We start from the raw sequence: 112,591 nt of genomic DNA on the forward strand, positions 1-112,591 counted from the left end.
GACGCGCAGGCCTACGCCCGGATGGGCATCTCCGGCATGAACGGCCTGTCCGACCAGCAGGAACTGACCACGGTGGCGGCCTGGACCCAGATCCGTGACTGGGCCCGCTCCAAGGGCCTGACCCGTTTCGCCTACTGGTCGGTCAACCGCGACCGTCCCTGCCCCGGCGGCGGGGTGACCTCCAACTGCAGCGGCATCGCCCAGGCCGACTGGGACTTCACCCGCGTCACCGCCGGCTTCTAGACCATGGCACCCCCCGCCGGTCGACACCGGTCCGAAAGGAACAGCCCATGATCTCCACCGTCCCGACCCCCTCCCCGGCCTACCCGGCCTCCCCGGGCGGCCGACGACGCGCGCGCGGACCGCTCGCGCGGATCGGCGGCCTGCTGACGGCGACGCTGCTCGCCCTCACCTCCGCCGCCCTGGTCCCCTCCCCGGCGAGCGCGACCGGCCCCCAGGCCGTCACCGCCCGCGCCTCGGCCGCCCCCGGCCCGCTCGTCTGGTCCGACGAGTTCAACGCCGCCGCGGGCACCGCCCCGGACGCCGCCAAGTGGCGCCACGACGTGGGCGGCGGCGGCTGGGGCAACAACGAGCGGCAGTACTACACCACGGGCACCCAGAACATCGCCCACGACGGCGCCGGCAACCTGGTCATCACCGCGCGCAAGGGCAACCCGTCCGGTTACGGCTGCTGGTACGGCTCCTGCGAGTACACCTCCGGCAAGCTGACCACGGCCACGACGTTCACCCGCACCTACGGCCGCTTCGAGGCGCGGATGAAGCTCCCGCGCGGCAAGGGCATGTGGCCGGCGTTCTGGATGCTGGGCACCGGGGGCGCCGGCTGGCCGGCCAACGGCGAGATCGACATCATGGAGAACGTCGGCAGTGTCCCCGGGCAGGTGCTCGGCAGCCTGCACGGCCCCGGCTACTCCGGGGGCAACCCGCTGAGCGGCAGTTACGACCTGCCCGCCGGGCAGGCGTTCGCCGACGCCTTCCACACCTTCACCGTCGACTGGGAGCCCGGCTCGGTGACCTGGTACGTCGACGGCGTGCAGTACTCCAGGAAGACGCCCGCCGACACCAGGGGCAACCCCTGGGTCTACGACCACCCGTTCTACATGATCCTCAACCTGGCCGTGGGCGGGAACTGGCCCGGCTCCCCGGACGCGTCCACGACCTTCCCGCAGCAGCTCACCGTCGACTACGTCCGCGTCTACGCCCAGGGCGGCACCGGTGGCCGCACCGGTCAGATCACCGGCATCGCCGGCAAGTGTGTGGACGTCGCGGGCGCCAACAGCGCCAACGGCACCCCGGTGCAGCTCTACGACTGCAACGGCACCGGCGCCCAGCAGTGGACGATCGGCACCGACGGCACGATCCGTGCCCTGGGCAAGTGCCTGGACGTGACCGCGGCCTCCACCGCCGACGGGGCGCAGATCCAGCTCTACGACTGCAACGGCACCTCCGCCCAGCAGTGGGTCCACAGCGGTGCACGTGACCTGGTCAACCCGGCCGCCAACAAGTGCCTGGACGCCACCGGCCAGTCCAGCGCCAACGGCACCCGCCTGCAGATCTGGACCTGCGGCGGCACCGCCAACCAGAAGTGGAACATCCCGGCCTGACCCCGCCCGCGGGCCGGAACGTCCCCGTTCCGGCCCGCGGCAGGCCCGTCCCCGTCCGGCCCGTCCCCCGTCCGGGCCGCGGCGGGCTCACCCCCCGAGCCCGTCCCCGGCGGGCTCGCGCCGGTCCACGGCGGGCCGCCGCTGCCCGCCGTGGCTCAGAGCAGGCGCCTGATGTCGCCGTACGCGCGGTAGAAACCGCCTCGCTCGGAGAAGCGGACGCCCTCGACGAGGTAGCGGGCCCCGGCCTCGCGCACGCCCTTGGGGAACTGCACGTTGCGCCGCGCGTCGTAACCCTCGCTGATCACCCGCACCCGCAGCCGCTCGCCCTCGCGGAAGCACTCGACCACCACGCCGTCACCGCCGTCGGGAACGGCGTCGAAGGTCACGGTCTCCAGCGTCGTGGCAGGCTCCACCACGGCCAGTCCCGCGGCGGCCTTGACGTCGACCGGCGTGGGGACGGTGCCGGCCTGTGCCGCCCTGATCGCCTCCTCGCTCGCGTCGACGCAGGCCAGCGTGCCGTCGGTGGTCACGATGTAGAGGCGCTCGTCGAGGTACTGCATGGAGAAGGCCGACCCGCAGCCGGTGGCCAGCTTCCACAGCCGCTCGCCGCCCTCGTCGAAGCAGTAGATCGAGGAGTGGTCGTCGGCGGCGAAGACGTACCGGCCGCCGGGGGCGGTGGCGCAGGAGAAGACGGTGGCGTCGCAGCGGTAGACCGCCTGGGAGACGCCGTCTGACTTGCGCAGGCGGTGCACGGCGCCGCGCGCGGTGCCCGCGTACACCGCGTCGGCCTCCTGCCAGCCGAAGAGCACCGCGCCGTTGACGGGCGTCTCCCAGACGGGCGTGCCGTCGGCGGCGTCGTAGCGGGCCACCCCGGTGGAGTGGCCGTGGTAGACGGCCTCGTCGTCGCAGCGCACCATCCAGCCCGCGTCACCCCTGCCCTTGCGGGCCCACTGGAACTCGTCCTCGTGGTCGATGGTGGTGATCCGGCCCGCCCGGTCGGAGACGCCCAGCACGCCCTCGTGGATGTCGAGCCAGTAGATGTCGACGTCCTCGGCGATCTCGTACGCGACCCGCGGGACCTTGCCGCCGAGGTCGTAGACCTTGCCGTCGTCGGCGCCCGCGTAGATCCAGAAGTCGTCGGCGACGATGCACTTGACCCCGTCCGGCAGCCGGAAGCGGCCGGTGACGGTGCCGTCGTGGGTGACGGTGTAGACGTCGCCGCGCTGGTTGCCGACCCAGCAGCGCTCGGCGTCGACGAAGATGCCGAACGCGGCCGCGCCGCTGGCGAAGCGCCACAGCACCGGCGCCTGGGTGGCGGTGGAACGGCTGCTCTGCACGCTGCGCCGGGTGACCGCGCGGCGCTGGCGCACCCCCTGCACGGCCGGGGCGTACCCCCGGCGGACCTTCTCCCCGATCTTCTTCGCGGCGGCGGCCGCGGCCTTCTCCGCGCTGGCGAAGGCCGACGCCTTGGTCTGGCCGGGCTCGCCGATGCGGCCGTACCTGATCGTCACCTCGGTCCCGTCGAGCACGACCTCGTAGAACTTGTGCGAGCTCCCGTCCTCCTCCGAGAGCTCCAGGTACGTGCTGCGTGCGGTCATGCTCCACCCCTCGCGTCGATCGGTTCCCCGGAGCGTACGGGAGGCGTATGACAAACGACGAAATGTCAGGAGAAGTAGCGTCGGGGGTTGTCGACGAGCATCCGGTCGATCTGCCCGTCGGTCACCCCGGCCTCGCGCAGGGCCGGGAGCACGTCGTCGTGGACGTGGTCGAACCGCCAGTTCGGCGCGACCAGCGGGATGTCCTCGTCCCAGGCCCCGCCGAAGTAGTCCATGAAGCACGCGGTGTCGTGGCTGAGCACCATCCGGTCGGCGTACCCGCGCTCGCACAGTGCCGCGATCGTGGCGACCCGGGACGGCGTGGGGTTGTACGCGTCCAGCCCGAAGCGGTCCATGCCGAGCGTCGCCCCGGTATCGGCCAGCCGCATCAGGTGGTCCAGGTCGTTGGTGTCGCCCGAGTGCCCGAGCACGACCTTCGCCGGGTCGACCCCCTCCCGGCGGAACAGCTCCAGGGCGAGCAGGCCGGTCCCGGCCGAGGGGTTGGTGTGCACGGTGATCGGCACGCCGGTCTCCAGGTGGGTCCTGGCGACCGCCCGGCAGATCCGCTCGACGCCGGGGGTGAGGCCCTTGCCCTCGACCACGCACTTGAGGAACGCGGCCCGGACCCCGGTGTCGGCGATGCCGTCGGCGATGTCGCGGGTGAAGTCCTCGACCATCGGCTCGGGCACGTCCATCATCAGGCCGGGCCCGCGGTGCAGGTAGTGGAACGGGACCTCGTCGTAGGAGTAGATGCCGGTGGCGACGACGATGTTCAGCTCCGGCACCTGCTCGGCGACCCGCTGGACGCGCGGGATGTAGCGGCCCAGCCCCCACACGGTCGGGTCGACGATGGTCCGCACCCCCTTGGCCGCCACCGCCCTGAGCTTGGCGACCGCGTCGGCCACCCGGAACTCCTCGTCCCACCAGGCTCCCCTGCCGTGGTTGTCGACGTGCTCGGGGGAGATCACGAAGACGTGCTCGTGCATCAGGGTCTGCCCCAGGTCGGCGACGTCGACGGGACCTCGGACGGTGTTCACGACCGGCATGCGCGTCCTTCCGGATCGGCCCGACCGGCGGTCACCCACCGAGCGGTCGCTTCCTGCGAAGGTAGGGCGGGCGCACCGGGCCGTCAACCGGGCACGCGACACCGGGAGCGGCCGGTCCGCATCGGGATCCTCAATACTTTGCCCTTGCGCTAAGTGTTTCGATGAACGACACTTAGCCGAATGGCACAGTATCCGGCAGAGCGCACGGGGCCCGCGGAGTCCGCGGAGCTCGACGGCGTGCTCGTCGCTCTCGCCGACCCGACCCGACGCGGTGTCATCCGGCGCCTCGGACGCGGTCCGGCGAGCGTGGGCGATCTCGCCCGCGAGTTCCCGATGACCCTTCCCTCCTTCATGAAGCACGTGCGGACGCTGGAGGCGAACGGCCTCATCCGCACGGTCAAGTCGGGCCGGGTGCGCACCTGCGTGCTCGACCGCGACCGCCTGGCACTCGTCGACGGCTGGCTCGCCGAGCAGCGCCGGATCTGGGAAGAGCGCACCGACCGGCTCGAACGCCTCGTCACCGATCCGAAAGAGGAACGTCTTTGAACCCCGATCTCGACCTGTCCCTGCGACGGGTCATCCGCGCCCCCCGCGCAGCGGTGTGGAGCGCGTGGACCGACCCCTCCCGCTTCGAGAAGTGGTGGGTCCCGGCGCCGGCCGTGTGCCGCGTCGACCGCCTGGACGCCCGGCCCGGCGGCGCGCTGGTGACACGGATGAGCGAAGACGGGGTGGACTTCGTCCCGCACGTCGACGCGAGCTTCCTGGTCGTCGACGAGCTCGAACGGATCGTGTTCACGAACGCGATCGACAGCGCCTGGCGCCCCGCGAGCCCCGCGCCGGTGCTCATGACGGCTGAGATCACGATGGGCGACCATCCGGACGGCACCGACTACCGGACCGTCGTCCGGCACGGCGATCCGGCCGCCCGCGCCCACCACGAGACACTGGGCTTCTTCGAGGGATGGGGCTCGGTCATCGGGCAGCTCGCCGCGTTCGCGGAGAGCCGGGCCGTCCGATGAGGATCGCTCTCATGCAGTTCGTCACCCTCGACGGGGTCAGCCAGGGCCCCGGCTCGCCGACCGAGGACACGAGCGACGGCTTCACCCGGGGCGGCTGGCTCGTGCCCCACCTGGACGAGCTCTTCGTCCGGCGCACCTCCGAGTGGCTGGACCTCGCCGACGGCCTGCTGCTCGGGCGGCGGACCTACGAGGCGTTCGCCCGGGACTGGCCGCGGGTCACCGACCCGGGCGACCCGTTCGCCGCGCGGATGAACTCGCTACCGAAGTACGTGGTGACCGGCACCCTCACCGAGGGGAACTGGAACCCCACGACCGTGCTCCGCGGCGACCCGTTCCGGACCGTCGGGGAGCTCAGGGCACGTCCGGGGAGGGAACTCCAGATCCACGGGAGTGCGCGGCTCGGCAACGCCCTGCTGGCGGCGGGCCTCGTCGACACACTCCGGCTCGTCGTCGCACCGGTCGTGACCGGTTCCGGGCGGCGGCTGTTCGACCACCCGGGCAGGCCCACCGGCCTTCGGCTCGTCCACCACGAGGTGACGGCGAGCGGCCTGGTGCTGCTCCGGTACGAGACCACCGGCGTCGCCTCGTCGGGGGAGTACGAGGGCGTCACGGCCTTCGTCCAGGGTGGCGATCAGGACCCGGCGACCCGCTAGGAGACCCCGGCCATCCGCCGGGAGGTCGCGACGACCCGCTGGGAGGTCACGGCCACCCGCCGAGGGGTCGCGGCCACCCGCCGGGTGGTTCTGGCGACCAGGCCCAGCAGGGTCAGCACGGCGACCTCCAGGCCCACCACCAGCCGCTGGGTCACCCCCGCGGGGATGTCGTCGTTGGTCACCTCCATGCCGAACGTCCGCAGCACGTACGGGAGGATCACCAGGACCAGCACCCCCAGCGAGGCCAGGCTGAGCAGGCGGACCGCGCGGGCGTACCGGCCGGACGCGAGCCGCCGCGCCATGATCAGCCCGGCGACCGGCATGGTGAGGAAGGCCACGAACGCGGCGTAGCGGTGGATGCCACCGGACATCGACAGCGGCAGGCCGGGCTCGTCGGTGGGGAAGGCGCCGATCAGCAGCATGCACAGGCCCCAGGTACCGACCAGCAGCGCGGCCCCGCGGTTCCCGGAGTCCCTGCCGAGCATGGCCGCGATGACCGTCGCGGCGGCCGCGAAGAGGGTGAGGGAGAGCGGCAGCAGCCACCCGTCCGCCTCGAACGCGTACTCGCTGATCACGGTGTGCACCGGGTCGAGACCGGTGACCACGTGCAGCCCGAGCATCGTGGTGGCCCCGGCGCCGATCGCCGCGTGACCGCCGAGGATGACCATGGATCCCGTGAACGCCTGACTTCCCATGGCCTCAACGATGGCGGCGGGCGGGGTCGCCGGACATCGGAGACAGCCCCCGGCCGCCCCTGAGCGACCCCGGAGACACCCCGGGAGCACCGAGGACCGGCCACCCCGGGACGCCGGCCAGGTCATGTCCCTGACCTGGGCGGAAGCGGACGGGGGTAGGGCCTGCCCCCTCAGGGTCGCCCCGGTCGGGGGCCGGCCCCGGGGGTGCCCTGGGGCGGGGTCCGGCCTCAGGGGGCCCCGTTTGACTTCGAGCGCGCTCGAAGGAGCACAGTTGTCCCATGGGGATCACCATCCAGGAGGCCTCGCGCACCTCGGGGCTGAGCGCGCACACGCTGCGTTACTACGAGCGCATCGGGCTCATCCACCAGGTGGACCGGAGCGTGAGCGGGCACCGCGTCTACACCGAGCCCGACCTCGACTGGCTCGTCTTCCTCACCAGGCTGCGCTCGACGGGCATGCCGATCGCCGACATGTGCCACTACGCCGAGCTGCGCAGGCGGGGGCCGGAGACCTCCGCCGAGCGGCGGAGGATCCTGGCGGCCCATCGCGAGCGGGTGAGGGAGCGGATCGCGCGCCTGACCGAGGACCTGGGGGTCCTCGACATGAAGATCGAGATGTACGACACCAAGGAGCATCCATGAACAAGCGTCATCTCGGCCGGGGCGGCCCGGAGGTCTCGGCCATCGGGCTCGGCTGCATGGGCATGTCGGAGTTCTACGGCACGACCGACGAGAGCGAGTCGATCGCGGTCCTGCACCGCGCCCTCGACCTGGGGGTGAACTTCCTCGACACGGCCGACATGTACGGCAACGGCCACAACGAGGAGCTGGTGGGACGGGCGATCTCCGGCCGCAGGGACGAGGTGTTCCTGGCCACCAAGTTCGGCATCGTCCGGGGCGAGAACCCGGCCGACCGGCGTATCGACGGCAGTCCCGAGTACGTGCGCAGGGCCGCCGACGCCTCGCTCAGGCGGCTGGGCACCGACCACATCGACCTGTACTACCTGCACCGCCGCGACACCGGGGTGCCCATCGAGGAGACCGTCGGCGCGATGGCCGAGCTGGTCGAGGCGGGCAAGGTCGGCCGACTGGGGCTGTCGGAGGTGAACGCCGAGACGCTGCGCAGGGCGCACGCCACGCACCCGATCTCCGCCCTGCAGAACGAGTACTCGCTGTTCACCCGCGACCCGGAGGAGATCCTGCCGGTGACCCGGGAGCTGGGCGTCACGCTGGTGGCCTACTCACCGATCAGCCGGGGACTGCTGGGCGGCACGCTGGAGCCGGCCGAGAAGCTGTCGGACGACGACTTCCGCAAGCACCACCCCCGCTTCACCGGGGAGGCCGGGGCGGCCAACGAGGCGCTCGTCGCGAGGATCCGCGACATCGCCGCCGAGGTGGGCTGCACCCCGGCCCAGCTCTCCCTGGCCTGGCTGCTGTCCCGGGGCGAGGACGTCATCCCCATCCCGGGCACCAAGCGGCTGCGCTACCTGGAGGAGAACACCGCCGCGGCCGGCATCACGCTGACCCCGGCCCAGCTCGACGCGCTGGAGGCGGCCGTGCCCGCGGGCGCGGTCAGGGGCGAGCGGTACGCGGACATGTCGTCGATCGGGAAGTGACCGTCCGGCGGCTCCCGGAAGTACCCGGAAGGGTTCAGAAGGCGAAGAACACGGTCTCGTCCTCACCCTGGAGCCGGACGTCGAACCGGTAGGAGCGCTCCCCCTCCTTCCGGGCGACGAGCGTGCCGCGCCGCGCCGGGTCCACCTCGGCGAGGAACGGCGCGTCCCCGCTGAGGTAGACCCGGGTCCAGACCGGCTTGAGCAGGCCGCGCCCGAAGACCAGCAGGGGGATGTAGCCGTCCGTCCGGGCCGTGCGGAAGCGGTAGGAGCCGTCGGCACCGGTCTCGCACCGGCCGAACAGGCCGGGCTGGCAGATCTCCAGCAGCGCGTCGGGCACCGGTTCCCCGGCGCCGTCGGTCACCCGGCCGTGCAGCTCGATCGCGTCCGGGTGGTCCTCGGGCACCACGAGGGGCCCCTCGGCGTACGGCAGGGCGTGGGCGAAGAACGGGCCCACGGTCTGCGACGGGGTCGGGACCATCACGGTCTGCGAGGGGGTCGGGACCATCACTCCTCCTCGAAGGGGGTCGTGCCCAGGACGACGTCCCAGCGGTAGCCGAGCGCCCACTCCGGCTCGGTGACGTCCAGGTCGAAGGCGCTGACCAGCCGCTCGCGGTCCCTGGGGTCCGGGACGGACTGCAGGATCGGGTCGTGGGGGAACAGCGGGTCCCCGGGGAAGTACATCTGGGTGATCAGCCGCTGGGTGAAGGCGGTGCCGAACACCGAGAAGTGGATGTGCGCGGGCCGCCAGGCGTTGGGGTGGTTGCGCCAGGGGTAGGCGCCCGGCTTGATCGTGACGAACCGGTAGCGGCCCTCGGCGTCGGTCAGGCAGCGGCCGAACCCGGTGAAGTTGGGGTCCAGCGGGGCCGGGTGCCGGTCCAGCGGGTGGGCGTACCTGCCGGTGGCGGCCGCCTGCCACACCTCCACCAGCGTGTTCGGTACGGGCCTGCCCCGGCCGTCGAGGATCCGGCCGGTGACGATGATGCGCTCGCCGATCGGCTCGCCCGCGTGCTGCCGGGTCAGGTCGTGGTCCAGCTCCCCGACCGGCCGGTGGCCGTAGACGGGGTCGAGCAGCTCCGCGGCCTCGGGGTCGAGGGCGGGCCGCAGCGGCGGGTGCGAGGGGGCCCGCAGCACGGTGCTGCGGTACCCGGGGCTGAGGTGGGGCGGGTGCGGGTCGGCGGGACGCGCGGAGGACGCGGACGGGGACGGGGACGCGGACGGGCCGACGGGGCCCGTCGGGGAAGGGCGGTCGATGGCGGTCACGGTCGGGCTCCGAAGTCGAAGGGCAGGCCGACGTAGTTCTCCGCGAGCGTGGTCGCGGCGGCCTCGGACGAGGTGACGTAGTCGAGGTGGGAGAGCTGCAGGCGCCGCCCGTAGGGGTCGTCGTCGAAGGTGTGCAGCAGGGTGGTCATCCACCAGGAGAAGTGCTGCGCGCGCCAGACCCGCTTCAGGCAGCTGCTTGAGTAGGCGTCCAGCAGGGCGGTCGAGCCCGTCGCGTAGAACTCGGCCAGCGCGGCGGTCAGCAGCCGGACGTCCGCGACGGCCAGGTTGAGCCCCTTGGCGCCGGTGGGCGGCACGATGTGGGCGGCGTCACCGGCCAGGTAGAGGGTGCCGTACCGCATGGGCTCGGCGACGAACGAGCGCATCGCCGACACGTCCCTGGAGATGATCGGCCCCTCGGCCAGGGTGAATCCCGGGACCGTCTCCAGGCGGGCCCGCAGCTCGGCCCAGATCCGCTCGTCCGGCCAGTCCTCCAGGGAGGTATCCGGGGGGACCTGGAGGTAGAAGCGGCTGATCTCCGGCGAGCGCATGCTGTGCAGCGCGAACCCCCGGTCGCTGTGGGCGTAGATCAGCTCCTCGGCCGAGGGCGGGACCTCGGCGAGGACGCCGAGCCAGGCGAACGGGTACTCCCGCCGGAAGACCGTCAGGACCCCCTCGGGGATCGACGGCCGCGAGACGCCGTGGAAGCCGTCGCACCCGGCGATGACGTCGCAGTCCAGGCGCTCGCCCGAGAAGGTGATGTACGGGTCCTTCTCCAGCGAGTGCAGGGCGACGTCCGGCACGTCGAAGAGGATCGTCCCGCCGTCGGCCAGCCGCCTGGCGATGAGGTCCTTGACGACCTCCTGCTGGCCGTAGACGGTGATGGCCCGGCCGGGGACGAGCCGCTCGAACGGGACGCGGTGCCCGCCGCCGCCGTAGCGCAGCTCGATGCCGTGGTGCGGCAGCCCCTCGGCGCGCATCCGCTCCCCCACGCCCGCCTCGTCGAGCACGTCCACGGTGCCCTGCTCCAGCACGCCCGCCCGCACCCGCTGCTCGACGTACCGCCTGCTCCGCGACTCCAGGACCACCGAGTCGATGCCCCGCAGGTGGAGCAGGTGGGACAGCAGCAGCCCGGCGGGTCCGGCGCCGACGATCCCTACCTGAGTTCGCATTCCCCGAGCATCGCGCACGGTCCGGCCGCGCACGCCCGGCACTTCCGCTCAGCGGAAACACCGTCGTCCACCGGCACGGCCCGCGGGGGCCGCAGGGGGCGCCGGGACCGTGGGGGCGCGGGGGCCGCACGGCGCGGCCCCGGGCGTCTCACCGGCCCGAGGCGGCCAGGTCGCGGGAGAGGTCGCGGGCCGCGGCCTGCACGGCGGGCACCAGCCTGCGCAGGTCGGCGTTGTGCCGCCAGGCCACCAGCGACAGCGCCGCCACCACCGTGCCGTCCGCTCCCCGTACCGGGACCGCGACCGAGCAGGTGCCCACCGACATCTCCTCCTGCGTGCAGGCGACCCCGGTGCGGCGGACCTCCTCCAGCTCGGCCCGCAGCCGTACCGGGTCGACCACGGTGTTCGGCGTGTGCGAGGTGAGCTCCCCGGCCAGCACCCGCTCCACCGTCTCGGGGGCGGCGAAGGCCAGCAGGACCTTGCCGACACCGGTCGCGTGCAGCGGCAGGTCCCCGGCCACCCGCGAGACGATCGGCACCGAGGTGCGCCCGCGCAGCCGTTCGACGTACAACGCCCGGTCGTCGTGCAGCACCGCGAGCTGCACGTTCTCGCGGGTGGTGGCGTAGAGGTCCTCCATGTACGGCAGGGCCAGCTCGCGCAGCTCCCTCGGCCCGCCGGCCTGGGCGCCGATCTGCCACAGCAGCGTCCCGACCCGGTAGGAGCCGTCCGGGAGCCGCTCGACGAACCCGCCCTCCACCAGCTCCTTGACCAGGCGGTGGCCGGTGGCGGGGGGCAGCTCGGCCCGGCGGCAGATCTCGGTGAGCGTCAGCCGCACGTCTCCGGGCAGGAACGCGGCCAGGATCGCCATGACCTTCCCGGTGACCGTGGGAGCCCTCACACGTCCACCCTAGGCCAGCGGGCGGCCCGCGGCCCGGAGGGCACCCGCCGCCCGCCCGGGAGCGTCCCCGTTCAGGACCGCGCGGGGAGTCCCTATGGAGAGGCCGTGACGGGCTCGGCCATGTACCAGCGGGCGTTGTGCTCGCCCCGGGTGAGGGAGTCGAGCCTGCGGGGCAGCTCACGGCGGGAGAAGGGGTCGGCGGAGGCGTTGCGGATGTGGATGCCCACCGCGTAGACGTCCCGGACCTCCATCAGCGTGGAGTAGCCCGGCCAGGAACGCAGGTCGCTGCCGTAGGCGTCGGCGAAGGCGTCCACGTCGGCGGCGGTCAGGCCGAAGCGGCGCTGGCCGTGGTAGGTGTGCACCAGGTCCCACTCGCGGGGGCCGACCGCGACGCCGTCCCAGTCGCAGAGCACCACGTGGCCGTCCGCGCAGCGCAGCAGGTTGTCGATCCAGGCGTCGCCGTGCAGCAGCACCGGCGCGTCGTCCATCTCCAGGTCCGACCAGCGCTCGGTCAGCTCGGCGATGCGGTCGCTCAGCCAGGCGCGCTGGCAGCCGGTGAGCTCCTCGGAGCGGTCCACGGCGCGGCGTACCTCGCAGAGCGGGTCGGCGAACCGCCGCAGCGCCACCGGCGGCACCGGCAGCAGGTGCAGGCTGCGCAGGATCCCGCCCAACTCGGTGGTGGTGGGCCGCCCGCTGGCCGGTACGTAGTGCCAGAACGTGACGACCCTGCCGTCGTGCACCACGGGCTGCCGGGAGATCTCGTCGGCCGGGCGCACCGCGGGGAAGCCCTGCTCGGCGAGCCAGCGGGCCACCGCGAGCACCAGCGGCAGCCGGGTCAGCGCGTTGGGCGCGGTGGCGATCCTGACCACGATCTCGCCGCGCAGCTTGAAGACGGCGTTGCTGCGCACCCGCAGCAGCTCCGCGTCCCGGTGGTCGATGCCGAGGTCCTCGCAGACCTCGCGCAGGACGGTGAACGCCTCCTCGGCGAGCGAGCCCATCAGCTGACCGGCGCCGTGGCGGCGACGAGATCGGCCAGGCGGCGTACGGCCGCCGCCCGGTGCCGGGTCTGCGGCACCTCCGACAACAGCGCCCGGGCGCGGTTGACCACGATCGAGGTGCGGTGCTCGGGCGGGACCTGCAGCAGGGCCTTCTCGGCCAGCTCGCAGGCGTCGTCGGCCCTTCCCTGGCGCAGGACGTGCGCGGCCTGGTCGAGCAGGATGAGCACCGGGTCGATGGCGTACGGCCCCGGAGGCCCGGAGAGCCCGGTGGGTCCCGGTTTCCAGTCCACGTCCTCGCCCAGCTCGATCAGGGTGCCGATGCGGTAGAACTGCAGCCGCCGTTCGGAGAAGCGGAAGGCCAGGTGGTCGTGGCCCTCGGGGGGCATCCTGGCGAAGATCCGCTCCGCCTCGGCGAGGGCGACCCTGGCGGCCTTGTGCTCGCCCATCCTGGCCAGTGCCCGCGCCTCGGCCGCCGCGCCGAGCGCGGCCGGGGAGCTGGGCGCGCTGCCCGCGAGCATCCGGGCCTCCCGCGCCAGCCGCACGGTCTCGGCCAGGTCGCCGTAGTAGTACGGCAGCATCGCCTGCTGTGCCCTGACCAGGGCGCGCAGCCGCACGTCGCCCATGTCGTCGGCGGCGTTGCGCGCGGTGCCGTACCAGGCGTGGGCCTGGCGGGTGTCGCCGAGCTTCATCAGCGCGTCGGCCGAGAGCAGCGCCAGCATGACGGTCGCGTTGAGCAGGCGGCGCTGGGTCATCGCTGGCTGGCGGGCCAGCGAGAGCGTCCGCACGTCCGACAGCTCCAGCATCAGCCGGTAGAGCATCGGCAGCGGGGCGCTGCTGATGTACTCGCGCCGGTAGCTCAGCACCTGCTCGTCCAGCCGGTCGAGCTGCTCCTCGGAGACGGTGGTGACCGCGAGCGTGCGGTCCAGGTCCTGGCGGGTGCGCTCGACCTCGGCCAGCAGGCGGCCGGTCATCACCGACCCGGGCCCGAGCAGCGCGTGGTGGAACAGCGCGCGCCGCTCCATGTCCTCCTCGGACCGTTCCCGCTCCTCGGCCCGGTACGGCGAGCGGGCCTCCCCGCCGGAGACGACCACCACCTTGGCGCCGCCCTCGCCGTCGTCGCAGTAGTCGCCGGCCAGGCCGAGCCTGACGGCGTTGGCCCGGTAGAGTCGGGCCAGCAGGTCGATGGTCTGCGGGCGCGGCCTGGCCCGGTTGTTCTCCCAGGCGTTGAGCAGGTCGATGCTGGCCCGTGCCTCACCCAGGCTCTGGCGCTCGCACAGCTCCTCCAGCTCCTGGACGGACTGCCTGGCCGACCACCCCCTGGCCAGGCGGTGGGCCTTGAGGAGGCTGACCCCGCAGCATCCGTGGATGGCCTGCGCGGTCTGCCAGTGGGTCCACTGCCGCGACGCGGCCTGTTCGCGCCAGCGGCGCGCGCACGCGGGCGAATGCTCACCTCGGGCCACGGCGCTCCTCCCGGGACTGTTCACGCAACATTAACAAGAGCGCACCATGCTCTTAGCGCACCTGTGCATTGCATTCCCTTTATTCGTGGTTTCCCCACGGAACAGCGGCCGGTTTCTGCTCTATTCCACTGATCCGGGGAGATGCCGCGAAAGGACCGATTGCCTCAGATGCCACAAAACCGCACGCTGCAGAGAAGCAACCATCGGCGTCCGCGGGAGTGATCCGGATGAGGGCAGAGAGCGGCGAGGCCGTCGACCACCTGCGGCGGCTGGCCGCACAGCTGGAGGCGCACGCCTTCCAGGTACGCCTGAGGTCGCCCACCGGGCTCTATCCCAGGCTGCACGTGATCAACCCGATGATGCCCGCCAGGACCGAGGACGTGCTCGCGGCCCACGAGGAGGACGGCGAGTGGTGGTTCTGGCTGTCCTGGGCGGGCCGCATCGGGCACGCCGAGGACGTGGCGACGGCAGCGGAGCGTGTGGCCAGTGTTCTTCATGTGATACGGAGATAGGTGATTCCTTGCCGCCGCATGGGTACCACTTGGTGATCAAGACGAGCACGGAGGCGGAGCAGTGAAAAAGATCCAGGTCGTGCAACGTCCGCGCCCTCCCCGGGAGGTCACCCCCCTCGACCTGCGCACTCCGTCGGGACGTATACTCCCTTTTTGACGGTCCATAAAGCGACCTTCTCACTGTCCAAAAGGAGAGGTCATGCTTCAGGACCGTTCGTCTGCGTCAGGCTTGCAAGAGGTTGGCAAGTGGCCTGCAGGCGCCCCGGTGCATCGTTCGACCATGAACAGTGCCCCTTTCGCCTTCAGTGTCAGTGTGGTCGTCCCCGCCATGAACGAGGCGGAGAACCTGCCTCACGTCTTCGCGACCCTGCCGTCCTGGATCGATGAGGTGATCCTCGTCGACGGGAACTCGGTCGACGACACGGTGGCCGTCGCCAGATCCCTCCGTCCCGGCCTCCGCGTCGTCCGGCAGACCGGCAAGGGCAAGGGCAACGCCCTCACCGAGGGGTTCGCCGCCGCGACCGGCGACATCATCGTCATGATCGACGCCGACGGGTCCACCGACGGCCGGGAGATCCACTCCTTCGTGACCGCGCTGGTCGAGGGAGCCGACTTCGCCAAGGGGTCCCGCTGCGCCCCCGGAGGCGGGTCCGACGACATCAGCCCGATCCGCTCGATGGGCAACACCGCCCTCACCAAGATCACCAATTGGCTGTACGGCACCTCGTACACCGACCTGTGCTACGGCTACAACGCCTTCTGGGCCCGCCACCTCGACGCGCTCGACCTCGACTGCGACGGCTTCGAGATCGAGACCCTGATGAACATCCGCGCCGCCCAGGCCGGCCTCGTCATCCGCGAGGTGCCCAGCCACGAGCGCAGCCGCATCCACGGCGCCAGCAACCTGCACGCCGTCCGCGACGGCCTGCGGGTGCTCCGCACCATCCTGCGCGAGCGTGACGGCCGCGTCGCCGCCCCGGCCCGGCTCCGCCAGGAGCACGCCACCGCCGCCTGACCCTCGTCCGAAAACCACCGAACACAAGCCGGAACCCGTCCGGAACCCCAGTCATCAACCCGGCCGTGCCCTCCCCGGCCGGGGACGCCTCAGGCGGCCTCCAGCGCGTCGGCCACCGAGGGGAACACCTCGAACACCGGCAGCAGCCCGGCCAGGGTGAGCCGCCGGGCCAGATTCCCCTGGATGCCGGTGAGGATCACCCGCACGCCCTCGGTCAGGCCGTGGTGACGCACCTGGAGCAGCTCGCCGATCCCCGAGGAGTCGCAGAAGGTCAGGGCGGACAGGTCCAGGATGAGGATCGGCGAACGCAGGGTGTTCCAGGCCCTGGACATCTCCTCCCGCAGCACCGGGGTCCGGTAGTGGTCCAGCTCCCCGCTCGCCCTGATCACGAGCGTCGTACCGTGCAGCCCGGACGTGGCGGTGAACACCGGCTCCGGCTCATTTCCCGCGAACATGACCAACCCTCTGAACGATCCTGCGCAAGAACACAACTGTCTCATACGGCGCGGATCGGACCGGTACGACGGAGCCTTCACTCCCGTCACCGGCACGGGCTCACGTCGCCTCGGGAAACGTCTCCATCGCCTCCTCGACGGTACGGCGGGTCTCGAACAGCTCGGCCACCCCGAGGCGGTTCAGCCGGTTCCGCATCACGGCGGACGTGCCGACCAGCACGAGCGAGCCGGCGAGCCGGCGGACCCGGGTGAGGGCGTACATCAGCACGCCGTACCCGGTGGAGTCGCAGAAGGTGACCTCGCTGAGGTCGATCACCAGCCGGGGACGGTCCATGGCGCCCAGGGCGGCGTCGGCCTCCCGCTTCAGCAGCGGGGAGGAGGCGTAGTCCAGCGCGCCCACCGCGTGCAGGGCGGTGAAACGGCCGTGCCTGTCGGCCCGGACGCGAAACCTCACAGCCTCTTCTTCGGCCCTTGACATCGGTATCCTCTCCGCCTACGTCCCAGGTGCCCCGGCCAGGAGGTTCTAATCCTGGCGGGCACGGCCCGGGGACGGGCGCATGGGCGAGAATGAGGACATGCCGAATCCGCGCCCGGTGGCGGCCCTGGTCGCCGGAACGCTCCTGCTGGCCGCCTGCGGCGCGGGCCGCACGACGCCCGCCCCCACCGCCGCCCCGGCACCGGGCACCGCCACGCCCCGGCCCGCGACCCCCCGGGACGGCACCCCGCCCGTGCCCTCGCCGGGCGGGACCGGGTCGTCCGCTCCCGTCACGGACCCCTCGGCCACCGCGGCCCCCTCCGCCACCGGGCAGGTCGCCGCCTCCTCCGCCTGGACGGGCGTCGAGGGGGCGGACCTGCCGGGGAGCACGGCGCTGCTCGACGTGGCCGCGACCGGGCCCCGCGACGCCTGGGCCGTGGGGTACCAGGACGGCGCCGAGGACCGGGAGGGCACCCCCGCCGTGCTGCGCTGGAACGGGAGCCGCTGGCGCGAGGTGGCCGTTGGGGACGACACCGGCGCCCATCACCTGGAGGGGGTCAGCGCGGGCGGGCCGCGTGACGTGTGGGTGGTGGGCAACGGCCCGAGCGCGTTCGCCGCGCACTGGGACGGGCGGGACTGGACCCCGTACCAGCCCTTCGGGGTGGCCGAGGACTACCGGCTGGCCGACGTCGCCACGAGCGACGGCGGCGCCTGGTTCGCCGCGAACGGCCCCTCGGGCGCGGTCGTGCTGGAGGCCGGGGACGGCGGGTTCCGCAACGCGCTGAGCACCGAGGGCACCCTGCGCGGGATCACCTCCCGCCAGGGTCACGTCTGGGCGGTGGGGACGAGCGCCGCCCGCACCCCGCTGGTCTGGCACGGCACGGCCGGGTCGTGGGAGAGCCCCGGGACGCCCCCGGTTCCCGGCGGCGTCCTCAACCGGGTCTGGCAGGTCTCGCCGACGGAGGTCTGGGCGGTCGGGCAGGTCTCCGCCTCCGCGCGGGCCCGGCCCCCGGCCGAGGACGCGAACCCCCTGGTCATGCGCTGGGACGGGAGCCGCTGGACCCGGGTCGAGGTGCCGGTCGCCCGCGGGGCGCTGCACGGCGTCACCGCCACCGGCCCCGGCGACGTGTGGATCAGCGGCGTCGACGCCGACCACGCCGGGCAGGTGCTCGTCCTGCACTTCGACGGGACCTCCTGGTCCCGCGAGTACGGCCCGCTGCTGCGCGCCCACGCCTCCGGCCAGCAGTACGAGGGGACCGACGACATCGCCGCCACCGGCCTCACCCGGGTGCCGGGCACCGGCACGCTCTGGGCGGTGGGCTCGGTCGGGGTGGGCGACGACGAGAAGGCGTTCGTCCTCCGCCGCTGAGACCCCCGCTGAGACCTCCGCCGCTGAGACCTCCCCCGCGAGACCTTCGCCACCGAGAGCTCCGTCGCCGAGGCCACCGGCTCCGGGATCGCCGGAACCGCCGGGATCTCCGGCCCCTGAGACCCCGGGCTCCGCGACCACCGTCGAGACCGCCGGCCGCACCGCGGGCGGCCCCCGCCGGGCCTCACACCGTCTCCGACCTCGGGCTCCTCCCGGCCCGTCCCGGCGGGGCCCGGAACGTACCCGGCAAAAAATCACAGAAAAAGTCGGTCAACTGACGTAGTCTCTCTCAAACTCCAACAAAGAGGGAGTCGACATGAAAAAGGTCCTGATTCTCACCAAGCCTCGCCCGCCCCGGAAACCCGTGCCCCTCGACCTGCGCACCCCCTCAGGACGCGCCCTTCCGTTCTGACACGAACAACCGGTTGACGAACCACAGGAGTGCCCCGATCGCGAGCAGGACCCCCGCTCGCAGATAGACGTCCGCCGCCCTGCCGGCGATGGGCAGGACCAGCACGAGACAGACCAGCGCCCCCAGGACGGGCATCCAACTCGGTGCCCGGAAGTGATCGTGGTCCACCCGGTCCCTGCGCAGGACCAGCACGGCCACGTTGACCATCGCGAACACGCACAGCAGCAGGAGCACGGTGGTGTCCGCGAGGTTCTTCACGTCCCCGGTGGCGACCAGCACCGCGGCCACGCACACCGTGAAGACGATGGAGACCCACGGGGTCGCCCTCGACGCGTGCACGGTCGCGAAGACCCGCGGCACGATCCCCTCCCGCGCCATGCCGTAGACCAGGCGCGAGGCCATCAGCATGTTGATCAGCGCGGTGTTGCCCACCGCGAGCAGCGCGATCAGGGCGAACAGCTTGGGCGGGAACGCCAGCCCGGCCACCTTGACGACCTCCAGCAGCGGGCCGGAGGAGTCCACCAGCGTCTTGGTGTCGACCAGCATGGTGGCGGTGAACGCCACCGCCAGGTAGACGACCCCCGCGACGGCCAGGCCACCGAAGAGCGCGCGCGGGAAGTCGCGCTGCGGCTCCTTGGCCTCCTCCGCGAGGTTGACCGAGTCCTCGAAGCCCAGCAGCGCGTAGAAGGCCAGGGCCGTTCCGCCCAGGACGCCGAGGAAGGCACCGTTGGCCGGGTGGAACTCCAGGGCCCGGGACGGCTCGCCGTCACCGGCGATCAGGGCGTAGATCCCGATCGCGATGATCACCAGCAGCCCGAAGATCTCGATGATCGTCAGCACCACGTTCACCTTGACGGACTCGGAGATGCCCGCGAGGTTCACCAGCGTGATCAGGCCGAGGAAGAGGAACGCGCCCACGATGACCGGGATCGAGACGAACTCCGCCAGGTAGTCGCCGCCGAACGCGCGGGCCGCGGCGCTCGCCGAGGTGATCCCGCTCATCAGCACCGCGAACGCCACGATGAACGTGACGAACGGGATGTTGAACGCCTTGTTCGTGTAGAGCGCCGCTCCGGCGGCCTGCGGGTACTTCCCGACGAGTTCGGCGTAGGCGGTCGCCGTCAGGGCGGCCAGCACGAAGGCGATCAGGAAGGGCACCCAGAGCGCCCCGCCGACGTTCCCGGCGACCTTGCCGACCAGGGCGTAGATGCCCGCGCCCAGGATGTCGCCCACCACGAACAGCAGCAGCACCTTGCGGCCGATGACCCGCTTGAGCGAGTGCTGACCGGAGCCCGGATCGACGTTCGCCTCAGCCATTCCCGTCTCTTACCCAGAGCCCGGATGGAATCACGTCAGGTCACAGGAGTCACTTCTGTAAGCAAGGTGAAAGTGGCCCGCAAGGTCACCCTTCTAGGGTCTCCACTGTCACGAACTGCAATGAAGGGTACAAATTGTTCCGCGCACTCTCCTCCCGCCGTATCGCCGTCGCCGTCGCGGGAGCCGCCCTCTTCACGATGACCGCCGCCTGTGGCAGCGCCGCCAACGACGAGGTCTGCACCGGTACCGCCTTGACGAAGTCCTTCAACGACTTCACCACCGCCGCCACCGGTAGCGCGGGTGACCCGGCGAAGTTCAACGCCGCGACCGCCAAGCTCGGCACCGACCTCAAGGCCCAGGCGGCGAACGCCGACGGTGACGTGGCCGCCGCCCTGAACGACATGGCGACCTCGTTCGAGGCGGTCAAGATCGACGCCAACGACCCGGCCGCCGCGGCCGCCGCCATGGGGCCGCTGACGTCGAAGATGCAGGAGGCCAGCTCCAAGCTCGCCGCCGCCTGCTCCTGACGGCCCTCCCGCCGGTGCCCGTGCCTCCTGACGACGGGGAGGCACCCGGGCCCGGCCGGGACGGCAACGGTACGGCCGCCGCTCCGCCTGCGGGGGGCAGTGCGGCGCGGCGGCCGTACCGGACACCCGAAGACCCCCGCCATCGCACGGCGGGGGTCTTCGGGTTTTCCCGGCCCTTCACGACCGGCCGCCCTTCACGACCGGCCGCCCTTCCCGGCCGGCCACCCCTCGCGACCGGCCACCCCTTGCGATCGGCCACCCCTTGCGATCGGCCGCATTTCACGGTCGGTCGCCCTTCGCGGCGCTCCCGTCAGGTCCGGATGGAGCGGGCCTGCTCGTAGCAGCGTTCGAAACCCTCCAGCACGGCCGGCCAGGAACTGCGGACCGGCTCGGTCTCCCGGTTGTGCGCCGCGATCGACTCGCGCAGCTCCCGGTCCCGCACCAGCCTGGCCACCGACGTGACCAGATCGTCGAAACTCCGCCCGAGCAACCCCTCCTTGCCGGGCCGGACGAAGTCGGCCACCCCGCTCTGCGCGCGGGCCACCACCGGCACCCCGGCCGCCCTGGCCTCCAGCGCGGCCAGCCCGAAGGACTCGCGCGGCGCGGGCGCGACGAACACGTCCGTCGAGGCGAGCAGCTCGCGGATCCGCTCCCGGCTGTAGCGGCCCGGGAGGGAGACCCAGCCGGTCATCCCGTTGACCCTCAGGTAGCGCTCCATCCGGGACCGGGCCGGGCCGTCCCCGACGACGGTGGCCCGCATCGGTATCTCCGCCGGCACCTGGGCGCGGGCCTGGCGCAGCAGCCGCAGCAACCGCAGCGGCTGCTTGCGGGGCGCCAGCCGTCCCACCGCCACCACGTGCACGGGCGCGGGCCCTTCGTCCGGTCCGGTCCGTACGGGATCGTCCCCCGGACCAAAGGACGGCCCGGCGCCGGGATCGAGGCCCGGACCGGACCCTCCTCCGGGCAGCGCCGTAGCGGGGTCGTCGGCCGGTGCGCCGAAGGGGGCGGAGCGCCAGCCGGAGACGTCCAGGCCGTTGGAGACCACGTGCACCGGCACGCGGGGTCCGGCCACCGCGCGGATCGGCAGGGCCGCGGCCTCGCTCACCGCGGTGCCGACCAGGCCCCAACGGTGCCAGCCCGACAGCAGCCGCAGCCCCCGGTACACGGCCCGGGTGACCGGGTCCCACATGCTGTGCACGGTGACGACCACGGGCAGCCCGGCCCGCGCCGCCGCCCGCACGCCCATCCAGGCGAACGGCGAGACCGCCCCGGCGTGCACGTGCACCACGTCGGGGCGCCGCGCCCTCATCAGGCGGAGCAGGTACCCCGTCCCCAGAGGGTGGACCGGCAGGTCGAAGGGGAGACGCGCGACGATCCTGTGCACTCCGGCCAGGGGTTCACCCGGGGTGGCCGTGGCCACCTCGACCTGGTGACCCGCCTGCCGCTGCATCCGGATCAGATCGGCGACCTGCACCTCGATCCCGCCCAGGCGCGGCAGGTAACAGTCACTGATGTGGAGGATCCTCACCGTGCCAGCGTAGACCCGCGTGAGATCATGCCTGCGTGCCCATGAGGGCGCATCCGAGCCGCGAACGGAGTGAACCCGATCAGCACCGCCAGGACAGCAGTGTTCTTCCATGCCCACCCCGACGACGAGGCCCTGCTGACCGCGGGCACCATGGCGATGCTCGCCGCCGAGGGGCACCGGGTGGTGCTCGTCGTGGCGACCTCGGGTGAACGCGGCCAGGCCGACGTCGAACCCGGCGAGGCGCTGGGCGCCACCAGGATGGCCGAGCTGTACGCCTCGGCGGCGGCGCTCGGCTGCGCCCGGGTGGTGAACCTCGGCTACGCCGACTCCGGGCTCGCCCCCGGCGGCGGGGTCGCCGACGACCGCCCGGACGGCGCCTTCATCGACGCCGACGTCGAGGAGGCCGCGGGCCGGCTGGCCGCCGTCCTCACCGAGGAGAAGGCCGACCTGCTCACCACCTACGACCCCGCGGGCGGCTACGGTCACCCCGACCACGTCCAGGTGCACCGGGTCGGCGGCCGGGCCGCCGAGATCGCCGGGACCCCGATCGTGCTGGAGGCCACGGTCAACCGCGACCCCCTGCTGCGCGGGCTGAGGCTGGCCCGGCGGTTCTACCCGCAGCTCGACATCCGGGCCTTCGAGCGGGCCTACTCCCCCGGCGACGTGATCACCCACCGGGTCGCCGTGCGGCGCTTCGCCCGGCAGAAGCGGGCGAGCATGGCCGCCCACGCCTCCCAGGCCACCGGCGCCGACACCCGCACGCTCGGGGTGATGCTCAAGATCCCTCAGCCGCTCTACCGCCTGATCTTCGGCACCGAGTGGTACGTCCGCCGGGACGCCCCCCTGGGCTCCCGGCTGAGGCACCCCTTCGAAGTTCCTCCCAAAGGATGAGGACGGGACCGGCAGACTTGGTCGGGGTCGTCCCATGACGAGGGGGTGTGGCAGATGAGGAACAGGTGGGTGCAGGTCGGGCTGTCGGTCGCGTCGCTGGCGCTGGCCGTCACGCTCGTGGTCTTCATGCCCCAGGTGGTGGGCGCCCTGACCGGCAAGCAGGTCTCCTGGCCGCAGATCGGCGCCCAGTTCGCCGCGCTGGGGCCCGGGGAGATCGCGCTGATGGCCGCGGTCTGGCTGCTCAGCCTGCTGTCCTACACGTTCGTGCTGACCGCCTCCCTGCCCGGCCTGAACCACCTGCAGGCCCTGACGCTGAACGCGGGCGGCAGCGCGGTGAGCAACCTGCTGCCCTTCGGCGGCGCGGCCGGGGTCGCGGTGACGTTCGCGATGACCAAGGGGTGGGGTTTCCCGGCCAGGGCGGTGGTGGTCTCCACCCTGACCACCGGCATCTGGAACACGCTGTTCCGCTTCCTGCTGCCCGCGGCGGGCATCGTGGCCCTGCTCCTCAGCGGGCAGGCCCTCAGCCCGGCGGTGACCCGCGCGGGCTGGGCGGGCGCGCTCTCCATCCTCGTCCTGGTCGCGGTGGTGGCCGCCGCGCTCTACTGGGACCGCGCCGCCGCCCTGCTGGGCCGGGGCCTGGACGTGCTGGCCCGGCTGCTGCCGCGCCGCGTCCGGCCCGGTGAGCACGCCGCCTCCGAGGCGCTGGGCAGGCTGCGGGCCGACACCTCCGAGGTCGTACGGCACCGCTGGGCCGGGCTGACCCTGGGCATGGCCTTCTTCCTGGGGTTCCAGTGGCTGATCCTGGTCGTCTGCCTGCAGGCCACCGGCGCGTACCCGGGGCTGGCCCAGTCGATCGCCGCGTTCGCCCTCTCCCGGGTCCTCACCACGGCCCTGGTCACCCCGAGCGGTACGGGGATAATGGAGGCCGGGACCATCGGCGCCCTGGTCTTCTTCGGCGCCCCGCTGGACTCGGCCACCGCCGCCGCACTGCTTTTCGGCTTCTGGACCTACACTGTCGAAATCCCCTTCGGCGGGCTGGCGCTCGGCGCGTGGACGTTCCTGCGCCGGCGTGAGAACGCCGCACCGGCCCCTGAAAAGGAGTCGATCAGCCGCTAGATTGGGAAATACCTTGTGCGCGATCCGAAGGCCCGCATAGCGTGACGGCTGACATGGTGGCGTTCCGAGTTCTCGGCCCGGTCGAGGCGTACTCCGGCGAGGACGAGCTCGACCTGGGCGGGCTGCGTCAGCGTGCGGTCCTGGCCCGCCTGCTCGTGGCACGCGGTCAGGTGGTGCCCGTCGACTCGCTGCTGTACGACCTCTGGGACGACGACGCGGCCAAGGGCGCGCAGTCCGGCCTGCAGGTGTACATCTCCCGGCTGCGGAGGGTGCTGGAGCCCGGCCGCCCGCGGGGCGGGCCCAACCGGCTCCTGGTGACCGTCGCCTCGGGGTACGCGCTGCGCGCCGCCCCCGACCAGGTCGACGCGTTGCGCTTCGAGACGCTGGTCCGCAGCGCCGGTGAGCGGCTGGAGGCCGACGAGCCGGCCCCGGCGCGGGCCCGCCTGGAGAAGGCCCTGGGCCTGTGGCGCGGCACGCCGTACTCCGACTTCGCCGACCAGCCGTGGGCCGAGGCCGAGGTCAACCGGCTCACCGAGCTGCGCCTGGTGGCCCGCGAGCGGCACGCCGACAGCGGCCTGAGGATGGGCCTGCCCGCCGAGTCCGTGCCCGACCTGGAGGCGCTGACCACCGAGCACCCGCTCCGCGAGGAGGGCTGGCGGCTGCTCGCCCTGGGCCTTTACCGGTGCGGGCGCCAGGGCGACGCGCTGGCCGCGCTGCGCAGGGCGCGCACGATCCTCTCCGACGAGCTGGGCATCGACCCCGGCCCCGCGCTGCGCAAGCTGGAGTCCGACATCCTGTCGCAGGACCCGGGCCTGCAGCTCGCCGTGTCACCGCAGGCCAGGCAGCGCCCGCAGGCGGTGTCCGCCGACACCTGGCCGCCCAGGCCGACGATCGCCCAGGTGGAGCTCCCGCCGCTGGAGCCCGAGCCGTTCGTCGGCCGCGACGCCGAGCTGGGCAGGCTCACCACCGCGGCCGCCAGGACCGGCCGCTTCACCGTCGCGATCATCAGCGGGGACGCCGGGGCGGGCAAGACCACCCTGGTCCGCCAGCTCATCAGGCGGCTGTCGCAGGACGGCTGGGGCATCTCCTCGGGCGCCTGCCCCGACAGCAGCGCCACGCCCCCGGGCTGGGCCTGGGTGGAGATCCTGCGCACCCTGGTGAACGCGGCCGGTCCTGGCGAGTACGCCTCGCTGCTGGCCCCGCTCCTGGACGACGCGGCCCCCGAGCCCGACGACGACCAGGCCTCGGGAGGCTTCCGGCTGCACCGGGCGGTGGGCGGCTACCTCGCCGCGGTCGCCAAGGAGACGCCGATCCTGCTGACCCTGGAGGACCTGCACTGGGCCGACGACCAGACGCTGGCGCTGCTGCGCGCGCTGCCCAGCCTGCTGGCCACCAGCCGGGTGCTGCTCGTGGTGACCTGCCGCGACAGCGAGCTGACCGACCAGCAGGCCGACGTGCTGGCCGCGCTGGCCAGGCTCGGCCCGGTCCGGGTCGGCCTGACCGGCCTGGACACCAAGGCGGTGGCCGAGCTGGTGCGGGCCACCTGCGTGCGCGAGGTCGACGAGGACGCGGTGAACAGCATCGTCGAGCGCACCGGCGGCAACCCGTTCTTCGTCCGCGAGACGGTCCGCCTGCTCGACGCCGAGGCGGTCAGCGACCGCGCCACGGCCGCCGAGGTGATCTCCGGTGTGCCCTCGGGCGTCCGCGACGTGCTGCGGCGGCGGATCTCCCGCCTGCCGCAGTCCGCCCAGCAGATCCTGCTGCAGGCCGCGGTGATCGGCCGCGACGTGGACGTGGACGTGCTGGTCGACGTGGCCGGTGACGAGGAGGCCGTGGTCGACGCGGTGGAGGCGGCGCTGCTGGCCGGGCTGGTCACCGAGCCGGGGCCGGGCCTGCTCCGCTTCGACCACGACCTGGTGCGCGACACCCTGTACTCCGACGCCTCCCGGTTGCGCCGCTCCCGGCTGCACGCGGCGGTGGCCGCGGTGATCGAGCGCAGGAACCCCGGGGACGTGGCCGCGCTGGCCCACCACTACGCCTCGGCGGGGACCAGCGAGACCGCCATCAAGACGGTGCACTACGCCGGGCTCGCCGCCGAGCAGGCCGAGCGCCGCTTCGCCCACCGCGAGGCCGCGACCCTGTGGGAGCAGGCCATCGACGCCTTCGACCGGTCGGGCATCACCCACACCCCCGAGAGCACCCGCGACCGCCTGCTGCTCACCCTGCGGCTGATCAAGGCCCTGGCGCTCTGCGGTGACATGGCCGCGGCCCGCAGACGGCGGCGCGAGGCGATGGACGCGGCGCTGCCGCTGGGCAACCTCGAACTCACCGCCCGGGTGGCCGCCTCGCTGGCCGTGCCGCACAAGGGCATGGCCCGCGACTTCACCCGTACCGCCTGGGAGATCGTCGACGTCGCCGAGCAGGCGCTGGTCGAGCTGCCCCCGGGCGAGCAGTCGCTGCGGGCGAGCCTGCTGGCCACGCTCGCCCTGGAGCTGGAGGGCTCGGCCACCCCGCGCGGCGAGCAGGCCTCGCTGGAGGCCGAGGAGCTGGCCCGGCGCTCGGGCGACCCGGCCCTGCTGGCGACCGCGCTGAGCGGGCGGCTGCGCCAGTCGTACGCCATCACCCCGGTGGGCGAGCGCGAGGTCATCGGCAGGGAGCTGCTGGAGGTCGGCAGGGCGAGCGGGCAGGTCTCGGTGCAGGCCCTGGCGCACCTGGTGCTGATGGAGTGCGCGGCCGCCTCGGGCGCGTTCGCCGAGGCCGACGCGCACGTGGCCACCGCCGAGCAGCTGGCCAGGCAGTACGGCCTGTCCGCGCCCGCCGCCGTGGTCGCCTGGTACGCCGGGCAGCGCCTGATGATCGCCGGTGACTTCGCCGGGGCGACGCGCGCCTACCGCGACGCCGCCCGGCTGACCGCCAAGGCCGGGATGCTGGAGGGCCGCCAGGACCTGCCGCTGATCACCACCTTCTGCCTGCACCTGGTCAACGGGCGGGCCGCCGAGATGGTCGAGCCGCTGGCCGAGGCGCACCAGCGCGGGGCCAAGTGGACGCTGGACGCCTACGCGGTGGCGCTCGCCTCGGCCGGTCACCACCGCGACGCCAGGGCCGTCATCGCGGTGAAGACGCCCGTCCGGCCGGACTTCCTCTACGAGCTGGCGATGGTCTGGCGGGCCCTGGCCGGGATGCTGCTGGAGGACCGCGAGCGGATGGTCGAGGCGTACGACACGCTGAAGCCGTTCGCCGACCGGATCGCGGGCGCGGGCACCGGCGTGGTGGCGCTCTGGCCGGTCGCCCTGACCCTGGGCGACCTGGCGCTGCGGCTGGGCTTCACCGACGCGGTCAGGCCGCACTACGAGAACGCCCTCGCGGTGGCCCAGCGGGTCGGCGTGAGCCGCTGGGTGGAGGCGGCACAGCGTTCCCTGGGCGGCTGAGCCGTCCGGCGCCCGGCGCGTTCGCGGCCGGTCAGCAGGTGACGAGGAACCGCTCGCTGCGCAGCGGGCGCTCGTCCTCGACCGAGAGCACGACGCGGTACCAGCCGGGGTTGTCGACGATCCGGGGGCGCCACTCGACGACCTGGTCCTCGCCGGTGAAACCGGCCCCGGCGTTGAGGTAGGTGTGCCAGCGGTGGGTGGCCGCGCTCCACCGCTCCAGGCGCCAGGCGTAGGAGACGACGGCCCGCGGGTCCTCGTTGCCGACGACCGTCCGGGCCAGGTACGGGCTGTCGCAGGGGCCGAGCGCGCCGCCCTCGCCGACGGAGATCCTGCCCGCCACCGTGACCCGCCCGACGGCGGCCGGGTCCTTCGCGGCCGGGGTGTTCGGGGTCTTCGGGGCCGCGTCCGTGCCGGCGTTCGTCCTGGCGGCCCGTGTCCTGGCGGCCGGGTCGTTCACGGCCGGGGTCTTCGCGGACGGGGTCTTCGCGGACGGGGTCGCGTCGGCCGGGGTCGATCGTGAGGCGAGCAGCACCGTGCGTACCGCCCCCCGGTCCGTCACCTCGGCCGAGGCCGACACCGGAGCCTGGGCCGGGACACCGGGCGTGCCCCACACGCCCAGGTAGACACCGGCGAAGGCGAGGGTGGCGACGAGCAGCCTGACGACGCTCGCGACCCCACCGGTCAGTACCGGGACCACACTGCCACGCGGACTCATGACGGACACCTTTCTTCGCTACCTCCAGGTGTACGCCCCCGTCCTTGCCCGGGAGTTGACGTCCGCTTGCAGCGGGTGAACATCCGAGGGCCGCCCACCCTCGCTCAGGGCCGCCCGGGGGCACCGATCCACCGACGCGCCGGCGAATCCCGAGGGCCGCCGGATCGCAGGGCCACCGCCCGCGTCCGCGCACATGACTTTCCAAATGCGCAAGTCATAGATAGAGTTGCCGACATGGAAAACGACTTCCGCCCCGACGGCGGCGAGGGCCCCCTCACCTCGTCCCAGGCACGCGACACCCTGGACCGTCTCGGCCTGGACGGTGCCAGGCTCGCCGAGCGGGTGGTCACGCCATGGTGGTACCACCCCGTCCTCGGTCTGATCGTGGGGGTGCTCACCGGCGCCCAGGCACTGCCGGGGGTGGCGTCCTTCATCGTCATGGCCCTCGGCATCGTCGCGATCCCCCTGCTCATCACCACCTACAACCGGCGCTACGGGATCTCCATCACCCAGCCGGCGGGTCCCCGCGGCAGGCGCCTGTCGCACACGATGCTCGGAGTGCTCGTCCTCGCCATGCTCGCCGCTCTGGTCGTCAAGTTCACCGGTACCGCGCCATGGTGGGGGCTGTTGCCGGCGGCCTTCGCCTTCGGTGTGATCGTCGTGTTCGGCCGACGCTATGACGACGTCCTCCGCGATGAGCTCGCCCATGGCGCCGGCGGGCGCGCATGAGCGCCCCGCCCACCCCCGCGTTCAACGAGGTCATCCACTCACCGGTGCGCCTGCGTATCTGCGGGCTGCTGCGGCGCATGTCGGAACTCGAGTTCGCCCTCATCAGGGACACCCTCGGACTGAACGACGCGAACCTGTCCAAGAACCTCAGGGTGCTCGTCGAGGCCGGCTTCGTCACGGTACGCAAGGAGAGCTCACCTGTCCGAGCGGATGCCCGCCGGCTCACCTGGGTGGCACTCACCGCCGAGGGGAGAAGCGCCCTGGAGGACCACCTGGCCGCGCTCGCCCGGATCGCCGAGGGCAGCCCCGACGTCGCGGGCTGAACAGGAGGAGGACCTCCCCGGCGGGGCCACGAGGCCGATCCTCGCCCACGTGGCCGTGGCGCGTGGCGTGGCGTGGCGGATGATGCGGCGTGATGGAGCCGGGCGTTCGGGGGGCTCCGCCCGGCCGTTCCAGGTAAGCCTGGCCTAATATCGGTACAGGCAGGTGAGACGACCCTGGTGGTGATGTTCGGAGTGCGACCTGTTGTGGCGGGCATCCCCGACCCGACGTCCGCGTCGTTCCTGGGCATGCCCCTGTGGCTCTGGGTGGTCGTCGGCGGCGTGGCCCTGTTCGGCGCGTTCCAGGCGTACTACTGGATCGGCCACGTGCTGGGCTCCCGGCTCTACGCCTCGCGGCTGGGTCTCAGGATCGGCCAGGAGAACATCACCCGGGTCGAGAACGTGGTGCGGAAGTGGGGCGCGCTCGCCGTCTACGCCTGCTTCTGGGTGCCCGGCCTGCGCCACACCCTGCCCTGGGTGGCCGGGGTGCTGCGGATCTCCTACCCGTGGTACGTCGTGGCCAGCGCGCTCGGCTGCCTGACCTGGGTGCCGGTGACGTCCTTCGGCCTGTACTCGGTGATCTGGGGCTGGCTGGGGCTGGCCGCGCGGTCGCCGCTGCTCGCCGCCCTGGCCGCGCTGGCGGTGGTCGCGGTGATCGTCGTCCTCGTCCGGCGGCGCCGGCGCCTGCGGGCCGCCCGTCGCGAGGCCGACGCCGAGGCGGAGCGGATCACCGCCGCCTGATGTGACACCGATACCGATTTTCGATGGTAAATGGCTGACTTTCGAACATGACAGGTCGTCTCTGTCACCATGTCCTCATGCATAACGGGGGAATCCGGCTCATCGCCCATGCCGCGCTGGCCACCGCGACCGTCCTGGCCACGGCCTCTCCGGCCGGCGCCCTGACCCCGGCGACCGGGACGTCCGCCCCGGCCCGTCCGGCTCTGGCGCATCCCGCGGCAGGGGGCCGGGGCGCACCCGCGCCGATCACCGCTCCGGCGGCGCTCGCGGCGTTCTCGGCGCCCGCCGCCTCCGCCCCGGCCGCCGCCGGGGAGCGGCGCGGCGAGGCGCCGGCCGTTCCCGGACGGGCCGCGTACCTGTTCGACCCCGTCGCGGGAACGGTCCATCTGAGCAGGCAGGCCGCGAAACGGATGCCGGTGGCCAGCCTGACGAAGATCATGACGACGTACGTCATGCTCAGGACGGCGCGGCTGGACGACGTCGTCACGATCCGGGCCGAGGACGTGCGGTACGCGGCGGTGAACGGCGCGACGCACGCCTCGCTGCGCGCCGGGGAGCGGCTGACCGTCAGGGACCTGCTGTACGCGGTGATGCTCCCCTCTGGAGCGGACGCCTCCCACGCGCTGGCCCGCGTCTACGGGCCGGGGACCAGGAGGTTCGTGGCGAGGATGAACGCCACGGCCCGCTCCATGGGACTGGCCGACACCGTCTACACCAACCCCGACGGCCTTCCGAAGCCGGCTCCCGGCCACTCCACCGCGCTGGACCAGGCGAAGCTCGCCGACATCGCGCTGCGCGACCCGGTGATGCGGACGATCGCCTCCACCGGCAGGCACGTGGTGTCCAGGACGAAGGTGCACCGGGCGCACACCTGGATCAACTCCAACAAGCTGCTCGGCAGGACGCCCGGGGTCATCGGGCTCAAGACCGGTTACACGCGGGCCGCCGGGTACTGCCTGTCGTTCGCCGCCGACGCCGACGGACGCCGGCTCGTCGGCGTCATCCTCGGCGAGACCAACGGCGACCGACGCTTCAGGAGCGCGGAGCGGCTGCTGGAGTGGGCGGGCGAACCGGCACCGCCGCAGCCGTGGGAGTCCGACGCGAAGTGACCGGCCGACCGTCCCGGCCGGCCCTTCGCTCCGGGACGGTCAGCCGTGGTCCGGGGACGTCCGCGCGGCCCGCATCAGTCCGTGGCAGGCGATGGCGGCGGCGGCCACCACGTTGAGGGAGTCGACGCCCAGCCCCATCGCGTCCGGGCTCATCGGGATGCAGACCGCCTCGTCGGCCTCGCGCAGCCAGCGGGAGGAGAGCCCGTCCCCCTCGGAGCCGAGCAGCAGCGCCACCCGGTCGGCCATGGCGACCCGGTCCAGGGGCACGGCGGACTGGTCGGGGGTGAGCGCCAGTGTCCGGAAGCCCGCCTCGCGCAGCTCGGCCAGGCCCGCGTACCAGTCGGTCATCCGGGCGTACGGGATCGCGAAGACCGCGCCCATGGAGACCTTCACCGAGCGCCGGTAGAGGGGGTCGGCGCAGCGGGGGGACAGGACCACCGCCTGCACGCCCAGCGCGGCGGCGCAGCGGAAGATGGCGCCGACGTTGCCGTGGTCGACGAGGTCCTCCAGGACCAGGATGCGGCGGGGCGGCACCGGGACGCCTCCCGGGGCGGCCCGGCCGGACAGCACGTCCCGCACCTCGGGCATGGGGAGCCGTTCCATCGCGGCCAGTGCCCCCCGGTGGACCTGGAAACCGGCGACGCCCTCCATGGTGGCGTCGTCGACGACGTGCACCCGGTCGCCGAGGGGGGCCAGCAGGTCCGCCAGGGGCTCGGCCCAGCGCGGGGTGAGCAGCACGGATCGCACCGGGTGACCCGCCGCGACCGCGCGGCGGATGACCTTCTCCCCCTCGGCGATGAAGAGGCCGTGCTCGGCCTCCAGGCTCTTGCGCAGCTCGACGTCGCGCAGGCCGGCGTAGTCGGCCAGGTGACCGGCCGGATCGGCGGGCCGTCCGGACGGATCGGCGGATCGGCCGGCCGGACGGGCGACCCGGTCGGAGGGCCGGTCGGCGGTGCGGTCGGAGGGCCGGTCGGCCGGATCGGCGGCGGGCCGGGGGCGGGTGGGCTCAGGCACCCTCGAATACTGCCATGGCGCGCCTGAGCTGCCATATCAGCGCGTACACGAGCAGCATGGCCGAGCAGCCGACGACCACTCCCGCGCCCACCCGCGTCATGAGCTCGGCCTTGGTCCCGGAGGGGAAGGCGGTCGTCCAGGCGACCGCGCCCAGCACGATCGACACGGCGGTGGCCACCAGGACGGCCGCGCGCTCCCCCGCGGGCAGGACCAGCCGTTCGGGCACCGGCCTCGGCTCCATGGCGGTCAGCCCGCGCCAGGCCCACCAGACCACCACCGCCAGGCCGACCACGGTGGAGGTGTACTGCAGCAGGCGGAAGACGGAGATCACGTCCCCGACCCGGCCGTCCAGCCAGCTCCAGCCCCACAGCGCCGCGCTGTAGGAGTGGGTGAAGGAGTCCCAGACCTTGTGGGTGAGGGCTCCCACGACGCCTCCGGCGACCACGGCGGGCAGCCTGCGCCACCCGTACATGCCGGGTGTCAGCGCGGCGGCGCGGCCGGCCAGTGCGGGGGGCAGCAGCGCGGTCAGCGGGTCGCGGAGCAGCAGGTGGAAGACGGCGAGCAGCACGACCACGGCGAACGGGTCGATGGTCACGACACCCTTGAGGGAGTGCCAGATCATGTAGTCCGGCAGGAACGGGAAGAAGATCGGCAGGTCGGGCACCATGGCCCCCAGCGCGAGGGCCCAGGGGTCGAGCAGGCGGCGGGCCCGTTCCGAGGAGATCAGCGGCAGCACCGCGGCGACGTGACTGGGCGTGAACGGCACGGACTTCCCCCCGACGGTTCTGCTGGCGGCCTCCGATCCCCTGGCGCGGCGGCCTGACGAGGATACGGCGCCGCCGCGGCGGGAACCCCGCCTCCCGGCGTCACCCCGTCGCGCGACGTATACATTACCCATCGTCACCGAACGTCACCCAGCGCCACCGATCGGATTCCCGGTCGGGCACCCGGAGGCCGCCTTGACCGAGCAGACCGCGCCGGCGCCGCCCGGCGCCGAGTGGCTGCGCGACGCCCGCAGGGCCCGCGCCCTGTCCCTGGCCACCCTGGTGTGGCTGGGCGCCGAGAGCGTGCTCGGCATCGCCGCGGGGCTGGGCGCGCACTCGGTCGCCCTGATCGGCTGGGGCGCGACGGCCCTGGTGGAGGCGGCGGCCAGCCTGATCGTGGTCTGGCGCTTCACCGGTACGAGGACCTCCTCCGCGCACGCCGAGGAGCGGGCCCGCAAGGCCGTCGCGGTCAGCTTCTGGCTGCTGGCGCCGTACCTGGTGCTGCACGTGGCGCACGACCTGGACGCGGGCCACCGCGCCGTGCCGAGCACGCTGGGGATCGTGGTGACGGCGGCCAGCGTGGTCGGCATGCCGCTGCTGGGCACGGCCAAGCGGCGGCTGGGCGCCCGGCTGGGGTCGGCGGCGACGGCGGGCGAGGGCACCCAGAACCTGATGTGCGCCGCGCTCGCGGCGGGGGTGCTCGCCGGGCTCGCGCTGAACGCCGCCGGATGGTGGTGGATCGATCCCGCCATGGCGGTGCTGCTGGCGGCGGTGGCGGCGCGGGAGGGGGCCCGGGCGTGGCGCGGGGACCCATGTTGCCACTGAGCTGGGGCTGGACGATCGGGACGCACGGTGCCCGGATCGGCACACGTGGTGATAGCACCAGCAAAATGCGTGTTTTGCCACAGTAACCGTTCCAAGTACAGTTCCGTGAATATTGCGGAGAACCTCCCGGTAGGGTGGCGCGCTCCGGCTCCATGACATCGACAGCTAAGAGGGCATCGTGGGCGGACGTCACCGGACGGATGAGCTCGAGGACGGCTACACCCCCTACAACGAGCCCCAGCAACGACGCCGTCGCACCGGGCGCGGCGGGGTCCTGGTCCCGCTGGCCGGTTCCGTCGCCCTGGCGGTACTGCTCGGCGTGGCCGCGTTCGTGATCATCAACCGCGACCGCGGGTGCGCGGGCGACGCCCTGCCGCTGCGGGTCACCGCGGCCCCGGACATCCAGCCCGCCGTCTCCCGGATCGCCGAGCGGTTCACCCGGGCGGCCCACGAGATCGACGGCCGGTGCGCCACGGTCACGGTGACCAAGGGCCTCCCCTCGGCCGTGGCCTCGGCGCTGGGCGGGGCCGGTGGCAAGGCCCCCGCGATGGACCTGTGGATCCCGGACTCGGGGCTGTGGGTGACGAACCTGCGGGCGAGGAACCCCGACGTGCCCGAGGCGAGTGCGTCCGTGGCCCGCTCCCCCATCGTCATGGTGGCCTCGGGGTCGGTGGTGCCCGTCCTGCGCAAGAGCTTCGGCAAGGCGAGCTGGGGCGGCATGATCGACGCCGCCAACGTGGCCAACGTGGACGGCCCCGGCCGCAAGGTCCGGGTGCTGGTGCCGGACCCCTCGCTCAACGCGGCCGGGCTCGGCGCGCTGCTGGCCGCCGCCGGGGTCGCCACGGCCTCGGGAGTGGGCGAGGAGCAGCTCGTCGGCGCGCTCAAGAACCTGTCGGGCTCGACCTCGACGGTCCGCGACCAGGGCGCGCTGCTGTCCAGCCTGGGAGTCAAGGGCAGCAAGGCCCCCCTGGGCATCGCCTCGGAACAGAGCGTGTGGACGTTCAACAGGACCAGGAAGCCCGAGGTCCCGGCGGTGCCGCTGTACCCGGCCGAGGGGACCGTCGACCTGGACTACCCGGTGGTGATCACCACCGGGGACGCCACGGTCCGCAAGGCGGCCGAGGCGTTCCGGAAGGAGCTGGGCGGCGAGCAGGCCCGTAGGACCTTCCAGGAGCTGGGTTTCCGTACCCCCGACGGCAAGGGGGCCAAGGCCGTCACCGGCTCCGGGGGCTTCCAGGCCGCGGCCCCGAAGGCGATCGCGGTGCCCGACGCCAGGACCGTCGCGAGGATGTCCCAGACCTGGTCGCGGATCAAGCTCGGCACCAGGCTCCTGACCCTGCTGGACGTCTCGGGGACCATGGCCCTGCCGGTGCCCGGCACCGGCCTGACCCGGATGCAGGCGATCACGAGGATCGCCGTCGAGGGCATGAGGCTCTTCCCGGTCAAGAGCGAGCTGGGCCTGTGGGAGTTCTCCACCCACCTGGACGGCAGGGGGGTGGACTACCGCAAGACGGTCCCGGTCGGCCCGCTCACCGAGGAGCTGGACGGGGGCCTGCGCAGGGACGTGATCAACCAGAGGCTGGTGTCCACCCGGGCCCGCTCGACCGGCGACACCGGGCTCAACGACACCCTGGCCGCCGCCTACGAGCAGATGACGAAGGAGTACCAGAGCGACAAGATCAACACGGTGCTGATCCTCACCGACGGGGCCGGCAACGACGACCCGGACGGCGGGATCGGCAACCAGCAGATCCTGAAGCGGCTGAAGGAGCAGTTCGACCCGGAGAAGCCGGTCAGCGTGCTGATCATCGCCTTCGGGCCGGACGCCCCCAAGGGCAAGCGCCAGATGGACGCCCTGGCCAAGGCGACCGCCGGTGACGCGTACATCGCCAAGGACATCCTGGAGGTCAGGAAGTTCTTCCTGGAGGGCATGAAGCGGCGGCTCTGCTCGCCCAACTGCTGACCCTCGCGCACCACGATCATCCGGTACGACAACCGTCACATCTGTCCCTTTCGTAGGCAGTTTTACCAGGTCATACCGGGTGGGCATACATTCCGCCCATCCGGTCAACCGGTTGCGGGGAGGTGGCGTCCTACGCGTGTGGGGCCTGGACCGGGCAGGGGTGATGCCCGGGAACGAGCCCGTCCCGCGGGGAGGAATGTCCGTGCCCGGATGGCCGACCGTCGGCCGAACCGACGATCAGAATCTCGTTGAGGCGCTGCGGCGTGCCGACACAACGGCGCCCGCGAGCCTCTACGACTCCTACTCCGAACGTCTCGGTGACTACGCCCACTCGCTGCTGGGCGACCGTGAGGCCGCCGCGGAGGCCGTGCACGACGCGCTGGTGACGGCCCAGGGCAGGGTGGACCGCCTGCGCGAGCCCGGCCGCCTGCGCGCCTGGCTGTACGCGCTCGTCCGGGTCCGGTGCGCGGCCGGCGCGCGGGGACCGCGGACGACGACGGTCCCGCCCGACGTGCACGACGACCCGAACGAGAGGGAGCTGGCCGCGCTGGTGCACGAGGCGATGGCCGAGCTGAGCGTGCAGGAGCGCGAGGTGCTGGAGCTCTCGCTCCGGCACGACCTCGGCACCGGCGAGGTCGGCGCGGTGCTCGGGCTGAGCTCGCGGCAGGTCGCGGCGCGGCTCGGCCGGGCCAGGGACCACCTGGAGAACGCCGCCGCCGCCGTGGTGCTCGCCAAGGTCGGCCGGGCGCACTGCCCGGACCTGTCGGCGATGGTGGACTGCTGGGAGGGGCCGCTCACCACGATGCTGCGCAGGCGGCTCTCGGCCCACATCGGCCGCTGCGAGGTCTGCGTGGAGCGCAGGGACCGGCACGTCTCGGCGGGGCGGCTGCTGGACCTGGTGCCGCTCGCCTACCCGCCGCTCTCGCTGCGCCGCCGGGTGATCGAGACCTGCGTGGACCCGCGGCTGCGCGAGGCGCGCGCCGCCGTCCTCGCCGAGAACGGCCACTTCGACCGGGCCGGTTTCCCGGTGGCCGCTCCCCGGCGGTCCGGGGGCCGCCGCTGGACGGGGCGCAGGGAAAGCACGGACGTCCCCGGCTCCACGGGTTCCCGGGGTTCTCGCGGCTCCCGTGGCTCCCACGGCTCCCGTGGCCCGGACGACGGGCGGGCCCGCGACGAGGGAGCCCACCGGCCGGGCGCGGCCACGCCCGCCTCGGGTATCCCGGGCTCGGGCACCCCGGCCACGGGCACACCCGCCACCGGCACCCCGGCCGTGGGCGCCCTGGTCACGGAAGGGCGCTTCCGGCACGCAGCCCCGGCCGAGCAGGACGCGCGACCGTGGCCCGTGGAGCCGAGCGGGCGGGCCTGGCCCGCCGAGCAGGCCGAGAGCGTCCGGCCCGCGGAGCCGGCCGGGCGGGCCCGGCCCGCCGGTCAGGGCCAGGACCCGGGCCCGGGCCCGGACCCGGGCCCGGACCTCGAGGCATGGCCCTCGGAGCAGAGCATCGGGGCCTGGCTCGCGGAAGGGGACGGTGTCACACCGGCCACGGAGATCTGGCACGCCTCCGCCGGTACCGGACAGGGCCGGGCCGGCGGGACGTACGAGCCGGGCGACGCCTGGGAGGACACCCCCGCCGGAGGCACCGCGGCCCGTCGTACGCCGGGTTCGGGAAGTCCGGCGGGTTCGGCGGGCGCGGCGGTCTCGTCGGGCGAGGGCCGGCACGCAGGGACGCAGGCCCAGCGGCGCAGGCGCAGGCCACGGCGCGGTCCCCTGCTGCTGGCCGCGGTCTGCCTGCTGGCGGCCACCGGAGCGGTGGTCGTGGTGGGCGGGCAGGAGCTGACCGGCGGGGCTCCGGAGAACCCACAGGCCGCGCCGTCGACGCGACCCGCCCTGATCACGACGGAGCCCGGGCCGGAGCCGACGCCCGAGCCGTCACCGGAGACCACCGGGGAGGATCCGCAGGAGTCGCAGGAGCCGGACGAGGCCGGGCCGACCCCCACCGAGGGCCCGGACACCGCCGCGCCCGCCCCCTCGGCCACGCGGACGGCACCGGCGCGCAGGAGCACGGCCGCGCGCCCCCGTCCCACCCGCGCCGCCCCCCGGCGTCCCGTGACCGGACGGCTGGTCGTCTCCTGCCCGTCCGACATCGGCCAGGGTGCCGGGCAGATCCGGCTCGCGGCCCGCGGCGCCGCGCTCTCCTGGTCGGCCACCACCTCCGGCGGCCTGAGCGTGCAGCCGTCACGGGGACGGCTGGGGGCGGGGTCCTCGGGCGTGATTTGGGTCACCGCCTCCGACCCCTCGGAGAGCGGGTCCGGCCGGGTGGCGTTCAGGTCCGCCGGGGGCAACACGGCCTGCTCCATCTCGTGGGAAAGCCCTGCTCCAGAGGCCTCGGACCCTCCCGAGGACCCCGGCCCCGAGCCGACGCCGACCGCCTCGGCGGGTACGGAGTCCGAGGTGGAGACGGACTGATCCCTTCCCCTCGTTTTACCCAACGCCGAGACTTCTTCCAGGGATCCGGTAAACCATGGGCTGGTGCCGAGCGTCGGCATTGACGTCCATGCGAAGTGATTGGTCACATGAGGACGCGATCAGTCACTTCATCACCAACCTGGAGTTCGGAAGATGTCGATCAACCGCAGGGTGCTCACGTGGGCACTCGTCCTGGCATGCGTCACGGGAGCCGTGATCGCCTTAGCGGGCATCGACACGCCTTTACGCCTGGTTCTCACCCCCCTGTTCCTGTTGGTGGTTCCGGGCGCCGCGGTGGTGGGACTGTTGCGTGATCGTGACCCTCTTGAGGCACTATCAGTGGGGGCAGCCGCGAGCCTGGTGGTCAACGTTCTCCTGGCCGCTGCCATGCTTACCTTTGACGCATGGTCACCCCGTGCCGGAGTGGCGACGATCGCGGTGCTCGGCGGCTTCATCTACGTACTACGCGTGTTGTATCGGGGGAGCGGGAGCTTGCAGACCGAACAGGGGGTCAGGTGACGGTGAACATCGTCGTCGTTCGCCCGGGAGACCTCGGAGCGTCGGAGATCTCCCGGTGGCGCGAGCTGCAGGTCGCCGACCCCTCCCTGGACAACCCCTTCCTCTCCGTCGAGTTCGCCCTGGCCATGGGGCGCCTGCGCGACTACGTCCGCGTCGCGGTCGTCCAGGACGGCGGCAAGATCGTGGGGTTCTTCCCCTACGAGCGCCACAGTTTCGGGATCGGCAAGCCGCTGGGCGGTTTCCTCACCACCTGCCACGGGCTGATCTCCGTGCCCGGGCTGCAGCTGGACGTCCGGACCCTGCTGCGCGCCTGCAAGCTCTCCGTCTTCGACTTCGACCACCTGGTGCCCGGCCAGCCGACGTTCGCCCCGTACGAGTCCGACGTGCGGCCCGCGCCGGTGATGGACCTCAGCGTGGGGTTCGAGACCTACATCGAGCGGGTCAGGGCCAACTCGCCGAAGAACCTCAAGACCGTCCGCTACAAGGAGCGCAAGCTCGGCCGCGAGCAGGGCGAGATCCGGTTCGAGTGGTACTCGACCGACGCGGGCACGCTCCGCACGCTCACCAACTGGAAGTCCGACCAGTACCGCAGGACCGGACGGGTCGACCGGTTCGCCCAGCCGTGGATCGTCCAGCTTCTCGACGAGATGCACGCCGAGAGGTCGGAGAGCTTCGCGGGCGTCCTGACCATGGTCTACGCCGGGGACAGGCCCGTGGCCGGGCACTTCGGGCTGCGGACGGCCACCACCCTGGTGGGCTGGTTCCCCGCCTACGACACCGAGTTCGCCAAGTACTCGCCCGGTATCGTCCACCACCTGCACATGGCCGAGCACGCCGCCGCCTCCGGGCTCCGGCAGGTCGACATGGGCAAGGGCGGACGGGAGTACAAGAGCTGGCTGAAGAGCGGCGACCTGTTCGTCGCGGAGGGCCGCGTCTCGCGCCCCTCCCCCGCCGCCGCGGTCCACTGGCTGGGCCGTACCCCGGTCAACAAGGCACGAACGATCGTCACCGATCGCCCGCAGTTGTACAGACTTGCCGACCGCGTGCTGAAGGGTTTCGGCCGCATGCGCACCCCCTCGCAGAACCAATCCGGTACGCCGGTCGTCAAGGAACCATGGGGAGTGGGTTAAGCCGCTCCCGTCACGTCCCACCACCCGCCAGGACCCTCGCATGCATCCCTCACCGCATTCGCCATTCCCCCCGGTCGTCCCGATCGGTCATGGCCACGGGTCCGTCCGCCAGTCATCTCTGACGACCGACCGCGAAGGACACTCGTCATCATGAGTCCCGAGATCACCAAGCACTACAACGGCAAGCCACCGCTCAGGGCGGTGCCTCCCATCGAACGGTTCACCCCCATCACCCCGCACATGGCGATCTCCCCCACCGTCAGCGTCGTCGTACCGGCCATGAACGAGGCGGAGAACCTTCCGCACGTGTTCGCGACGCTGCCGCAGTGGATCGACGAGATCGTCCTGGTGGACGGCAACTCCAAGGACGACACCGTCGCCGTGGCCAGGAAGCTGCGTCCCAACGTCCGCGTGGTCCACCAGACCGGCAAGGGCAAGGGGGACGCGCTCTCGGCCGGTTTCGCCGCCTGCACCGGCGACATCATCGTGATGATCGACGCCGACGGCTCCACCGACGGCCGGGAGATCATCCAGTTCGTGGGCGCGCTGGTCACCGGCGCCGACTTCGTCAAGGGCTCGCGGTACGCGGCCGGGGGCGGCAGCGACGACCTGACCTTCACCCGCACGTTCGGCAACAAGGCGCTGACCGCGCTGGTCAACAAGATGTACGGCACCAGCTACAGTGACCTGTGCTATGGCTACAACGCGTTCTGGGCCCGTCACCTGGACGTCCTCAACCTCGACTGTGACGGCTTCGAGATCGAGACCCTGATGAACATCCGGGCCTTCAAGGCCGGCCTCAAGGTGCACGAGGTCCCCAGCCACGAGCGCTGCCGCATCCACGGCGAGAGCAACCTGCACGCCGTCCGCGACGGCATCCGGGTGCTCAAGACCATCATCCGTGAGTGGCGGAGCACCCCGGCCCCGGTCGTGCACGAGCCGGCCGCCGCCGCCCGGGCCGCCGACCAGGGCGCTGCGTAGCCATGAGAAGCAGTGTCGTCATCTGCGTCTACACCGAGGATCGCTGGGAGGACATCCGGCAGGCCGTCGAGTCGGTCGAGAACCAGACCCGAAGGCCGCACGAGATCATCCTGGTCGTCGACTACAACCCGGAGCTCCATCTTCGGCTGAAGAAGGAGTACCCCGGCGCGATCGTGGTGGAGAACGCTCAGGAGAAGGGCCTGTCCGGTGGCAAGAACACCGGCGCGCAGATCGCCTCCGGCGACATCGTGGCCTACCTGGACGACGACGCCATAGCGGAACCCGGCTGGCTGGAAGCGCTGGAGGAGGGCTTCCAGGACCCGACCATCGTGGGGGTGGGCGGGCTGACCAGGCCGCTGTGGGGCACCGGGCACCGGCCCGGCTGGTATCCGTACGAGTTCGACTGGACCGTGGGCTGCAGCTACCGGGGCATGCCCACGGAGCGGGCGCGGATCCGCAACGTGATGGGCGGGAACGCGGCCTTCCGCAGGGAGCCGATCGGCGCGGTCGGCGGCTTCCACACCGGTATCGGGCGCAGCGTGCAGGGGCGCAAGCCCCGCCCGCTGGGCTGTGAGGAGACCGAGTTCTGCATCCGGCTCTCGCAGCGGATGCCGGGCTCGGGCATGCTGTTCGAGCCCGCCGCGGTGATCGGCCACAAGGTGCCCGCCGCTCGGGCCACGTTCCGCTACTTCCGCTCGCGCTGCTACGCCGAGGGCCTGTCCAAGGCGCTGGTCACGCAGAGCGTGGGGGCGGGAGACGGGCTGGCGAGCGAGCGGGCGCACGCGCTGAAGGCGCTGCCGCTGGGCGCGCTGCGCGGTGTCGGCGAGGCCCTCCGGGGCGACGTGTCCGGCCTGGGCAGGGCCGGCGCGATCGTCGTCGGTCTCGCCTGGACCACCTGGGGTTACGTTGTCGGGTCCCTTCGGCTGAAGAAGAAGCGAGGGCGTGCATGATCCGTGTACCGATCCTGATGTACCACTCGATCTCCGACCGGCCCAACGCCGAGACGAAGCCGCTGTCGGTACGGCCCTCGGTCTTCGCCGACCAGCTGGCCTACCTCAAGGAGAAGCGGTTCACCCCGCTGACCGTGGCCGACCTGGTCGCCTCGCTGCACAAGAACAACGGCCGCGCCCTGCCGGAGCGGCCGGTCGTGGTGACCTTCGACGATGGGTACGCCGACTTCCACAGCGAGGCGCTGCCCCTGCTCGAACGGTACGACTTCCCCGCCACGGTCTTCCTGACCAGCGGGTGGGTCCGTGACGCGGGCAAGGACGCGGCGGGCAGGCCGCTGGACACCATGCTGTCCTGGAGCCAGGCCCGCGAGGCCGCCTCCTGCGGGGTGGAGATCGGCGGGCACAGCCACAGCCACCCCCAGCTCGACCAGCTGCCCGAGGACGAGCTCCGCCAGGAGCTGCGGCGCAACAAGGCCCTGCTGGAGGACAAGATCGGTTCTCTGGTCTCGACGATGGCCTACCCGTACGGCTACTCCAACGTGCGGGTGCGGCGTGAGGTCAGGCGGGCCGGGTACTGGGCCGCCTGCGCGGTGAGCAACGCCATCGCCGCCGACCGGCACGACGTGCTCGCGCTGCCACGCCTGACCGTGGCCGAGGGCACGTCGATGCGGATGTTCAGCCGCGCGGTCGAGGGCAACCAGGTCCCCCTGATCTACATGCGGGAACGGGTCCTGACGAAGGGGTACGCCGTCGTCAGGCGTACCCGGTACGGCCTGCGCCGGGTACGCGGCCAGGTGTGAGACCGGTCGTCCCGGGGACGCGTGATCTCCGGGACGGTCGGCGGAACCGGTGTCCGCCCGGGGGTGTCCCGGGACGGTCGCCGCCGATGTCGGCACCCTCTCCGCGGGGTGCGGACGGCGGGACGGGTGCCGTCGGGTGGGAATCCTGGTCGTGGTTTTGCCGTTCAAGGATCTACGCAAAACACCCAAACATGACGAAACTTCTCGCTTGTTCGTCGCACCTCGGTCCGCGTAGCCGCCATGATGTTAGACGTGAGGCAACGGGCAGGTAATGACGTGACGACGCCGAAGGCGGCGGAGGCCGCCGAGACCGGGAGGACCGGTCTCACCCCTCCCGCGCCTTCCGACGGAACGCCTGCCGTGGCCGGCGGCGAGCCCGGCGGCGCGACACCCCCCGAGGACCGCGACGGCGTTCCCGGGGCTCCCGGGGCTCCCGATGTCGTCGCCGACGGCACTCCCGGCAGCGTTCCCGAGGGTGGTCCCGACGGTGGTCCCGGTGGCGGCACCGATCGTGGTCACGAGGACGGGCCCGAGGACGACGCGGAGACCGGCACGGAGACCGGCACGGAGACCGGCACGGAGACCCGTGACGGGCGTGACGAGGAGAGGCCCGGGACGCCGGACGACGAGATCACCGGTGAGCCCCCCGGCCGGATCTTCGCCGCCCCCGTCGCGGACGCCCCCGAGGACGACCACCGGGACACCGCCCACGACGACGCCCGGGACGGGACCCGGAACGAATCGCAGGACGAGAACCGGGACGAATCCCAGGTTGGGAACCGGGGCGAGATCCAGGACGACCTCGGGGACGAGGCCCACGACGAGAACCGGGGCGACAGGGCTCGGGACGGTCTTCAGGACGACCCCGAGGACGAACCCGACTACGACCCCGACGTCACCGCCGTCATCCGGCTCCCCCTGCGCCCCCTCCCCCCGCCCCGGACCGACGATGCCCCCGGAGCGGGCGTCCCCGAAGACGACACCCCCGGCCATGTCGCAGACGGTGCCACGGACGACGCCACGGACGACGCCCTGGAGAAGGACGCCCCCGCGGGCGCCGCACCCGCGGACGAGGACGCCTCCTGGAACGACGAGGACGACGAGGACGACGAGGACGACGAGGACGACGAGGACGACAGGGACGGCGAGGACGACGAGGACGACAGGGACGGCGAGAACGCCAGGGACGGCGAGAACGCCAGGGACGCCAGGGACGGCGAGAACGCCGACGCCGAGGACACGAGCGACACCACCGCGGAGATCCGCCTCCCCTCGGCCCCGCCCCGTCCGGGCCCGGCCGGACGCCTCGCACCCCGGGCCCCGGACGCGAAGCCCGGCTCCACGGACGAGGACACCGGCTTCCCGGACGAGGACGACGCCCTCCCGGGTGAGGACACCGATCCCCCGGACGAGGACGACGACCCCTCGGACAAGGACCCGAGGTCCCCGGCCCCCTCGGCGTCGCCCTGGAAGGCGTCGCCCTGGGAGAGCGAGGAGGAGCCGGAGACCTCCGGGCTCCCGGAGACCGTCCCCGCCGTACGCCCCCCGGCGGTCGCGTACGCACCGGCCGGTCACCCGGCGGCCGGTCACGCGCAGGACCGGAGCGCGGCGACGCCCGCCGGCGCCGCAGCCCCTGCCCCCGCGGCCGCCCCCTCCCGGATGGCGTCCCTGGTGCGCACGGCCATGGTGTGGCTGCCGCCCCTCCTGACCGTCGAGGGCCTGATCATGTACGTGCTGGCCCTGCGCGTGCCGCCGGGTCCGCTCTGGGGCGTCGACCTGAACAAGATCGACGGTGTGGGCCTGATCTCGGCCATGCCGCCGACCGCGTTCGCGGCGATCCTGCTGATGCTCGTGGCGTTCTTCGTCACGATCGCGCAGAACACCGACCGGAAGTTCCTGCTGCTCTTCCAGATCGCGGCGATCACCTTCGCCCTGCACGGGGGCGCGGCCCTGATCGAGGACGAGGCCAGGTTCCACACGGCCTACGTGCACGCCGGGTTCGTCGAGTACATCAACCGCACGGGCGAGGCGTCGGCCATCCTCGACGCCCGCCTGGCCTGGCCTGGGTTCTTCGCGCTGGTGGGGTTCGTCACCAAGGCCGCCGGGGTCACCGACCTGACGACGATCATGCGGTGGACCCCGCTGCTGTCGAACCTGCTCTACCTGCTGCCGTTCGTGCTTATCCTGCGCCAGGTGGTCGCCACCACCAGGGCCCGCTGGTTCGCCGCGCTGCTGTTCGTCATCGTCCAGTGGATCGGCCAGGACTACTTCTCCTCCCAGGGCTTCACGTACGCGATCTACCTGGCCTTCGTGGCGATCGTGCTGCGCTGGTTCGGCAAGGTCGAGCCGCGGACCAGGCCGATGCCGGTCAAGGGGCCCGTCCGGCGGCTGCTGGCCCGGCTGGACGGCCTGACGCCCGGGGAGCTGCCCCACTCGACCGGCGTCTACGACCGGACGATCATGCTGATCGTGCTGATCGGCCTGTTCGCCACGGCGACCGCCTCGCACCAGATCACGCCGTTCATGATGCTCGGCGCGCTGACCGGCCTGATCCTGCTCCGGCGCTCCTCGTTGAGCTGGGGGTTCCCGTTCTTCCTGGGCCTGATGGTGCTGGCCTGGATCAGCTACCAGACGGTCACCTTCTGGAGCGGCCACATCGACCAGCTCTTCGGCGGTCTGGGCCGGATCCTGGAGAACCTGCAGCGCAACACCGGCGACCGGATCGACGGCAGCGACCCCAAGCACGCGCTCGTCCTGATGGCCCGCCTCGGCATCTGCGGCGTGATCCTGACCCTGGCCGCGGCCGGCCTGTTCCGGCGGCTGCGGCGCGGCGTGGGCGACCGCGCGGCGTTGCTGCTGCTGTGCATCCCGGTGCTGGCCCTGGGCCTGCAGAACTACGGCGGCGAGATCGGCCTGCGGATCTACCTGTTCGCGCTTCCCGGCGCCTGCATCCTGGCCGCGTACGCCTTCTTCCCGAACCTCCCGGCGGGCACCGAGGACGCGCCGGAGGAGACGGTGCCGATCCGCAAGCGCAACATCCGGTTCAACCCGGAGCTGACGCGCCGGATCTCGCTGCTGCTGGCCGCGGGGTGCGCGATGGCGCTGGCCATGGTCTTCCTGGTGGCGCGCTACGGCAACGAGCAGTTCGAGCGGGTCTCGGCCAGCGAGGTCGCGGCGATGCACTACGTCTACGAGCACGACGAGCCCAGCGCCCGCGTCCTGTACCTGGTCCCGCTGCTCGGCGAGGAGGTCACGCCGAGCATCCCGTGGGGCGAGCGCGACTTCGACAGGATCGCCTACGAGCAGGTGCTGGTGGACAAGAATCCGGCCGAGCTCACCTCGGTGATCGCCAAACTTCGCGCGTCGCCGCCGAACACCTACCTGGTGGCCACCCGCGGCCAGGCCGGTTACCTGCAGCTCAACCACGGCTTCCCGACGGACTGGGCACCGCGCTTCCGTGCCGCGCTGGACGCCAGCAAGGAGCTCAAGCGGGTCTTCAACGGCGAGGACGCGGCCGTGTACACGCTGCGGTCCTTCCCCAAGGGCACCACGATCCCCGAGCGCGCGGCGCCGGTCGGCGGCAACGACCCGACCTCGCCGTTGACGCCGGTCGGCCTGGCCGCGCTGGGGGTGACGTGGATCGCGCTCTTCGTCTACGAGGTGTTCCTGCTGCGCGGCCGCGGACGGTCGAACAGGACCCGCAGGCGCATCCTGTTCGTCGCGATACCCGCGTTCGTGCTGGCGGTGGGCGTGATCGCCGAACGCTTCGTGGTCATCGGCTACCAACTCCAATAAAGGACAAGGTCCTCCGGCGTACGGCCGTCCCGGGCCATACTGGGCACCGTTTCGCAGGGAGGACTCGCGTCCCGGAACGCACGAAGGACGAATCGGATGCTCGCAGGGGAACCCCGTGGCGGCGGGGCGGGGGCCCCGGCACGGGTCTCGGGACGCCGGATCGAGGCGGTCGACGCGCTCCGCGGCTTCGCGCTGTTCGGCATCGTGGTGGTCAACATGACCTACCTGGCCTCGGGGTACCGGATGGCGGGGCTGGCCGCGCCGATGTTCTCCACCCCGCTGGACTGGGGGACGCGCTGGTTCGTCTCGGTGCTCTTCGAGAACAAGTTCTATCTGCTCTTCGCGTTCCTGTTCGGCTACAGCTTCACCCTCCAGGTCGACTCGGCGGCCCGGGCCGGGACGCCGTTCGTACCCCGGTTCCTGCGCCGCCTGGGCGGGCTCCTGCTGCTCGGCGTCGCCCACGGCGTCCTGCTGTTCCCCGGTGACATCCTGGCCACGTACGCGCTGGTGGGGCTGGTCCTGCTGGTGGTGCGGCGGATCACCCCGCGCGCCGCGGTGATCGCGGCGGTGGCGCTGACGGTCGCGCTCGCCGCGGGCGTGCTGCTGCTGGCCGGGCTGGCGATGCTGGGCGCGGACGCCTCCGGGGCGGTCTCCGGGAACGCCACCGAGGCGGCCCTGTCCGACCGCGCACTGCACGGCTCCGCATCCATGATCATCGATGAGCACCTGCACCGGCTCGCCAAGATCCTGCTGCTGCGGGTCTTCCTCCAGGGGCCCACGGTGCTCGCCGCCTGCCTGGTCGGGATGGCCCTGGGCAAGCTGAGGCTGCTCTCCGACCTGTCGGGGTACACGACCGCGCTGCGACGGCTGCAGTGGGCGGGGTTCACCGCAGGGCTCGCCGGGGCCCTGGTCTACGCGCACTCCACCTGGTCGGGCGGGGGGCAGGCGTACCACATGGTCGGGCAGTCGGTGAACCTGGTCACCGCGCCGCTGCTGGCCGCCGCCTACGCCGCCACCCTGCTGCGGCTGCTCCCGCACAGGCCGCGCCTGAACGGTCTGCTCGCGCCCCCGGGCAGGCTGGCGCTGACGAACTACCTGGGGCAGTCGCTGGTCGGCTCACTGATCTTCACCGGGTACGGGTTGAGCCTGGTGGACCGGCTCGGCCCGTTACCGGCGGTGTCGATCGGCGTCGCGGTCTTCGCCGTCCAGGCCGCATGGAGCCGGTGGTGGCTGCGACGGCACCGGTACGGGCCGATGGAGTGGTTGCTGCGCTGGTTCACCAACTGGCGCCGGCCCGGCCGCCCACCGGTCTCCCCCGCCCTCGGATCGTCCTCCGCACCGGACGACGGCCGGGGAACCGGGTGAGGGCTCAGGCGGGGCCGAGCAGGTCCCAGCGGTTCCCGGCGATGTCGGTGAAGACCGCGATCCGGCCGTAGGGCTCGGTGCGCGGCACGGTCACGAACTCGACCCCGGCCGCCGTCATCCGCGCGTGGGCCGCGTCGAAGTCGTCCACCCGCAGGCAGAAGCCCACCCGGCCGGCGATCTGGTTCCCGACGACGGCGGCCTGGTGCGCACCGTCCGCACGGGCCAGCAGGATGCCGGTCTCCCCGCCGGGCGGGCGCACGACGACCCAGCGCTTCGGGCGGCCGTCGTTCGTCAGCGAGGGCGAGTCGTCGACGAGGTCGAACCCCAGGGCCTCGACGAAGAACGCGATGGCCGGGTCGTAGTCGTCCACGACGATCGTGACCAGGTCGACTCTCATCCTGGTGATCGTAGTGTCCCCCGGCGGCCGGGCGGCCGTACCCGCGGGGCCGGGCGGCGTCCCGGGAGAACCGGACGGCCGTACCCGCGAGGCCGGGCGGGGCCCCGGAAGAGCCCCTTAGGCCACGGCGCGCTCGCTCCACCTGACCTCGTACGGCCTCAGCTGCACCTGTCTGCCGTCCACGACGGTGCTCACGGCCACGTTCGCGGTGTTGACCATCACGAGCTGGCGCTCCTGGGCCAGGACGCGCACCCTGGGGTCGGAGGAGGCGACCGTCTGCAGCGTGACCCCGAGCGGGAACCACTTGGCGAAGCCGCTCAGGACGCCCGCCATGGGCAGCTCGGCGCCGGTGTCGGGATCCCAGAGGCAGCCCCGGCAGGGCTCGTCGTCACCGGCGGACTTGAGCTGGGGGTTCCAGTAGAGCGAGGTGGTGACGCCGCTGGTGGCGAACTCCATCATCGCGGCCGTCTGGACGGCGATCCGGCGTTCCTCGGTCCAGTCCCTGCTGGCGGGCTCGACGTACCACTCGGCCCACCAGACCGGCAGGCCGCCGCTCTTCTGCCGCAGCCAGGTGCTGAGGGCGCCGAACTTGCCGAGAGCGGTGAACTCGTCGGGGTAGGCCCCGGCCTCCTTGGTGACCGAGGCGCCGTCCACCACGATGAAGTCGGCGCCCTTCTTGTTCTGGATCCAGTACTGGATCGCCTCCAGGTCGCGCTGGTCGATGCTGCCCCAGGGGCCCTGCAGCTCCGCTCCTGCGGGGCGGGTGCTGCTGCTGCCCACCGACACGTACGGGCCGCCGACCTGGATGTCCTCGTCGACGGCCTTGAGCGCCGTGTAGACCTTGTTGTAGAAGTCGGTGTAGCCCTCGATGTCCCATCGGTTCTGGGCCGGGTTCCAGAAACCCTTCAGCTCGTTCCACACCATGAAGTGCTTGACCGTGGGGTAGCGCCTGGCCACGGTCGCGGCGAGCTCGGCGTAGTCGTCGAAGTGCTCGCGCAGCGGCGCGGTCTCCAGCTGCGACCAGTCGGTCCGGCCGGTGGTGCCGCCCTTCATCCAGTCGGGCGAGCAGCAGAGCGTGATGATCGGAAGGGCCTTGGAGTCGGCCATGAACATGATGCGGCGGTCCAGGTCGCGGAAGTCGTTCTTGCCCGGCGCGGGTTCGGGGTTCCCTGCGCCCCAGCCCATGATGTGCTGGTTCTGCAGGAACGGCACCCGGCTGAGGACGTGCGAGGCCGCCTCGGCGACCTTGCGGCTCGCGTTGTCGGCGCTGAACTGCGTATGGGTGATGCCCCAGCGCGGCCACCGCTCGACGGTGGGGGGCTGCTCCAGCGTCGGGGCCGCCTGCGACGGGGGGATGGTCATCTTCTGCCCGCGGGGGACGTCGGGCCTGGCCGCCAGGGTGATGATGCTCACCACGAGCACCACCGTCACGACCAACGCCCCCAGTGCGACCGGCCAGGCCGGGCGCCGTCGCTGGTGCCGTCCGCTAGTCGGTATCACCGGTTCCTCGATCCTCGCAGGTCAACGAATGTAGCGTTCCACGGTGGCGGCGGTCGTGACGGCCCCCGGGACCGGTTCACAGGTAAGCGTTACCGACCGCCTCACCAGCGTATCGAGAGCCGCTTGCGCGACGCTTGAAACTTCTACCGTAGGTGCCCGCCGCCCCTGGATTCGCCGGTCGGCGCCGTACCGGTGATCGAACGGGCGCCGGGCGCGCGGGTCAGCCCTCCAGGACCCGCAGGGCCCGGTCGAGGAGGGTGGGGACGGCGGCGCCGATGTTCTCGAAGCCCTCGCCGACGGTCTTGCCCTGCCTGAACCTGGCGTGGATGCCCTCCACGATGACGGCGAGCTTGTAGTTGCCGAAGGCGACGTAGAAGTCCAGGTCGGTCAGGTCAGCCCCGGAGACCCGGGCGTAGTGGGCGGCGAACTCGCGGGCGGTGAGGAAGCCCGGGGCCACGGTGACGTCCCCCGCGACCGGGATCGAGGCCCGTTCCTCGTCACCGGGGTCGTGCCAGTAGGTCAGGGTGAGGCCGAGATCGGCCAGCGGGTCGCCGAGGGTGGACATCTCCCAGTCGACGACGGCGAGGATCTCCGGATCCGGCGAGAGCCGTACGAGCGTGTTGTCGAGCCGGTAGTCGCCGTGCACCAGCGTCGAGGCCGAGCGCGCGGGCAGCCGCTCGCGCAGCCGGGCCACCAGGCGGTCGCACGCGGGCGACTCGGCGGTCCTCGACCGCTCCCACTGCTGCCCCCAGCGCTCCAGCTGGCGGGCCATGTACCCCTCTGGCCGGCCGAAGTCGGCCAGGCCGGCCCGCTCGTGGTCGACCGCGTGGATCGCGGCGAGCACCTCGGCCAGCCGCTCCGACAGCCTCCGGGTCTGCCCGGGACCGAGGTCCCGGACGTCCTGGCGGCTCCGTACGGCCGCGCCGTCCACGTACGCCATCAGGTAGAACGGCGCGCCGATCACGTCGGGGTCGGCGCAGAAGGCGACCGGCTCGGGCACCGGGACGCCGGTCGGCGCGAGCGCCGAGATCACCCGCCACTCCCGCCTCATGTCGTGGGCGGTCGGCAGCACGTGTCCCAGCGGGGGGCGGCGGAGCACCAGGCGTCGGGCGGGGGTCTCGACGACGTACGTCAGGTTCGACCTGCCCCCGGCGATCAGGGAGATCCCGGCCGGCTCCCCGAGGTCGGGGAGGTTGGCCGCCATCCACCCGACGAGACGGGACCGGTCGATGCCAGGGGTGCTCATGGCCATCAATTAGAACGCCACTCGGGCGAGCCGCGCCAGCCGGGCCCGCACAATGAGATCCCGAACCGTTGCCTTCCCCCGGGTCTTCACCATGCGGCGCGTCCTTTATCGTTACATTACGCGCCTACCCGCATGCTTGGGCTTGCGGCATCCTTCTCAGGATGACGTAGGGGAACCCGCACACCCCAGTAGGAGCTCATGCGCGTTTCAATCGTTCAGCCCCGTGATCTCGGACCGGCCGACATCGACCGGTGGCGGACTCTGCAGGGGGCCGACCCGGCCTTCGACAGCCCGTTCCTGTCGCCCGAGTTCACCGTCACCGTCGGCGCCCTGCAGGAGCGCGTCCGGGTGGCGATCCTGCACGACGGGCCGGACACGGTGGGGTTCTTCCCCTTCGAACGTCATCCGCTGGGCATCGGCATGCCGGTGGCCGCGGGCCTGACCGACGCACAAGGGCTGATCCACTCCAAGGACGTGGAGATCGACCCGCAAATGCTGATCAAGGCGTGCGGCCTGGCCGTCTTCGAGTTCGACCATCTGATCGCCGGTCAGCCGCTGCTGCTGCCCGGACACGAGCGGCACCCCTCGCCCATCATCGACCTGCGCGACGGCTTCGAGGCGTACGTCGAGACGATCAAGGTGCGCTCCGGCAAGACGTACCGCTCGACGGCCTACAAGAGCCGCAAGCTCCAGCGCGACGTCGGCCCGCTCCGGCACGACTACGCCGTCACCGACCTGGCGCCGCTGCGCACCCTGCTCGGCTGGAAGACCGAGCAGTACCGCCGCACCGGCCGCAGCGACCGGTTCGCCAAGCCCTGGATCGTGGAGCTGGTCGAGCGGCTGCTCGCCACCGACACCGAGCACTTCGGCGGGGTCCTGGACATGCTGTACGTGGACGGGAAGCCGGTCGCCGGGCACTTCGGGCTGCGCACCGCCACCACGCTCGCCGGCTGGTTCCCCGCCTACGACACCGCGTTCGCGAAGTACTCCCCCGGTCTGATCCACCACCTGGCCATGGCCGAGAAGGCGGCCGGGGCCGGTATCCGGGTCATCGACATGGGCCGCGGCGAGAAGGAGTACAAAGAAAAGCTCAAGAACGGCGAGTACGAGGTCGCCGAGGGCCGTGTCGCCCGGATGAGCGCCGGTGCCGGGGTGCACTGGATGCTCCGGGTGCCGGTGCGCAAGGCGCGCGGCACGGTCCTGGCGAACCCGCTGCTGCGCACGACCGCCGACCGCGCCCTGAAGACCTACGGCAGGCTCCGGACGTCGCTGCAGTCCTGACGACCCTCATCGCGGGGTGGGAACGTTCCCACGCGGTCCCGCGAGCTCCGTGGGCTCCGTGGGCTCCGTGGGCCTCGCGGGACCGGCAAGGCCCGGCAGGCCCGGAGGCTCCGCGAGTCTCACGGGCTCCGCGTGCCCGGTGCCTCTCGCGAGCTCCGCGAGCTCCGCGACCAGTGACAGGCCCCGCCGGATCTCCGCCGGGGACTCCGCGCCGTAACCGATGACCAGGCCGTGCCGCAGCGGCGGCCCGTGGTAGTGGCGTTCCAGCGAGTCCAGCAGCACGCCGTGGGCGGCGGCGGCCTCGACCAGGGGGGCGACCACGTGCTCCGGCAGCTCCACCAGGACGTGCAGGCCCGCGGTCTCTCCGGTCACCCCCGGTCCGAGGACGTCGACGACCGTGGCGCGGCGGCGCGCGTACTCCAGCCGCATCCGGCGCAGGTGACGGTTCAGGTCCCCCCGCTCCAGCAGGATCGTCACCGCCTGCTGGGCCGGTCCGCTGGTCCGGTCGGCCAGGTCGTCCCGGGTGACGGCGACGGCCTCGACCAGCTCCGGTGAGGCGACCAGCCAGCCGACGCCGATGTCGGGGGTCAGCGCCTTGCTCAGGCTGCCCAGCAGCACCACCCGCCCGGGGTCGAGGCCGTACAGGGCGGGCAGCGGGGCGACGTCGTAGCGGAACTCGGCGTCGTAGTCGTCCTCCACCACGATCGCGCCGGTACGGCGGGCCCAGGCCAGCAACCGCTCCCGGCGCGCGACGGGCAGGCGTCCGCCGAGCGGGTACTGGTGGGCCGGGGTGGTGTAGAGCAGGCGCAGGTCGTCCGGGAGGGCCTCCACGATGACGCCGTCGTCGTCGACCGGGCAGGGCACCACCCGCGCGCCGCGTCCGGCGAAGGCGTTCCTGGCGACGCGGTAGCCGGGTTCCTCGACACCGGCGCGGTCACCGGGCCGCAGCAGGGTGGCCGCGATCAGGTCGAGCCCGTTCCCGGTGCCCCGGGTGACCATGACGCCCGACGGCCCGACCGGGATGGCCCTGGTCCTACGGAGGTGCTCGGCCAGGGCCTCGCGGAGCCGGGGCAGGCCGCGCTGGTCGGGGTCGATCGCCGGGGGCAGGTCGGCCGCGCCGCGCCAGGCCCGGCGCCAGGCGGCCCTGTCGTAGTCGTGGACCCACGGCATGCCGGGACGCAGGTCGATCACGCGTCCCTCGCCCGTCCGGGGCGCGGCCTGCCGCCGCACGGGCCTGGCGGCGCGCCCGCTCCCGGAGGGCGGCGCCGCCTCTCCGGCACCCCGGGGGCCGCCGGGACGATCCCCCGCCGGGGCCGGGGACGGGAGCACTCCCGGGGACACCGGGGACACCGGCGCCGCGGGCACGATCACGTCGGCCACATAGGTGCCGGAGCCGTGCCGGCCGTCGAGCCAGCCCTCGGCGTAGAGCTGCTGGTAGGCCTCGGTGACGACGGTGCGGCTGACCCCGAGCTGACGGGCGAGGGCGCGGCTGGAGGGCAGGCGCTCCCCCGAGACGAGGGCGCCCCCGCGCATGGCGTCCCTGAGGCTGTCGCCCAGCTGGACGGCGAGCGGCCTGCCGGCCTCGCGGTCCAGGGTGACGGGCAGGTCGACGGCGGGGCGCGGCAAAGTGGTCTCCTGTAAGCGCGTGAGAGTGGACGTGTCGTCCATGTCCACTTCTTCCTAGGGTAGTGCCATGCTCTCTACGACTCCCCGCACCACCCTCGGCCGCGCCAAGGACAGGGGCCGCACCTGTCGCGAGGACCTGTACGCGGTGCTCGACGCCGGGCTGGTCTGCCACCTGGGCGTCGTGGCCGGAGGCGTCCCGATGGTCGTCCCCACCGGCTACGGCCGGATCGGCGACACCCTCTACCTGCACGGTTCGACCGGCGCCACCTCGCTGCGGGCGGAGGGGGAGGTCTGCGTGACCGTGACCCACCTGGACGGCATCGTGCTGGCCCGCTCGTCCTTCCACCACTCGATGAACTACCGCTGCGCCATGGTCTACGGCCGTCCCCGCCGGGTGAAGGACGCCGAGGAGCGGCTGGCCGCGCTGCGGGCGATCACCGAGCAGCTCGCCCCGGGCCGCTGGGACGCCACCCGCAAGCCGACCCCCAAGGAGCTCGCCGCGACCGCGGTGCTGGCCCTGTCGCTCTCCGAGGCGTCGGTCAAGGTGCGCCAGGGCCCGCCGCTGGACGACGAGGAGGACTACGCGCTGCCGGTCTGGGCCGGGGTCCTCCCGCTCCACCAGTCCTGGGGGACACCGGAACCCGACCCGGCGATGACGGCCGACCTGCCCGTCCCCGACCACGTGGCGTCCCGAACCATACCCGTTCGGTAAGGGACGACGGCCAACCGGCCCCGTGCGTCACGCGTCTCCCATCTGCGAGGGCCGCATCCGGCCCCGCGGACCATGGAGGCGTCATGACGGCCAGCGGCTGGACACCGCCCGGCTACACCGAGCTGAGCGAGCTCGGCGCCGGCGGCGGCGGGCGGGTGGTCCTCGCCCGCCACGACGAGTCGGGCACCCGGGTGGCCGTGAAGTACCTTTCCGAGCGCCTCCGGGAGGAGCCGGGCTTCCTGGCGGGCTTCCGCGAGGAGGCCAGGCTGCTGGTGGAGCTGGGCGACGAGAACGTGGCCCGGCTGTACGAGTACGTGGAGACGCCCCTCGGGGCCGCCATCGTCATGGAGGCCGTGGACGGCGCCTGCCTGCGCGCGATCCTGCGCGAGCACGGCTCGACCGGGCCCGAGGCGGCGCTGGCCGTGCTCAAGGGCTCGCTCCTGGGGCTGGCCGCGGCGCACGGGGCCGGGCTGGTGCACCGCGACTACAAGCCGGAGAACGTGCTCGTCCGGCGCGACGGGGTCAGCAAGCTCGTCGACTTCGGCATCGCGGTGCGGGCGGGGCGGGGCGCCCCGGCGGCGGGCACCCCGCCGTACATGGCGCCCGAGCAGTGGACGGGCGGGCCGGCCTCCCCCGCCTCGGACGTCTACGCCGCCACGGCCGTCTTCTTCGAGTGCCTGACCGGTCACCCCCCCTACCGGGCCGGTGAGCGGGTGGTGCTGATGCACCGGCACCTGACCGCGCCGATCCCGGTGGACGAGGTGCCCGAGCAGGTCAGGGAGCTGGTCGCCAGGGGCATGGCCAAGGATCCCCGGGACCGGCCGGCCGGTGCCCGGGAGTTCGTCGCCGAGCTGGAGCGCGTCGCGACCGCCGGCTACGGCGAGGAGTGGGAGGAGCGCGGCCGGTCCCGGCTGGCCGCGCTGGCGCTGCTGTTCCCGGCGCTGCTCGGGGCGGACCCTCCGGCGCCGTCGGCCGGGACCACGCTGTTCCGTACCGTGCTGGACTCGCTCCGGCGCAGGCCCGCCGGTGCGGCGGCGGGCGCCGCCGTCCTGGCGCTGGTGGTGGGCGGCGCCGGGGTGTACGCGCTGGCCTCCGACCGTCCGGCCCGGTCCCGCCAGGCGGCCGCGCCGGCCGCGGCCCCTCCCGCGTCGTCCTCCCCGCTCGCGCGCGGCCGCCTGCTCCCGACGCCGTCCACCGCGGGGCCCTCCGGCGGGCCGGGATCACCCTCGGCCCCCGCGTCCCCGGCCACGCCCTCGGCGGGTCCCCTCGGTCCCACCGGGGCCACCACCTCGGCGGGGCCGCTCCCCTCCTCCGCGCCGCCCTCGCCCGGCGCCCCCACCGGGAAGACCGGCACCCCGGCCCCGACGGGCGGGGCGACCACCTCGCCGCCCGCCTCGGCGACCCCCTCCCCGGCTCCCTCGCGGACGCCCGCGCCGACCTCCCCCGCGCCCTCCCCCTCTGCACCGCCGACGGCCACGCCGACCCCGACGACCCCGGGGTCGTCCCGGGCTCGGGTACGCCGGGTGCAGATCCTGCGGGCGGGCGTCGACGCGCGGGGCGCGGCGTCGATCTCCGTCTCGGTACGGGCCGCGAACACCCGCGCGGTGCGGCTGCGCGTGGTCTTCCGCGCGGGCCGGGCCGTGCGGAGGACCGTCGTGCCGCTGTCCGCGGCGACGGACTACACCCCCGCCGTCGCGTTCGCCTTCCCGAGGTCGGTGTGCGGGACCGCCTGGAGCGCGGTGGCGACCGGCCTGCCCTCGGGCGTAACGAGCACCGCGAGCGGCACCGTGCCCGCCTGCGCCGGGCCGGCGCGCAGGCCGAGACCGGCCCCGGTCACCTCCCCCGCCCCCGGGCCCGTCCCGGAACCGGCGGCCGGCCGCACGACCCGTGCCGTCCCCGGGGCCGTGCTCACCCCCGCCGCGCGCCCGGCCGTGGAGTCGCGGTCCACCTCGCGGCCGCGCGCCACCGGCGACGCGAGGCCCGGCCCCGTGATCTCGGTCGTCTCCCCAGCGAGGACGGGGTCCGCGGGCTCCACCGGCTGATCGCCGGGCACCGCGGCCATGAGAGTGATTCGTGAATAAGGCGTGGAAGATGTTTATATGTGGCTAAGCTGCGGTCCGTCTGTTGTGGGTGGGGGGCCCGACGACTGAGGAGACCAGTTATGTACGGCACGCCATCGGCATGGCGAGTCCCGGGGTATACCGAGATCCGCGAGCTGGGGGCCGGTGCCACCGGGCGCGTGGTGATGGCGCGTCACGACGCCGACGGCGTCATGGTGGCCATCAAGTACCTTTCCGAGGAGCTCAGGAGCGACGTCGGTTTCGTGGCGCGCTTCCGGCACGAGGCCCGGGTGCTCAACACGCTGACCAGCCCGCACTCGGTCCGGCTCTACGACTACGTCGAGACCGGCGAGGGCGCCGCCATCGTCATGGAGCTGGTCGACGGGGTCGCCCTGCGGGCGCTGCTGCGCTCGGAGGGGCCGACCGGCCCGGAGGCGGCGCTGGTCGTCCTCAAGGGCTCGCTCCTGGGGCTGGCCGCCGCGCACTCCGCGCGGGTGGTGCACCGCGACTTCAAGCCCGAGAACGTGATGGTGGAGGCCGACGGGGCGAGCAAGCTCGTCGACTTCGGCATCGCGGTCCGCTCGGGCGACGACGACCTCCCGGCCGGGACGCCGCCGTACATGGCGCCCGAGCAGTGGATGGGCGGGCCCGCGGGGCCCGCCACCGACGTCTACGCGGCCACCGTGGTGTTCTTCGAGTGCCTCACCGGCACCCGGCCCTACCGGGCCACGAACATCGCCGCGCTGGCCCGCCAGCACCAGACCGCGCCCCCTCCGATCGAGGAGGTGCCCGCGGGCCTGCGCGGCCTGGTCGAGCGCGGCCTGGCCAAGCACCCCGCCGACCGGCCGCCGACCGCCGCCGCCTTCCTGACCGAGCTGGAGGCCGTGGCCGCCGAGTCGTACGGGCCGGACTGGCAGGAGCGCGGACGGCACCGCCTGGCCGCGATGGCCGGGCTGCTGGCGGCGCTGTTCCCGCTGGACGCGCCGCCACCTCCGGGCGCCGACTCCTCGCTGGCCATGACCGAGCTCGGCGACGGCGACCACGACCGCGACTACGACGACGCCGACCGTTCGGAGGGGTCCTCCTCGATCCGCAGGCTGGGCGTGAAGATCCTCGTCGGGGTCGGCTGCGTGGCGGTGATCGGCGGGCTGGCCACGTTCCTGGTGCGCTCGGGCGACCCCACCGAGGTCAAGTCGCAGAGTTCCGTCACGACGCAGAGCCCGTCCCCGGCCGAGACGGTCGTTCCCGCGGAGGAGACCGAGGAACCGGTCGAGGAGCCTCCGGCCGAGGACACGGCCGATCCGACGCCGTCCCCGAGCACCACCTCCACCGCGGCCCTGCCGCCGGTCGCCGAACCGGCCACCACTACCGGCCCGTCGGCGACGCGCACCGCCCGCCCGACCACCCGGCCCACCACCCGCCCGACCAGGCGGGCGACCACCCGCCCGACCGCCGCGCCCGCCCCGGAGGAGGAGCCCACGCCGGAGGAGGACGCCACCCTGGGCGACCCCGGTCCGGGCACGCCGACGACCAGGCAGCCGTCCGCCACGCCGGACTCTCCGCGCCCGACGAACTCCCCGACCCGGACACAGCCGACGAGCACCCCCACCGAGACCGGCGGCTCCAGTCCCGACCCCACCACGACGACCACCCCCACCGGAGGCGTCGGGCTCACCTCCTCGCCCTCGCCGCTCGAGACGGCGCCTGCGGCGTTCCTCGCGCTGGGCCTGGTGACGAGCGGCGCCGTACCGTTCACACTGGTGGTCGGGCGTGGCATGGCGGGACGGCACCGGAGACGCCGGTAGGCGGGAGATCGAGCACGACCATGAGCCGAGCATGAGCACCGGACCGGGAGACCTCGGCGGCTTCCGGCTGACCGGTCGTAGCCGGGCCGACGACCTCGGGGTCTGGTCGTCGGTCGTCTCGGCCGACGGGAGGCCGGGGAGCGCGCTCAGGTTCGACCCGCGGTCGGTCGCCGACCCCGCGGCGCGTGAGCGGCTGGTCGCGGCCGTGGTCGCCGACCGCAGGCTCGCGCAGGGCGGCCCGAACGGCCTGGTCCCGGTCGCCGACCTGCTCATGGCCCGGGGCGAGGTGTGGCTGATCACGTCCCTGCCGGTCGTGCCGACGCTGGGCGACCTGTTGTCCGGCGTGCCGGGGGCACCGGCCCCCGACGCGGGCAGCGCGGCCACCGTGCTGGTGGAGACGGCGCAGGCGCTGCTGGCCCTGCACGCCGCCGGTCTGGCCCACGGCGAGTTCCACCCGGGCACCGTGGTGATCGCCTCGGACGGGTCGGCGCTGCTCGCGAAGCGGGGTCTGGCCGACGCGCTGTCCGGCAGGCCGTCCCTGCCGGAGCGGGACGTGGCGGCCTGGGCGTCGCTCGCCCGCGGGCTGGCCGCCGGCTGGGCCTCGGACGATCCGGAGGGGGCCCGGCTGCTGGAGCGGGTGGCGGCCAGGGCCTCCGCCCGCGGGCTCGCCCCCGCCCGCGACGCCCTGGTCGCCGGACGTGAGGTGCTGCCGCCCGGGTTCGCCACCCGCGACCGGCTCGTACAGGCCCTGCACCGCTGGTCGGCGCTGGAGGCCGGGCGCCCGGCCTCCGGGCGGGCGGATCCCGGGCATCGGTCACCGGGGCATCCGGCGACCGGCCAGCCGGTACCGGGATACCCGGCGCCCGAGTATCCGGTGTCCGTACCGGACGAGGGGGAGATCGTCACCCTGCTGCGCGTCCCGGGCGAGGCGGAGCGGCACGGCCCGCCGTCCCCGGAACGGCCGCCCGGCGCGGAGCGGAGCGAGGACGTGGTCATGCGGTTCGGCCCGGGGGTGCCCTCGGAGACCACGGCCGCCCAGCTCTGGCGGGCCGGCCGGGACCTCCAGCAGACCCAGCCCCCCGCCGAGAGGCTCAGGGCCGTCGCGGCCCCTCGCGAACGGCGGCGTCGCGGCCGTACGGTCCTCGCCTCGGTGATCCTCGCGCTGATGGTCGTGGCGGCGCTGGCGCTCTGGCTGTTCCGTGGCCCGGCGACGCCGCTGGAGGTGACGGGGGTCAGCGTCAGCGCCCCGGAGGGGACGCAGGGATGCGACGCCAAGATCCGTATCGTCGGCGTCCTGACCACCAACGGCTCGGCGGGAGAGGTCCGCTACCAGTGGAAACGCAGCGACCGCAAGAAGCCGATCGTGCAGAGCGACCGGCTCGCGGCCGGGACGACCTCGCACGAGGTGGTCCTGGACTGGACGGTCAAGGGCGAGGGGGACTTCCGGGGAACCGCCACCCTGCTGCTGCTCTCCCCCACCCCCGCGACCGGGAAGATCCAGGACAGGGCCAGTTTCACCTATGAATGTTGACGGGGGACCGCAAGGTCCACAATGCAGCACAAAGCCGTTCTTACTACTCTGGCGGCCATGACCACGCAGATCCCATCCGGCTGGTATCCCGATCCCTACGGCTCGCCGCTGCTGCGGTGGTGGGACGGTAGCCAGTGGACCGACGCCACCCATCAGGCGGACGCCTCCGCCGGGCAGGACGGTCCCCAGGGGCCGCAGACGGGCCCCTCCCCCCAGCAGCATCACACCGGCCCCGGGCGGACCGGGCCGTTCTCCGGGCAGGGAGGGCCGGGAGGCCCCGCCGGACCGGGAGCCACCGGCCCGGGATCCGCGATGCCGGGACCGGGCGGTCAGGGTCCCGGCGGTCAGGGACCCGGTGGGCCGGGCGGTCAGGGACCCGCGCTGCCGGGACAGGGCGGCACCGGACCGGGACCCGTCTGGGCGGGACCGGGCGGACCCGGTGGGCCGAACGGACCTGGTGGGCCGGGGGGAACCGGTCCCGGGCCGGTCTGGGCGGGACCGGGCGGACCCGGAGCGCCGGGAGCTCCGGGGGCGCCGTACGGGACGGGTCCCGCCGGGCAGGCCGGGCCCGGGGGACCGTGGGACCGGCAGCCCGTCCAGCACCAGGCGCAGGGCGGCCCCCAGGGACCGGCGTGGGGCGGCCCGCCCAACGGCACCGCGCAGATGCCCCTGCCGCCCTTCGGGACCTACCCGGCGGGGCCGCCTCCGCGCAAGCGCGGCCCGCTCCCGTGGATCCTGGGCGGTGGCGGCGTGCTGGTCCTCGTCGTCGTGCTGGTGGTCGCCGCGATGTACCTGCTCGACCCGTCCAACAGGAACGTGGCGAGCCCGTCCGTCCCCCCGTACACGCCGCCCCCTTCGGCGACGCGGGAGCCCTCCCCCGAACCCAGCCTGGAGCCGAGCCCGGACCCGTCGGCCTCGCGGGGTGCCGCGCTGCCCGAGCCCGTGGACGGGCGCGTCACGGATCCGGTGACCGGCCTGTCGTACGAGGTGCCGGAGGGTCCCTGGAAGGTGCCGCCGAACGTCGGCGGCGGGCTCGGGTTCACCTGGACCAGCGCGGTCGTGGCCGTCGCCCAGGAGAACTACAACGGCCAGGGCGGTGACTGGCTCGGCAACGTCATGACCGCCGAGCTCCCCTCGCCGTACGGCTACCAGGGGCCCGCCAGCATGCGCTCGACCGCCGCGACGCTGCTGCAGATCATCGAACCGGCCTTCTACACGCCCCCGCACACCCGGAAGATCATCGAGGACAAGGCGATCAAGGTGGACGGCAGGGACGCCTGGTTGCTGGAGTTCGACCTCGACTTCTCCGACGAGGCCGAGGCCAACGACTGGAAGTGGAAGAGCGAGCGGGCCGCGTTCGTCATCGTCGACCGGGGCCAGAACGAGCGCCCGGCGCTGGTCTACATCTCCGTACCGGACAATCTCGACACCTCGGTGGTCGACAAGGTGATCAAGTCGTTCAGGATGTCGTGAGAGTGGGGACTACCCTGAGGGCTATGAGTGACCTGCTGGTCTGGATCGACTGTGAGATGACCGGGCTCGACCTCGGCCGGGACGCGCTCGTCGAGGTGGCCTGCGTGGTCACCGACGGTGAGCTCAACCGGCTCGACGAGGGGGTGGACGTGGTCATCAAGCCGCCGCCCGAGTCCCTGGAGCAGATGTCGGACGTGGTGCGCGAGATGCACACCGCGTCCGGCCTGCTGGAGGCGCTGGGGAGCGGGGTCACGCTGGCCGAGGCCGAGTCCCTGGTGCTCGACTACATCAAGGGCCACGTCCGGGAGCCGAAGAAGGCCCCGCTGTGCGGGAACTCCATCTCCACGGACCGCTCCTTCCTGTCCCGGGACATGCCGGCGGTGGACGCGTTCCTGCACTACCGGATGATCGACGTCTCGTCGGTGAAGGAGCTGGCCCGGCGCTGGTACCCGCGGGTCTACTTCGCCTCGCCCGAGAAGCAGGGCGGCCATCGGGCGCTCGCGGACATCGTCGAGAGCATCCGGGAGTTGCGCTACTACCGCGCGGCGGTCTTCGTACCCCAGCCGGGCCCGGATTCCGCCGCCGCGCGGCGGCTGGCCGAGGACGTGTCCACCGGCGACTCCTGAGCGGTTCACGCGAAACCCGGTACGAAACGACTCCCAAAGACCGCTACACTTTTCATGTGCTGCCACGGCGGCGATGGTGGGCGTAGCTCAGTTGGCAGAGCGCTAGGTTGTGGTCCTAGATGCCGGGGGTTCAAGTCCCCTCGCTCACCCCACGAGAACGGCCGGTCCCCAGGGACCGGCCGTTCCGCATTTCCCGGTCCTCACTTACCCCCTAAAAATGGATATTACGGGTTATGCTCGCTGCTATCGCTACGCCGTAAGAACCGGGGGTTTCGGCGACCTGACCGTGTTTGCAGCCACGGAGGCCGGATGAGAGTCGACGACGCCCCGTTCGACGCAGGACCCAGCGTCGCGGCGGGTTTGAGCAGGCGTGAGGCCGAGGTCATGGAACTGATCGCGACGGGCCGCTCCAACGGGCAGATCGCGCAGCACCTGTTCCTCAGTGAGAAGACCGTGAAGAACCATGTGAACCGCATCTACGCCAAACTCGGCGCCGACTCGCGGGGGGCCGCGATCGACATGTGGCGGGAGAGGACCCCCTGCCCGGCCGACGCCCTCCGGGAGGGGGAGGCCTAGGCCGGCAGCCGGCAACGGGAGCTCTCCAGGGCGTGGGCGATGGCGGACGTGCCCTCCCCCAGTTCCTCGGAGGTGATCGAGAGCGCGGGCCGCAGCCGTACCGAACGTTCACCGCAGGGCAGCACCAGCACGCCCTCCTCGTTCCTGAGCCTGGCCACCAGCAGGTCGCGCTCGGCGGCGTCCGGCAGGTCGAAGGCGCACATCAGGCCGCGCCCGCGGGCGTTCTCCACCAGGCCGGGAAAGCGCGCCTGGATCTCCCGCAGCGTGCCGAGCAGCTCGGCGCCGAGCCTGCCCGCCCGCGGGATCAGGCCGTCGCGTTCGATGATCTCCAGGATCCTGCGGGAGCGGACCATGTCGACCAGCCCGCCGCCCCAGGTGGAGTTGATCCTGCCGCTGGTCTCGAACACGTTGCCGGGCACCGTGTCCACCCTGCGGCCCGCCATGATCCCGCCCACCTGGATCTTCTTGGCGAAGGCCACCACGTCGGGCCGCAGTCCCAGCTGCTGGTACGCCCACGGGGTGCCGGTGGTCCCGCCACCGGTCTGCACCTCGTCCAGGACGAACAGGGCGTCGTGCTCGTGGCAGAGCCGTTCCATGGCCAGCAGGAACTCCGGCCGCATGTGGTTGTCGCCCCCCTCGCCCTGGACGGGTTCGGCGATGAAGCAGGCGATGTCGTGGGGATGGCGCTCGAAGGCCGCCCGCGCCGCGGCCAGCGACCTCTCCTCGGCCGCCTCGACGTCGCCGAGGTGGACGGCGGGCACCGCGATCCTGGGCCAGTCGAACGCCGGGAAGCGGTCGGTCTTGACCGGGTCGGTGTTGGTCAGCGAGAGCGTGTAGCCGCTGCGCCCGTGGAAGGCCCGGGTGAGATGGAGCACCCGGGTGCCGAGCTCCCGGCCGAGCCCCCGCGACTCGTTCAGGCGGCTCTTCCAGTCGAAGGCGCACTTCAACGCGTTCTCCACGGCCAGGGCGCCGCCCTCCACGAAGAACAGGTGCGGCAGGTCGGGGTCGCCGAGGACGCGGGCGAAGGTGTCGGCGAAGTCCGCGAGGTGGGCGGTGTACAGGTCGGAGTTGGCGGGCTTGTTGGCCGCGACCCTGCCGAGGAGCGCCAGGAACTCCGGATCGTCGTCGAACGGGTTCACCCCGAGCGGGGCGGAGGCGAAGAAGCTGTAGAAGTCCAGATAGCTCCGGCCGGTACGGGCGTCCACGAGCCGGGCTCCCCGGCTCCGGTCCAGATCCAGCACCAGCCGGTAGCCGTCCACGAGCAGATGACGGGCCAGACGGTCGTGCACGTCCATGTCCCCTCCAGGGCCACCGGAAAGACGATCCCCCGCTTCAGTGACATGTACCCGGAAACATTACGTACTCGAACCGCATCCGGCGAAGATTCTCCCGGACCTGTCGGCGGGGCGCGCGGTGTCCGGATGGCGCCCCGGCGGCAGGCGTCCCGGCGGTGGGCATCCCGGCGGTGGGCATCCCGGCAGTAGGTGTCCCTACGGCAGGTGTCCCGACGGCAGGTGTCCCGGCGGCACGAGCTCCGGCGGTACGCCCTTCGGCGCCCGGTCGCGGGTCCGCCGGTGACCGTTCTCTTCCCGGCCCTCTTCCCCGGCGAGACCATCACCCGGCCAAATTCCGATATTTCGTATCAAGACGGACGGCCGTCGCTCGTAGGACACGCCCCCCGGGGGTCACACCGCCGCGTAGACGACCAGCGAGACGCCCGCGTACTGGACCAGGTAGGCGGCGACGGTGAAGGCGTGGAAGACCTCGTGGAAGCCGAACCAGCGCGGGGAGGGGTCGGGGCGGCGCATGCCGTACACGATGCCGCCCGCCGTGTAGAGCACCCCGCCGACGAAGATCAGGGCGACCGCGACGACCCCGGCCCCCTCCAGGAGCTGGGGGAGCACGAACACGGCCGTCCAGCCGAGGCCGATGTAGAGCGCGGTCGAGAGCCAGCGGGGGGCGCCGGTCCACAGCACGCGGAAGAGCACCCCCGCGATCGCGCCCGTCCAGACCACGCCGAGCACCACCGCGGCGGCGGGACCGTCCAGGGCGAGCAGCGCGAACGGCGTGTAGGTGCCCGCGATGATCAGGTAGATGTTGGCGTGGTCGAGACGGCGCAGCACCTCCTCCAGCCGCGGGGAGAGCGTGCCCCGGTGGTAGGTCGCCGAGATGCCGAAGAGCAGCCCGGAGGTGATCGCGTAGATCGCGGCGGCGAGCCGGGCCTGCAGGGTGGGTCCCAGCGCGACGAGGACGAAGCCCGCGACGAGCGCCACGGGCAGCGCCCCGGCGTGCAGCCAGCCGCGCAGGCGAGGCTTGACGGACTCGGCGGGAGCGAGCCTTTCCGTGATGGTGGCCATGAACCTACGCTAGCGTAAGTTACGTGATCGTAGGTTGTGATCCTTCCTACACCGGCTCCCGTGCCGGCAGGCCCGGCCTCACCGTCACCGTTCACTCCCGGGCGAGCATACGGTTTCCTGCGTGGCCTCCCCCGGGCTCCCCGGGAAGGGCCGGCGCACACCAGGACGAGAGGAACGGGCCGATGACCGGACGGGAAGCGCGCGCGCCGATGCCGGGACGGTACCCGGTGACGTTCGGCGAGGTCGACCTGCTGCAGGACCTCGACCGGTCCTCCGGCTGGGTGATCTCCAAGGACGGCGTGCCGCAGTCCTACGTCGACCTGGACGACCCCGTCTACCTCGACTTCGAGTACGTCCGGCTGATGGCCCACGTGATCGACCTGCTGGACGAGGGGCCGCTGGACGTCGTGCACGTCGGCGGCTGCGCCTGCACGCTGCCCCGCTACGTCGCGGCGACCCGGCCGGGGTCCCGGCAGATCGTCGCCGAGCCCGACGCCGGGCTCGTCCAGCTCGTCCGGGACCACCTCAGGCTCAAGTCGGTGCCCCGGCTGAAGGTCAGGATCCTCGACGGCCGTACCGCCACCGCCGGTCTTGAGGACGACTTCGCCGACCTGCTCGTGCTGGACGCCTTCAGCGGTGCCACGATGCCGATCGAGCTGGCCACCTCCGAGTACATGCGGGACGTCGCCCGCGTCCTGCGCCCGGCCGGCACCGTGCTGATCAACGTCGCCGACGGCAAGGGGCTGGCCTTCACCCGCCGGGTGCTGGCCACCGTCCGCGACGCGTTCCCGCAGGTGGTGCTGCTCGCCGAGCCCGGCGTGCTGCGCGGGCGCCGCTTCGGCAACCTCATCGTCGCCGCCTCCCGCGTGCCGCTGCCCGTGTCCGGCCTGACCCGCAGGGCCGCGGGCGGCCTCACCCAGGCCCGCTGCGTGGACGGCGAGGACGTCGTCCGGTTCATCGCCGGAGCCAGGCCGCTGAACGACGGCGACGCCGTCCTCATCCCCGTCCCCCCGCCCGCGGTCTTCGGCTGACGGAACGGCCCGCCGCGGGGAACGACTCGGCCGGAGGGACACGGCCACACCCGATTTCCGGGGTACGTACGGTGAACCGGACCATGGCGACCAACGGGCCGTTCGCCCAGGTGGTCCCCCTTCCGGCCGGGGAGGGGAACGGGCCGGGTCCCGGTGCGGCGTACGGTTTCGCGGGTTTCGCGGGGAGATCACCGGGGAGGTTGCCGCGACGCAGGAGAACGTCCGAAGGAGCACCTGATGCGGTCACCGTCCCGATCGAAGCGTCTGCCGGCCCTCGCCATCGCCGTCGCCGCCGTCGTACCGGTGACGGCCCTGCCCGCGGCCGCCGCCCCCGCCGTCGTCGCCCCCGCGGCCGCCGCGTCCGCCCGAACCGCACCCGGCGCGGTCGTACCCGGCACCCTCTCGTCCGGTACCGTCGCATCCGGCACCCTCTCCTCCGGCACCGTCGCGTCCCGCACCGTCGTACCGGCCGTGACGACCGGCGCCGAGCCGAAGATCCCGGACAGCCCGGCGGGACGGCAGCTGCGCTGGTTCCTCGGCGCGACGGATCGGGCGCCCGTGGCCGAGCACGAGCTGCGGGAGCACTTCAACGCCGGTTACCTCTCCTCGCTGACCCTCGACGGCGTCAACGCCTTCCTGAAGGCGGCGAAGGGGTTCCGCCTGGAGAGACTGACCAGGGTCACGCCGTCGTCGCTGGCCGGGGCCGGGAGGATCGGCGAGAAGGACTTCGTCGTCCAGCTCGGCGTGGACGGCGACGGAAGGATCAACCTGGCCGGGGTCACCCCTCCGGCCCCCTCCGTGCCCGCCGCACCGCGGACCTGGAAGCAGCTCGACGCCCGGCTCCGCAAGGTCGCCCCGCGGACCGGCCTCCTGGCCGCGGAGATCGACTCCCGGGGCAGGTGCGACGTCGCGCACGCCGTGGCGCCGGACACGGTCCGGCCACTGGGGTCGGTCTTCAAGCTGTACGTGCTGGGCGCCGTGGCCGAGAAGATCCGTGACGGCGGGCTGAGCTGGAACACCAAGATCACGATCAGGCCCGAGTGGAAGAGCCTGGGCGAGGACGGGCTGACGACCCGCCCGGACGGCAGCACCGTCACGGTCAGCGAGGCCGCCAAGCTGATGATCTCCATCAGCGACAACACCGCCACCGACGTCCTGATCCACACGGTCGGCCGCAAGGCCGTGGAGGCAACGGTACGTCGCTGGTCGGGTCACGCCGGGCGGAACACCCCCTTCCTCACCACCCGCGAGGCCTTCCTGCTCAAGGGCGTGAACCACCCCGACCAGGCCCGCACCTACCTGGCGCTGGACGCCGCGGGCCGGCGTGCCTACCTGGCGAACACGGTCGCGAAGCAGTCGCTCTCGGACATCACGCTCTGGGAGAGGCCCAGGGAGATCGACACGCTGGAGTGGTTCGGCTCGCCCCGCGACGTCTGCCGCGCCTACGCGGGCCTGCTCCGCTCGAAGAGCGGGCGGGTCGGCGAGATCATGTCGGTCAACGACCTCGGGCTGAAGCTCGACCGGAAGAAGTGGCCCGCGGTCTGGGCCAAGGGCGGTTCCGAGGTGGGCGTGCTGAACCTGTCGTACGCGGCCCGCTCGGCCTCGGGGAGGACCCACGTCGTCACCGTGTTCGCCTCCGACCCCGGTGCCGCGCTGGACGAGCAGGTGGTCGCCGCCGAGCTGATCTCGCTGAGCCGGGGCGGTTTCGCCCTGGCCGACGACGAGTGACCTCCCGCGGTTCCTCCTCCGCGACGGGCCCCTCCCCGGACCCCTTCCCCGGCTGATACGGGCCGGGTCGCGCACCCCGCCGATCATGATCGTTCTTCGAGGCCGTGGCATCCCGGTGCCACGGCCTCTTTCGCCAAGGAATAGTTGAAACATCAACTGAGTTGTCACGGGCGAACACCGAGGAAGGAACCCGAGATGCCCGCCGTGACCGTAGAGAACCCGCTGACCCTGCCCCGCCTGCCGCAGCCGCTCGACGCGGTCCGCGAGCGTCAGGTGCTGGCCGTGACCACCGCCCCGAGCGGATTCGAGGGAGAGGGCTTCCCGGTCCGCAAGGCACTGGCGACGATCAGGCCGCAGTACCTGGACCCGTTCATCATGATGGACCAGATGGGCGAGGTCGACTACGCGCCGGGCGAGCCCAAGGGCACCCCCTGGCACCCGCACCGGGGCTTCGAGACCGTCACCTACATGATCGACGGGGTGATGGAGCACGCCGACTCGCACGGCGGCGGAGGCACGATCTCCGACGGCGACACCCAGTGGATGACGGCCGGTGGCGGCATCCTGCACCGGGAGGCCCCGCCGGAGTGGCTGGTGAACAAGGGCGGCCTGTTCCACGGGATCCAGCTCTGGGTCAACCTGCCGGGCCGCGAGAAGATGGTCGCGCCCGCGTACCAGGACATCGGCCGGAGCAACGTCGTCCTGCTGAGCAGCCACGACGGCGGGGCGCTGGTCCGCCTGATCGCGGGCGAGGTCGCCGGGTTCACCGGCCCCGGCTCCACCCGGACGCCGATCACCCTGCTGCACGCCTCGCTCAGCCCCGGCTCGCGGCTGACGCTCCCCTGGCGCAAGGACTTCAACGCGCTCGCGTACGTCCTGTCCGGCCGCGGCGGCGTCGGAGCCGACCGGCAGCCGATCGAGTCGGGCCAGCTGGCCGTCTTCGAGGGCTTCGGCACCCTTCCGGGGCTGGGCACCGACGGGGAGACCGTCACGCTCGCCGCGGCGGGAACCCAGGACGGCCGCAGCCCCAACCTGGAGGTCATCGTGCTCGGCGGCCTGCCGATCGGCGAGCCGGTCGCGCACTACGGGCCGTTCGTGATGAACACCCAGGAGGAGCTCGTCAAGGCGTTCGAGGACTACCAGGCGGGCCGCCTCGGCAGCATCCCCGCCGGTCACGCCTGACCCCGGACGCCACCCGGATCCCGGGCGCCCGGACCAGGCGCGTCCGAATCCGGCGCGTCCGGACCAGGACACATTCGAACCAGGACACATTCGAACCGGAACACGTCCGAACCCTAGGACATCCGAATCGAACAACGAGGCCCGGCACCGGTTTCCGGTGCCGGGCCTCGGCATTGAAGTCTTGGCGTTGAAGTCTCGGCACTGAAGTCCCGACGCCGGGGTCTCAGCATTGAAGCCTCGGCGTTGAGGTCTTGGCGCCGGGGTCTCAGCGTTGGACGAGGGTGACGCAGGCGACCCGGGGACCCGCGTTGCCGGCCTCGGCGCCCGCGGTACGGGTCGGCTCGGCGTGGATCACCAGGGACCGGGGCGGCCGTCCGGGACTGAACGCCCAGTCCTGGGTGGCGGTGGCGGTGGCGCCGCCGCGGGCGTCGGTGGTGAAGTCGAGCCAGACCTCGTTCTCGGCGCTCGCGTGGGTGTGGGCGTGCCGGTAGTGCGGCCCGGCGTCGTCCGGCTCGGGGCCGCACGGATTGACGTGCAGGTGCACCCCGTAGGCGCGCGCCGGGAGCATGCCCTTGGCGGTGACCGTGGAGGTGGAGAGCACCGCCCCCGACTCCGCGGTGACCGTGACCTCGGCCCCCGCGGGCACCAGCGCCGTGTCGTAGACGATCGCGGAGGCGCGCTGCGCCGGGGCGGTGAGCGTGCCGCCCCCGGCGAGACGGATCCCGGCGTCGGTCGCGCCGCTCGCGCTCGCGCCGGAGCGATGCCCGGCAGGGTGCTGCGCGTCGACCTGATCGCCGCAGCCCGCGCAGAGCAGGAGGGCGGCGACGAGAACTCCCAGGGTGCGCACAATGATCTCCCTGACCGGGCCGACGAGGAACAGCGTCCACCCTAATCGTGATCTCGTGATCACACAGGGTGTTGGCCGCTTCCGGTCAGTGGGTGCCGTAGCCCTCGGCGACGATGACCTTGGCCATCTCCGCGTACCCGGCGGGGTCGTCGGGGGCGAACGTGCCCAGGCCGTCGACGTAGCGGTTGAACATGCAGAACGCCGCCGCGATGAGCACCGTGTCGTGGATCTCCAGGTCGGTGGCGCCCTCCGCCCTGGCGGCCTCGACGTGCTTGTCGGAGACCTCCTGCCCGCCCTGCTGCACGGCCGCCGCGATGGCCAGCAGCGCCTTCGTCTTCGCCGGAATCGGCGCGCCGTCCGGATCCGCGCGCACCTGCTCCACCAGCGTCATCCCCTCGGGCAGCTGCGCGGCGGCGAACGCGGCGTGCGAGGAGAAGCAGAACCGGCAGCTGTTCAGCGACGACACGTACGCCGCGATCAGCTCGCGTTCCCCGCGCGACAGCGTGCTGTCGCCGCGGAGCAGGACCTCCACGAGCTGGTTGAGCGGCCCTGCCGTCTCCGGGCGGAACCGGAAGAGGCCGAGGATCCCGGGCTCGTCGGTGGGGAGGGTGATGTGGGGCATGGGGGGCTCCCTGCGCTGATGAAGGAGAGGATCTCTCGCTCGTCCGTCACGAGAAGGGGGTCTCGTGAACGCCTTCATGGTCCGCACGGCCGGATGCGCCCGTCAATGACCGATCTTGCTCACCGTCCCCCTGCCGTCCTGTGAAACCCACCGCCCCCCCGCCGTCCCGTGAAGGCCCCCCGCCGTCCCGTGAAGGCCCCCCGCCGTCCCGTGAAGGCCCCCGACCGGCCGGGCGCTCAGGCGCCGGCGGCTATCTCGTCGATCCGGGCGGCCAGGGTGAAGTCCAGCTCGGTCAGGCCGCCGGCGTCGTGCGTGGTCAGCGCAAGGTGCAGGGTGCGCCAGCGGATGTCGATGTCGGGGTGGTGGTTGAGCTTCTCGGCCTCGACCGCGATCTCGTCCACGATGCGGATCGCGGCCGGGAAGTCGGCGGCGGTGATCGTGCGGCGGATCTCGTCGCCCTCGCGCCGCCACTCGGGCACTGCGGTGAGCCTGTCGCGCACCGCGGAGTCGTCAAGCAGGTTCATCCCGCCAGGAGATCACGTCCGGGGTGAGGACGCCAAGCCGGGGCAGGGTTCCGGCGCGCCGGGCCATGGCCAGGATGTCCCGGGCCATCGAGGTGGCGTGGCTGGCCCGGTCGAGCAGGGGCTCCAGCTCGGGCAGCAGGCCGGGCAGCCGGGTGAGGCTCCAGGCGTGCCAGTCCGACAGGCGGGTACCGCCGCCGTCCGGGTCCTCGGCGCGGTGGGCGGCCAGGATCGGGCACTCCCGGTCGATGCGCAGCAGCCAGTCCTCGATGTCGGCGTTGAGGGCGGCGACCCGGGAGGGGGCCGCGTGCAGCCAGCCGTCGTCGTCGATCCGGTCGGAGTCGCCGTCGGCGGCCGGGTAGGAGCGGACCAGCGCGCCGTGCAGGGACAGGCCGCTGGAGACCATCAGCTGGCGTCCCTCGCACCAGTCGATCGCCCCGCGCAGCGGGGCCGGGACGGTGTCGGTGATGACCGCCCGCTGGGAGGCCGAGGGTTCCCGGGCGAAGCGCACGTGCACCTCTGCCCACATGTAGTAGCTTGCCTCCCCCGCGCCGAAGAACGGGAAGGGGAAGTCCTGGTCGGGATGGGCCATGGTGTCCGGTGCTCCGCGGGAAGGGGACGGGAGTCGCTTACGCCTATGAACGACTCCCGGCACCCCTTCCGGGATTACTCCGCGGGACCGGTGATCTGACCGGATCCGGTCATCCGGTGGTCGCCGGACGGCTCGGGCTCACTTGACGGCGCCGGAGGTGAGGCCCGACTGGATCTGGCGCTGGAAGATGATGTAGACGATCATGACGGGCACGATGGCCATGCTCAGCGCGGCGAACAGGCCGGGCCAGTCGGCCTCGTACCCGGCGTTGGTGGAGATGTTGGCGACGCCCTGGGTGATCAGCCACTTGTCCTCGACGTTGCCGGTGAGCAGCACGATCGGCAGCAGGTACTGGTTCCACTGGCCCAGGATGTTGAAGATCGTGATGCTGACCAGGCCCGGCTTGGCCATGGGCACCATGATCTGGAAGAACGTCCGGGTGTGCGAGCAGCCGTCCATCATCGCCGCCTCGGCCACCGAGGTGGGCAGCGTCTTGAAGAACGCCGACAGGAAGAAGACCGTGAACGGCAGCGAGTAGGCGATGTAGACCAGGATCACGCCGAGGTGGGTGTCGAGCAGGCCGAGGTTCTTGACCACGAAGAACAGCGGGACCAGCGCGAGGAAGACCGGGAACGTCATCCCCGACACGAACAGGAAGTAGATGAGCCTGTTGCCGGGGAAGGTGTAGCGCGCCAGCACGTACGCCGCCATCGAGCCCAGCAGCATGGTGCCGGCCGTGGCGCACGCCACCACGAAGACGGTGTTCAGCATGTACTGCCCGATGTGGGCCTTCTCCCAGGCCCGTCCCCAGGCGTCCCAGCCGAACGAGGCCGGCAGCGTGACGGCGTCCCCGAAGATCTCGGTGTTGGTCTTGAAGGAGGACAGGAACGTCCACAGGATCGGGCCGACGATCAGGATCGCCCAGACCAGCAGCGCCAGGTGGGAGAGCACCCCGAAGGCGCCGATCGGGTTCCTCCTGCGGCGCCTCACGTGCGCCGGGGCGGAAGGGCGGGTGGCGGGCTTGCGAGCCGTGTCCGTGGCCATCAGAACTCGATCCTCTCGCGCCGGGTCACGCGCAGGGTGAGGGCGGCGAACGTGATGGTCAGGAAGAACAGCGCCACGCCCATCGCCGAGGCGTAGCCGAACTTGGAGAAGTTGAACGCGGTGCGCCAGATCTCCATCGGCAGCACCGTGGTGGAGTTGTCCGGCCCGCCGCGGTCGACCGAGAGCACCTGGACCAGAGCGAAGGCGTCGAAGGCGGCGATGCCGAGGTAGACCCAGGCGACCTGCATGGTGTCCCAGAGCAGCGGGACCGTGATCCGGAAGAACAGGGTGAACCGGCCGGCGCCGTCCAGCGCGGCGGCCTCGAACACGTCCGCCGGGATCGACGACATGCCGGCCGAGAACAGCACCACGTAGAAGCCGACCGCCTGCCAGACCATCACGCCGATGATCGACAGCAGGGCGATGTCCGGGTCGATGAGCCAGCCGACCGGGTCGATGCCGACCTTGCCGAGCAGGCTGTTGAGCACGCCGGTCTCGTCCGGGCGGTAGATCGCCTGGAAGAGGACGCCGACGATGGCCACGGCCAGGACCTGGGGCAGGAAGAAGATCACACGATAGACCTTCGAGCCCCAGATCCCGGCCATCCGGCCGCCGTGCTGCCCGCCGCCCAGGTTGAGCAGGAAGGAGAAGAACAGCGCGATCACGAGCGTGGCCAGCGGCATGACAAGCAGCAGAACACCGTGGTGACGCACCGCAGCCCAGAAGACCTCGTCGTCAAAGAGCCTGGTGAAGTTCTCCAGGCCGATGAACCGGGGGTTCGCCGAGATGCCCTTCCAGTCGGTCAGCGAGATGTAGAAAGCCTGGACGTACGGGCTGACCACGAAGACCACGTAGAGGAGGACGGGCGCGGCGAGAAAGCCGACGATGAACGGGTACTTGCCCTGCCGCATGGGGAGCTACACCGTCCGCTTCTGCTTGGTGACGGACGAGTCGGCCTTGGTCTTGTCGGCGGCCTTCTGCACCTTCTCGCAGAACTCGTCGGCGGAGATGCGGCCGAACATCAGGGCGTTGGTCTGCTTGCGCAGCTCGGTCTCGAACTCCTTGTACCAGTTCTCGAAGCTGCTGAAGGTGACGATGTTCTGGCCCGCGGCGCTCTGGGCGGCGCTGAGGCTCGCGTTGCCGGGGGTCAGCTCCAGGCCGTCGGCGGCACCGGTCACGACGGTGATGTTGCCGGACTTCTCGGTGAAGCCCTTGGCGCCCTCCTTGGAGAGCATGATGCGCAGGTACTCCAGGCCGCCCCGGGGGTTCTTGGCCTTGGCGGGGACGATGTAGGCCTCGCCGGCCGCGGCGCGGATGGCCTCGAAAGGCATCTTGTCGGCCGCGGTGACGCTGGGGGTGGGCGTCAGCGCGTACTTGAACTCCTTGGGCGTCTGCGCCTTCTGCTCGTTCTCCAGCCAGGAGCCCGACGGGTACAGCGCGACCTTGCCCTGGTTCTGGCGGAGCTGCACCTCGGTGTGGATCAGGCCCTCGAAGGACTTGTCCATGTGCTTGCCGATCTCGGCCCAGGCGGCGGCGGACTGCTTCATGGCGTCGCGCTGCCAGACGCCGTCGACGAGGTTGTCGACGTCGACCAGGATCTGGTTGCCCTCGATCTTGGCGGCGGAGATGAGGATCATCCAGTACGCGTAGTAGGCGGCGTTCTTGCCGGCGTACGCGAACGGGGTGATCCCGGCGGCCTTGGCCGTCTCGGCGAAGGTCTTGAACTCGTCGAAGGTCTTCGGCGGCGTCCAGCCCTTCTCCTCGAACAGCGCGGAGTCGTACCAGAGACCGTACGCGGAGAAGACGTAGTTCATCAGGTACGGCTTGCCGTCGATGAGGCCGGACTCGACGGTGCCCGGCGCGACCATGTCGCGCACCTTCTTGCTCGGGTCGTCGATCGAGGGGGCGTCCCAGAGCTCGGTGAGCTCCAGCAGCTGGCCCTCCTTCTGCAGGGCGGCGTTGTCCATCAGGTCGGTGCCGGAGTTGGCGATCATGTCGGGGACGTCGCCGCCGGCGAACCGCGGCTGCAGGGTCTGCGCGATCTGCTGGGTGGCGACGTGCTTGATCTGCGCCTGCGGGAAGGCCTTCTTGTACAGCGGCTCGTGGACCTCCACGGCGTAGCCGTCACCGAGGCCGCCCTTGAAGATCACGACCTCGAGGGGCGCGTTCGCGGGGACGCCGAACGGGTTCTTCGCGGACACCGCGCCGCCCGCCGAGGCGGCCGGCGAGGCGCTGGAGGCGGGAGCCGCGCCACCGCCGGTGGCGCAGGCGGTGAGCAGCCCGGCGCCGGGACCGGCGATCAGGGCGCTCATGCCGATCCGGCGGAGCATCTGCCGCCGGGTGATGTCTCCGGGCGTACCGGCCGAATGGGACATGCAACCCTCCTGAACGGGGGATGAATTAGGAAAGTTTCCTAAACGTTTGCCCGAAGGTACGTACCCCGGAGTCCACCGTCAAGGGTTCGCAGCCGGTCTAGACCGAGCCGTGATGTCCCCGCGACCTATCCGGTAGCCGTCGGACGCCGAGGAAGCACGATCCGCTGACAGAACGGCACACGGTAGCCGATATTCTCCCGATGACCATTGACGTTCGCACGTCAGGGAGGTAAAGGAACCGCACCTTCCGGTCACCTGGGAGCGGCAACCGGTCTAGACCAGATAATGGGGGTTTGCCGCCCGGTACCGCAAGCCCCTACTTTTGGGACATGTTGCTGGCCGAGCAGCGCCGCCTGCTGTGTGAGTACGGCCACCGCGCCGCCGCGTCCGGTCTGGTGGTAGGGACCGCGGGGAACCTCAGCGTCCGCGCGGGCGACCTGGTGGCGGTGACGCCCGGCGGCGTCCCCCTCGACCGGCTGGAGCCCGAGGCCTGTCCCGTCGTCGACGTCGGGGGCCACCTCGTGGACGGTGACCTGTCCCCCTCCTCCGAGACGCCCATGCACCTGGCGGTCTACGCGGCCACCGGGGCCGGTGCCGTGGTGCACACCCACTCGGTCTTCGGCACCGTGGTCGCCACCACCATGGGCGAGCTGCCGCCGATCCACTACAACGCCCTGCTGCTGGGCGGGACCGTCCGCGTCGCGGACTACGCCACCTACGGCACCCCCGAGCTGGCGGCCTCCGTACGGGAGGCCCTGGCCGGCAAGCGCGCCGCGCTGATGGCCAACCACGGCGGGGTCACGATCGGCGACGACCTGGACGGCGCCTTCGAGGCGACCCGGTTGCTGGAGTGGCTCTGCGAGGTCTACGTGCGCGCCAGGTCCGTCGGCGAGCCGCGCGTGCTCACCGAGGAGCAGCTCGCCGACGTGGTCCGGCGCGCCTTCGACCCGCCCACCTTCCCCCGTCGCGAGGACTGACCCGATGCCCCTGCAGCTCACCGGCGCCCCGAGCGATCCGGACCTCATCCGCCTGCCCTGGGACGTCCCGCTGGAGAACTGGCCCGAGCACCGCCTGGTCTCCCTGCCGCGCGGCATCTCCCGGCACGTGGTGCGCTTCACCCGGCTCTCGGGCAAGGTGTACGCGATCAAGGAGATCAGCGAGTACTACGCCAAGCGCGAGTACCGCCTGCTGTGGGACCTGTCCAGGATGGACACCCCGTCCGTCGAGCCGGTGGCCGTGGTCACCGGGCGCGCCGACGCCTCGGGCGAGCCGCTCGACTCCGCGCTCATCACCCAGCACCTGCAGTTCTCCCTGCCCTACCGGGCGGTCATGTCCGGGACGGTACGGCCCGAGACGCTCAACCGGCTGCTCGACGCCCTGGCCGTGCTGCTGGTACGGCTGCACATCAGCGGCTTCTACTGGGGCGACTGCTCGCTGTCGAACATCCTGTTCCGCCGGGACGCGGGCTCGTTCGCCGCCTACCTGGTCGACGCCGAGACCGGCGAGCTGCACCCCATGATCAGCGAGGGGCAGCGGCTGTACGACATCGAGGTGGCGCACACCAACATCTTCGGCGAGATGCTCGACCTGGAGGCCGGTGGGCTGCTGCACCCCACCATCGACCCGGAGCGGGTCGCCGACTCCATCTGCGAGCGCTACCACCGCCTGTGGGGCGAGCTGACCTCCGACGACATCATCGAGGAGGTCGACTGGCACATGATCGACCAGCGGATCCGGCGGCTGAACTCGCTGGGCTTCGACGTCGCCGAGATGATGGTCCGCCGCAAGGCCGGCACCGGCCGCCTGATCGTCCGGCCCAAGGTGGTGGACGCCGGGCACCACCAGCGCAGGCTGCTCCGGCTCACCGGCCTGGACGTGGAGGAGAACCAGGCCAGGCGGCTGCTGAACGACCTCGACTCCTTCCGGGTCTCGGTCGGCCTGCGCCACGAGGACGAGGCGATCGTGGCCCACCGCTGGCTGGCCGAGGTCTTCCAGCCCACGGTGGAGGCCGTGCCGCAGGAGCTGCGGGGCAAGCTGGAGCCGGCCCAGTTCTTCCACGAGGTGCTCGACCACCGCTGGTACATGTCGGAGGAGGCCGGGGCCGATGTCGGGCTGCCCGCCGCGGTGGATTCCTATGTGAAGAACATTCTTGTTTTCAAGCCGGACGAAAAGGCTCTCATCACCGACGATTTGGAGGATTGATTCCACCCGGAGTGTGTCTTTTCCCACCCGGTTAATGAATCGTATGTCTTTTCCGGCCATATCAACTGATGAGCCGGAGTATTCCCCGTGCTTTTCCCTACGCTGTCCGGGCGATGCGTGACATCACCGGCGAGGGAGAGCACGTGCTCGGAATCGAAGACTGCCTGACCGAGGTGATGGCCATCCCCGGTGCCCTGGACGCGATCCTCATCGACCAGACCAGCGGGACGGCCGTGGCGGCCGGCGGCGCGAGCCGTCACACCGGCGTGGAGGGCGTGGAGAGGTCGGCCGCGGGACTGAACGAGACCCTGCGCGCGACGCTGGACGGGCTGGCCGTCGTCTCCCCCGGCGGCACGGTCCGGATCGACGACATGATGGTGACCACCGACGGCGGCCACCACGTGCTGAGGCCGCTGGAGACGCCCTTCGACGGCCCGCTCGTCATCTACGTCCGGCTCGACCGGGACCGCTCGAACCTCGCGCTGGCCCGGCACCGGCTCCAGGTGCTCTCCGGCCGTCTGACATCGACGTGAGCCCGTGCCGAGCGTCGAGAGCGTCCGCACTACCGGTACCCCCAGCGCCCGCAGTGCCCAGGGGGTCCTCGGCGTCCTCGACGGGCTCGCCGCCGACCGCGCCACCGGCTCGCTCCGCCTCGGCCGGGCGGGGGTCCTCTACCTCACCGACGGACGGGTCACCTACGCCCAGAGCGCGGCGGCCCCCCGGCTGGAGGACCTGCTCGTCACCGGCGCCGGGGTCCCCGCCGGGCTCCTGCGCAGCGTCAGGCGCGCCGCCGCGGCCGAGCTGCGGGAGGGGACGGCCCGCGGCCCTCTGGTCTCCGGTGGAGAGCGGCTGGTCGAGCAGGGCCTGCTGACCAGGGGCGAGCTGGAGTTCTGCGTGCTGAGCGCGGTGCTCGACGCCGCGTACTTCCTGCTGGGGACGACCACGGGCAGGCCGCGGTTCCGGCCCGGCGAGCGGCACTGGCTCGGGCCGCAGTGGCACGTCGACGTGACCGGCCTGCTTCGGGAGTGCGAGCGGAGGAGGGAACGGTTGGAACGGACCTGGCCGTCGGCGGAGCTGGACACGCTCCCGGTCGTCCCGCTGCGGCGCATCGGCGCCCAGCGGGTGATGCTGAGCCCGTTGCAGTGGGAGGTGCTGGTCGGCGCGGACCGCACCGCGACCCCGGCCGAGCTGGCCCGCAGGCTGGGCCGCCCCGCCTACTCGGTGCTGCTGGCCGTACGGCAGCTCGCCTCCTCGGGACTGCTCCAGAGACCGGCCTCGACTCCCGCTCCTGCTCCGGCCCCGCCTCCGGCCCCGGGCGCCGCTCCGGGTCCGGGTTCGGCTCCGGGGTCGGGGTCGGGGTCGGGGTCGGGGTCGGGCGAGGTTCCCGGCGAGCCCGACGCGCGGGATTCGCTGCCCAGGCGGGCCAGGGGCGCCACGGACATCCCGCACGCCCCGGCGGGTTCCATGCGGACGGCGGAGTGGCTGCCCAGGGCGAACGGGGACCCGGCCGACGTGAACCTGCTCATCCGGCTCAGGAACGCATTGGAGGCACTGACATGAGCCCGGTTCGATGCCGATAAGGCTGCGGACACCGAAGCTGATCGGAAGGAGGGTGCCGGTGGAACTGCGTGAGCAGGTACGCCGTGAGATGGCGCTGCTGCGCGAGCGCATCCCCGACGTCGACGGGAGCATCGCGAGCAGCGTCGACGGCCTGACCATAGCGAGCGACCTGAACGACGAGACCGAGCAGACCGGCGCGCTCTCCTCCGCGTTGCTGGCCCTGAGCCGTCGGATGACGGGCATGACCGGCAAGGGCGGCTTCGAGGAGACGCTGATCTCCGGCACCAACGGCCACGCGGCCCTCTACGCCGCCGGCCCCACGATCGTCCTCACAGTGCTGGCGCGCCCGGGGACCAACCTCGGGCTGCTCAGGCTGGAGGGCAGGAAGACGGCGGCCCGGCTGGCCGCCATCACCTCGCGTACGTCGATATCCCAGTGAACATCCAGTGAGCGGAGGCAGGAATGGGCAACATGGACATCTCTCTCAAGGAGATGATGGCGATCGACGGCGCCATCGGCGCGGTGATCGTCGACTACGGCAGCGGGATGGCGCTGGGCGCGCTCGGCGGTTCCAAGGACCTCGACCTTCAGGTGGCCGCGGCCGGCAACACCGAGGTCGTCAAGGCCAAGATGCGGACCATGGACTCGCTCGGCCTCAAGGACGGCATCGAGGACATCCTCATCACGCTCGGTACGCAGTACCACGTGATCCGCCCGCTCACCGGCCGGAACGGCAAGGGTCTCTTCATGTACCTGGCCCTCGACCGGAACCGGTCCAACCTGGCGCTCGCCCGGCACACCCTCCGGAGCATCGAGGAGAAGATCGAGGTCTGAACCTCCCGGCGCGTCCCGGGCGCACGTCCCGGCGGTCTGGGTTGCGGCGGTCTGGGTTGCGGCGGTCCGGGTTCCCGGAGCCCGTGTGCCGTCGGGTCGTTCGTCGACGGGTCGTCCGTCGGCGGCCGGGCCCCGGGGCGTACGGTCCCGGGCCCGGGACGCCGGGTCCTCAGCGTGCCGCGGCGGCGGCCTGGTCGGCGGAGCCGGTGAGCTCCTCGATCGCGTCGGCGAAGGCCGTCCAGAGTTCGCGGGGCAGGTCGTGGCCCATGCCGGGGAAGGTGAGCAGGCGCGCGCCCGGGATCGCCTCGGCCGTGGCGATCCCCCCGGAGACCGGGACGAGCTGGTCGTCCTCCCCGTGCAGGACGAGGGCCAGCACCGTCAGCTTCGCCAGCAGCGGGGCGCGGTCCTCGGAGGCCATGATCGCGGCCAGTTGCCTGGCGGTGCCCGGCGGGTCGTAGGCCCTGTCGTAGCTCAGGGCGGCGACCCTCGCGATCCGCTCGCGGTCGGCCGGGTAACCGGGTGAGCCGATGACGTCCCAGGTCGCGACGGCCCGCCGGATCGCCGCCTCGCGGTCGGGCGAGGGCGGCGACATGAGCGCGGCCATCGCGGCCTCGGTCGGGGGCGCCGCCCGCGGGCTGGGGGTGGACATGATCGAGGTGAGGCTGCGCACCCGGTGCGGGTGGCGGATCGCCAGCGACTGCGCGATCATCCCGCCCATCGAGACGCCCACCACGTGCGCGGAGTCCAGGCCGAGTGCCTCCAGCAGCCCCGCGGCGTCGTCGGCCATGTCGCCGACCAGGTAGGGGACCCGGCCGTTCCAGCCGGGTCCGGGTGCTCCGGCCTCGTGCAGGTGGGTGCTCTCACCGACGTCACGGTTGTCGAAACGCACCACGTGGTGCCCGCGCCCGGCGAGCAGCCCGCAGAAGTCCTCGTCCCAGTGGATCATCTGGGAGCCGAGTCCCATGATCAACAGGAGCGGGCGGTCCTCGGGGGAGCCGAAGGTGTCGTAGGCGATCTCGATGCCGTTCGCCCGGGTTCGCAGAGTCGTCATGGCACTCCTACCGTGTTGATCCTGCGAAACAGAATGCCATTCTGTAGAGGATCCGGCACCGGCGGGGCCGGTCGCGACGACCGGCTACCAGACGACGGCGCCCGGCTCCCGCACGCTCAGCCCGGCCGCGGAGAGGGCTTCGGCCATGACCTTGGGCTTGGCCGACATCGGCGCGGCGCTCACCTGCTCGGTCCCGGTGACCTTCTTCGGCCGTCCGGACTTGGCCAGCACGGTCTTGGGCGGATCGGCCGGGTTGGGGTCCTTGCGGCCCCAGGCACCGGTGGAGAAGGCCACGGGGTGGTTCTTCCTGCCCACGCCGTCGCCCCACCGGGTGATCACGTACTCGACGTCGATGTGGCCCATGCCACCGTTGCCGTCCACACCGAGCGTGCCGGCGTTGAAGGTGCCGCCGGTCAGGTCGGCGAAGGTCTTGGCGTCGATGTCGAGCATGATGCCGCGGTTGGAGGGCACCCCGGGGCCGCGGTCGCCGACGAAGAACTTGGCCCGCTTGCCCTTGTAGAGGATGTAGCCCTCGGTGAGCAGCGGCCAGCTCGGGCTGGCGATCATGCCCTTCTGCATCGGCTTGCCACTGGCCGGCAGGCCGGTGTCCCCGGCGCGGCCGGAGGAGTCGTCCCAGAAGTAGGAGGCGCGGGTGGATCCGTGGAGCAGGACTGCCTCGACGCCGTCCTCGGGGCCGCTCACCGCGGAGGTGGTGGCGGCGGCGAGGGACGGAGAGGCGGGGAGTGCGGAGGCGACGCCCGCGGAGGCGAGCACGCTCACCCCGACGAGGGCGGCTGCGGCCAGGCGGTTCTTGTGCATGCCAAAGAAGAGGTTCATGGGGGAAAGGCTCTTTCGCGAGGGAACGGGGCTACCGCGTGCGACACGCCGAAAAGGGGCGCACGGGCGAGGGCGCGCTGTCGGAGAAAAGGCGTAACCGGACGAACCAGTCGTTACGCAGAGCGCTGCCTGGAAATGCCGCGATCAGGCGCGGCGCGAAAGGTACGGGGGATGGGGGACGGGGGGCAGGGGAAGGTTCAGGTGGTCGGCGCGGACAGGGGGTGCACCGACGCGGTGACGCGGTCATCCATGAGGGGGTCTCCTCTCCATCTCGTCTACCGGGTTAGCTGACGGGTTCGGGCGGTGGAGTTGCCCTACCGCCGCATGAGCGGCGGATTCACCCCGGAAAATGGGTCCCCGGTTCCCGCGGCATCCGGCCTGCGGGATTCGACGTCGGGCGGTCGCTCCCTCTTGTGAAGGGCAGGTCACCGGCCGATAACAGGGGACACTACCCACGAGAACCAGACAAAGCAAAGCAAAGACCACGAAAACCCCAGAAGATCTACCTTGTTGGCAAAAAGTCCCCTAAAGCACTCAACATCCAGGATTGCTCGGACGGGCGTCTCGCGGCCCCACAGGCCCGCCCGCTACGGGGATCGCGGCCCCCCGGCCCCGGGACGGCTCAGTCCCACCAGAACGACCAGGCGTTCCTGCCCTTGATCTGCTCGGCGTAGTCGATGAGGGTCCCCGCGCCCTGGATGATGCTGTCGGGGCAGAACGTCCAGTGCTCCGCGGCGACCTGCAGGGCGTGCTCGAAGGTCGTCGGCGGGGCCGCCACGCTGACGTCGAGGGTGTTGAACCCCATCCCGACCACCCGCACCCCGAACCTGTCCTCCCAGCTGCGCACGACGGCCGCGAGCGGGACCATCCACTCGTTGTGGTTCAGCGCGCCCTGCCAGCCCATGACGGCCAGGGCGTCGGCACCGCGGTCGACCGCGACGAGCCCGAGCGGCGTCCTGCGCTCGGCCACCATCCCCGCGTACCAGTCCGCGACCACCCCGGGGTCGGCGGCGAGCCTGCCCGCGGGGGCCGGGCCGGGGCACTCCGGGCCGAAGGGGTCGAGCAGTTCGAGCTGGTCGACGTGGGCCCTGGCGATCCAGTCGGACCACACCTCGGCCATGAACGCCTCGACGTGGTAGTTGTCGATCTCGGCCGCCGCGTCCGGGGCGATCTGACCGGCCGACCAGGGCTGGACGGAGTCCTCCAGCAGCACCGGCCACAGCCCCGACCGCTCGTGCTCGGCCCGCAGCCGCGCCCAGTACTCCCCCGAGACCGTCACCTCGCTGAGCCAGAAGGCCGGACGGTGACGGATCGCGAGCTGAGCGTAACCGGGGTCGGGCCAGACCAGCTCACCCGGCGGCAGGTCCACCGAGAGCCTCCTGCCCTCACCTCCGCTCATCCCGCGAGCTCCGTCGGCTCCGTCGGCGAACAACTGGCGCAGAACGGGCGGAAGCTTCCCCTGCTCGCAATCGTTCATCTCTACCGATCCGATCCTGACCACGGATCAATTTTGGCCTGTCAAGCACCCCGAGGGACAGTTGTGCCCTGGACCGAGCAAAAATTAGAGGAAGATCCATGCCGCTCGACGGCCGTCCGGTAGAGGACGTTATGCTGCTCGATGGCCGCGAGAAAGCGCTATCCACTCCCTTGACCTGGTATTCGGCGTACCGGATCATCCCGGGAGGACCGGCGGACGGCCGGGTACGACCGATCACCGACCCCGCTGCGTGAGGAGCCCCTTCCATGACCGACCTGGTCACGCTCGGCGAGAGCATGGCACTGTTCAGCGCGCGGCGCACCGGCCCGCTCAGGCACGCCCGCGACTTCGGGCTGGGCGTGGGGGGCGCGGAGTCGAACGTGGCCATCGGCGTCTCCCGGCTCGGCGGGCGCTCGGCCTGGATCGGCAGGGTGGGCGACGACGAGTTCGGGGAACTGCTCCGCTCGACGCTGGCGGGCGAGGGCGTCGACGTACGGGGGATGCGGGTCGACCCGGACACGCCCACCGGCCTGATGATCAAGAGCAGGCGCACGGCCGAGGTGGTGGACGTGCGCTACTACCGCTCGGCGAGCGCCGGATCCCGGCTCTGCCCGGCCGACCTGGACACCTCGATGATCCGTTCGGCCCGCGTGCTGCACGTCACCGGCATCACCCCGGCCCTGTCGGCCTCCGCCGCCGAGGCGGTCCGGGCCGCGATCGCCGAGGCCCGCGACGCGGGGGTGACCGTGTCGATGGACGTCAACTACCGCCGGGCACTGTGGACGCCCGCCGAGGCGTCCGCCGTGCTGCGGGAGATCGTCCCGACGGTGGACGTCATGTTCGCGACCGAGGCCGAGGCCCGGCTGGTCGTGGAGGGCAACGACCAGCTCGCCCTGGCCCGCGCCCTGGCCGACCTCGGCCCGCGCCACGTCCTCGTCAAGCGCGGCTCGCTGGGCGCGATGGAACTCTCCGACGGCGTCGTACGGCACGCCGAGCCGCACCGGGTCACCGAGGTCGACCCGGTGGGCGCCGGGGACGCCTTCGCCGCGGGCTGGATCGCCGAGACCCTCGCGGGAGCCGATCCACAGGAGCGCCTGGCCACGGCGTCGGCCGCCGGGGCCTTCGCGGTCACCGCCGACGGCGACTGGGAGAGCCTCCCCCGCCGCTCCGACCTCGGCCTGCTGCGCCCGTCCGGCGACGCGGTCAGCCGCTGAGCGGCCTCACCGCGCCGACCGGCACCGACCCGCACCGACCCGCACCGACCGGCGCCGACCGGCTCGTCGCGCCGTACGACGCGAAGGGCCCGCGACGGCTCGTGAGGCACCCCTACGGCTCGAAGATCACCAGCGGGTGCCGCCAGGACATCTCCAGCACGACCCGGCACACCTCCCCGGCCCGGGGGAAGACCGCGCTCATCAGCACGAAGTCCTCCCCCACGCTCAACGGCTCGGACCACGGCGAGGTCGCGTAGTTCTCGGCGGTCAGGTCGGGGAAGACCGACGTCAGCTCCTCGTAGAAGGCCGCCACCTCCGGGCTCGGCTCGCCGCAGGCGATCTCGCTCCCGGTCCGGAGGAGGTACCGGCGGAGGGCCTCGGCCGCGGTGAGCGGTTCGGTTCCGAGCCAGACTCCGAGATCAAAACTCACACCGCGCCCTCGCCGTCCTCGTCTCCGCCGTACCTGCCCGGCCGTCGGATCCTACGTGCCCCGCGGGCGCCCGATATGCGCGACCGGCACGGAAGCGTCAGCCCTTGCATACCGGCTCCGGTCCGGCGGTGATCCTGTCGGTGGCGGGCCATAGGGTGGCGGCATGATCATTGTTTCAGGCTGGATCCGCGTCGACCCCGACGCCCGGGACGACTACCTGCGAGGGTGCGTGCCCGTGGTCGAGCAGGCCCGCGCCGCGTCCGGCTGCCTCGACTTCACGCTCGGCGCCGACCTCGTCGAGACCGGGCGGATCAACGTCTACGAGCGGTGGGAGTCGAAGGAGGCCCTGGAGGCGTTCCGGGGCTCCGGCCCGGAGGACGACCGGTCCGCGATGATCCGCGACGCCGACGTGTCCCGCTACCAGATCTCCGGGGTCGGCCCCGCCTGATCGGCCGGAAGAGGACCGCGGGGGAGGTTCCGGTCCCAGGACGGGCTCAGGTCACGGCCGAGCACTGGCTCCGGCCCGTCCGGCAGGCGGATACTGCGTTCCTGGGAAGCACCCGGCGGTTCCTCTCCCCCGATACCGTGACGTCTCCCGTGCAGGAGGATCGATGCGCACCCCGGCAGAGAACACGACGGCGCCACGCGCCACCCTTCCCTACCTGTGCGGGGTGGCCGCCGGCCTCCTGTTCGTCACCGCGTTCCTGATCGAGGGGGCCACCCGCGCCGGCTACGACCCGATGCGCCATCCGGTCAGCTCCCTGTCCCTGGGTCCGTACGGATGGACGCAGGTCGCCAACTTCGTCGTCACCGGTCTGCTGATGCTGGTCTTCGCCGTCGGCCTGCGCCGGGATCTCCGTACGCCCGGACGGCGCTCGACCTGGGGGCCGCTGCTGATCGGTGCGAGCGCGATCGGGTTGATCGGCGCCGGTGTCTTCCCGACCGACCCGATCGGCGGCTATCCGCCCGGCACGGCCGCGCGGGGCGTCTCCACCTGGCAGGGCCGTCTCCACGACGTCCCGTTCTCGTTGCTCTTCTTCGCCGCGCTGGCCGCCGCGTGCTTCGTGTTCGCCCGCCGCTTCGCCGGATGGGGCGAGACCGGCTGGGCGGTCTACTCGGCGGCCGGCGGGCTGGTGTTCCTCGTCTCGTTCGTGCTCGCCGGGATGGGGTTCTCCGGGGCCGAGGGCTTCGCCGGTCTCGGTGGCCTGATGCAGCGGATCTCGATCGCGACCGGTTTCTGCTGGCTCGGCCTCCTGGCCGTCCACCTGCTGCGGACCCGCCCGGACCCCGTGTCGGCACGCCCCACCGCCGCCGACCTCCCCTGACCCGTCCCCGTCCATCCCTGTTCGTCCCATCCGTGTCCCGTCCGTGCCCGTCCAGTGCCCCGGACGATCCCGGGGCGGTGGCCGACGGCCCGGATCCGGGCTGCGGCAGACTGGTCACGAGAGAAAGGGGTGCCCACCATGACCGACAAGCCCGTTCTTCAGCCCAGCGCCAAGCATCCGATCACGATCACGGCGAACCCGGCCCGGGTCGTCGTCTCGGTCTCCGGCCGGGTGGTCGCCGACTCGCAGCGCGTGCTGACGCTGCAGGAGGCCTCGTACCCGCCCGTTCAGTACATCCCGATCGACGACGTCGACCGCTCGCTGCTGGAGCGGACCGACACCGCCACCTACTGCCCGTTCAAGGGCGACGCGAGCTACTACACCGTCACGGTGGACGGCGAGCAGGTGGTGGACGCTTTGTGGGTCTACGAGTCGCCGCACCCGGCCGTCGCCGAGATCAAGGACCACGTCGCCTTCTACCCCGAGCGCGTCGACTCCATCGACGAGCAGCCGGTCGCCTGACCGTCTCCCCCGTCGGGCGACGGATCTCGGGGCCGGCCTCAGGTCGTCGAGCGGCCGACCGTGTGATCGTCTGTGATCGTCTGTGATCGTCTCCCGCTGCGAGTCCGACGGGGAGGAACGGGGCCGTCGGTCCGGTCCCACGACGTCCTGCGTCCGGGCGTGCGGGCATCGGTGACGCCCGCACGCCCGGACGGGACAGGAACCCCGCCGGTTGCCCGCACGTCCTACAGACCATGGATCACGCGCGGTTCCTCCGGCCGATCGCCGTCACGATGACCTCCGTCATCGCGGCCGGCGCGCTCTCCGCGTGCACGGCCACCGTCGCCGACCACAGGTCGCCGACCCCGTCCAGGTCCGCCACACCGCCGAAGCCGCAGCAGCCGTCGTCCGGCGACACCCCCGGCGCGGGTACGACCTCGACCGAGACGGGAACGGGTGCCGGAAAGGCACGGACGGAGATCGCGGGTCCGGGACAGGCTCGGGTCAGGAGGGAACTACGCGGGCTGGAGAAGTCCTTCAAGGGGCGCATCGGCGCGTACGCCCTGGACACGGCGACCGGCAGGACGGTGACGTACCGGGCGGGCGAGCGTTTCCCGATGCTGTCCACCTTCAAGGCACCCCTGTGCGCGAACGTGCTGCACAGGGCGCGCACCTCCGAACCCGGACTGATGAACAGGGTCGTCAGGTGGACGGCCGCCGACATGACGCCCAACTCGCCGGTCACCGAGAAGCACCTCAGGGACGGCCTGACCGTCACCCGGCTGTGCGAGGCGGCCATGAATCAGAGCGACGGCACCGCGTCCAACCTGCTGCTCACACTGGTCGGCGGGCCCGCGGGCCTGACGAGGTACTTCCGCGGGCTGAAGGATCCGGTCTCCCGCATGGACCGCCGCCACCCCGGGCTCAACGACTGGACCCCGAAGGAGAGGCGCGACACCACCACGCCCAAGGCCATCGGCCGCGACCTGCGCGTGCTCACGACCGGCCGGGCGTTGCACGCCAAGGACCGTGAACGGTTCGTCGCCTGGCTGCTCGCGAACAGGACCGGTGACGAGCGCATCAGGGCGGGCCTGCCCAGGACATGGATCGTCGGCGACAAGACCGGCACCAACTCCGACGGGTTCGGCGGCGGGAACGACATCGCCGTCATCTGGCCTGCCAGGGGTGCGGCTCCCATCATCATGGCGATCTACACCAACCGCACCCCGGGTCTTCCCACCGACGACCCGACCATCGCGAAGACCGCCACCGTCCTGGCCCGCGGGCTCGGCAGGCTCTGAGACGCAGGCCGGGAACGAACCGGGTCCCGGACGGCACGCGTCGCGGCGGAACTCGACGTGGACGTCAACGTGCCGGTGACGGTGACGGTGACACCGTTGCGCCGGACCGCCGGAGCCGTTCCCACTCGTCGCGGGTGAGCTCGTACTCGACATCGCCGTGCTCGGAACCCTCGATCGCCTCCGGCCAGTCCCCGGTGAAGGTCCGGACGAACGACAGGCCGGCCTTCTCCATCACGCGCCGGGAGCGCGTGTTGACGGCCATGGTGTTCGCGGTCACCCGCTCCACGCCGAGATCCGTGAACCCCTTGCGGATCAGGGCCCGCGCCCCCTCCGTCGCATGACCGGCCCCCCAGGCGGACCTGTTCAGCCGGTAGCCGAGTTCGACCACGCGGGGATCGTGGTCGTCCAGGGGACGGAACTCGAACCAGCCCAGAAAGGCTCCGGTGGCCCTCTCCTCCGCGGCCCAGTAGCCGCGGGTGCCGAAGCACGGATGGTCGTGGAGGAGCCGCGGCAGGGTGCTCGTCAGGATCGCCTCGCGGCTCGTCGGGCGGCCCCCGTCGATGAAGCGCATCACCTCGGGGTCGCCGTCCAGCGCGAGCAGGTGGTCGGTGTCGGCCTCGGTGAACGCGCGGAGCACGAGCCGGTCGGTCTCCAGGAGGATGCGCATACCGGAAATCCTCACCATCGGCGCCCGGGGGCGCCACCGGATATCGGGCCGGTGAGGGACGAGGGGTTGGAGCGTGACTCGTCTGCCGACCGGTGGCAGCAGACGAGTCACGCCCTCAGCGCCTGGTGCGGGGACTCAGCAGGCCTTCATCCCTCTGACGCTCGCCCAGCCCGCGATGACACGCGACGACGAAACGGTCCTTCCGCCAGGAATGGTGTGACACGACCCGTCCGTGGTCCCGGCGATCTCCAGCTTGCGCTGGACCGTGTAGGAGTGGCAGTTGCGAATCGTGTAGTAGACGATCTTCAGGGGGCCGCCGGGCAGGTCACCCGTCGAGTGGGTGAGACCGCACGGCACCGCGGACACCTTGGCCTGGAGCGCCACCGCCGTCCTCGCCGCGGGCGTGACGGCGGCCTCGGCGGACGCGGACGCCGTCATCGTGAGGCTGCCGGCGAGAGCCGCCACCGTCGCGACCGAAGCGGCGGCCCACCTGACTTTTCCTGTGTTCTGCATTTTGATTCTCCTTTTGTGTTCCTACGCGGGCGGCGTTTCCGCCCGCTGGGGCGTTTCAACCGCGCGGGCCGGACCATTCGACCGAACGCCGCCCGACCGGCTTCCCGAGAAAGGAGATCATCGCTCGGCCCGAACCGTAAAGGCCTTCCTCGAAAAACAACTCAAATGCAAATGGCAACGCCCGTGACCTGGCCGAACGCAATTGCATTGCAAATGCAATCGCATTTGCGGGCAGCGGTCGGACGCGTTCCGCGGAAGAAGCGGCGAGGAGCCGGGACACGATACGGTGGACGTGAAATGTCCTGACTTGCCCATAGAGAACCAGGGAGTCGAACGAGGCATGGTCGGAACTAATCGGACATCGAGCGAGAAAGATGACACGATTACGGAGTTCTTCGACCGCTTCTTCGGGTACGTGGAGGAGGCGGCGCGACGCTCGGAGCATGTGAAACAACGGCAGGCCCGTCGTGACGGCGACGGAAAGCCATTGGACGTCGACCTTGCCAAGGCGCTGGACCTGAGCCCTTCCACAATCGGACACTGGCGCAAGGAGCGGCATTTCCCGCGTCAGACATTGATCTCCTCCGTGCTCGTCCGAGCGGGACTGGACGTCGAGCACGGCGAGCACACCGCCTTCCTCGGCCTCGCGCGTCGCGCTCATCGTGCGTGGACGATGCGCGAATCGGCCACCGCCGGCTCGGGAAGGGCCGTGCCCGCCGAAGCCAGGGCGTACGACACCGTCAACGCCCCCATTCGCAGCACCGGCGCGCACGGCATCTCTGAGCAGATACCCGACAGAAGAGATGAAACGGCAGACCCAGCACGCGATACGAGGGAGGAGTTCGAACCCGGCCTGCCACAGGAAAGGCGTCCGGAAACGGCGGCCTTTCCCCCACCCCTCATTCAGGAGCGACGCTGCTCGGATCCGGACGACATTCTTCTTTCGGGGACGGTGGCTGAGGGCGAGGTTCGCGTCCGGCTGGCCAGGGCGGCCAACGCGCTGGCGAGAAAGCTGCGGGCGCAGTGGGAGGAGGAGGCGGCCGATCGCGGACTGGACAACCCGCCGCCGATCCCACCGCGCTGGGTGAGAACCTCCCGGCCCGTCGCCAGCCGGTTGCGGGTGGCTCTGGACGATCCGCAGCGTCCCCGCTTCATGCCGCTGCCCGGCACCCGGCAGGCGACGGCACAGGCGGTCGAGGGCGGTGGGCTCGCCGGGTTGTTCGACCTGTACGCGGGGCTGGGCTCAGGCCGCATCGTCGTCATGGGTCACCGCGGCACCGGCAAGAGCGCGACAGCCATCCTGTTACTGCTGGAGGCACTGGATCACCGGGTCCGCCTGCCCCTTCCGCAGGCCATGAGAACGCCGGTCCCGGTGCTGCTGAACGCCTGCGACTGGGATCCCCGACGCCACGGTCTCGACGACTGGTTCGCCCGGCAGCTCGCCACCGCCTACACCTTCCTCGCCTCGCCCGAATACGGCCCGGACGCGGCGGGCGAGCTGGTTCGCCACGGCATGGTCTCGCTGCTCCTGGACGGCTTCGACGAGATGGACCGATCCCGCCAGGTACAGGCGTTGCAGCACATCAACCGCCGGCGCCGTTCCTTCCGGCTGCTGGTGCTGGCCCGCACCGACGACTTCACCGCCGCCGTACAGGCCGAGACCAGGCCGCTGCACGGCGCCGCGGCGGTGGAGCTCCTGCCGGTCACGGGCGAGCAGGCGATCGGATATCTGCAGGACCACCGGCCGGACCCACCTCCCCACGGCGATCCCGTGAGCCGGCTGATCGACCGGCTCCGGCAGCACCCCGACGACCCGGTCAGCCGGGCACTGGACACGCCGCTGACCCTCACCCTCCTGCGCGAGGACCCGCACGCCGCCGCCGACCTGCTCCGGCCAGGTCGCTTCACCACGCGCGAGCAGGCCGAGGACCACCTGCTCGACCGCGTCGTTCCCACCGCCTACCCGCCCCACCGGCCCGGCCCTTCGGCGGAGCAGGCCCGCAGGTGGCTCGGCTTTCTGGCCACCCGGATGGGCCGCGGTGACCTGGCATGGTGGCGGATGCACCACTGGGCACCGATGTGGGAGCGCTGCCTGATCAACGCCCTTGCCGGGACGCTGTTGATGAGCGGGATCGGCGCCGTGGTGTTCGGCCCGATCGGGCGGTACACGGTCGCCGGTGACACCGGAGCGGCTTTCGGCGTGTGGTACGGCGCCCTCATGGGCGGGTGTTTCGGGTTGCTGGCCGGTCTGGTCTCCGAACTGCGCGATCCTCCTCCCGACTGGACGGACAGGCTCGGCACCGTCTTCGGCGGGCGGCTCGCCCGCCTGCTGCGCCGACGGCCGCGCTCGGTGTTCAACACCGCGGTCGGATCGGCGATCTTCATGGTGGTGACCATGGCCGTGGGCAACCAGAGCACCTACTCCTGCGGCCTGGCCGCCGGGATCGTCGCGGCGGCCGCCGCCGGGCACGCGGCCACCCGCGTCCGCCCCACGTCCAGCACCGGCTCCCGGTGGGGCAGGCTGCGTCCGGGCGGCGTCGATCTGCTGGCCGCCGCGACCATCGGGGGGCCGATCGGGCTGGCCTACGGCGTGAGCAAGACGCCGTTGCACGGAACGTTCGCCGGGCTGATCGCCGCCTTCGGGTTCGGGCTCATGGTCAGCGTGGCCCGCCCGATCGCCGACATCGACACCCCGCCCACCCCCGGCATGCGCCGGCGCCTGGACCGCCGGCGCGCCCTGCTGGTGGCGTGCAGCGCCGCGATCCCCATCGGCCTGGCGCTGGGCTTCCAGAACGGCCGTACCCACGGCCTGGCGGCCGGGATCGTCACCGCCACCGGGTTCGGCGTCATGATCGCCCTCGGTTCCGTCGCGGCGATCTCCGACATCTGGCGCACCGGCCTGCTCTTCGCCCAGCTCCGGATGCGCGGGCTGTTCCCTCTGCGTGGGATGCGGTTCCTCGAAGACGCCCGCCGACGTCATGTGCTGCGCACCGCCGGGGCCAGATACCAGTTCAAACACGATCGGCTCCGAGCCACCCTCGCCGGCGACCGTCGACACTCCGACCCGCCGCCGCACTGAATGCGCGACTCACGGGAGGGACGGCGTGAGCTTTCTCGGCCCGCCGGGCACCGGCAAGGCCCGCTCGGCGGCCGGTCCGGCGATCCGGGCCTGTCGGGCCGGGCCTGTCGGGCCGGGCCTGTCGGGCCGGGCATCGGGTGAGCAGGGAGCTACGTCCGTTCACGGTGGATGAGGAGGCGGTGTCCCTCCTGGATGCCTTCCGGCAGGTCGTCCGGTGCGAACCATCCTGCCTCCAGGATCTCGAAGTCGTCGATCTCGATCGTGCCACCGGCGAACTCGGCCTCGTAGGCCACCTCCGCACGCAGCCTGTAGCCGCTCTTCAGATGGGCGATCCCGCCGACGCGCACCGTCAGCCCGGTCTCCTCCAGCACTTCGCGACGGACCGTGTCCTCGAAGGTCTCCGACGCCTTGGCGTATCCGGTCGGAAGCCCCCACTGCCCGCCTTCGGGCCAGAAACGATGCCTCAGAAGAAGAACTCTGCCGTCCCTGTCGCGCACTATCCCGGTCACTCCGACCATGAACTTGGCGTTGCGGAACCAGAGGACGCGCCACTGGAGCGAGCCGTTGGTGAGTCTCCAGAGCCGGGCGATCATGTTCTTCACGATGAGTCCCATCCCACGAGCCGAGGCGGAGGCCGGAGGCATCTTCGATCAGCGACGAGTCGCGGCCCAGTCGTAGACGACCTGGGCGGTCTCGCCGGTAAGGCCGGAGCCGGGCAACTCGTCGGGCGTGATCCACCGGTACGACTCGTGTTCGCCGACCACGAGTTTCTGGATTCCGTCGCGGCCGGCGTCATCGACGAGGTGCTGGAGGTCGGTCACCTGCCGAGGTTAGCGCTCCCGTCGCTTCACGCATCACCTTCAGCGTGCTCGCTCCATTGAGGATGGTCAGGCCAGATCGTCGAAACGGCCCACCTTGACTTCACCGATGAAAGCTCGCCCCTGGGCGAGGAGAAAGAGCAGGTTGGGACCTTCACGGTCCTTACCATCACGAACGACCACCAGATCGGGCACATTGGTGGCAACTTCGACGCACTGTCCTCCGTTGCCGGAGGAGCGCCGCAGGCCGACACGCGGCCGACGTCGTCATGTCGGCGGTGGCCGCGTGAGGGCGGAGGAGGAGCCGCCTCGGGAAAGGCCCGGATGTCAGGACGGGAACGCCCTGCCGGGGACGTGCCGCGCGGACGGGGCGTACAAAACGGACGGGCCGTACCGTGCGAACGGGTCGTGCAACGCGTGGCGGGGGTCTTCCCAGGCAGGGTGGCGGCCGTGCCGGAGGTGCGGGCCTGGGCGCGCGGCCTGCTGGCCGGGCGGCTCACGGCCCCGGTGCTCGACGACGAGCTGCTCCTGCTCAGCGAGCCGGCCACGAACGCGGTGACCCACTCCGACTCCGGGCGCGGGGCGGACGGGAGGGTGACGGTGTACGTGGCCCGCCTTCCCGGGACGGTCCACGTGGAGGTCACCGACGAGGGATCGGACACGAGCGCGCCCGCCGTGCGCGTCCCGGGGACGGACGACGACGGCGGGCGGGGGCTGTGGCTGGTGGAGGCGGTCGCGGCCGGGTGGGGGTCGTACCGTGACGAGAGGGGCGGGTCGGTCTGGTTCCGGGTGACGGGGTGGCGCGCCGCAGGTCAGCGAGTCTGGGCGGCGTTCTCCAAGATACGCGGGTCGGCGGCCCCGGGCTGTGTTCTCCGAGACGCGCGGGTCGCGGTGCTCTCCAGAACACGCGGGTCCCGGTGTTCTCCGAAACGCGCGGTCAGCGGGCCCAGACGGCGTTCTTCAGGATCCTGTCCAGCCCGGGGGTGGACCACTTGTCGACGACGAGGATCTTCGACGTCGGCAGGTACCACTCGCGCTGTGCGAAGGTCGACTTCTGCACGGCGCCGTTGTACGTGATGCACCGGCCCGGCCACACCCGGTAGTGCGCCCTGTGCCCGGCGCCGACGCTTCGATAGCCGACCGTGGTCGCCTTGCCGATGACATGACCGTACCTGGGGTCGGCCGGGCAGGGCGGTACGTCGCCCGCCGGGAAGAACGGTCCCTGGGTGGGGTCGTAGCGCCGCAGTCCCTCTCCCCCGTTCTTCAGCGCCTTGGGTCCCATGACCCAGAAGCTGTCGCATCGGGGCTGGAAGAAGTCGCCGCCGGGACGCGCGCAGGCTCCGGTCACCACCCGGACCCGGTCGGCTGTCCCGTACACCCGCCATGAGGCCGGGATCTCCAGGGTCAGCCCGCCGCGCAGGCGCAGCAGCGCGGTGGCCGAGGTCGCGGACGGGAACGCGGTGATCGCGGACGCGGAGGTCACGGTCGCGATGGACCCGGACGTGGTGGATCCGGACGTGGTGGACCCGGACGTGGTGGACCCGGACGCGGAGGTCGCGGACGCGGTGGATCCGGTCGTGGTGGTCGCGGACGCGGTCGCGGGGAGCTGGGTCGTCATCGTGAGCGCACCGGCGGCGACGGCCGCGGCAAGTGTGATCGTTCTTCTCGTCATGACGGCGATGCTAGGGACCGTGACTTGCGATCCGTTTGCGTTCCTCTTGCCGTCGCGCTGGACGCCGACGGACGGCCGGACGCCGCCGGTCCCGCTCGGCCGGCTCGTACCGGGATCCGGCGTCGGTGGGCGGAGGAGCACGAAGTACCCTCGCTGACGTGAGCGGCGGGCGTGCGCCGAGGCTGCCGCCGACCGTGAGCGGCGGGCACACCCGAGGCGGTCGTCGCCCGTGACATCGGCAGGACCAGCGAGAGGAGCCGGGCGTGTACACCGCTCCGGGCAATCCCGAGTCCGTCTTCACCTACGGCGCCCCCGCCCTGAAGTTCGGGCCGGGCGCCTCGGCCGAGATCGGCTTCGATCTCGGGCAGTACGGCGTCCGCCGCGTCCTCGTCGTCACCGACCCCGGGGTGGCGGAGACCGGGGCACCGGCGCGGATCGCCGAACAGATCGAGGGCTTCGGCATGGAGGCGTCGGTGTACGACGGCGTACGCGTCGAGCCGACGGACGAGAGCCTGCTCGCGGCCGTCGAGCACGCCCGCGCCTCCGGTCCCTGGGACGCCTTCGTCGCCGTCGGGGGCGGGTCGAGCATCGACACGGCCAAGGCGGTCAACCTGCTCGTCACCAATCCCGGTGAGCTGATGGACTACGTCAACGCCCCGGTGGGCGGCGGGCTGGCACCCTCCCGGCCGCTCAAGCCGCTGGTGGCGGTGCCCACGACCACCGGCACCGGCGCGGAGAGCACCACGATCTGCGTGCTCGACGTGCTCGACCTGAAGGTCAAGACCGGTATCAGCCACGCCCGGCTCCGCCCGGTCCTGGCGGTCGTCGATCCCGACCTGACGATGTCCCAGCCCCCCGAGGTCACCGCGGCCTCCGGGATGGACATCCTCTGCCACGCCCTGGAGAGCTACACGGCCCGGCCCTACACCTCCTACGAGCGCAAACGTCCCGAGGAGCGGGTGCCGTACTGCGGTTCGAACCCGGTGGCCGACATGTGGTCCGAACGCGCCCTGCAGTTGCTCGCGCACTCCTTCAGAGCGGCCGTACGCGACGGGGATGACGTGGACGCGAGGGCACGGATGGCGCTGGCGGCGACCTTCGCAGGGCTGGGGTTCGGCAACGCGGGGGTGCACATCCCGCACGCCAACGCCTACCCGATCGCCGGGCGCGTCAGGGACTTCCACCCCTCGGGATACCCGGCCGGTGAGCCGATGGTGCCGCACGGCATGGCCGTGGCGCTGACCGCCCCGGAGGCGTTCAGGTTCACCTTCGAGGCGCGGCCGGAACGGCACCTGCGCGCGGCCGAGCTGCTCGACCCGTCGGCCGTCAGGCCGGACGACCCGGCGGAGTTCCTGCCGGCCGTGCTGACGAGACTGATGCGGGACGTCGGCCTGCCCAACGGCGTGGGCGGTGTCGGCTACACCGAGGCGGACGTCCCGGCACTGGCGGAGGGGGCGATGAGGCAGCAGCGGTTGCTTACCACCGCGCCCCGGCCGGTCACCGAGGAGGACGTCACCGGCATCCTGCGGCGTTCCCTCACGCTCTGGTGAGGGAACGGCGGGTCAGGCTCCGGAGGCGGGCAGGGCCGGAGGCGCGGGCCGGACGGAGACCGGGCCGGACCGGGGAACGCGTGGGACCGGTCGGGGTCAGGATCCGGCGGCGGCCGCGGTCAGCGCCTCGCCGGCCGCGCCCTCCTCGGTGTCCGGCGGGATCACCCGCAGGTTGACGGGTTCCATGTTCGCGCCGATCAGGGTGACCACGTGGGCGTCCATGTGGCGGAACCAGCCGATCTTGACCTGACGGCCGGGGGCGGCGATGCGGTGCGGGATGTCGTCCCAGGAGTCCAGCGGAAGGCCCACCCGCAGGACGGGCCGGTCCAGCCTGCGGTCGATGTCCGCGATGAGACCGGGCAGTTCCGCGGCGGCGTCCCTGGAGCGCGGCCACCAGGCCCCGTCCACGGCACCCTCGCGGCCGAGGGCGGGGGCCAGGCTGACGCGGGCCGGTGAGGCGGCGTCGGGCGTGGCGCTCGTGGTGGTCGCGGGGGCGGTCTCCGGGGCGGTCCCGTGGTCGATGCCCGCGACGGCGTTGAGGAGCGTGTGGAGAGGAGAGCGCTTCGGCGCCATGATCGGCCGGCCCGTCTCGGTCCCGTGGGAACCGGGGTTGCCTATCGCCTTGGGCGACGCCGGCCTGAATGCCGGCGCGCGAGATGTCCTTGGTCTCTCCACCCTACCCCGCCGTGTCCCGGTTCCGAGGTGATGGCGCCCCTACGACGACCGATATACGACAGATGCCGAAAAGCTGGGAATGCACCAAGACATATCTAGAAAAACAGGAAAAATCATTAGAAGGTGAGCAAAGGGCGGTCTCTAGGGATTCCGCCGGGTTCAACAGGTTCCATGCCGACGTACGACCTCCGCGGAGTCCGGGCGGCGACACGGTCGCCGGGCCGTGACGCGCGGAGAACGACGAGAGGAAGATCATGGCCCAGACCACCGCCGCCCTCCTGGTGCTCGCCTCCCTCCTGTCCGGTGGGACGGCGGCCGGCGGCACGCCGCAGGCGTCCCCGGAGCGGGTACGGGTGAGCGCGCAGGCGGCCGCTCCGAACCTGCGCGCCTGCTACGACGGGAGGTGCAGGCTCACCCTGTCGAAGACCGCGAGGTTCCGGGTCAGCCCGCGGTTCGGCGTGACCCGGCTGTCCATCTCCTTCACCTCGCGTCTCGTACGGGTGAAGGCCACCGGCCCTGGCGTGACCTCGCAGGCGGTGTTCGGTACCGGGGGCTCGGGCACGGTCAACGGCATCAGCGTGCGGGTGGTGTCGCTCTCCAAGGGCAAGGCGGTGCTGAGGCTCACCCCGGTGCGCTGACCGCGTCGGCGTGGCGAGCGGCTTTCCTCCCCTGGCCGGTGTCAGCTGATTTAGGGTGGTGGCGCCCGCATCGCACATCCGCCGGCGACACAAGGCGATCTCCCCTCGAACGCTCCGGAAGCCGAGATCGAGGAGAGACCACATGTCCCGCAAGCACGTCGTCGCCACGGGATGCGTCCTGACGATCACCGCTCTCGCCCTGGCCGCCGTCCCGGCGGGCGCCGACCACCGGCCGGACGCCCCCGCCGATTCCGCATCACCCCTGTCGCGAGCACCGGGCGCGACGGGGACGGAGAGGGTGACGGGTACGGAGGGGGTGCGAGCGGCGGTCGTGGCACCACCGGGCATGCTGGAGGCCCTTCAGCGTGACCTGGGACTGACCGCGGAACAGGCCGAGGAGCGGTTGCTCAACGAGACGCGCCTCGCGCCGATCGTGGAGAAGATGACGAGGATGCTCGGTACCCGCTTCGGCGGCGCCTGGCTTCGGGCCAAGACCGCGAACACGCTGGTGGTGTCGTCCACCAGCGCGGCCGACATTCCGGCCATCGTCGCCGCGGGCGCGCAGGCCGAGATCGTCCCCCGGTCGCTGACGCAACTCTCCGCGATCAAGGCGAAGCTCGACGTCACGCTGCCGCCGAGACCGCTGGTCTCCAGCGTGCGCTACATCGACGTCAAGCGGAACAAGGTGGTCGTGCTGACCACCGAACCCCAGGTCGCCCAGAACTTCGTGCAGGCCTCCGACGTGGAGCAGAACGCGGTGGTCGTGCTGCCCTCCAACGAGGCGCCGCAACCGCTGTACGAGCTGGTCGGCGGCGCCGCCTACTACGTCGGCGTCGCCAGCCGCTGCTCGATCGGTTTCTCGGTCACCAAGGGGGTCCAGACCGGCTTCGTCACCGCAGGCCACTGCGGCAAGAAGGGCGCGGCCACCAGCGGCTTCAACCGTGTCGCCCAGGGAGTCTTCCAGGCGTCCAGCTTTCCCCTCGACGACCACGCCTGGGTCGCGGCCAATCCGGGCTGGACGGCCATCGCGGCCGTCGACAACGGGGCGGGCGCCACCCTGCCCGTCACCGGGGCCAGGGCCGCCATCGAGGGAGCCTCGGTCTGCCGGTCCGGTTCCACCAGCGACTTCCACTGCGGCCTCATCCAGCAGCGCGACGCCAGCGTCACCTACCCCCAGGGCACCGTCTTCGGGCTGACCCGCACCAGCGTCTGCGCCGAGCCCGGCGACTCGGGCGGCTCGTTCATCGCCATCGACCAGGCCCAGGGCGTCACCTCCGGGGGCTCGGGCGACTGCGGCGCCGGCGGCGTCACCTACTTCCAGCCGATCACCGAGATCCTCACCACCTACGGCCTGACCCTGAAGACCACCACCGCCCCCACCCGGGCCCCCGTGAATCCGGACGCCTGCGTCGGGTATCTCACGACCTACCAGGACACCCTGGCCGTCGGCCAGTCCGCCCTCCAGCCGAGGGGCGTCTACTACCGGGCCAGGAAGGGCGGGCTCCACTCCGGCTGCCTGAACGGTCCCACCGGCGCGGACTTCGATCTGGAGCTGCTGCGATGGAACGGCTCCACCTGGCGGGTCGTCGCCTCCTCCGACGGTCCCGGCCCGAACAAGAAGATCGCCTACACCGGTACACCGGGCCGGTACCGCTTCCGGGTGACCGCCACGGCCGGCTCCGGCGTCTACGCCCTGGCGTTCACCGCTCCCTGAGCCGACTCTGAGCCGCCTCTGAACCGCTCCTGAGCCGACTCTGAGTTCCTAGCCTCACCGAACCCGTTCAGGTCGACACGTCATGAAATCTCCCCGCGTGGCGCGTGGCCTCTAGGGTCTTGACCGGCGACGACTGCATTAGGGTGACGTTGCCCGCATGATCCGGCCGGTCGGTGACATGCGGTGATCTCCCCCCTCAGCTCTGGAAGCCGAGGTCGAGGAGAGACCCAATGTCCCGCAGACACGCCGTCACCGCCGGGTGCGTCCTGGCGATATCCGCGCTCACCCTGGCCACCGTCCCGGCCGGCGCGAACGGCCGGACGGTGAGCCCGTCGCCTCTTCCGACGGCCGCGAAAGCGATGAAGCCGCCACCGGGCATGCTGGGGACCCTGCAGCGTGACCTGGGTCTGACCCGGGCCGAGGCCGAGGCCCGGCTGGTCAACGAGATCAGGCTGATGCCGATCGCGGAGCAGTTGAGCAGGAATCTCGGCGCCCGTTTCGGCGGTGCCTGGCTGCGGACCAAGACGGCGAGCACCCTGGTGGTGGCCAGCACCAGGGCCACCGACATCCCCCAGATCGTCGCCGCTGGCGCGCAGGCCGAGGTCGTCCCCCGGTCACTGGCGGAACTCTCCGCGATCAAGGCGAAGCTCGACGCCACCCTGCCGCCGAGACCGGCGGTCTCCAGCGTGCGTTACGTCGACGTCAAGCGGAACAAGGTGGTCGTGCTGACCACCGAACCCCAGGTCGCCGAGAACTTCGTGCAGGCCTCCGACGTGGAGCAGAACGCGGTGGTCGTGCTGGCCTCCAGCGAGGCACCGCAGCCGTTGTACGACCTGGTCGGCGGCACCGCTTACTACGTCGGCACCGCCAGCCGCTGTTCGGTCGGTTTCTCGGTCACCAAGGGGGTCCAGACCGGCTTCGTCACCGCAGGCCACTGCGGCGGACAGGGCGCGGCCACCACCGGCTTCAACCGCCTGGCCCAGGGGGTGTTCCAGGGGTCGTCCTTTCCCGGCAACGACTACGCCTGGGTCGCGGTCAACAACAACTGGGCGGCCAAACCCGCGGTGGACAACGGCCAGGGCGGTACGGTGCCCGTCGCCGGGGCCAGGATCGCCATCGAGGGAGCCTCGGTCTGCCGGTCGGGCTCCACCACCGAATGGCACTGCGGCCTCATCCAGCAGCGCGACGCCAGCGTCACCTACCCCCAGGGCGCCGTCCTGGAGCTGACCCGTACCAGCGTCTGCGCCGAGCCCGGCGACTCGGGCGGCTCGTTCATCGCCATCGACCAGGCCCAGGGCGTCACCTCCGGGGGATCGGGCGACTGCGCCTCGGGAGGCGTCACCTACTTCCAGCCGATCGCCGAGATCCTCACCACCTACGGCCTGGCCCTGACGACCACCGCTGCCGGTGGCGGTGGTGGCACCACCCCGCCCGCGCCGCCGGCCGCGGCCGGCTGCACCGGGTACGCCAGCACCCCCACCGGCACCCTGATCGTCCGCCAGTCCGCCTACCTGCCGAGGAACGCCTACTACCCGGCGAAGGTCACCGGGGTTCACTCCGGCTGCCTGGACGGTCCCACCGGTGCGGACTTCGACCTGTACCTGCAGAAGTGGACGGGCTCCGCCTGGCAGGTCGTCGCCTCTTCCGACGGTCCCGGCCCGGACGAGAGGCTCGCCTACACCGGCACCCCCGGTTTCTACCGCTACCGGGTGGTCAGCGCGACCGGTGCCGGCGCGTACACCGTGGGGTTCACGGCTCCCTGACCCGTTCCGCGAGCTCTCCACGACCGAGGGCCCCGGCTCCGCCCGCGAGGGACAGGGCCGGGGCCCTCGTCGTCACACCGCATCCCGGTCACGAGATCCGTCACACCGCGGCCCGGTCACGGGATCCGTCACACCGCGGCCTCGTCGGGCCGGGTCAGACGACACCGGCCGCGGCGGGGAAGCGGTCCCAGATCCGGTGCTCCGCGAGCAGCCGGACGACCTCCGCCAGAACGGCCTCTCCGCTGCCGCCCACGACCACGCCGGGCGCCACGGGGTCGACCCCGGCCGCGGTGAGCGCCGGTCCGGCGTCGCCCCAGCCGCCGATCGGCTTGGCGTGCCGGAACGCCTCGCCGAGCATCAGCAGCACCCGCGGATCGACGGGCGCCCCCGCCGGCGTGCCGTTCCCGGCCTTGGCGTCCCGCGCGCCGTAGGCGTCCGCGCCGGGCGCGGGCGTACCGGCGAGCAGCAGCGCGTCGAACTCGACCGACCGGGCGGTGGCGAACGTGCGCTGCACGGTGACGGGAGTGCCGCCGTCCGCGGCGAGCGTGCCGCCCACCGGGGCGATCACCAGCGGCACCATGCCACCGTCCAGGACGGCCTGCCGGACGGTGCGGACCGCGTCCAGGTCACCGTCCGGGCCGACGACGATGCCGATGATCCGTCCGGTGACCGGCCAGGCCTTCCCGAGCTGCGACAGGGCGGGGCTGGGCATGGGGGACGGCAGCGGGCCCGACGGCTCCGGGACCGGCAGGCCCAGTCCCTGCGCCACCTGCTCGCACAGGTACGGGTCGATCCGGGCGAGCACCTTCAGGGTGCGCTCCTTGATCGCCTGCTCGTAGACCTTGCCGAGCTCGAAGGTGTACGCGGCGATGACGTGCTCGCGCTCGGTCGGGGTCAGGCTCAGCCAGAACAGGCGAGGCTGGCCGAAGTGGTCGTCGAACGACGCCGGGGCCTCGCGCACCTTCCGCGCCGCGGGCACCTGGACGGGCGTCTCCGCGTACCCGCCCTCCTGGCTCCCGGCGAAGAAGGGGCAGCCGCCGTCCAGCGAGTTGGGCTTGTAGGGCGCGACCCCGGCGTGCACGGCCGTCTGGTGGAAGCCGTCGCGCAGCATGTCGTTGACCGGGGCGTGCGTCCGGTTGATCGGGATCTGCCCGAAGTTGGGGCCGCCCAGCCGGGTGAGCTGGGTGTCGAGGTAGGAGAAGAGCCGCCCGGCCAGCAGCGGGTCGTCGGTGACGTCGATGCCCGGCACCAGGTGGCCGGGGTGGAAGGCGACCTGCTCGGTCTCGGCGAAGAAGTTCGTCGGGTTGGCGTTGAGGGTGAGCAGGCCGATCGGCTGCACCGGGGCCAGCTCCTCGGGCACGATCTTCGTCGGGTCCAGCAGGTCGATGCCCTCGAAGGTCTGCTCGGGGGTGTCGGGGAAGACCTGGATGCCCAGCTCCCACTGCGGGTACGCGCCGGCCTCGATGGCGTCGGCGAGGTCGCGCCGGTGGAAGTCCGGGTCCACGCCGTTGATGATCTGCGCCTCCTCCCACACGAGCGAGTGCACCCCGGCCTTGGGCTTCCAGTGGAACTTCACCAGCGTCGTCTCCCCGGCGGCGTCGACCAGCCGGAAGGTGTGGACGCCGAAGCCCTCCATCGTCCGGTACGAGCGGGGGATGCCGCGGTCGGACATGTTCCACAGCGTGTGGTGGGTGGCCTCGGTGTGCAGGGAGACGAAGTCCCAGAACGTGTCGTGCGCGCTCTGTGCCTGGGGGATCTCACGGTCCGGGTGCGGCTTGGCCGCGTGGACGACGTCGGGGAACTTGATGGCGTCCTGGACGAAGAACACCGGGATGTTGTTGGCGACCAGGTCGAAGACGCCCTCGGAGGTGTAGAACTTCGTGGCGAACCCTCGCGTGTCGCGTACCGTGTCGGCCGACCCGCGCGAGCCCAGCACGGTGGAGAAGCGCACGAAGACCGGCGTCTCGACGCCCTCGGCGAGGAACGCCGCCCGGGTCACCGTCGAGGCGGTGCCGTACCCGCGGAAGACGCCGTGCGCGGCGGCGCCGCGGGCGTGCACGACGCGCTCGGGGATGCGCTCGTGGTCGAAATGCATGATCTTCTCGCGCAGGTGGTGGTCCTGCAGCAGCACCGGGCCCCGGGGGCCGGCCTTGAGCGAGTGGTCGCTGTCCGGCAGCCGCAGGCCCTGGGCCGTCGTCAGGTACTCCCCGCTCTGGGAGCGCGTCGTCCGCGGCTCGTCGACGGGCCGCCCCGTGGCGCTGAACACGTCCGGCGCGCTCTGGTCGGGCTTGGGCGGCAGGGGCGGGCGGGGCTCGGTCGGCTCCTGGAGCGACGGCGGCTCGCTGCCCGGCCGGCCGGGGATCTCTCCGGCGTGCTCGTCGCCGGACACGGCGCCGACCACCGTGTCGATCACCTTGTGAACCGTTTCCTTCACCGGGTGGGACTCTTCCATCGTCCATCCATCCCCTCCGGCCGCGGTGCGGGGGACCGCCACCGCGACCGAGAATCGCGTTCGGGTAGAAGCAGATCCGCGCGCCGGGACGGGAGACCCCGACCGGCGCAGCGCTACGCCATACCCTCGATCAGACCCTCGATTCCCGTGACCTGGCCGGATGCGGCGTGTCGTGCGCCGCCCTCCAGGGCCGGGCCGGACGAGGTACGGGTGGCGCGGGGTGTGCGGACCTGCGGGACATCGGCGCCCGCGTGGCGCGCCGCCTTCACCGGCCCGGTCCCCGTCCGATGATCTAGGGTGGCGGTGTCCGTGTCATGTGGTCCGCCGACGACATGGGGCGAATCCCCTCGAAGACTCCGCACGCAGAGGTCGAGGAGAAGGCCCATGTCTCGCAGCCGCACCATGGCGGGATGCGTCCTGGCGATCGTCGCGCTCGCCCTGGCCGCCGTTCCCGCGGTCGCCGACCATCGGACGACCGGCTCCGCCGGCAGGGCGGCCACCGTACCGGGGACATCGGTCTCGCCGGGGACGGAGGGCGCGACCTGGACACCGGCCGCCCGGACCGGCCGGGGCGTCGCACCACCGCCGGGCATGCTGGAGGCCCTGCAGCGCGATCTCGGCCTGAACGCCGAGCAGGCCCAGGCCCGGCTGCTGAACGAGGCCCGCCTCACCCCGGTCGCGGAACGGCTGGGCAAGGTGCTCGGTCCCCGCTTCGCCGGCGCGTGGCTGCGCGGCAACAGCGCGCACACGCTGGTGGTGGCCACCACCAGCGCCGCCGACATCCCGGTGATCCTCGCCGCGGGCGCCCAGGCCGACGTGGTCACCAGGTCGTTGACGGTCCTCAAGACCGTCAAGGAGAGAGTCGACGCCACTCTCCCACCCAAACCGCTGGTCTCCAGCGTCCGCTACGTCGACGTCCGGGGCAACAGGGTGGTCGTGCTGACCCCGCGCCCCGACGAGGCCGAGACCGTCATCGAGGGCACCGGCATCGACACCGGCGCGGTGCTGGTGCTGCCCTCCACCGAGGTTCCACTGCCGCTGTTCGACCTGGTCGGCGGCAACGCCTACTACATCGGCGTCACCCGCCGCTGCTCGATCGCCTTCTCCGTCCTGAAGGACACCCGGGCCGGGTTCGTCACCGCGGGCCATTGCGGGGTGAAGGGGGCGGTCACCACCGGCTTCAACCGCGTCGCCCAGGGCGTCTTCCAGGCGTCGGACTTCCCCGGCGACGACTACGCCTGGGTCAGCGTCAACTCCGCCTGGACGGCCACGCCCGCGGTGGACAACGGCCAGGGCGGCACGGTGCCGGTCGCCGGGGCCAAGGTCGCCATCGAGGGAGCCTCGGTCTGCCGGGCCGGCTCCACCACCGACTTCCACTGCGGTCTCATCCAGCAGCGCGACGCCAGCGTCACCTACCCCCAGGGCACCGTCTTCGGGCTGACGCGCACCACCGTCTGCGCCGAGGGCGGCGACTCGGGCGGGGCGTTCATCTCCGCCGACCAGGCCCAGGGCATCGCCTCGGGCGGCTCGGGCGACTGCAACCTGGGCGGCGTCACCTACTTCCAGCCGATCCTTGAGGTCCTGTCCGCCTACGGCCTGGAGCTGAGGACGACCGCGGGCAACCCCCCGCCGCCGACCACCGGCACCTGCACCGGCTACTCCAGCACCTACGACGGAACCGTGAAAGCCGGGGAGTCCGCCTACCAGCCGAGGAACGTCCACTACACGACGAGGGTCACCGGACCTCACGCCGGCTGCCTGGACGGTCCCCCCGGCTCCGACCTCGACCTGTACCTGCAGAAGCTGGTCGGCAGAACCTGGACGACCGTGGCCACCTCCGGCGGCGCCGGTCCCGACGAGAAGATCGGCTACACCGGCACGGCGGGCCGCTACCGCTACAAGGTGACCGCCACGGCCGGTTCGGGTGCCTACACGCTGGGGTTCAACGCCCCCTGACCCGTCTTCCGGCCCCCGCCTTCCGGCCCCCGCCTTCCGGCCCCCGTCTCTGGGGTCCGTCTCCGGGGTCCGTCTCCGGGGTCCGGGGGACGACCTGCTCGAGCGTCCCGGGCAGGTCGTCCCCCCGGGGTCCCGTCGTTCCGCGCCCGGTGCGGCGGGATACGGTGAGCGGTGCCCGCCGGGCCGGCGTCCCGCGGAACGGGAACCCGCGCGGCGGGACCCGACGGGACAGGGCCGGTCCGGGAGCACGGAGCCGGGTCGCGAGAGGCGGGATGCGATGAGACGGGTGCCGTTCCTGACGTCGGGGATGTGCAGTGTCACCTACCGGCCGCTGAGCGCGGACCGGATCGTCGAGCTGGCCGCCGGTGCCGGGCTCGACCGCGTCGAGTGGGGCCAGGACGCGCACGTCCCGCTGGGCGACGAGGCCGAGGCGCGGCGCGTGGCCGAGGCGACCAGGGCCGCGGGCCTGGAGGTGTCGGCCCTGGGCTCCTACTACCGGGCGGGCGTCGTCACCGACCCGGAGGAGGACCGGCGCGTGTGGCGGCAGGTCCTCGGCGCGGCGCGCGCGCTCGGCGCCCCGCGCATCAGGGTCTGGGCCGGGAACACAGCCTCGGCGGCCGTGGACGCGGCCGGGCGCCGCCGGATCGTGGACGGCCTGAGACGGTGCGTCGACAGCGCGGCGGAGACGACGACGGACGGCGGGACCGGCATCACCGTCGCCACCGAGTTCCACGACGGCACCCTCACCGACGAGATCGTCTCGGCCCGGTCGATGCTGGACGAGGTCCCGGGCCTGCGGACCTACTGGCAGCCGCCGAACGGGATGCCGGACGAGCAGGCCCTGGCGGGGCTGGAGGCCGTACTGGACCGGGTGGACGGGGTGCACGTGTTCAGCTGGTGGCCGACGCCGCGGGAGCGGTGGCCGCTGGAGCACCGGGAGGCGCTGTGGCGCCGCGCCCTGGCCACGGTCGCGGCGACGGGACGGCGGATCGACACGTCCCTGGAGTTCGTCCCGGGCGACGATCCCGCGGTGCTGTCGCGGGAGGCGGCGACCCTGCGGCGCTACCTGCTGGACGTCTCCGCGGGAGACGACGCGGGCCGTCCGGCCTGAGGAGACGACACGGGCACCCCGGCCTGAGGCCGGGGTGCCCGTGTCGTCGAGGTGCGCCGCCAGGGACTCGAACCCCGGACCCGCTGATTAAGAGTCAGCTGCTCTAACCAACTGAGCTAGCGGCGCGTGAAGCCCTTGAAGGATAGCGCACATCGGGCAGGGCTTCGAAATCCGGGACGATCACCCGCTAAGCTAGAACAAAATTCGGTCCTGTACTGGGAGCTCACATGTGGTTCGCCTCGCCCTCCGACGCCGGTGAGCGGCTCGGTGCCGTCGACTACCTCTCCGACGACTCCATCTCGACCTCGGTGTTCCTGGCGGGCGCGCTCGGCAAGCCACTCCTCGCCGAGGGGCCCGCGGGGGTGGGCAAGACCCAGCTCGCCAAGGCCGTGGTCGAGACCACCGGCGCGCGGCTGGTCAGGCTGCAGTGCTACGAGGGCCTGGACGAGGCCAGGGCGCTGTACGAGTGGAACTACAAGAAGCAGCTCCTGCGCATCCAGGCCGGGCAGGGCGAGGACTGGGACTCCACCCACGACGACATCTTCACCGAGGAGTTCCTGCTGGAACGGCCGCTGCTCGCCGCGATCCGGTCCGAGACGCCGGTGGTCCTGCTGATCGACGAGATCGACAAGGCCGACGTGGAGGTCGAGGGGCTGCTGCTGGAGATCCTGTCGGACTACCAGGTCACCATCCCCGAACTCGGCACGATCACCGCCGTGCGCAGGCCGTACGTGGTGCTGAGCTCCAACGCCACCCGGGAGCTGTCCGAGGCGCTCAAGCGGCGCTGCCTCTACCTGCACCTGGAGTATCCGACGCCGGAGCGCGAGCGGGACATCGTGCTGGCCCGGGTGCCCTCGATCGAGGCGAGCCTGGCCGAGCAGCTCGCCCGCACGGTCGCCACCCTGCGCACCCTGGAGCTGAAGAAGGCGCCCTCGATCGCCGAGACGATCGACTGGGCCAACACCCTGCTCGCCCTCGGCAGGACCGAGCTGGACGAGGAGGCGATCGGGGCCACCCTGGGCGTCGTGCTCAAGCACGCCTCCGACCAGACCCGGGCGCGCAAGGAACTCGCGCTGTGACCCTCGGACCGGGACCCGGACCTCGGGTGGAAGCGGGAACGGGGACGGAGCCGGGACCTCGGACGAGGCCGGGGACGGGGGCGGGAACCGGGATGAGGACGGGACCCGGGACGGGAGGGCCGCGATGAGCCTGCTCGACCGGCACGTGGGGTTCGTGCACGCGCTGCGCGAGGCCGGGCTGCCGGTCTCACCGGCCGAGGGCCTGGACGCGGCCAGGGCGCTGGAGGTGATCGACCTGGCCGAGCGGGAGTCGCTGCGCGCCGCGTACGCCGCGACGCTGGTCAAGCGGCCGTCGCACCGGCCGGGCTTCGACACGCTGTTCGACCTGTGGTTCCCCGCCTCCACGACCGGCCTGCAGGCCGCGCGCGAGGGCGGGCCGGACCTGGAGACCGCCGGGGTCCCCGAGTTGCGCGACCGGCTGGCGGAGCTGCTGCTGGAGGCCGAGGGTCAGGGCCAGGGGATGAACGCGTTCGCGCGGGCCATGGTGGGCCGCTTCGGCCGCCAGCCCGCCGGGCCCGGCAGGCAGAACTGGTTCTCCTACCCGGTGATGCGGGCCCTTTCCCCCGAGACGCTCATGGCGCGGCTGCTGGCCGAGGTCCTGGCGGGCCGGGAGCGCGGCGGGCTGGCCGAGAAGGTCGCCCGGCAGCGCATCGGCGAGAACATCGAGCGCTTCACGGAGGCGGTCTCCACCGACGTGCGCCGCCGGATCGCCGAGGACTCCGGGATCGAGCGGATCGCCCGCTCCTCCGTACGCCCGCCGCTGGAGCAGCTCGACTTCCTGCGCGTCACCAAGGCCGACCTGGCCAGGCTCCGCCGGGAGGTGCACCCGCTGGCGCGCCGCCTGGCCGCCCGGCTGACCGTCAAGCACCGGCTCGGTCACCGGGGCCGGCTGGACTTCCGCCGGACCGTACGGGCCTCGCTCTCCAGCGGCGGGGTGCCGCTGACCACCTTCAACAGGCCGCGACGGCCGCACAAGCCCGAGCTGGTCGTACTGTGCGACGCCAGCGACTCGGTCGCCTCCTTCGCGCACTTCACCCTGCTGCTGACGTACGCGCTGCGCGAGCAGTTCGCCAAGGTGCGGGCGTTCGGGTTCGTGGACACCGTCGACGAGATCACCCGGTTCTTCGTGCCGGGCGCCGACGTGGTGGAGGCGATGACCCGGCTGACGAAGGAGGCCGACATGGTGCGGTTCGGCCGGACCGACTACGGCCACGCGCTGGAGGCGTTCGCCGAACGCTACGGCGACAGCGTCGGGCCCAAGACGTCCCTGCTGATCCTGGGCGACGCCCGGTCCAACTACCAGCCTCCCGCCCTGGACACGCTGAAGCGCCTGGCCCGGGACGCCCGGCACGCCTACTGGCTCAACCCGGAACCGACCGCCCAGTGGGACACCGGCGACTCGCTGGCCACGGCGTACGGCGGGGTCGTGCCGATGTACGAGTGCCGCAACGTCGCGCAGCTCGCGGCCTTCATCGAGGAGCTCGCCTGAGCGGGTCCGCGCGGGACGCCGTCCTCCCGAAAGGACGCATCGGCTGACGCGAACGGCACCGGCCGGTCCGGGGCGCCCTCGCGGGCGGGCGGTGTCAGCTCATCCGGCGCAGCACCCGGGCGGCGGTCCTGGCCAGCAGCTCCACCTGGGTCTCGTCGAACTCGGCCCGCGGGCCGTTGCGGATCCAGCGCGCGACCAGGCGGGGCTTGAGCAGGGTGATCCCCTCCGCGGTGACCGACCGCCGAAGCCGGCCGCCGTGCACGGCGATCAGCGGCTCGATGGTCACCGGGACGCCCGACTCGCGGGAGAGCACCTCGGCCAGCGCCTCGGACACCTCGACGAGCGCCTTGGCCGTCTTCGTGCCGTACCTCTCGCCCAGGAACAGCCGGTCGCCGTACCGGGCGATCTCGGTGTCGGGGTCCCACGCCTCGTTGTCGACCACCCAGACGCCGCCGGGGCCGATGACGAGGTGGTCGATCGAGGCCTTGCCCGGGACGGAGCGGCCGTCCAGGATCCGGTACCCGGCCCTGCGCAGCCTGCGGCGGAGCAGCTTGCCGGTGATCGTCGCCCCCCTGCGCCTGCCGCGCCAGACCGCGGTGGCGTCGTACTGCCTCCAGGCCCACAGCGCGTCCCCCGCGGCGACGAGCAGGCCGCAGAGCAGGCCGACGACCGGCATGGACAGGTCGAACCGGTAGGCCAGCGCGACGCCTGCGACCAGTCCGGCCACGGCCTTGACCGCGCGCATCTTCCTGCGCTCGCCGGCCTCTTTGATCCAGAACTGTTCGTACATGACCTGGGGCGACAGGCCGTGGACCTGGTCGACCGGGGTGACGTAGATAGATCCGCCGGGCATAGCGAACCCCCATGATTGAACGGTCAAGGAAGAAAGAAGGCGGATCTGCCACGCTGAAGATCCCTGCGCTATGAAATACCCAAATTGGAGCTCCAGCTATCCCCGGCCCGCGAAGGTGACGCAACTAACACGCATTCGCCAGAGACCCACGGTGGAACCGACCAGTCGGTATGCTTTCCCTCACCACATCATGGGGGACGTATGACTCAGGACCAGGAGCCGGTACGGCAGCGACTGCTCGGCGAGGCCACCCGCCTGTTCGCCGAGCAGGGCTTCGAGAGCACCTCCGTGCAGGAGGTCGTCTCGGCGGCCGGCGTCACCAAGGGCGCGATGTACCACTACTTCGACTCCAAGGACGACCTGCTCCACGAGATCTACGGGCGCGTGCTCCGCATGCAGATGGAGCGGCTGACCCACATCGCCGACGGCCCCGGGTCGGTGTCCGAGCGCCTGCACGCCGCCGCCGCGGACGTCGTGACGACCACCGTGGACAACCTGGACGACTCCAAGATCTTCTTCCGCTCGATGCACCTGCTCGCCCCGGACACGCGCAAGGTCGTCCGGGCCGAGCGGCGCAACTACCACGAGCGTTTCCGCGACCTGGTCACCGAGGGGCAGCGCGAGGGCACCTTCAGGAACGACGTGCCCGCCGACATCGTCGTGGACTTCTTCTTCGGGTCCGTGCACCACCTGGGCACCTGGTACAGCCCCGACGGCCCCCTCTCGGGCGCCGAGCTGGGAGCCCACTTCGCCGACCTGCTCCTCACCTCGCTCCGGCCGCAGTAGCCGGGCGCGGTGACCGGCCGCGATGACCGGCCGCGCTGGTCGCGGTGACCGGCCACGCCGGCCGTTCACGCCGGCCACCCGTGCCGAACCGGTCGCGGTGACCGCCCGGGGCCGCCCCGGGCGGGACGGCCCCGGAACGAACCGGTCAGGCCGGCGCGGGCAGGTCCGCCAGGGTCGCCAGCGCCTCCCGGTGGGCCCCGGGGGTGCCGAGCGCGATCTCGGTGGCCTTGGCACGCTTGAGGTAGAGGTGCACCGGGTGCTCCCAGGTCATCCCGATCCCGCCGTGCAGCTGGACGCTCTCCTCGGCGACGTGCACCGCCACCTCCGAGCACCACGACGCGGCCACCGCGGCCGCCAGCTCGCGGTCCTCGGGCGTGTGGGCCACGTCCGCGTCCTCGGCCAGCAGGTCGGCGGCGTTCCTCGCGGCGGCGCGGGCGCGCACCACGTCCAGCCAGAGGTCGGCCATGCGGTGCTTGATCGCCTGGAAGGACCCCACCGGCCGGGCGAACTGGTGGCGCTCCTTGATGTAGGAGAGCGTGGTGTTCAGGCACCACTCGGCGACGCCGAGCTGCTCCGAGGCGAGCAGGCCCGCGCCGAAGCTCAGCAGCCGGCGCGTGTCGAGCGCGCCGACCTCCTCCCCGGCCACGCCGGAGAACGTGAGGGTGGAGACCGGCCTCGTCAGGTCGAGCGACGGCACCGTCTCGATCCGGACGTCCGCGGCCCTGACCCGGTAGAGCGCCGTCCCGACGGGCACGAGCAGCACGTCCGCCACCTCCGCGCCCGCCACCGCCCCGACCTCCCCGTTCAGGGCGCCGTCCGTGACGGTGACGGTCCCGGGCAGCGGCCGGTACGGCGAGGCCGCCAGCGACACCGCGAGCGCCGCCGTCGTCTCCCCCGAGGCGAGCTCCTGGATCAGCTCCCCCTCGCCCGCCAGCAGCAGGGCCTTGGTGGCGAGCACGGAGCTGGTGAGGAACGGCAGCGGCGCCACGGCCCGTCCCAGCTCCTCCAGCACCACCGCGACCTCCCGGGCCGACGCCCCGGCGCCGCCGTGCTCCTCCGGCACGAGCAGGCCCGCCACCCCGATCTCCCGGGACAGCGTCTTCCACAGGTCCATGTCGTACGGCGTCCCGGACTCGACGCGCCTCAGCACCGCGTCGGGCCCGCAGCGGTCCGCGAGGAGGTCGCGCACGGAGGCCCGGAGCTCCTCCTCGACCTCGGTGTACAACAGCGTCATAGGTCGCTCCCCGCTCCTCGTCCATCACGCCGGCCGTTTCCACCGGTCGCACCCGATCCGCTCGTCACCGAACCCCGCGCGCCCCGCGCGCCCGTTCCGCCCGCCGTCACCGCGGCAGGTCCTTCCAGGGCACGTCCTTGTCGACGCGGGGTTCCGAGGGCAGCCCGAGCACGCGCTCGGCCACGATGTTGCGCAGGATCTCCGAGGTGCCGCCCTCGATGGAGTTGCCCTTGGCGCGCAGGTAGCGGTACCCCGCGCCCCGGCCGAAGAAGTCGACGGTGTCGGAGCGGCGGAAGGTCCAGTCGTCGTAGGTCAGCCCCTCCTCGCCGCGCAGCTCCACGTCCAGCCCGGACAGGGCCTGGTTGAGGGAGGCGAAGGCGAGCTTCATCCCCGAGCCCTCGGGGCCCGGCTGCCCGGCGGAGAGCTGCTCGCGCAGGCGCGTCCCGGCCAAGCGGGTCACCTCGGCCTCCACCCAGAGGCGGAGCAGCCGCTGGTGCAGGTCGTGGGTACGCAGCTCGGGCCGGGAACGCCAGGTCTCCGACACCAGGCCGACCACACCGCCGCCCCGCTTGACCGGCGCGCCGCCGATCGCGACCCGCTCGTTCATCAGCGTGGTCTGCGCGACCCGCCAGCCGTCGCCGACCTCACCCAGCCGCAGGTCGTCACCGAGCCGTACGCCGGTGAGGAAGACCTCGTTGAACTCGGCCTCGCCGGTGATCTGCCGAAGCGGCCTGACCTCGACCCCCGGGGCCTGCATGTCGCACACGAAGTAGGTCATGCCGCGGTGCTTGGGCACGTCCACGTCGGTCCTGGCGACCAGGATCGCCCACCGGGAGTGGTGCGCGCCCGAGGTCCACACCTTCTGCCCGTCCACCACCCACTCGTCGCCGTCCCTGACCGCGCGGGTGCCGAGCGTGGCCAGGTCCGACCCGGCGCCGGGCTCGCTGAAGAGCTGGCACCAGATCTCCTCGCCGGTCCACAGCGGGCGCAGGAACCGCCTGCGCTGCTCCTCGGTGCCGAACGCCAGGATCGTCGGCGCCGCCATGCCCAGCCCGATCGTCTGCAGTCCCGGGTTGATCTGCGGCGTCCCGGCGAGCTCCTGCTCGACGACGTTCTGCAGCTCGCGGGCGGCCCCGAGCCCGCCCAGGCCCTCGGGGAAGTGCACCCAGGCGAGCCCGGCGTCGAACCGGGCCCGCAGGAACTCCAGCCGGTCCCCGGCCGGGTCGTGCTCGGCCAGGAACGCGGCGACGCGCTCCCTGACCGCCTTCTCGTCCAGCGCCACGGGCGCTCCCTTCGTCGATCTCCGTCGATTCGCGCGCCCCGCGGCCCCGGGACGCCCCGCCGTCACCGCCCCCGCCTCACCGCCCCGGTTCCCGTACGGCCGGGGGAGGCGAGGCGGTCAGGGCATGTACTTCTTGAGCT

106 protein-coding genes, 2 tRNA genes, 2 pseudogenes and 1 riboswitch (1 of these 111 cut by a window edge) are annotated in these 112,591 nt (G+C 72.2%); of the genes and pseudogenes, 63 read left to right on the forward strand and 47 right to left on the reverse strand.

Annotated features, from left to right (window positions below; translation table 11 throughout):
* Both ACIBCT_RS05085 and ACIBCT_RS05090 read left to right on the forward strand, forming a co-directional pair.
* Window positions 1–243, forward strand: a pseudogene (locus ACIBCT_RS05085) (chitinase); the annotation flags it as partial.
* Window positions 244–290: 47 nt separating this feature from the next.
* Window positions 291–1,622 (forward strand): ricin-type beta-trefoil lectin domain protein, encoded by a 1,332-nt coding sequence (locus ACIBCT_RS05090; RefSeq protein WP_399186105.1) that lies wholly within the window; start codon window positions 291–293, stop codon window positions 1,620–1,622.
* A 155-nt stretch (window positions 1,623–1,777) separates the two neighbouring features.
* Here ACIBCT_RS05090 and ACIBCT_RS05095 read toward each other — a convergent pair whose 3' ends face one another.
* Both ACIBCT_RS05095 and ACIBCT_RS05100 read right to left on the reverse strand, forming a co-directional pair.
* Window positions 1,778–3,220: a WGR domain-containing protein gene (locus tag ACIBCT_RS05095; protein WP_399186106.1), complete on the reverse strand. Its 1,443-nt coding sequence runs from the start codon at window positions 3,218–3,220 to the stop codon at window positions 1,778–1,780.
* Window positions 3,221–3,285: 65 nt separating this feature from the next.
* Complete coding sequence (locus ACIBCT_RS05100) at window positions 3,286–4,263, reverse strand: phosphotriesterase (protein WP_399186107.1); 978 nt, start codon at window positions 4,261–4,263, stop codon at window positions 3,286–3,288.
* A gap of 237 nt (window positions 4,264–4,500) precedes the next feature.
* On the opposite strand from ACIBCT_RS05100, the gene ACIBCT_RS05105 reads away from it, so the two are divergent.
* Genes ACIBCT_RS05105 through ACIBCT_RS05115 form a run of 3 tightly spaced genes read left to right on the forward strand, consistent with a single transcriptional unit; the run spans window position 4,501 to window position 5,935 of the window.
* Window positions 4,501–4,809 (forward strand): ArsR/SmtB family transcription factor, encoded by a 309-nt coding sequence (locus ACIBCT_RS05105; protein ID WP_399186108.1) that lies wholly within the window; start codon window positions 4,501–4,503, stop codon window positions 4,807–4,809.
* A complete protein-coding gene (locus ACIBCT_RS05110; protein WP_399186109.1) occupies window positions 4,806–5,282 on the forward strand; it encodes an SRPBCC domain-containing protein in 477 nt (158 codons plus the stop codon). The genes ACIBCT_RS05105 and ACIBCT_RS05110 overlap by 4 nt, the downstream gene beginning before the upstream one ends.
* Window positions 5,279–5,935 (forward strand): dihydrofolate reductase family protein, encoded by a 657-nt coding sequence (locus tag ACIBCT_RS05115; protein ID WP_399186110.1) that lies wholly within the window; start codon window positions 5,279–5,281, stop codon window positions 5,933–5,935. Before ACIBCT_RS05110 ends, ACIBCT_RS05115 begins: the two co-directional genes overlap by 4 nt.
* On the opposite strand, the gene ACIBCT_RS05120 is transcribed toward ACIBCT_RS05115, so the two are convergent.
* A complete protein-coding gene (locus ACIBCT_RS05120) occupies window positions 5,932–6,630 on the reverse strand; it encodes a DUF998 domain-containing protein (RefSeq protein ID WP_399186111.1) in 699 nt (232 codons plus the stop codon). The genes ACIBCT_RS05115 and ACIBCT_RS05120 overlap by 4 nt on opposite strands.
* 278 nt (window positions 6,631–6,908) lie before the next feature.
* On the opposite strand from ACIBCT_RS05120, the gene ACIBCT_RS05125 reads away from it, so the two are divergent.
* Window positions 6,909–7,271: a MerR family transcriptional regulator gene (locus ACIBCT_RS05125; RefSeq protein WP_399186112.1), complete on the forward strand. Its 363-nt coding sequence runs from the start codon at window positions 6,909–6,911 to the stop codon at window positions 7,269–7,271.
* A complete protein-coding gene (locus ACIBCT_RS05130; protein WP_399186113.1) occupies window positions 7,268–8,245 on the forward strand; it encodes an aldo/keto reductase in 978 nt (325 codons plus the stop codon). Before ACIBCT_RS05125 ends, ACIBCT_RS05130 begins: the two co-directional genes overlap by 4 nt.
* Before the next feature lie 34 nt (window positions 8,246–8,279).
* On the opposite strand, the gene ACIBCT_RS05135 is transcribed toward ACIBCT_RS05130, so the two are convergent.
* The 6 genes from ACIBCT_RS05135 to ACIBCT_RS05160 all read right to left on the reverse strand — a co-directional run bounded on the left by ACIBCT_RS05135 (window position 8,280) and on the right by ACIBCT_RS05160 (window position 14,027).
* On the reverse strand, window positions 8,280–8,750 hold the full coding sequence (locus tag ACIBCT_RS05135; protein ID WP_399186114.1) for a protocatechuate 3,4-dioxygenase subunit alpha: 471 nt from the start codon (window positions 8,748–8,750) through the stop codon (window positions 8,280–8,282).
* On the reverse strand, window positions 8,750–9,496 hold the full coding sequence (gene pcaH, locus ACIBCT_RS05140) for a protocatechuate 3,4-dioxygenase subunit beta (RefSeq protein WP_399186658.1): 747 nt from the start codon (window positions 9,494–9,496) through the stop codon (window positions 8,750–8,752). The genes ACIBCT_RS05135 and pcaH overlap by 1 nt, the downstream gene beginning before the upstream one ends.
* 5 nt (window positions 9,497–9,501) lie before the next feature.
* On the reverse strand, window positions 9,502–10,674 hold the full coding sequence (locus tag ACIBCT_RS05145) for a 4-hydroxybenzoate 3-monooxygenase (RefSeq protein WP_399186115.1): 1,173 nt from the start codon (window positions 10,672–10,674) through the stop codon (window positions 9,502–9,504).
* A 148-nt stretch (window positions 10,675–10,822) separates the two neighbouring features.
* Window positions 10,823–11,569: an IclR family transcriptional regulator gene (locus ACIBCT_RS05150; RefSeq protein ID WP_399186116.1), complete on the reverse strand. Its 747-nt coding sequence runs from the start codon at window positions 11,567–11,569 to the stop codon at window positions 10,823–10,825.
* A 92-nt stretch (window positions 11,570–11,661) separates the two neighbouring features.
* Window positions 11,662–12,567 (reverse strand): phosphotransferase enzyme family protein, encoded by a 906-nt coding sequence (locus tag ACIBCT_RS05155; protein WP_399186117.1) that lies wholly within the window; start codon window positions 12,565–12,567, stop codon window positions 11,662–11,664.
* Window positions 12,567–14,027: a helix-turn-helix domain-containing protein gene (locus ACIBCT_RS05160; RefSeq protein WP_399186118.1), complete on the reverse strand. Its 1,461-nt coding sequence runs from the start codon at window positions 14,025–14,027 to the stop codon at window positions 12,567–12,569. Before ACIBCT_RS05160 ends, ACIBCT_RS05155 begins: the two co-directional genes overlap by 1 nt.
* Window positions 14,028–14,254: 227 nt before the next feature.
* Here ACIBCT_RS05160 and ACIBCT_RS05165 point away from each other — a divergent pair, with 227 nt between their 5' ends.
* Entirely contained in the window at window positions 14,255–14,539 is a 285-nt protein-coding gene (locus ACIBCT_RS05165; RefSeq protein ID WP_399186119.1) for a hypothetical protein, read from the forward strand.
* Between the two features lie 280 nt (window positions 14,540–14,819).
* Window positions 14,820–15,554 (forward strand): glycosyltransferase family 2 protein, encoded by a 735-nt coding sequence (locus ACIBCT_RS05170; protein ID WP_399186120.1) that lies wholly within the window; start codon window positions 14,820–14,822, stop codon window positions 15,552–15,554.
* A gap of 89 nt (window positions 15,555–15,643) precedes the next feature.
* Here the strand turns inward: ACIBCT_RS05170 and ACIBCT_RS05175 are convergent, their stop codons facing one another.
* A complete protein-coding gene (locus tag ACIBCT_RS05175) occupies window positions 15,644–16,009 on the reverse strand; it encodes an STAS domain-containing protein (protein WP_399186121.1) in 366 nt (121 codons plus the stop codon).
* Between the two features lie 100 nt (window positions 16,010–16,109).
* Window positions 16,110–16,463 carry an STAS domain-containing protein gene (locus ACIBCT_RS05180; protein ID WP_399186122.1) on the reverse strand — a complete coding sequence of 118 codons (354 nt, stop codon included), beginning with the start codon at window positions 16,461–16,463 and terminating at the stop codon, window positions 16,110–16,112.
* A gap of 121 nt (window positions 16,464–16,584) precedes the next feature.
* Between ACIBCT_RS05180 and ACIBCT_RS05185 the strand changes: the two genes are divergently transcribed.
* Complete coding sequence (locus ACIBCT_RS05185) at window positions 16,585–17,853, forward strand: hypothetical protein (RefSeq protein ID WP_399186123.1); 1,269 nt, start codon at window positions 16,585–16,587, stop codon at window positions 17,851–17,853.
* Between the two features lie 388 nt (window positions 17,854–18,241).
* Here the strand turns inward: ACIBCT_RS05185 and ACIBCT_RS05190 are convergent, their stop codons facing one another.
* Window positions 18,242–19,582 carry an APC family permease gene (locus tag ACIBCT_RS05190; RefSeq protein ID WP_399186124.1) on the reverse strand — a complete coding sequence of 447 codons (1,341 nt, stop codon included), beginning with the start codon at window positions 19,580–19,582 and terminating at the stop codon, window positions 18,242–18,244.
* 134 nt (window positions 19,583–19,716) lie between these two features.
* On the opposite strand from ACIBCT_RS05190, the gene ACIBCT_RS05195 reads away from it, so the two are divergent.
* Window positions 19,717–20,109, forward strand: a complete 393-nt coding sequence (locus ACIBCT_RS05195) for a hypothetical protein (RefSeq protein ID WP_399186125.1) — start codon at window positions 19,717–19,719, stop codon at window positions 20,107–20,109.
* A gap of 310 nt (window positions 20,110–20,419) precedes the next feature.
* Here the strand turns inward: ACIBCT_RS05195 and ACIBCT_RS05200 are convergent, their stop codons facing one another.
* Complete coding sequence (locus tag ACIBCT_RS05200; RefSeq protein ID WP_399186126.1) at window positions 20,420–21,637, reverse strand: glycosyltransferase family 4 protein; 1,218 nt, start codon at window positions 21,635–21,637, stop codon at window positions 20,420–20,422.
* Between the two features lie 69 nt (window positions 21,638–21,706).
* On the opposite strand from ACIBCT_RS05200, the gene ACIBCT_RS05205 reads away from it, so the two are divergent.
* The 3 genes from ACIBCT_RS05205 to ACIBCT_RS05215 are packed head-to-tail and all read left to right on the forward strand — an operon-like array spanning window position 21,707 to window position 27,072.
* Window positions 21,707–22,528, forward strand: coding sequence for a PIG-L family deacetylase (locus tag ACIBCT_RS05205; RefSeq protein ID WP_399186127.1), 822 nt, complete (start codon window positions 21,707–21,709; stop codon window positions 22,526–22,528).
* A gap of 54 nt (window positions 22,529–22,582) precedes the next feature.
* Window positions 22,583–23,644, forward strand: a complete 1,062-nt coding sequence (locus ACIBCT_RS05210; protein ID WP_399186128.1) for a YbhN family protein — start codon at window positions 22,583–22,585, stop codon at window positions 23,642–23,644.
* A 41-nt stretch (window positions 23,645–23,685) separates the two neighbouring features.
* Window positions 23,686–27,072 (forward strand): BTAD domain-containing putative transcriptional regulator, encoded by a 3,387-nt coding sequence (locus ACIBCT_RS05215; protein ID WP_399186129.1) that lies wholly within the window; start codon window positions 23,686–23,688, stop codon window positions 27,070–27,072.
* Window positions 27,073–27,103: 31 nt separating this feature from the next.
* Here ACIBCT_RS05215 and ACIBCT_RS05220 read toward each other — a convergent pair whose 3' ends face one another.
* Window positions 27,104–27,787: a hypothetical protein gene (locus ACIBCT_RS05220; RefSeq protein WP_399186130.1), complete on the reverse strand. Its 684-nt coding sequence runs from the start codon at window positions 27,785–27,787 to the stop codon at window positions 27,104–27,106.
* Window positions 27,788–28,021: 234 nt separating this feature from the next.
* Between ACIBCT_RS05220 and ACIBCT_RS05225 the strand changes: the two genes are divergently transcribed.
* The 4 genes from ACIBCT_RS05225 (at window position 28,022) to ACIBCT_RS05240 (ending at window position 30,686) form a co-directional block, all read left to right on the forward strand.
* Window positions 28,022–28,516 (forward strand): hypothetical protein, encoded by a 495-nt coding sequence (locus ACIBCT_RS05225; protein WP_399186131.1) that lies wholly within the window; start codon window positions 28,022–28,024, stop codon window positions 28,514–28,516.
* Window positions 28,513–28,839, forward strand: a complete 327-nt coding sequence (locus ACIBCT_RS05230; RefSeq protein ID WP_399186132.1) for a transcriptional regulator — start codon at window positions 28,513–28,515, stop codon at window positions 28,837–28,839. Before ACIBCT_RS05225 ends, ACIBCT_RS05230 begins: the two co-directional genes overlap by 4 nt.
* Before the next feature lie 192 nt (window positions 28,840–29,031).
* Window positions 29,032–29,577, forward strand: coding sequence for a DedA family protein (locus ACIBCT_RS05235; protein WP_399186133.1), 546 nt, complete (start codon window positions 29,032–29,034; stop codon window positions 29,575–29,577).
* A 77-nt stretch (window positions 29,578–29,654) separates the two neighbouring features.
* Window positions 29,655–30,686, forward strand: a complete 1,032-nt coding sequence (locus ACIBCT_RS05240; RefSeq protein WP_399186134.1) for a D-alanyl-D-alanine carboxypeptidase family protein — start codon at window positions 29,655–29,657, stop codon at window positions 30,684–30,686.
* A gap of 39 nt (window positions 30,687–30,725) precedes the next feature.
* Here the strand turns inward: ACIBCT_RS05240 and ACIBCT_RS05245 are convergent, their stop codons facing one another.
* Window positions 30,726–31,553, reverse strand: coding sequence for a TrmH family RNA methyltransferase (locus tag ACIBCT_RS05245; protein WP_399186659.1), 828 nt, complete (start codon window positions 31,551–31,553; stop codon window positions 30,726–30,728).
* 139 nt (window positions 31,554–31,692) lie between these two features.
* Complete coding sequence (locus ACIBCT_RS05250; protein WP_399186135.1) at window positions 31,693–32,466, reverse strand: DUF4184 family protein; 774 nt, start codon at window positions 32,464–32,466, stop codon at window positions 31,693–31,695.
* Window positions 32,467–32,659: 193 nt separating this feature from the next.
* Between ACIBCT_RS05250 and ACIBCT_RS05255 the strand changes: the two genes are divergently transcribed.
* The 10 genes from ACIBCT_RS05255 (at window position 32,660) to ACIBCT_RS05300 (ending at window position 47,256) form a co-directional block, all read left to right on the forward strand.
* Window positions 32,660–33,289 carry a hypothetical protein gene (locus tag ACIBCT_RS05255; RefSeq protein WP_399186136.1) on the forward strand — a complete coding sequence of 210 codons (630 nt, stop codon included), beginning with the start codon at window positions 32,660–32,662 and terminating at the stop codon, window positions 33,287–33,289.
* Window positions 33,290–33,467: 178 nt separating this feature from the next.
* Window positions 33,468–35,252 carry a substrate-binding and VWA domain-containing protein gene (locus ACIBCT_RS05260; protein ID WP_399186137.1) on the forward strand — a complete coding sequence of 595 codons (1,785 nt, stop codon included), beginning with the start codon at window positions 33,468–33,470 and terminating at the stop codon, window positions 35,250–35,252.
* 202 nt (window positions 35,253–35,454) lie between these two features.
* Window positions 35,455–37,716, forward strand: coding sequence for a sigma-70 family RNA polymerase sigma factor (locus ACIBCT_RS05265; RefSeq protein WP_399186138.1), 2,262 nt, complete (start codon window positions 35,455–35,457; stop codon window positions 37,714–37,716).
* A 153-nt stretch (window positions 37,717–37,869) separates the two neighbouring features.
* Entirely contained in the window at window positions 37,870–38,235 is a 366-nt protein-coding gene (locus ACIBCT_RS05270; RefSeq protein WP_399186139.1) for a hypothetical protein, read from the forward strand.
* On the forward strand, window positions 38,232–39,365 hold the full coding sequence (locus ACIBCT_RS05275) for a GNAT family N-acetyltransferase (protein ID WP_399186140.1): 1,134 nt from the start codon (window positions 38,232–38,234) through the stop codon (window positions 39,363–39,365). Before ACIBCT_RS05270 ends, ACIBCT_RS05275 begins: the two co-directional genes overlap by 4 nt.
* A 150-nt stretch (window positions 39,366–39,515) precedes the next feature.
* A complete protein-coding gene (locus ACIBCT_RS05280; protein WP_399186141.1) occupies window positions 39,516–40,346 on the forward strand; it encodes a glycosyltransferase family 2 protein in 831 nt (276 codons plus the stop codon).
* A gap of 2 nt (window positions 40,347–40,348) precedes the next feature.
* Window positions 40,349–41,296, forward strand: a complete 948-nt coding sequence (locus tag ACIBCT_RS05285) for a glycosyltransferase family 2 protein (protein WP_399186142.1) — start codon at window positions 40,349–40,351, stop codon at window positions 41,294–41,296.
* Window positions 41,293–42,096 carry a polysaccharide deacetylase family protein gene (locus tag ACIBCT_RS05290; protein ID WP_399186143.1) on the forward strand — a complete coding sequence of 268 codons (804 nt, stop codon included), beginning with the start codon at window positions 41,293–41,295 and terminating at the stop codon, window positions 42,094–42,096. The genes ACIBCT_RS05285 and ACIBCT_RS05290 overlap by 4 nt, the downstream gene beginning before the upstream one ends.
* Window positions 42,097–42,372: 276 nt before the next feature.
* Complete coding sequence (locus tag ACIBCT_RS05295; RefSeq protein ID WP_399186144.1) at window positions 42,373–45,891, forward strand: hypothetical protein; 3,519 nt, start codon at window positions 42,373–42,375, stop codon at window positions 45,889–45,891.
* Between the two features lie 96 nt (window positions 45,892–45,987).
* Entirely contained in the window at window positions 45,988–47,256 is a 1,269-nt protein-coding gene (locus tag ACIBCT_RS05300) for a DUF418 domain-containing protein (RefSeq protein ID WP_399186145.1), read from the forward strand.
* A gap of 4 nt (window positions 47,257–47,260) precedes the next feature.
* Here ACIBCT_RS05300 and ACIBCT_RS05305 read toward each other — a convergent pair whose 3' ends face one another.
* The 3 genes from ACIBCT_RS05305 to ACIBCT_RS05315 all read right to left on the reverse strand — a co-directional run bounded on the left by ACIBCT_RS05305 (window position 47,261) and on the right by ACIBCT_RS05315 (window position 50,399).
* Window positions 47,261–47,653: a VOC family protein gene (locus tag ACIBCT_RS05305; RefSeq protein WP_399186146.1), complete on the reverse strand. Its 393-nt coding sequence runs from the start codon at window positions 47,651–47,653 to the stop codon at window positions 47,261–47,263.
* 117 nt (window positions 47,654–47,770) lie between these two features.
* Window positions 47,771–49,153, reverse strand: coding sequence for a xylan 1,4-beta-xylosidase (locus ACIBCT_RS05310; protein WP_399186147.1), 1,383 nt, complete (start codon window positions 49,151–49,153; stop codon window positions 47,771–47,773).
* A gap of 220 nt (window positions 49,154–49,373) precedes the next feature.
* On the reverse strand, window positions 49,374–50,399 hold the full coding sequence (locus tag ACIBCT_RS05315) for a phosphotransferase family protein (RefSeq protein ID WP_399186148.1): 1,026 nt from the start codon (window positions 50,397–50,399) through the stop codon (window positions 49,374–49,376).
* Between the two features lie 198 nt (window positions 50,400–50,597).
* Between ACIBCT_RS05315 and ACIBCT_RS05320 the strand changes: the two genes are divergently transcribed.
* Entirely contained in the window at window positions 50,598–51,680 is a 1,083-nt protein-coding gene (locus ACIBCT_RS05320) for a GNAT family N-acetyltransferase (RefSeq protein WP_399186149.1), read from the forward strand.
* A 6-nt stretch (window positions 51,681–51,686) separates the two neighbouring features.
* Here ACIBCT_RS05320 and ACIBCT_RS05325 read toward each other — a convergent pair whose 3' ends face one another.
* On the reverse strand, window positions 51,687–53,306 hold the full coding sequence (locus ACIBCT_RS05325) for a PLP-dependent aminotransferase family protein (protein ID WP_399186150.1): 1,620 nt from the start codon (window positions 53,304–53,306) through the stop codon (window positions 51,687–51,689).
* A gap of 67 nt (window positions 53,307–53,373) precedes the next feature.
* On the opposite strand from ACIBCT_RS05325, the gene ACIBCT_RS05330 reads away from it, so the two are divergent.
* The 8 genes from ACIBCT_RS05330 (at window position 53,374) to ACIBCT_RS05365 (ending at window position 62,089) form a co-directional block, all read left to right on the forward strand.
* The gene (locus ACIBCT_RS05330) at window positions 53,374–54,018 is read left to right on the forward strand and encodes a pyridoxamine 5'-phosphate oxidase family protein (protein ID WP_399186151.1); all 645 of its coding nucleotides are present in this window, start codon (window positions 53,374–53,376) and stop codon (window positions 54,016–54,018) included.
* 83 nt (window positions 54,019–54,101) lie between these two features.
* The gene (locus ACIBCT_RS05335; protein ID WP_399186152.1) at window positions 54,102–56,060 is read left to right on the forward strand and encodes a protein kinase; all 1,959 of its coding nucleotides are present in this window, start codon (window positions 54,102–54,104) and stop codon (window positions 56,058–56,060) included.
* A gap of 119 nt (window positions 56,061–56,179) precedes the next feature.
* Window positions 56,180–57,883 carry a serine/threonine-protein kinase gene (locus ACIBCT_RS05340; RefSeq protein ID WP_399186153.1) on the forward strand — a complete coding sequence of 568 codons (1,704 nt, stop codon included), beginning with the start codon at window positions 56,180–56,182 and terminating at the stop codon, window positions 57,881–57,883.
* Between the two features lie 31 nt (window positions 57,884–57,914).
* Complete coding sequence (locus ACIBCT_RS05345; protein ID WP_399186154.1) at window positions 57,915–59,414, forward strand: hypothetical protein; 1,500 nt, start codon at window positions 57,915–57,917, stop codon at window positions 59,412–59,414.
* Between the two features lie 57 nt (window positions 59,415–59,471).
* The gene (locus ACIBCT_RS05350; RefSeq protein ID WP_399186155.1) at window positions 59,472–60,887 is read left to right on the forward strand and encodes a DUF2510 domain-containing protein; all 1,416 of its coding nucleotides are present in this window, start codon (window positions 59,472–59,474) and stop codon (window positions 60,885–60,887) included.
* 23 nt (window positions 60,888–60,910) lie between these two features.
* The gene (gene orn / locus ACIBCT_RS05355) at window positions 60,911–61,513 is read left to right on the forward strand and encodes an oligoribonuclease (RefSeq protein ID WP_399186156.1); all 603 of its coding nucleotides are present in this window, start codon (window positions 60,911–60,913) and stop codon (window positions 61,511–61,513) included.
* A gap of 76 nt (window positions 61,514–61,589) precedes the next feature.
* Window positions 61,590–61,665 (forward strand) — tRNA-His (locus tag ACIBCT_RS05360).
* Window positions 61,666–61,822: 157 nt separating this feature from the next.
* A complete protein-coding gene (locus ACIBCT_RS05365; protein WP_344895094.1) occupies window positions 61,823–62,089 on the forward strand; it encodes a helix-turn-helix transcriptional regulator in 267 nt (88 codons plus the stop codon).
* On the opposite strand, the gene lat is transcribed toward ACIBCT_RS05365, so the two are convergent.
* Together lat and ACIBCT_RS05375 are read right to left on the reverse strand one after the other, a co-directional pair.
* Window positions 62,086–63,384, reverse strand: coding sequence for an L-lysine 6-transaminase (gene lat, locus ACIBCT_RS05370; RefSeq protein ID WP_399186157.1), 1,299 nt, complete (start codon window positions 63,382–63,384; stop codon window positions 62,086–62,088). The genes ACIBCT_RS05365 and lat overlap by 4 nt on opposite strands.
* Before the next feature lie 390 nt (window positions 63,385–63,774).
* Window positions 63,775–64,446: a hemolysin III family protein gene (locus ACIBCT_RS05375; protein ID WP_399186158.1), complete on the reverse strand. Its 672-nt coding sequence runs from the start codon at window positions 64,444–64,446 to the stop codon at window positions 63,775–63,777.
* Between the two features lie 182 nt (window positions 64,447–64,628).
* Here ACIBCT_RS05375 and ACIBCT_RS05380 point away from each other — a divergent pair, with 182 nt between their 5' ends.
* From ACIBCT_RS05380 to ACIBCT_RS05390, 3 genes are all read left to right on the forward strand, one after another.
* On the forward strand, window positions 64,629–65,477 hold the full coding sequence (locus ACIBCT_RS05380; RefSeq protein ID WP_399186159.1) for a spermidine synthase: 849 nt from the start codon (window positions 64,629–64,631) through the stop codon (window positions 65,475–65,477).
* Window positions 65,478–65,714: 237 nt separating this feature from the next.
* A complete protein-coding gene (locus ACIBCT_RS05385) occupies window positions 65,715–67,205 on the forward strand; it encodes a serine hydrolase (RefSeq protein WP_399186160.1) in 1,491 nt (496 codons plus the stop codon).
* Window positions 67,206–67,400: 195 nt separating this feature from the next.
* Entirely contained in the window at window positions 67,401–68,387 is a 987-nt protein-coding gene (locus ACIBCT_RS05390; protein ID WP_399186161.1) for a pirin family protein, read from the forward strand.
* 265 nt (window positions 68,388–68,652) lie between these two features.
* On the opposite strand, the gene ACIBCT_RS05395 is transcribed toward ACIBCT_RS05390, so the two are convergent.
* From ACIBCT_RS05395 to ngcE, 7 genes are all read right to left on the reverse strand, one after another.
* Entirely contained in the window at window positions 68,653–69,234 is a 582-nt protein-coding gene (locus ACIBCT_RS05395) for a superoxide dismutase family protein (protein WP_399186162.1), read from the reverse strand.
* Between the two features lie 85 nt (window positions 69,235–69,319).
* Complete coding sequence (locus ACIBCT_RS05400) at window positions 69,320–69,856, reverse strand: carboxymuconolactone decarboxylase family protein (protein WP_344895073.1); 537 nt, start codon at window positions 69,854–69,856, stop codon at window positions 69,320–69,322.
* A gap of 236 nt (window positions 69,857–70,092) precedes the next feature.
* The gene (locus ACIBCT_RS05405; RefSeq protein ID WP_399186163.1) at window positions 70,093–70,380 is read right to left on the reverse strand and encodes a 4a-hydroxytetrahydrobiopterin dehydratase; all 288 of its coding nucleotides are present in this window, start codon (window positions 70,378–70,380) and stop codon (window positions 70,093–70,095) included.
* Entirely contained in the window at window positions 70,367–70,969 is a 603-nt protein-coding gene (locus ACIBCT_RS05410) for a hypothetical protein (protein WP_399186164.1), read from the reverse strand. Before ACIBCT_RS05410 ends, ACIBCT_RS05405 begins: the two co-directional genes overlap by 14 nt.
* Before the next feature lie 138 nt (window positions 70,970–71,107).
* Window positions 71,108–72,013 (reverse strand): carbohydrate ABC transporter permease, encoded by a 906-nt coding sequence (locus tag ACIBCT_RS05415; RefSeq protein ID WP_399186165.1) that lies wholly within the window; start codon window positions 72,011–72,013, stop codon window positions 71,108–71,110.
* Window positions 72,013–72,924: a carbohydrate ABC transporter permease gene (locus ACIBCT_RS05420; RefSeq protein WP_399186166.1), complete on the reverse strand. Its 912-nt coding sequence runs from the start codon at window positions 72,922–72,924 to the stop codon at window positions 72,013–72,015. The genes ACIBCT_RS05415 and ACIBCT_RS05420 overlap by 1 nt, the downstream gene beginning before the upstream one ends.
* A 6-nt stretch (window positions 72,925–72,930) precedes the next feature.
* Entirely contained in the window at window positions 72,931–74,388 is a 1,458-nt protein-coding gene (gene ngcE, locus ACIBCT_RS05425; RefSeq protein ID WP_399186167.1) for an N-acetylglucosamine/diacetylchitobiose ABC transporter substrate-binding protein, read from the reverse strand.
* 329 nt (window positions 74,389–74,717) lie between these two features.
* Here ngcE and ACIBCT_RS05430 point away from each other — a divergent pair, with 329 nt between their 5' ends.
* From ACIBCT_RS05430 to ACIBCT_RS05455, 6 genes are all read left to right on the forward strand, one after another.
* Window positions 74,718–75,365 carry a class II aldolase/adducin family protein gene (locus ACIBCT_RS05430; RefSeq protein WP_399186168.1) on the forward strand — a complete coding sequence of 216 codons (648 nt, stop codon included), beginning with the start codon at window positions 74,718–74,720 and terminating at the stop codon, window positions 75,363–75,365.
* 4 nt (window positions 75,366–75,369) lie between these two features.
* Window positions 75,370–76,590: a DUF4032 domain-containing protein gene (locus ACIBCT_RS05435; RefSeq protein ID WP_399186169.1), complete on the forward strand. Its 1,221-nt coding sequence runs from the start codon at window positions 75,370–75,372 to the stop codon at window positions 76,588–76,590.
* A 143-nt stretch (window positions 76,591–76,733) separates the two neighbouring features.
* The gene (locus tag ACIBCT_RS05440; RefSeq protein ID WP_399186170.1) at window positions 76,734–77,123 is read left to right on the forward strand and encodes a roadblock/LC7 domain-containing protein; all 390 of its coding nucleotides are present in this window, start codon (window positions 76,734–76,736) and stop codon (window positions 77,121–77,123) included.
* Window positions 77,124–77,127: 4 nt separating this feature from the next.
* Window positions 77,128–78,150, forward strand: a complete 1,023-nt coding sequence (locus ACIBCT_RS05445; protein WP_399186171.1) for a DUF4388 domain-containing protein — start codon at window positions 77,128–77,130, stop codon at window positions 78,148–78,150.
* Between the two features lie 58 nt (window positions 78,151–78,208).
* Entirely contained in the window at window positions 78,209–78,589 is a 381-nt protein-coding gene (locus tag ACIBCT_RS05450) for a roadblock/LC7 domain-containing protein (protein WP_399186172.1), read from the forward strand.
* A gap of 23 nt (window positions 78,590–78,612) precedes the next feature.
* Entirely contained in the window at window positions 78,613–78,984 is a 372-nt protein-coding gene (locus ACIBCT_RS05455) for a hypothetical protein (RefSeq protein ID WP_399186173.1), read from the forward strand.
* Window positions 78,985–79,153: 169 nt separating this feature from the next.
* Here the strand turns inward: ACIBCT_RS05455 and ACIBCT_RS05460 are convergent, their stop codons facing one another.
* The 3 genes from ACIBCT_RS05460 to ACIBCT_RS05470 all read right to left on the reverse strand — a co-directional run bounded on the left by ACIBCT_RS05460 (window position 79,154) and on the right by ACIBCT_RS05470 (window position 82,271).
* On the reverse strand, window positions 79,154–80,035 hold the full coding sequence (locus ACIBCT_RS05460; RefSeq protein WP_399186174.1) for an alpha/beta fold hydrolase: 882 nt from the start codon (window positions 80,033–80,035) through the stop codon (window positions 79,154–79,156).
* An 84-nt stretch (window positions 80,036–80,119) separates the two neighbouring features.
* Window positions 80,120–80,872 (reverse strand): hypothetical protein, encoded by a 753-nt coding sequence (locus ACIBCT_RS05465; RefSeq protein WP_399186175.1) that lies wholly within the window; start codon window positions 80,870–80,872, stop codon window positions 80,120–80,122.
* A gap of 257 nt (window positions 80,873–81,129) precedes the next feature.
* Window positions 81,130–81,275, reverse strand: a riboswitch (cyclic di-AMP (ydaO/yuaA leader).
* 219 nt (window positions 81,276–81,494) lie between these two features.
* Window positions 81,495–82,271 carry a DUF4253 domain-containing protein gene (locus ACIBCT_RS05470; RefSeq protein ID WP_399186176.1) on the reverse strand — a complete coding sequence of 259 codons (777 nt, stop codon included), beginning with the start codon at window positions 82,269–82,271 and terminating at the stop codon, window positions 81,495–81,497.
* Between the two features lie 344 nt (window positions 82,272–82,615).
* Here ACIBCT_RS05470 and ACIBCT_RS05475 point away from each other — a divergent pair, with 344 nt between their 5' ends.
* A complete protein-coding gene (locus ACIBCT_RS05475) occupies window positions 82,616–83,563 on the forward strand; it encodes a sugar kinase (protein ID WP_399186177.1) in 948 nt (315 codons plus the stop codon).
* 112 nt (window positions 83,564–83,675) lie between these two features.
* Here the strand turns inward: ACIBCT_RS05475 and ACIBCT_RS05480 are convergent, their stop codons facing one another.
* Window positions 83,676–83,993, reverse strand: a complete 318-nt coding sequence (locus tag ACIBCT_RS05480) for a hypothetical protein (RefSeq protein WP_399186178.1) — start codon at window positions 83,991–83,993, stop codon at window positions 83,676–83,678.
* A 163-nt stretch (window positions 83,994–84,156) separates the two neighbouring features.
* Here ACIBCT_RS05480 and ACIBCT_RS05485 point away from each other — a divergent pair, with 163 nt between their 5' ends.
* From ACIBCT_RS05485 to bla, 4 genes are all read left to right on the forward strand, one after another.
* Complete coding sequence (locus tag ACIBCT_RS05485) at window positions 84,157–84,441, forward strand: putative quinol monooxygenase (RefSeq protein WP_399186179.1); 285 nt, start codon at window positions 84,157–84,159, stop codon at window positions 84,439–84,441.
* 163 nt (window positions 84,442–84,604) lie between these two features.
* On the forward strand, window positions 84,605–85,318 hold the full coding sequence (locus ACIBCT_RS05490; RefSeq protein WP_399186180.1) for a DUF998 domain-containing protein: 714 nt from the start codon (window positions 84,605–84,607) through the stop codon (window positions 85,316–85,318).
* Window positions 85,319–85,456: 138 nt separating this feature from the next.
* A complete protein-coding gene (locus ACIBCT_RS05495) occupies window positions 85,457–85,840 on the forward strand; it encodes a DUF427 domain-containing protein (protein ID WP_399186181.1) in 384 nt (127 codons plus the stop codon).
* Between the two features lie 233 nt (window positions 85,841–86,073).
* The gene (gene bla, locus ACIBCT_RS05500) at window positions 86,074–87,120 is read left to right on the forward strand and encodes a class A beta-lactamase (RefSeq protein ID WP_399186182.1); all 1,047 of its coding nucleotides are present in this window, start codon (window positions 86,074–86,076) and stop codon (window positions 87,118–87,120) included.
* A gap of 64 nt (window positions 87,121–87,184) precedes the next feature.
* Here the strand turns inward: bla and ACIBCT_RS05505 are convergent, their stop codons facing one another.
* From ACIBCT_RS05505 to ACIBCT_RS05515, 3 genes are all read right to left on the reverse strand, one after another.
* The gene (locus tag ACIBCT_RS05505; RefSeq protein WP_399186183.1) at window positions 87,185–87,787 is read right to left on the reverse strand and encodes a GNAT family N-acetyltransferase; all 603 of its coding nucleotides are present in this window, start codon (window positions 87,785–87,787) and stop codon (window positions 87,185–87,187) included.
* A 135-nt stretch (window positions 87,788–87,922) separates the two neighbouring features.
* Window positions 87,923–88,300 (reverse strand): hypothetical protein, encoded by a 378-nt coding sequence (locus tag ACIBCT_RS05510; protein ID WP_399186184.1) that lies wholly within the window; start codon window positions 88,298–88,300, stop codon window positions 87,923–87,925.
* Between the two features lie 55 nt (window positions 88,301–88,355).
* A complete protein-coding gene (locus ACIBCT_RS05515; RefSeq protein WP_399186185.1) occupies window positions 88,356–88,961 on the reverse strand; it encodes a hypothetical protein in 606 nt (201 codons plus the stop codon).
* 291 nt (window positions 88,962–89,252) lie between these two features.
* Here ACIBCT_RS05515 and ACIBCT_RS05520 point away from each other — a divergent pair, with 291 nt between their 5' ends.
* Window positions 89,253–91,379, forward strand: a complete 2,127-nt coding sequence (locus tag ACIBCT_RS05520; RefSeq protein ID WP_399186186.1) for a hypothetical protein — start codon at window positions 89,253–89,255, stop codon at window positions 91,377–91,379.
* Between the two features lie 149 nt (window positions 91,380–91,528).
* Here ACIBCT_RS05520 and ACIBCT_RS05525 read toward each other — a convergent pair whose 3' ends face one another.
* The 3 genes from ACIBCT_RS05525 to ACIBCT_RS05535 all read right to left on the reverse strand — a co-directional run bounded on the left by ACIBCT_RS05525 (window position 91,529) and on the right by ACIBCT_RS05535 (window position 92,443).
* Window positions 91,529–91,993, reverse strand: a complete 465-nt coding sequence (locus ACIBCT_RS05525; RefSeq protein WP_399186187.1) for an NUDIX domain-containing protein — start codon at window positions 91,991–91,993, stop codon at window positions 91,529–91,531.
* Window positions 91,994–92,029: 36 nt separating this feature from the next.
* Window positions 92,030–92,200, reverse strand: coding sequence for a hypothetical protein (locus tag ACIBCT_RS05530; protein ID WP_399186188.1), 171 nt, complete (start codon window positions 92,198–92,200; stop codon window positions 92,030–92,032).
* A 66-nt stretch (window positions 92,201–92,266) separates the two neighbouring features.
* Complete coding sequence (locus tag ACIBCT_RS05535; RefSeq protein WP_399186660.1) at window positions 92,267–92,443, reverse strand: DUF397 domain-containing protein; 177 nt, start codon at window positions 92,441–92,443, stop codon at window positions 92,267–92,269.
* Between the two features lie 78 nt (window positions 92,444–92,521).
* Between ACIBCT_RS05535 and ACIBCT_RS05540 the strand changes: the two are divergent.
* Window positions 92,522–92,971, forward strand: a pseudogene (locus tag ACIBCT_RS05540) (ATP-binding protein); the annotation flags it as partial.
* Between the two features lie 163 nt (window positions 92,972–93,134).
* Here the strand turns inward: ACIBCT_RS05540 and ACIBCT_RS05545 are convergent.
* Window positions 93,135–93,680, reverse strand: a complete 546-nt coding sequence (locus ACIBCT_RS05545) for a hypothetical protein (RefSeq protein ID WP_399186680.1) — start codon at window positions 93,678–93,680, stop codon at window positions 93,135–93,137.
* On the opposite strand from ACIBCT_RS05545, the gene ACIBCT_RS05550 reads away from it, so the two are divergent.
* Together ACIBCT_RS05550 and ACIBCT_RS05555 are read left to right on the forward strand one after the other, a co-directional pair.
* Window positions 93,658–94,026, forward strand: a complete 369-nt coding sequence (locus tag ACIBCT_RS05550) for a hypothetical protein (protein WP_399186681.1) — start codon at window positions 93,658–93,660, stop codon at window positions 94,024–94,026. The two genes, ACIBCT_RS05545 and ACIBCT_RS05550, sit on opposite strands and share 23 nt — an antisense overlap.
* A gap of 106 nt (window positions 94,027–94,132) precedes the next feature.
* Window positions 94,133–95,419, forward strand: coding sequence for a hydroxyacid-oxoacid transhydrogenase (locus ACIBCT_RS05555; RefSeq protein WP_399186189.1), 1,287 nt, complete (start codon window positions 94,133–94,135; stop codon window positions 95,417–95,419).
* Window positions 95,420–95,515: 96 nt separating this feature from the next.
* Here the strand turns inward: ACIBCT_RS05555 and ACIBCT_RS05560 are convergent, their stop codons facing one another.
* Entirely contained in the window at window positions 95,516–95,992 is a 477-nt protein-coding gene (locus tag ACIBCT_RS05560) for a DUF5994 family protein (RefSeq protein ID WP_399186190.1), read from the reverse strand.
* 356 nt (window positions 95,993–96,348) lie between these two features.
* Between ACIBCT_RS05560 and ACIBCT_RS05565 the strand changes: the two genes are divergently transcribed.
* The 3 genes from ACIBCT_RS05565 (at window position 96,349) to ACIBCT_RS05575 (ending at window position 100,209) form a co-directional block, all read left to right on the forward strand.
* Window positions 96,349–96,732, forward strand: a complete 384-nt coding sequence (locus tag ACIBCT_RS05565; protein ID WP_399186191.1) for a hypothetical protein — start codon at window positions 96,349–96,351, stop codon at window positions 96,730–96,732.
* 142 nt (window positions 96,733–96,874) lie between these two features.
* Window positions 96,875–98,446, forward strand: coding sequence for a S1 family peptidase (locus ACIBCT_RS05570; protein ID WP_399186192.1), 1,572 nt, complete (start codon window positions 96,875–96,877; stop codon window positions 98,444–98,446).
* Window positions 98,447–98,676: 230 nt separating this feature from the next.
* On the forward strand, window positions 98,677–100,209 hold the full coding sequence (locus ACIBCT_RS05575; protein ID WP_399186193.1) for a S1 family peptidase: 1,533 nt from the start codon (window positions 98,677–98,679) through the stop codon (window positions 100,207–100,209).
* Window positions 100,210–100,363: 154 nt separating this feature from the next.
* On the opposite strand, the gene ACIBCT_RS05580 is transcribed toward ACIBCT_RS05575, so the two are convergent.
* Entirely contained in the window at window positions 100,364–102,661 is a 2,298-nt protein-coding gene (locus tag ACIBCT_RS05580; RefSeq protein ID WP_399186194.1) for a catalase, read from the reverse strand.
* 384 nt (window positions 102,662–103,045) lie between these two features.
* Here ACIBCT_RS05580 and ACIBCT_RS05585 point away from each other — a divergent pair, with 384 nt between their 5' ends.
* Window positions 103,046–104,617: a S1 family peptidase gene (locus ACIBCT_RS05585; RefSeq protein WP_399186195.1), complete on the forward strand. Its 1,572-nt coding sequence runs from the start codon at window positions 103,046–103,048 to the stop codon at window positions 104,615–104,617.
* A 277-nt stretch (window positions 104,618–104,894) separates the two neighbouring features.
* Window positions 104,895–105,728, forward strand: a complete 834-nt coding sequence (locus tag ACIBCT_RS05590) for a sugar phosphate isomerase/epimerase family protein (protein WP_399186196.1) — start codon at window positions 104,895–104,897, stop codon at window positions 105,726–105,728.
* Window positions 105,729–105,780: 52 nt separating this feature from the next.
* On the opposite strand, the gene ACIBCT_RS05595 is transcribed toward ACIBCT_RS05590, so the two are convergent.
* Window positions 105,781–105,854 (reverse strand) — tRNA-Lys (locus ACIBCT_RS05595).
* Window positions 105,855–105,955: 101 nt separating this feature from the next.
* Between ACIBCT_RS05595 and ACIBCT_RS05600 the strand changes: the two genes are divergently transcribed.
* Window positions 105,956–106,807, forward strand: coding sequence for an AAA family ATPase (locus ACIBCT_RS05600; RefSeq protein WP_399186197.1), 852 nt, complete (start codon window positions 105,956–105,958; stop codon window positions 106,805–106,807).
* Between the two features lie 124 nt (window positions 106,808–106,931).
* Window positions 106,932–108,296 (forward strand): VWA domain-containing protein, encoded by a 1,365-nt coding sequence (locus ACIBCT_RS05605; protein WP_399186198.1) that lies wholly within the window; start codon window positions 106,932–106,934, stop codon window positions 108,294–108,296.
* Between the two features lie 94 nt (window positions 108,297–108,390).
* Here ACIBCT_RS05605 and ACIBCT_RS05610 read toward each other — a convergent pair whose 3' ends face one another.
* On the reverse strand, window positions 108,391–109,149 hold the full coding sequence (locus ACIBCT_RS05610; protein ID WP_399186199.1) for a nuclease-related domain-containing protein: 759 nt from the start codon (window positions 109,147–109,149) through the stop codon (window positions 108,391–108,393).
* A 201-nt stretch (window positions 109,150–109,350) separates the two neighbouring features.
* Between ACIBCT_RS05610 and ACIBCT_RS05615 the strand changes: the two genes are divergently transcribed.
* Window positions 109,351–109,935, forward strand: coding sequence for a TetR/AcrR family transcriptional regulator (locus tag ACIBCT_RS05615; RefSeq protein WP_399186200.1), 585 nt, complete (start codon window positions 109,351–109,353; stop codon window positions 109,933–109,935).
* Window positions 109,936–110,080: 145 nt separating this feature from the next.
* Here ACIBCT_RS05615 and ACIBCT_RS05620 read toward each other — a convergent pair whose 3' ends face one another.
* From ACIBCT_RS05620 to ACIBCT_RS05630, 3 genes are all read right to left on the reverse strand, one after another.
* The gene (locus tag ACIBCT_RS05620; protein ID WP_399186201.1) at window positions 110,081–111,169 is read right to left on the reverse strand and encodes an acyl-CoA dehydrogenase family protein; all 1,089 of its coding nucleotides are present in this window, start codon (window positions 111,167–111,169) and stop codon (window positions 110,081–110,083) included.
* A 106-nt stretch (window positions 111,170–111,275) separates the two neighbouring features.
* Complete coding sequence (locus tag ACIBCT_RS05625) at window positions 111,276–112,451, reverse strand: acyl-CoA dehydrogenase family protein (protein WP_399186202.1); 1,176 nt, start codon at window positions 112,449–112,451, stop codon at window positions 111,276–111,278.
* Window positions 112,452–112,568: 117 nt separating this feature from the next.
* Window positions 112,569–112,591, reverse strand: partial view of an acyl-CoA dehydrogenase family protein gene (locus ACIBCT_RS05630; protein WP_399186203.1) — the end only. 1,183 nt of this gene lie beyond the right edge of the window; the window shows 23 of its 1,206 coding nt (coding positions 1,184–1,206); its start codon lies off the right edge, out of view — the gene reads right to left on this strand; its stop codon occupies window positions 112,569–112,571.

Origin of the sequence: Streptosporangium sp. NPDC050855 (assembly GCF_044456585.1) — a bacterium.
Classification (GTDB): domain Bacteria; phylum Actinomycetota; class Actinomycetes; order Streptosporangiales; family Streptosporangiaceae; genus Streptosporangium; species Streptosporangium longisporum.

Coding starts and splice junctions, on each gene's coding strand:
- ACIBCT_RS05090 (WP_399186105.1), top strand. CDS start 291: ATGATCTCCACCGTCCCGACCCCCTCCCCGGCCTACCCGGCCTCCCCG.
- ACIBCT_RS05095 (WP_399186106.1), bottom strand. CDS start 3,220: ATGACCGCACGCAGCACGTACCTGGAGCTCTCGGAGGAGGACGGGAGC.
- ACIBCT_RS05100 (WP_399186107.1), bottom strand. CDS start 4,263: ATGCCGGTCGTGAACACCGTCCGAGGTCCCGTCGACGTCGCCGACCTG.
- ACIBCT_RS05115 (WP_399186110.1), top strand. CDS start 5,279: ATGAGGATCGCTCTCATGCAGTTCGTCACCCTCGACGGGGTCAGCCAG.
- ACIBCT_RS05120 (WP_399186111.1), bottom strand. CDS start 6,630: ATGGGAAGTCAGGCGTTCACGGGATCCATGGTCATCCTCGGCGGTCAC.
- ACIBCT_RS05125 (WP_399186112.1), top strand. CDS start 6,909: ATGGGGATCACCATCCAGGAGGCCTCGCGCACCTCGGGGCTGAGCGCG.
- ACIBCT_RS05130 (WP_399186113.1), top strand. CDS start 7,268: ATGAACAAGCGTCATCTCGGCCGGGGCGGCCCGGAGGTCTCGGCCATC.
- ACIBCT_RS05135 (WP_399186114.1), bottom strand. CDS start 8,750: ATGGTCCCGACCCCCTCGCAGACCGTGATGGTCCCGACCCCGTCGCAG.
- ACIBCT_RS05145 (WP_399186115.1), bottom strand. CDS start 10,674: ATGCGAACTCAGGTAGGGATCGTCGGCGCCGGACCCGCCGGGCTGCTG.
- ACIBCT_RS05155 (WP_399186117.1), bottom strand. CDS start 12,567: ATGGGCTCGCTCGCCGAGGAGGCGTTCACCGTCCTGCGCGAGGTCTGC.
- ACIBCT_RS05165 (WP_399186119.1), top strand. CDS start 14,255: ATGAGGGCAGAGAGCGGCGAGGCCGTCGACCACCTGCGGCGGCTGGCC.
- ACIBCT_RS05170 (WP_399186120.1), top strand. CDS start 14,820: ATGAACAGTGCCCCTTTCGCCTTCAGTGTCAGTGTGGTCGTCCCCGCC.
- ACIBCT_RS05175 (WP_399186121.1), bottom strand. CDS start 16,009: ATGTTCGCGGGAAATGAGCCGGAGCCGGTGTTCACCGCCACGTCCGGG.
- ACIBCT_RS05185 (WP_399186123.1), top strand. CDS start 16,585: ATGCCGAATCCGCGCCCGGTGGCGGCCCTGGTCGCCGGAACGCTCCTG.
- ACIBCT_RS05190 (WP_399186124.1), bottom strand. CDS start 19,582: ATGGCTGAGGCGAACGTCGATCCGGGCTCCGGTCAGCACTCGCTCAAG.
- ACIBCT_RS05210 (WP_399186128.1), top strand. CDS start 22,583: ATGAGGAACAGGTGGGTGCAGGTCGGGCTGTCGGTCGCGTCGCTGGCG.
- ACIBCT_RS05220 (WP_399186130.1), bottom strand. CDS start 27,787: ATGAGTCCGCGTGGCAGTGTGGTCCCGGTACTGACCGGTGGGGTCGCG.
- ACIBCT_RS05225 (WP_399186131.1), top strand. CDS start 28,022: ATGGAAAACGACTTCCGCCCCGACGGCGGCGAGGGCCCCCTCACCTCG.
- ACIBCT_RS05230 (WP_399186132.1), top strand. CDS start 28,513: ATGAGCGCCCCGCCCACCCCCGCGTTCAACGAGGTCATCCACTCACCG.
- ACIBCT_RS05240 (WP_399186134.1), top strand. CDS start 29,655: ATGCATAACGGGGGAATCCGGCTCATCGCCCATGCCGCGCTGGCCACC.
- ACIBCT_RS05270 (WP_399186139.1), top strand. CDS start 37,870: ATGTCGATCAACCGCAGGGTGCTCACGTGGGCACTCGTCCTGGCATGC.
- ACIBCT_RS05280 (WP_399186141.1), top strand. CDS start 39,516: ATGAGTCCCGAGATCACCAAGCACTACAACGGCAAGCCACCGCTCAGG.
- ACIBCT_RS05285 (WP_399186142.1), top strand. CDS start 40,349: ATGAGAAGCAGTGTCGTCATCTGCGTCTACACCGAGGATCGCTGGGAG.
- ACIBCT_RS05290 (WP_399186143.1), top strand. CDS start 41,293: ATGATCCGTGTACCGATCCTGATGTACCACTCGATCTCCGACCGGCCC.
- ACIBCT_RS05300 (WP_399186145.1), top strand. CDS start 45,988: ATGCTCGCAGGGGAACCCCGTGGCGGCGGGGCGGGGGCCCCGGCACGG.
- ACIBCT_RS05305 (WP_399186146.1), bottom strand. CDS start 47,653: ATGAGAGTCGACCTGGTCACGATCGTCGTGGACGACTACGACCCGGCC.
- ACIBCT_RS05315 (WP_399186148.1), bottom strand. CDS start 50,399: ATGAGCACCCCTGGCATCGACCGGTCCCGTCTCGTCGGGTGGATGGCG.
- ACIBCT_RS05320 (WP_399186149.1), top strand. CDS start 50,598: ATGCGCGTTTCAATCGTTCAGCCCCGTGATCTCGGACCGGCCGACATC.
- ACIBCT_RS05330 (WP_399186151.1), top strand. CDS start 53,374: ATGCTCTCTACGACTCCCCGCACCACCCTCGGCCGCGCCAAGGACAGG.
- ACIBCT_RS05335 (WP_399186152.1), top strand. CDS start 54,102: ATGACGGCCAGCGGCTGGACACCGCCCGGCTACACCGAGCTGAGCGAG.
- ACIBCT_RS05340 (WP_399186153.1), top strand. CDS start 56,180: ATGTACGGCACGCCATCGGCATGGCGAGTCCCGGGGTATACCGAGATC.
- ACIBCT_RS05345 (WP_399186154.1), top strand. CDS start 57,915: ATGAGCACCGGACCGGGAGACCTCGGCGGCTTCCGGCTGACCGGTCGT.
- ACIBCT_RS05350 (WP_399186155.1), top strand. CDS start 59,472: ATGACCACGCAGATCCCATCCGGCTGGTATCCCGATCCCTACGGCTCG.
- orn (WP_399186156.1), top strand. CDS start 60,911: ATGAGTGACCTGCTGGTCTGGATCGACTGTGAGATGACCGGGCTCGAC.
- ACIBCT_RS05365 (WP_344895094.1), top strand. CDS start 61,823: ATGAGAGTCGACGACGCCCCGTTCGACGCAGGACCCAGCGTCGCGGCG.
- lat (WP_399186157.1), bottom strand. CDS start 63,384: ATGGACGTGCACGACCGTCTGGCCCGTCATCTGCTCGTGGACGGCTAC.
- ACIBCT_RS05375 (WP_399186158.1), bottom strand. CDS start 64,446: ATGGCCACCATCACGGAAAGGCTCGCTCCCGCCGAGTCCGTCAAGCCT.
- ACIBCT_RS05380 (WP_399186159.1), top strand. CDS start 64,629: ATGACCGGACGGGAAGCGCGCGCGCCGATGCCGGGACGGTACCCGGTG.
- ACIBCT_RS05385 (WP_399186160.1), top strand. CDS start 65,715: ATGCGGTCACCGTCCCGATCGAAGCGTCTGCCGGCCCTCGCCATCGCC.
- ACIBCT_RS05390 (WP_399186161.1), top strand. CDS start 67,401: ATGCCCGCCGTGACCGTAGAGAACCCGCTGACCCTGCCCCGCCTGCCG.
- ACIBCT_RS05400 (WP_344895073.1), bottom strand. CDS start 69,856: ATGCCCCACATCACCCTCCCCACCGACGAGCCCGGGATCCTCGGCCTC.
- ACIBCT_RS05405 (WP_399186163.1), bottom strand. CDS start 70,380: ATGAACCTGCTTGACGACTCCGCGGTGCGCGACAGGCTCACCGCAGTG.
- ACIBCT_RS05410 (WP_399186164.1), bottom strand. CDS start 70,969: ATGGCCCATCCCGACCAGGACTTCCCCTTCCCGTTCTTCGGCGCGGGG.
- ACIBCT_RS05415 (WP_399186165.1), bottom strand. CDS start 72,013: ATGGCCACGGACACGGCTCGCAAGCCCGCCACCCGCCCTTCCGCCCCG.
- ACIBCT_RS05420 (WP_399186166.1), bottom strand. CDS start 72,924: ATGCGGCAGGGCAAGTACCCGTTCATCGTCGGCTTTCTCGCCGCGCCC.
- ngcE (WP_399186167.1), bottom strand. CDS start 74,388: ATGTCCCATTCGGCCGGTACGCCCGGAGACATCACCCGGCGGCAGATG.
- ACIBCT_RS05430 (WP_399186168.1), top strand. CDS start 74,718: ATGTTGCTGGCCGAGCAGCGCCGCCTGCTGTGTGAGTACGGCCACCGC.
- ACIBCT_RS05435 (WP_399186169.1), top strand. CDS start 75,370: ATGCCCCTGCAGCTCACCGGCGCCCCGAGCGATCCGGACCTCATCCGC.
- ACIBCT_RS05455 (WP_399186173.1), top strand. CDS start 78,613: ATGGGCAACATGGACATCTCTCTCAAGGAGATGATGGCGATCGACGGC.
- ACIBCT_RS05460 (WP_399186174.1), bottom strand. CDS start 80,035: ATGACGACTCTGCGAACCCGGGCGAACGGCATCGAGATCGCCTACGAC.
- ACIBCT_RS05465 (WP_399186175.1), bottom strand. CDS start 80,872: ATGAACCTCTTCTTTGGCATGCACAAGAACCGCCTGGCCGCAGCCGCC.
- ACIBCT_RS05470 (WP_399186176.1), bottom strand. CDS start 82,271: ATGAGCGGAGGTGAGGGCAGGAGGCTCTCGGTGGACCTGCCGCCGGGT.
- ACIBCT_RS05475 (WP_399186177.1), top strand. CDS start 82,616: ATGACCGACCTGGTCACGCTCGGCGAGAGCATGGCACTGTTCAGCGCG.
- ACIBCT_RS05485 (WP_399186179.1), top strand. CDS start 84,157: ATGATCATTGTTTCAGGCTGGATCCGCGTCGACCCCGACGCCCGGGAC.
- ACIBCT_RS05490 (WP_399186180.1), top strand. CDS start 84,605: ATGCGCACCCCGGCAGAGAACACGACGGCGCCACGCGCCACCCTTCCC.
- ACIBCT_RS05495 (WP_399186181.1), top strand. CDS start 85,457: ATGACCGACAAGCCCGTTCTTCAGCCCAGCGCCAAGCATCCGATCACG.
- bla (WP_399186182.1), top strand. CDS start 86,074: ATGGATCACGCGCGGTTCCTCCGGCCGATCGCCGTCACGATGACCTCC.
- ACIBCT_RS05505 (WP_399186183.1), bottom strand. CDS start 87,787: ATGCGCATCCTCCTGGAGACCGACCGGCTCGTGCTCCGCGCGTTCACC.
- ACIBCT_RS05510 (WP_399186184.1), bottom strand. CDS start 88,300: ATGCAGAACACAGGAAAAGTCAGGTGGGCCGCCGCTTCGGTCGCGACG.
- ACIBCT_RS05515 (WP_399186185.1), bottom strand. CDS start 88,961: ATGAGCGCGACGCGCGAGGCCGAGGAAGGCGGTGTGCTCGCCGTGCTC.
- ACIBCT_RS05525 (WP_399186187.1), bottom strand. CDS start 91,993: ATGGGACTCATCGTGAAGAACATGATCGCCCGGCTCTGGAGACTCACC.
- ACIBCT_RS05560 (WP_399186190.1), bottom strand. CDS start 95,992: ATGGCGCCGAAGCGCTCTCCTCTCCACACGCTCCTCAACGCCGTCGCG.
- ACIBCT_RS05565 (WP_399186191.1), top strand. CDS start 96,349: ATGGCCCAGACCACCGCCGCCCTCCTGGTGCTCGCCTCCCTCCTGTCC.
- ACIBCT_RS05570 (WP_399186192.1), top strand. CDS start 96,875: ATGTCCCGCAAGCACGTCGTCGCCACGGGATGCGTCCTGACGATCACC.
- ACIBCT_RS05575 (WP_399186193.1), top strand. CDS start 98,677: ATGTCCCGCAGACACGCCGTCACCGCCGGGTGCGTCCTGGCGATATCC.
- ACIBCT_RS05580 (WP_399186194.1), bottom strand. CDS start 102,661: ATGGAAGAGTCCCACCCGGTGAAGGAAACGGTTCACAAGGTGATCGAC.
- ACIBCT_RS05585 (WP_399186195.1), top strand. CDS start 103,046: ATGTCTCGCAGCCGCACCATGGCGGGATGCGTCCTGGCGATCGTCGCG.
- ACIBCT_RS05590 (WP_399186196.1), top strand. CDS start 104,895: ATGAGACGGGTGCCGTTCCTGACGTCGGGGATGTGCAGTGTCACCTAC.
- ACIBCT_RS05600 (WP_399186197.1), top strand. CDS start 105,956: ATGTGGTTCGCCTCGCCCTCCGACGCCGGTGAGCGGCTCGGTGCCGTC.
- ACIBCT_RS05605 (WP_399186198.1), top strand. CDS start 106,932: ATGAGCCTGCTCGACCGGCACGTGGGGTTCGTGCACGCGCTGCGCGAG.
- ACIBCT_RS05610 (WP_399186199.1), bottom strand. CDS start 109,149: ATGCCCGGCGGATCTATCTACGTCACCCCGGTCGACCAGGTCCACGGC.
- ACIBCT_RS05615 (WP_399186200.1), top strand. CDS start 109,351: ATGACTCAGGACCAGGAGCCGGTACGGCAGCGACTGCTCGGCGAGGCC.
- ACIBCT_RS05620 (WP_399186201.1), bottom strand. CDS start 111,169: ATGACGCTGTTGTACACCGAGGTCGAGGAGGAGCTCCGGGCCTCCGTG.